Below are 114857 nucleotides of genomic sequence, written 5' to 3'. Positions count from 1 at the left end.
CAGCTTCGGCTGGAACATCGCCACCGGCGAAGTCATCTGGTCGGACGAGACTTTCAGGATCTTTGGATACGACAGGGCTCCTTCCTTCACCACCGACATGGTCGTTCAACGTACCCATCCGGACGATCGTGCTGCCGTGCAACAGACCATCGACCGTGCGGCCAGAGACGTGAAGGATTTTTCGCATGAGTATCGCTTGCTGATGCCCGACGGCGCGGTGAAACATGTCCATGCCGTGGCTCACGCGGTGAAGGACGCATCGGACAACATCGAGTTTTTTGGCGCGGTTACAGACGTCACTGCAACCAAGCAGGCCGAAGAGGCGCTTCGCGAGAGCGAGCAGCGCTTTCGCGACTACGCCGAGATTGCCTCTGATTGGCTTTGGGAGACGGGACCGGACCATCGTTTCATCCATCTGTCGGAGCAGTTCGCGATCTTCGGTACCAGCCCCGCACGCCGGATCCGCCTAACGCGATGGGATTTCGCTACCGACCTCGATGAGGAGCCGGAGAAGTGGCGCCGGCACATCGCCACCCTGGAGGCGCACCGGCCGTTTCGCGGTTTTGTCTTCCGGGTCGCAGCCGACGATGGCTCGGCGCGCTTCATTGCCACTAGCGGCAAGCCTGTATTTGACGCCGACGGAGAATTCCGTGGTTATCGTGGCACCGGCACCGACGTGACAGCACTCGTCCGCGCCGAGCAGGCGCTGCGTGAAAGCGAACGAAGTGCACGTTCAGCACTCGACGGGATAGCGGGTCTCGTTGCGATCATGACCCCGAACGGTGAAGTCGAAACCGTCAATCGCCAATGCCTCGAGTATTTTGGCCGGTCGCTGGTCGAGCAAAGGGACTGGCAGGCAACGGATATGGTACATCCTGAAGACCTTCCCCAGATGCTTGAAAATCTCAAAAGAGCGATGGCTTCCGAGATTCCATACCACTTCGAACAACGCTTGCGCCGCTTCGACGGCGAATATCGCTGGTTTGAGACCCGCGGCGGCGCTGTTCGCGATGACACCGGGCGCATCATGCGCTGGTACGTTCTACTAACAGACATCGAGGATCGCATACGAGCCCTGGCGCGATTGGATCAGATGCAATCGGATTTCGCCCACATGAACCGTGTGAGCTTGATGGGGGAATTGGCGGCCTCGCTGTCTCACGAAATCACGCAACCCATCGCCGCCGCGCGCAACAACGCCCGTGCGGCGATGCATTTCCTGGACCGAAAATCGCCGGATCTGGCCGAAATCGGAGAAGCGCTCGCCTGTATCGTCGACGATGCGGATCGAGCCGGGGATATCGTCGACCGCATCCGTGACCAGATCAAGAAGGCGCCTCCGCGAAAGTCCCGTTTCGATCTGAACGAAGCGATCAACGAGGTGATTGGCTTGACGCGAAGCGCATTCGCCAAGAATCGAGTCTCGGTCCAGACTCGCCTTATGGAGGGGCTAGCTCCCGTCGAGGGGGATCGTGTCAAACTGCAACAGGTCGTTCTGAACCTGATCCTGAACGCGATCGAAGCCATGAGCACGGTCGAGGAGGGGCCGCGGGAGTTGTCGATCAGCACTGAGCAAACCGGGACCGGTGGCGTTCTCGTGTCCGTGCGCGATACTGGGCCGGGCATTGATCCGGAACACGGCGAACGCGTTTTCGATGCTTTCTACACGACGAAGTCGAGCGGAGTAGGGATGGGCTTATCGATCTCCCGATCGATCATCGATGCCCATGGGGGCCGGCTGTGGGCTGACGCGAACGAGCTTAGAGGCGCAGTATTTCAGTTCTCCTTGCCCAGGGATGGCAAGGAACTCACGACGTTTCGTCGCTCAGCCGCCGGACTGAACAGCTGCGCCAAGACACCGTACCAGAAGCCGCTTATCAAACGGCTTACGAAGGTAACAAACGACCCCATCGTTTAGGGCGCGGGCTTGATCAAGATCGTTGGGGTAGGCAGTAACGAGAATCGGCGGAATCGCGTAACCGGCCTTACATGAGGTGCTCATAAAGTTTGAACCCGGTCATCGCCGGCATATTGATGTCAGCGATCAGGCAGGCGGTTCGGCGAGACAAGGCATGCGAGGAAATCGGCCGCCGAAGAGAAGACCGCGACGTCGTAGCCAACCGATCTCATGAGCCTCCTCATGGATTCGCGAAAGAACTGATCGTTTTCGACGACCGAGATCAACGACGCCACCGGCATATGCGCTCCGGAAGTGCGCAGAACTGCAATGCGGGGCCGCGACAATGCCCCGGACCCCATGCGACAAGTTAGCGTGCGCCCGAGAGTGATGGTGGAGCAATACTAGCGATTGTAAACTTTGGCTTATGCCAGCCCCCGAATTCCGCAGCTGTATGGGAGGATGGTCGCCAAGCGGATCGCGAAACGCGTAAACTCTCGCTTACGGCCGCGCGCACCTTGAGGAAAAATGTGACTGTTCACGTCCATCAGTCAGGACTAAGTTTGCGGAGGAGGAGTAACGCGAACCTTGCAGACCGAGACAAAGGCCCATTTGCCCGCCTTTGATCGTGAGCAGCAGCAATGTCGGACGCGAACGCTACCATCCTGGTCATCGACGATGATCCAGCCCTACGAACCTCGATCGGGCGCCTGTTGCGATCGCTCGAACTCGATGCCCGGCTGTTTGCGTCCATCCCCGAGTTTCTCGAAGCAGACCTGCCGGATGGTCCCACTTGCCTGGTGCTCGACGTCAGATTGCCGGGCCGAAGCGGCCTTGATCTTCAACGTCAGCTCACCATCTCGAACAAGGAGATCCCAATCATCTTCATCACGGGCTATGGCGATATTCCCATGTCGGTGCAGGCGATGAAGGGTGGTGCCATTGAGTTCCTGACAAAGCCCTTCCGTGACCAGGAACTCCTCGACGCCATTCAGCTCGGCCTCACTCGCGATCGTGCCAGGCGGGAGGATGAAGTGGCTCTGGTCGCTCTCAGGGAGCGCTTCGCGTCGCTGAGCCCCAGGGAGCGCGAGATCATGATTGAGGTCGCGCGCGGTCGCCTAAACAAACAGATTGCCGGCGACATCGGCATCGCCGAAGCCACGGTGAAGGTCCACCGCAGCCGTCTGATGCGAAAGATGAAGGCCAATTCGCTTCTCGCGCTCAGCCGAATGGCGGAAAAGCTGCAACTGGTACCCGACGAGGAGCCGCAACACTGCTGAGGCGAAGCCGCACAGGCAGTGGTGGTTCCTACCGGCATTCGATCTACCGTCCGCATGTAATCCAAAGTTCAGCTCAGTGAAACCATGACGCTATTGCGCGACACCCGCGTCCAATAGATCGCGGCGTTCCAAACAATCAAACTGCACACATCACCGCGGCCAACACCGTGTTTCGTCTCTCCTTGGGAGCCGGCACATGAAATTCGTCCCGGCTGGTGCGGAATGTTTGTCGAGGGTTCGACATGGACAGGCCATACGGCGCGGCTGCAGATTTCTCGTCTCGAATCGATCTCGAAAACACGGCGTCGCACGCGCTCAAAGTTGAGAGCGATTGGCAGCCTCCCAGCCACGGAGCGAAGTCGCACGGTCTTGGCGTCGCCCACGTCGCCTCAGTCGCGATCGAAGCGCCGCTCAGAATTTCCATCAGCCACGGCACCCCTCGCTCTGACGCGTCTTTGGAAGAGATCCTCGACACCGTTCAGCGACAAACGCTCCGATATTTTTGGGATTTTGGTCATCCGACGAGCGGCCTTGCGCGGGAGCGGAGCAACGCGACACCGCATATCGTCACGACCGGCGGTTCCGGCTTCGGTATCATGGCGATCCTTGCGGGTGTCGAGCGCGGGTGGATCGGGCGCCAAGCTGCTCTTGATCGCCTGATAACGATGGTGTGCTTTCTCGGCGAGGCCGAGCGCCATCACGGTGCCTTTCCTCACTGGATGGATGGCGACAGGGGCCGAACCATTCCGTTTAGTCAATGCGACGACGGCGGCGACATCGTCGAGACGGCATATTTGATGGTGGGGCTGCTTTCGGCGCGGCAGTATTTTGGAGGCCCGGAAGCCAGGGAGCGCATCTTTCGCAGCCTCATCGATACGCTTTGGCGGGATGTCGAATGGGACTGGTTCACCCGCGGCTCTGACTCGCTCTTTTGGCATTGGAGCCCCGAGCACGCATGGGCAATGGATCACCCGATCCACGGCTGGAACGAATGCCTGATCGCATTCGTCCTCGCCGCTTCCGCCTCACGCCACCCGATCGAGCCGAGTGTCTATCATCGGGGCTGGGCAACCGGCCAAGCCTTCGTTAACGGGCGGAGCTTCCATGGCATACCACTCCCCCTTGGACCCGATCATGGCGGCCCCCTCTTCTTCGCGCACTATTCATTCCTCGGGCTCGACCCCAGGCGGCTTCGCGACTGCTACGCCGACTATTGGCGGCAGAACGTCGCCTATACCCGCATCAACCAGGCGCACTGTATCCGCAATCCCGAGAAATTCGACGGCTATAGTGCCGAGTGTTGGGGTCTGACCGCGAGCGACAGTGTCCACGGCTACGTTGCGCACGCTCCCGACCGGGACCATGGCGTGATTGCTCCCACAGGTGCCCTCGGCTCCTTCCCCTACGCCCCGGCGGAGTGCAAGCGCGCGCTGCGCCACTTCGCTTCACGCGGCGACCGGCTCTGGGGCGAGTACGGCTTCAGGGACGCATTCAGCCCGGCGATGGATTGGTACGCGGACTCCTATCTCGCCATCGACCAAGGGCCGATCGTCATCATGATCGAGAATTACCGGAGTGGGCTCCTGTGGCGGCTATTCATGAGCTGTCCGGAGATCCGGGTCGGCCTAGCGAAGCTCGGCTTTCTCAGCGGGTGACGGCTGCTGGCGGCTAGGACGCGCATCGACGATCAACTTCTCCGCGATGGTGTGGATATGGAACACGATAGTGCCCTAATTCGCGACGTACTCATCCATCGCCACCGGGCAGGCGGATGTGCGGCAGCCGGCGTTCGATGTCAACGCGCGACGGCTCGAGCGAGGGCGGCAGCTTCAACGAAGTGCCGAGATGATCGGCCGCCTATGCCTATGCCGCCTTCAACTACTGCGAAGTCGGGGATGTGGGTGGGCAACCTGCTTGTGGCTATTCGACTCCGATGGCTCCCGTTTTCCGCGAGCACTGGAGATGATACCGCCTGACTAACCAAAAGGGGTCCCCTCGTATCGCCACGCGACAAAGGCCGCTTTCTTCGGAGAGACGTGTGGCGCTGTCGAGGATGGCGTCGAAGATGGGCCGCAAGTCGTGCGGCGAGCTCGCAATCGCGTGCAGCACTTCCGAGATGGCCGTCTGTTGCTCGATGAGTTCGGTCACCCGATCCCCCAGTTCAGAAACGGTCCTTTCTCCGTGGATACTCTCGATCATGAGCAGTTCCTCGGCTTAGGCGATGAGGGAGCATAATAGCAACCGCGAGCTCAGCGTCGGCACCAGCAATGTCCGCTTTTAGTAAGCAGTCAAGTCGGCCGGGATGACCGACATGGGCGCATAGCGGACCCAAACGTGGCATAGAATGCAATGTTGAATTGCTGCTCAACGCTCTGAGCTCTTGGCGATCAACCGGATACCTGCTGGTCTGCGTTGATCAACAATGTCAATGGCACACGCTAGCGAAACCCAAAGCTAAACGAGTCATACTGACGAGACAGGGCAAAGTCGCCGAACTCGTACTGAAGCTGCAAAAGGCAATGCTTCGTCGTGCACTTGCCAATAGTCTACTGCGCCCGTCGCGGTTGGTGTGCAAAGGCGCTTAGCCCCAGCCATTGCTGCATCGAATGAGCAAGGGCGGGGTCACCCTCGATTTGCAGCTGACCGCCGTCGGACTCCTTCTTGACCGTCGTCAGCCCCATCCAGATCGCCGTCATCGACAGCAATGAGCTTCTCACGAGAAGGTCGAGTTCGTAACCGGGATTGAAATTGCAGAGGTCGACCGCGCCGCCGTCCACCACAAGCCACCAGCTGTTTTGCGCTCCCGGAAGCTCGGAATACAGAAACTGTATCGTGCATCGCCGGTCGGGCAACAGCTTGACGTCGAGGCTCCGGCGCATGTCCCACATGAGCAGCGACGGGTCCAAATTGCGCAGCGACAAGCGCGATTCCATCCAGCGCTGCGCCCAGTTGCCGAGTCCCATAATCAAGGGCCGCAACTCCTCGCCCGCCTCCGACAGCTGATACTCGACCGCGCCTTTGGCCTTGCGTGTTACGGTGATGACCCCGGCGCTCTGCAATTCCTTGAGCCGCTTCGACAGCAGCGTCGGCGACATCTTCGGCACGCCACGCCTCAGATCGTTGAAGCGCGTGCTGCCGCAAAGCAGCTCGCGCAGGACCAAGGTCGTCCAGCGCGGCTGCAGAGGATCTCCGACGCCATCGAAACCGGGCAGAACTGGCCGTAGCCGCCGCGCTGGTCCATCGGGAGCCCCGTCGTTGTCGATGGATGGATACTACCAGACCGGCGCCCAACAGAAAATGCCGGTGATACAGTTTCTGAACTGGAAGCGGGCGGCCTAAGCGGCGATGCTTGAGGCTCCAAGAAATGGAGGACGCCATGCCGAACGACGTTTTGAAAAATTACCCGATCATCGACAAGTATCGTGCCAGCAGTATCGTGGACATCGCCCATCAGCTCGCGCCGAAGCTCGCCGAGCGCGCGGCTGAGATTGATCAGAACGACTGCTTCGTCGGCGAGAACTATGCGCTGTTGAAAGAGGCTGGCCTCGTGGAGGCAGGCGTTCCGCGCGAACTGGGTGGAGGCGGTGCCGAAGTGCCGGAGCTCGCCGAGATGCTGCGCGTGCTCGCACGCGCTTGTGGCTCGACTGCGCTCGCCTTTTCCATGCACACGCATCAGGTGGCGATTCCCGCCTGGCGCCGGCGTCATCAGAAGGTGGCCACGGAGCCTCTCCTGAGAAGGGTCGCCGCCGAACGGATTGTGCTGCTGTCGTCCGGAGGCTCAGACTGGATCGGCGGCTCGGGCAAGGCCGAGAAGGTCGAAAGCGGCTACCGCATCACGGCGCGCAAGGTATTCACCTCTGGCGCCGAAGCCGGAAACATACTAATGACCGGCGCGATCCACGAGGCGGAAGACGGCGGCCGGTCCGTCATTCATTTCGGTGTGCCGATGAAGGCCGACGAGGTGCGCATCGAGGACAATTGGCGGACGCTCGGCATGCGCGGCACGGCCTCGAACGACGTCGTGATCGAGAACCTGTTCATCCCCAACGCTAATGTCGCGTTCTCGCGCAAGGCGGGTGAGTGGCATCCGGTGTTCCAGACGATCGCCACGATCGCTTTCCCACTGGTCTATGCCGTCTATCTCGGTGTTGCGGAAAGCGCCCGCGATATCGCGGTCCGGATGGCCAAGAGCAAAACCGAACCCGATCTTTCGCTCGCCGGCCGCATGGACACCGAACTGCGCGCCGCACAGATGGCGCACCGCTGGATGCTCGACATCGTCGCGCGCAACGCGCCCTCCGCCGAAGCCGTCAACGAAGTCATGATCGGCCGCACCCTTGTCGCGCGGCATGCGATCAACGCCGTCGAACTCGCGATGGAACTGGCGGGCGGCGCGTCGTTCTACCGGAAGACCGGGCTGGAACGCCGCTTCCGCGACATCCAGGGCGCGCGCTTCCATCCGCCGCAGGCTGGACCTCAAGCTCGCTACGCCGGTGCCGTGGCGCTGGGGCTGCCGACGGCGACGGTGTTCTGAGGAAAGAAAGCCCTGCCTAGCCGATTGCAGCAATCGGCGAGAAGGATCTCAGTTCATGAACCCCGAAGTGTAGCGTCTGCCTTTGGGCAGCGGCAAGGCCGGTCTCAATGGCCGACATGAGGCGCATTGCGGTCCGGCAGCCCTGGTCGAAAGCGGCACTTGCGCGTTCGGGATGAATGGCGAGCAAAGCCGACTTTGCAACCACCGTTGAGGCGAAACCGACGGCACTATCACCTAGCGTCGATAGCCAACAAAGGTGCCCCTGAACGGTTCGATCATGGCCGGTGGCGAAGTCCTCGAGGGGCTATGGTTATGGCGATCTGATGCCATCCCTACTTGGGCTTGTCGCTTGGCGCCCATTTGAAGTGATCGCCGTCTTTCTCGATGTGCCCGATGCCCGGAAATGGAAAGTGCGGCGCGAAGATCAACTCGTGATCCTTGGCGAGCATGGCAAGTGTCTTGGCCCTGTTCGCTTCCGCTTCCGACTTGTCGCCATCGAAGGACACGGCCCAGTCCGGCTTGACGAGCGAAATGATTGAGCTGTGCACGGTATCGCCAATATCGAAGAGCCGTTCTTTTCCGGATTTGATCTGATAGCCGACATGGCCTGGGGTATGACCCTTAAGCGCTACTGAGGTAATGCCAGGCGCGACCTGGGCGCCGGCCTTGAACGGCTTCACGTGGTCCGCGATCACCTCGACAATGTCAGCCACCCCCGTGTTGGACTTGGCAAAATCCCATTCCACGTCCGACATCCGTATCGTGGCATTGAGAAAAGCCAGTTTGCCGTTCTTGACCAGCCCTCCGATATGATCGGGATGAGAGTGGGTTATAAGGATTTCATCGACCTCGGCTGGTTTCACCCCAGCCTTCGCCAGGCTCTCCTGAAGCGCGCCACCAACGCCGGTATCGATAAGGATGACATGCTTCTTTGACTTCACAAGCAAGGCGTCGACGCTCAGCGTAATGATTTCAGTCGGAGCCGCAGCTGCCTTGAGTATCTCGGCGACTTCAGCCGGACTATGATCAATCCCGAACGTCTTGCCATCGTTGGGTTTGACGAACTGGGCGTCGTGCAGGGCGACAATATCAAACTCGCCAAGCTTGAATGACTTCGCCTCCGGCTGCTGCGCCGGCATCTGCGCCATTGCGAGCCCTTGATGGGCCAGAATCAAGGCGACCATGGCCGCCAACTTTGCCGCGGAATTGAAGATTTTCATACGGGCCTTCCCTTGAGATCAGTAAGGAAACGACCGTATCGGATTACCATGAGTGCGGAAGACGGTTTGGGCCTCGATCCGATCACGAATTCGCTAGCGGATATAGGCGTCCGCGATGTCCCGACTACGGCAACCCGCCCCTAATATCCGCAACTTCACCGACGCAACAAGTGCGGCCGATGATGGCCACATAAACCGACAGCAGCTTCGGCAAGGCGTCTTCGAATCCTGAACGACCGACATGAGGCGCATTGCGGTCCGGCCGCATTGAGGCCTAAGGCGGACTAACAGCTTCTGGAGTACGCGAAGCGGATAGCCGACGTTCAAACCAATGCCTCGGACAGGCCAATTGCGGCGCTTGCATTACGGATACCAAACTGCATCTAAACGTCAGTTGGCGTCGGGTCGGCGAAAGGTGTGTCGGGATCGCAGACGTAGAAGAGGATTGTGGTTGTTGGGACCGCTCCGTCGTTGCTCCCAGTCATGTTGACGCGCGGCGGTTCGACAAACACTTCTCCGGGCCGAATTAATACGGGATCGCGCCCCTCTAACCGCAAGGTGAATACCCCTTCCGTCACATACACCGTTACTGGAAAGCGGTGTGAATGATGGGGCGTGACATCGCCCGGCTGCAGCACGGCGTGTAACACGCGCACTTCTTGCCGGTTGCCCTGGGGCAGGGTGTCGAGGACTTCGCGGTGAAGCGGCGTCAGCTTGGCCATGCCGTGATCCCTCGCGGAGCGAGTCACCCCAACATCAAGCGCCGCAATCATCATTTCAACCGTTGCCTTTTCCATTTTCTCCTCCTCAGTTGTGAGCAACATATTAGGTAACGGAGCGTTTGCTGTCGCGGGAGCAGCAAGGTTGCGGAAGCCGCACGCAAAATTGCATAACTACGCAATGTTCGACTGGAACGACCTCAAGCACCTGCTGGCCGTGGCAAGGCAGGGTTCGACAAACGCTGCGGCGCGGGAGCTGGCGGTTAATCAGTCGACGGTGCATCGCCGGCTGGCTGAGCTTGAGCGGCGGATCGGGCTGCGCCTGGTGCATCGGCACCCGACCGGCTACCGGCTCACGGAGGTCGGCGAGCAACTGCTTCCGTTGTTTGTGGAGGTGGCGGGGAGTGTCTCGAAGCTGGAGAGGGGTATCCTAAGCCTCAAAAATGAGCTTACCGGAACGGTGCGGCTCACCTGTCCGGAACCTGTTCTTTCCCGGATCTTTTCCTCGGGATTCATCGATCGCTTCCACCAGCGCTATCCCGCGCTCAAGATCGAATTCGTCACTAGCGATCGCTACGTCGATCTTGCCAAGGGCGAAGCGGATGTGGCTTTCCGGTCAGGTGAGCCGAACGACGAGCGACTGGTCGGTCGCAAGATAGCTGACTCCACCTGGGCTGTTTACGCCAGTCGGGACTATGTTGCACGCCGGGGACAGCCTCGGTCGCTCCAGGAGCTCAGCGGCCACGACCTCATTGGCTTCGATGGCATAATGGAAAACCATCGGGCAACGCAATGGCTCGCCAAAGCTGTTCCCGGTGCTCGCATCGTCGCCCGTAACAATAGTGTTCTCGGTGTGGTCGCGGCGATCAAGTCTGGTCTCGGCGTAGCACCCCTGCCGATCCCAATCGGCGACGCCGAAGAGGAACTCCTTCAGGTGTTGCCGCTGGTGGGGGAGCTCACTCGCGCCTGGTACCTGCTGTGCCACCCCGATCATAGGACAGCACCACGCATATCGGCATTCATCGATTTCGTCGTGGAAGAGCTGCCGTTATTAAAGAAAGTGCTTGGGGGGTAGGGTGTTGCACACATGGTCGTCTGTAACGCGTCTCAACGACCGCCTTGAAGACGCCACAACGTGCATCTCAACGACCGAAATGAGGCGCAAAGCCGCTGTTGGGTGAGCTGCTTAGGAAGGTCGGCCAGCCAGTGCAGTCCTAATAGTCCGCGTCGCCCGCTGCGGTTTCTGCGGTCCAGAAATTACTAGCAGTTGGCACAATCAGATTGCCGCCTCAGCGCGGTGATCATTCCCAACTGAGACGAACACAAATGGCCTTGGCAGAGTTAGCTATCGATCCTGAGTCACCTGGCGAGGTTGGTATCCGGCTCGATAGTTGTCACGGCCAACGAATCGCCGGGCCACTCCTTCATCGCAAATGGCGGGTTCCGATGGCCGTATTTGTCATCCGCCGCGACCCATGCATTCCAATCGATCGAGATTGGTAGGTTTTCATCATGCGCATCCCAAACTGTGATCTCCCAGTTCGGATGTTGTCGCCGGCAATGCTTGGCATGTGCCTCGGCATCTTTCATGCCATCGACATCGAACGTGAGGCCAAGCGCGGTGTCGCTGATGATGTCCGTCCACCAAAAGCGAACGCGCGTTGGCGACCAATTCATGAAGAGGCTGGTTTCGATAAGACCGACCAGGCCGTTCTCGTCTGGGCGTCGCGCCAAAACGATTGCTCCCTTCAGTCTTGGTCGATTTCGTTTCCAGGACAAAACACTCGTCATTTGGATTCCGCTCGTCGATATTTTTCTCCATCGCCGGGCTCGGGCCGGGCGATGGAACGATGATTTTTAGTTACCGCTGGTAAGGGCCGCAGCTAATCAGGCGGGGAAGTTTTCTTCGGAGCGCGGACTAGGGCCGGCGCGCGCCGTGAGCACGGCCGCCAGCTCCCGGCCCGCGATGCGAGCCTGGGCCCCGTCGATATAGTGCTTTTCGGTCATGCTGAATGACCGATGTCCCAGGAGATCTTTGGCTACGCGGATGTTTTCGGGATCAGCGATCGATATCAACGTTGCTGCTGCGTTCCGAAATCGATGAGGACTGACGGCAAAGCCCAGACTGAGCCGTGTCCACTTGATGATGCGCCTCCTGATCATCTTGTCAGTCATTGGTCGCCCCTCGTACGGCCACAGTCCATTGTGCGTGTCCGCACCCGGAAACGCCAAGCGGATGCGCCCGAGGTAGGTGTCGACGTAGGCCGACAGGCGCTCAGACAGCTGGTACTCTTGTGCCGACCTGGTTTTGGTCAGTTCCGCCGGCACGGCCAGGCACCATTGCGCGCCCACCCGAACGATATGGTCGTCGATAGTCAGGCGGGAGAAAGGCCCCCTGCGCATTGGAGCTTCAACCAGTGTGGCAATCAGCAGACCGTCGCGGTAAGCCATAGCGCTACTCTTCGTCAGGCGCCCCAGAGCATTGGCCTTGACCATGGCACGATCCATCAGCCGAAAGCCAATGGGATAGAGATCCGAACTCACGACCTGAGGGTGCTTGATCGGTTCAGCTTTTACGGCAATCCGCCTCATCGTGCGGTAGAGCCACTGGAAGTCATGATCGGGGCACATCGCTCGGACCGTATAGAACAATCGCCCCAGGCAGTGAGCCACTGTCGTGTCGCGGCAGTTTTGGCGCAGATACGCGACGTAGTCCTCGACCCGGCTTTGATCGACGCGCTCCTGAGGCGCTTGTTCAAGAGCTTCCGGAAATGCTTGGAACAGGAAGCCAAGCCACCGGCCGTAGTCTGATTTCCGACCGTATTTGGTTGAGGGGGCCAGGGCTGGCCCCCTCTCGAAGATGTCGACATTTTCGAATGCACGCGCAAAGAGCTGTCGGTCCCGCGCGGGCCAATCGTCGAATGGCATACCGATGTTAAGATGGCGCGTCATGCTTGCGCACTTGCACGACGGCTCGGGCGGGCGACCTTTGAGCGAGCCTGGTTCGCACGCCGCTCGTCGAGCGCCTTTGTCAGGAGCGCATGATGGTGGCGCCCGGCACGGGGTGTGTCCCGGCCGGCATAGAACGTGGCAGTCGTCGCCAAGCTCTTGTGGCCGAGGAGATGCTGCACCACGACGTGCCCGCCAGGATTTTGATCCAAGATCAACTTGGCCGCCAGGTGCCGGAAAGCGTGTGGGTTCATGTGGATGCCCACGTACAGTTTAAGGTAGCGCTGCACGAGATAGCGAACCCCAGCGAAGCCTTTCACGCTCCCGTCAACATTGGAGAACAAGTACTTCGGTCTACGACCGATTACCGCCGGTGCGATCACATCGCGATATTCGATCAGGCGTGTCGCAACCTCAGGAGGAATGTCGAACTCGACATCCTCCTTGGTCTTCGTCTCTGCGGCGGTGATCAACAGTGTCGATGTTCCATCCTGCCGGAGAAACATATGTTCATCGAAGGCCAACGAAGTCAGATTTCCGAGCCGGATCGGCATATACATCAAGACGCTCAACGCCAGCGCGGCCTGGGCCTCCGCCAACCGCAGACGACCTCGTTTGCAGCCGCTTTGAATTTCGTGCCAGATCTTGTCTGGAGCCGTCAGGTAACGCTCATACAGGACGGGGTCGTTGAATTTCATCACAAGAAGCTTGTTCTTCCGGCTCATCTCAAATTCAGGCCGCGGCAACACCTTGATCAGCCCTTTCATTTTCTCGAGATGATCGGGAGCAACTTTGACCCATTCGCGCGCGATCTGAATCAATGATGTCGCGGTAAAGAACGCGTCATAATTGGGCTGGCCCTTCGTCTTCGCATGAAGCTGACGGAGAATCTTCTTGAACGTGTCGATCCCGACGAGATCCGACAAGCTCCAGATACTCGCAACGTCGACTCCTGTTGCGACAAGCAAGCTCGCAGCGAGATGCACACGACAGAACATAATGTCGAGGGTAGACTGCTTAAGTGGATGAGGCCGGCGCTTATCGGCGAACACGTCATTGCCGTTGGCCCAACACGCGAAATCGTGCCAGTCGTCCATGAAACCTTGAGGGAGCGACGCAATTGGGATGCGCGTCCTACGCAACCGCGATGGCGGCACGGCAACCTTCTGCAGGTTCTTTTCCGGAAAGATATCGCCGATCTCGTTCCAGGTTTTTGTCATGGTGCGACGAACTTGATACTGGTTTGGCCGTAGCGAAGTGTTCGCCATGTCGGCCATGACGCGGTCCATAACCCGCGAATTCACCTCATGCGGAGCGATGCCGGCACGGCTGCACCAGTTGACCAGCCGAGAGAGGCTGTTCTGCTGGACAGGAAGCCGCAGTTTGTTCCAGAGCTCTGCCCACTCCGGTGGCTTCGGGCGACGCTGTGCACGTTTGGCCAGCGAGCCAGAAAGCGCTTCGCTTTTTGCAAGCGCGCTCAAGCACAGACTCTTCACGTTGGCCAAGCGTTTGCGGCTGACACCCAACGCTTTTGACTCGAGGGGTTCGAAAAGATCCCGCAGGGCAGAGACGCTCGCCTGGATGTGCTGGAGGCGTTTACCGGACCATTCCTCCGCTGTCTTCAGTGCAGAGACTTGTTCCTGCAGGCGGCGGGTGGAAATGCGAGGGTGTTTCATCAAGGTTGCCACAACCTCAGACATCATAGGTTCTGGGCTGAAAGTTATCTGCGTAGTCATCACAAAACTCCTGTTAACTGACTCGTTTCACACTACGGCCGCGTTCCCGCGGACCGTGTTCAGGAGCAGAATTTCGGGAACACCTTCTTCTACGAAACATATGAAGTTGTACAAGAAGGGTACCCCTTGCCGCCCGGGCGATATGACAAGTCAATCGAGCTTGTCCAATTCGATCTCGTCCGACTCGTCGGGTTTCGAGGCACGGCAGCTTTCCTCTGCTCATTCAAATATAGAAACACGTAAATTACGATATTGCAAATGACAGCTAGCGTTAACGTAAATATTAACCATAAGAGTTACAGTTAAGATAGGGAAATAATGATAATAATGACCGATATAACTTCTAATGTTTCTAGTTATACGTATTGAAACTTTATGGCAACATTCAAAGCATGATGCTGCGATCGGGATGACCTAATTTGTCTAGTGCTTAGCTCTCTGCGTGACTTTCACAAACGCCATCGCATCACGTAGTTCCCGCAAGGTAGTTATTGACGTGACTTGGCTATGGCTGGAGGGAGCTGCTGCCTCTAAAGGCGCTGCTGGGGATCGGCACTTGGTTCATCCGGTAAGATGCAGAGAGAGTTCGCAAGGTTTCCCTGGCCACCGGCGACGCTTGCACTTTCTTGTCGTATCGATATCAAGCTTCCGTAGGTTGGTCATCGCGGATAGCGGGCCCGACATCGGCTCGAGCCGGGTTGCGTTTTAATTGTCGCGGAGGCCCGTGATCTGAAAGCAACGCTCCGTTTTTTCAGCGCAACCGCTCGACATAACAGCAGAATGGAAATTGCACTTCTGAAACGGAAGCCTGATGGCCCCGCTTCGCATGCCGACGGTGCGGATTTCGCCGGCCTAGTTTCATCTAGGAATGCACTTACGGCGTTCGGCTTACTCAGCCGCTAGGGAAATAGCCCGATCAAGGGGCGGGCGGCTACCCAAATGCTGAATACGAGGTGTCATAGGAAAAGGCACTCAGAAGAGTCACTATATTGAAAAATTCGGCGATGAATTTTCAGGGTCCCTAGGCACAAAAATGAGATTGCGCAGGCCGGCGCAAGTCGATGGTCGCCGGAGTATCGGGCATGTTATTTCTCGTTCATCGCTGAGCACAAAGTGCCTAGAGTTGGATGTTGCAACCAAGTTCGAATGTCGCACGGCTAGCAAAGTAGAAATATCGCATCACGGTGCTGCCGGCCCGAACGAGAGCGCCCGATCGGGCGTCAAACTGGTCCGGGGTTGCGTAGCCCGATCGCGGGCGTCCGTCGATCTGCACCATCTCGCCAAGACAGTCGCGTCGTCGGCGCGGCTGGTGCAGCCGGCGCTTGCGCTCACGGCGCGACGTCCAGAGGCTATTGCAACTCCTCGAGGAGATCTGTCACAGGGTCGCCAATGAATACGCTGGGGCGATCGCTGCGCCCAGCGGCGGCCGATGCGAGGAGCGCGCAAGTCGGAGCCGTCCTCAGCTACGTCGCGAACCGGCTGCGGGCGCACGCCGACACCCACCGGGCGCTCCTTAAGGATGGCGGGTCTAGGCCCGCCATTTCCGCGACGGGTTATCCGTTGCTGCCGCGCAGCGTCTCGAATAAGAACCAGACGCGCTTCTCGCCCTCGTCGATCCAGTTTTCCATAAGGCTGGCGGTGGCCACGTCGCCATATTCGTCGCAGAGATCGTGCATCGAGCGCATGCTCGCGACCAGCGTGGCATTGTCCTCGCGCAGTTCGGCGAGCATCTCGTGCGGATGGACGAAATCGGCGTCGTTGTCCTTGAGCCGCCGCTGACGGGAAATGTCTCCGATCGACCTGATGGTGCAGGCGCCGAGCGTGCGCGCTCGCTCTGCCAGCGGATCGGTCATTGCAAGGATTTCCGCGCTCTGATCGTCGAGCAGACGGTGGTAGTCGCGGAAATGCTGGCCCGACATGTGCCAATGGAAATTCTTCGTCTTCAAATAGAGAGTGAAGACGTCGGCAAGCAGCACCGTCGCGGCGGCGCCGATGTCCCTTGTCGCATCCGCGCCGAGGCCGGTCGGCGTCTTCAGGTCGTAAGCTCTGCGTGATTTGCTGGTCGGGTTCATGAGACAGTTCCTGGAGATGCAAGGGCGGGCATCCGGCCGCCGTTCGGGGGTGTTTCCATGAGGTTGTCGGTCACGCCTCGGAGGGTTCGCCGGAAGGGGTCAGGAAACTGATGGCGATCAGCACCGGAGGCACGACGAAGCACCAGGTCGGGGAGGCAACGAAGGCCAGTGCTGCGGCTGCACATCCAATTGCAAAGGAGACGAGGCTTGTTGCCATACGCTTCAGCCGCTCCTTGACCTCATGCATGTGATCAACTGCCGTGCCGGGCATGAGGGTGGCGAGATCGATCATGATTTGCGTCGTCGTGCCGGTCATCAACGTCGTCGGCGGCAGCTTGGAAAGGTGGGCCCGATGCAGTCCGTTCTGGATCGCCATGGCCGTTACAAGCGTCATCCCGATGGCGATGGCCGCAGGCGAGTCGCCATTCGAGACCGGGCCGTGAACGAAGGCTGCAATGGCGGCGATCGTGAACAGAACAAGCTTCAGGAAGAGGAGTGTGACGATGGCTCTTCGTCCTGCCAGCTTGAGGCGCAGGGACAGCACGCTCGTCAGCAGGATAACGACGCTGAAGACCGGCAATGCGAGCAGCTTCGCGATAACTCCTGTCGTTCCGAAGACGAGCGCAGCGCCCAGCGTCACGAAATTCCCGGTGACATGGGCGGTGAAGAGGCCGGCAAAGGCCAGGAAGCCCATTGTGTCGACATAGCCGCCGTTGAAACTGAGGAGGACGCCGAGCGACGGTCTGGTCATAAAGGTCTCCGCTTACGCTATGTTCCTCCGACGATCCTCGCCGAGGCGTGTGCAATGACAATGATCGTCCCACACCGTCCTTCTCGTTTAAAGTGGGCTACCCTTTGTGGATGTCAGTAGCAGCATCCCTTCCGAATGAACGATATTGGGCCCGTCCTGACGTCCGGCGACTGGCAAGGTCGTTGCCAGCAACGAAGATAAAGGCTCCGGCAAGTCCGACATGCTCGAAGAATGCGTTCATGGCCATGGACTGCGCGGGGCCGGGCGGCAGTTCCCAGAAACGCAGCGCGATCCATGTCGCGGCAAGCGTGAAGACGGCAAGCGCCAGGGCTCCCATCCAACGCCAGTATCCCGTCACGATGAGCGCCGACATTGCCAGTTCGAAGGCGATGACGGCTGCGGCGAAAAACGGTGCCGGCAGAAGTCCGAAATGCTCCATCTCGGCGATGGCGCCGCCGAAATCGAGGAGCTTGACGATCGGCCCCTGAATATAGGCGGCACACAAAGCGAGTAGAGCAAATACGCGCAGGGTAAGCAGTTTGATGGCGAGGCTTCGTTCAATCGCAATGGTATTCGTGTTCATGAATGGCTCCCTGGATCAGACGGCCCAGCAACTGCAGCCGAGCGCACCAAAAAAACCCTTGAGGTCGGACACCGGGAGCTTCGAGGCCCAGGCGCCGGCATGGTCGTGAGCATGCACGCCGCACGCGGATGAACAGCCGCAGGCGGCGATCGCGGTTCTTCGCAGCGCTTTGCGCCCGGCTCCGTCGGCTTCGCCCCAGGCGCCATAGCCGCCGAAGACGCGAACCGGTGACCAGTCCGGCATCGCGGGCGGAACGACGCTCTCGTCGAGATCGGCGAAATCACCAGCGCCATAGACCACCTTGCCGCCGACAATGGTGAGTTCCGAAGTAAGGAAGGAAATCTCTTCCTCGGCACAGGCGAAGAAGTCCTTGTCGGGGACGATCAGATCGGCGAGATGGCCCTTTTCTATCCGGCCTCTCCTGCCCTCGTCGTTCGAGAACCAGGTAACATTCTCGGTCCACATGCGAAGAGCCGTCTCGCGGTCGAGGCAGTTGCGGCGCGGATAGATCCGCATACCCCCGACAGTGCGCCCGGTGATCATCCATGAGAGCGAGACCCACGGGTTGTAGGAGGCGACGCGGGTGGCATCGGTACCGGCCGAAACGCGGACACCTCTGTCTAACATCTTTGCGATTGGCGGTGTCGCCTCGGCAGCGCCTTGGCCGTAGCGTTCGACGAAATATTCGCCTTGGTAGGCCATGCGATGCTGGACGGCGATACCACCACCCAACGCTGCGACGCGGTCGATCGATTCCTCGGAAATCGTCTCGGCGTGGTCGAAGAACCAGTTCAGGCCGTCGAGCGGAATATCCTGGTTGACCTTCTCGAAGACGTCGAGCGCCCGGCTGATGGTCTCGTCATAAGTGGCGTGTAGCCGCCAGGGCCACCGGTTTTGCGCGAGTATGCGAACGACTTCCTCCAGATCGCCTTCCATTTCCGGTGCCATGTCCGGACGCGGTTCGCGGAAATCCTCGAAATCGGCAGCCGAGAAGACGAGCATCTCGCCCGCACCGTTATGGCGGAAATAGTCTGTCCCCTGCTTGTATTCGACCGAGGAGGTCCATTTGAGGAAGTCGTCCTTCTCCTCCTTCGGCTTCTGCGTGAACAGATTGTACGCAAGCCGCACCGTCATGAGGTCATCGTCGGCAAGCTTCTGGATAACCGCATAATCGTCCGGATAGTTCTGAAAGCCACCGCCGGCGTCGATGACGCCGGTCACGCCGAGGCGGTTGAGTTCGCGCATGAAATGGCGGGTGGAATTGACCTGATAGTCGAAGGGCAGCTTCGGACCCCTGGCCAGCGTCGCATAGAGGATGCCGGCGTTCGGCTTGGCGAGCAACAGGCCGGTCGGATTGCCGGCCGTGTCGCGGGTGATCTCGCCGCCGGGTGGGTTCGGCGTGTCCTTCGTGTAGCCGACGGCGCGAAGGGCTGCGGCATTGAGCAGAGCGCGGTCATACAGATGGAGAATGAAGATCGGCGTGTCGGGGGCGATGGCGTTGAGTTCCTCGATGGTCGGCAGGCGCTTCTCGGGGAACTGATGCTCGGTAAAGCCGCCTATGACCCGCACCCATTGCGGCGGCGGGGTGATATCGACCTGCCGCTTTAGCATCGCCATGGCGTCCGCCAGGGAGCGGACACCGTCCCAACGCAGTTCCATGTTGAAGTTCAGGCCGCCGCGCACGACGTGCGTATGGTTGTCGATCAGCCCGGGCAGCACGCGCCTGCCTTTGAGGTCGACTATTTTGGTCCCGGCGCCAGCCAATCCCATGATATCCCAGTCATGGCCGACAGCCAGGACCTTGCCGTCCTTGATGGCGACGGCGCTCGCGGTCGGATTGGAACGGTCAAGTGTGGTGATCAGCCCATGATGCAGGATCAGGTCGGCGGTGTTGCCTTCAACCATGGTTCATAGCCTCGCAAATGTTGGAATTCAGCCCTGTGTGCTCTTTTCCGCGCGCCGGACTTCCGACGACTCGGCCGGCAAACCGCCTTGCGGCAAATGCCCGAAAACATGCGGGCGCACCTGATGCAGCCACGACAGAGCCGCTGGCTCGCTGCGCCACATATTCCTGACAAGCGGTGGAAGCTGCTCGCCGACGAGGATGCCGAGCAGACCGACAAGCGCGATGATGGGCGGGGCCGGGGAGCGGACGTTCAGCAGTCCATAGATGACGCCCACGAGAAGGCCGGCGGCAAGCGAGATGACATAGGGTTTCATGGGGCGCTCCAGGAAAACGGAAGGGATTGCCGAGGTGGCGCCGGCGAAATCGCCAGCGCCACTCCCATGGTTCAGCCCTCGTGCGCGCCGAGCATGGTCTTGGCATAGATGACGCCGAGGCCGTAGGCGCCGCCGAACTTCTTGGCGATGCCCGTCGTCAGCTCGTAGGTGTCGCCGCGCGCCCAGTCGCGCTGCAGCTCCAGCAGATACTGCAGCGATGTCATCGGCCGCACGCCGGCCTGGATCATCCGCTGCATGGCGCGCTCATGCGCTTCGTCGGAGACGTCGCCGCAGGCGTCTGCAATCACATAGACTTCGAACCCCTGATTGAGCGCTGAGAGCGACGGGCCGACGATGCAGACGCTGGTCCACAGGCCGCACAAGACAAGACGCTTCTTGCCGATCGCATTGACCTGCTTGATGACGGCGGCGTCCTCCCAGGTGTTCATGGAGGTGCGGTCGAGCAGCAGCCGGCCGGGAAAGGCAGCTGTGATCTCGTCGAACATCGGTCCCGAGAATGTCTTCTCGGCGACGGTGGTGAGGATCGTCGAAACCCCGAAGCCGGCGGCGGCATAGGCGACCAGCGCGGCGTTGTTGCGTAAGAGGACTGCATCGATCGACTTGGTGGCAAAGGACATCTGCGACTGGAAATCGATCATGATCAGCGTGTGGTCCTTTGGCGAAATCAGCTCTGAACCGGGTGTGGGATTGGCATTTGTCGGCATGGTCGTCCTCGTTTGGATGGATTGACGTTCTGTGCGGAGCCTCGCCCGAGTGTGTCTGCGCCTGTACCCAGCGCTCTATCGAGAGGGAGGCCTGGTTTCCGTGGCTCGCACCTGACCACGCCCTGAAATTCAGGGCTTGTAGGAAGCGTCCGCGCTTTTGACGTTTCTCGCAGGATTACCGGCGGCTACGTCGGACTGTGCGAGTTCCGATATCGATCATGCATGAGACGTCAAAATACCCGGCGCTTTATACAAGCGCCGAACACCAGCCTGTGGTCGAAGGATGCGTCGTGAGCAGAAGCGTCAGACGGCTGAGGAGTAATTTGCTGCCAGCCTCTCTCGCTGCGCGTAAGCTTGAGAGAGGAAGGGTCAATGACCACAGTCCGGACCTCATGGTCACCGGAAGGCAGCCGGTCCCGGTCCCGGTCCTTCTCTCGCCGCACAACTGCGTGTTCTCCCGCCGCCATGCGCATCTTTCAGCGTGGTTGGAACCTCATCCATTGTTCCCGGAGGGCGGGGGCGAGAATGATTGCGCTTGGCCTGTGCGCAAGCCAGCTCACGGCATGCATTGCGGCCTCTCCCAGAGATAGCGTCCCACAGCAATTCGCGTCGGCGGCCGAGCCGCCTGGGTATCAGCACGACATCCGAATATGGGGTGATTCCTACGCCAGCTATCCGGCCGGACGACTTGTCCGATTCCACGATGAGCGACTGAAAGCGTCGAAAACCGATCCGTCCATAAACATAAGAGAGCTCAACGCTCTTACGCTGTCGGGCGGTGGCAGCAGCGGCGCCTTCGGAGCCGGGATTCTTGCAGGCTGGGCGAAAGCCGGGACCAGGCCAAAGTTCGACATCGTCACCGGGATTAGCGCAGGCGCGCTCATTGCACCCTTTGCGTTCCTGGGGCCAGCCTATGACGGCGAGCTCAAGGATGGGTTCACCGAGGTCAGCGACGCCAACATTTATACAAAGCACAGTTTTCTCGGAGCGCTCTCAAGCGGTTCGTTCACCAGCAATGCGCCGCTCGCCAAAATGCTCGACGAACACATAACGGACGACATGCTTGCGAAGATCGCCGGCGAGTACGCCAAGGGACGTCGCCTGTTTGTCGGCACGACCAATCTCGATGCCGATCGCGCCGTCATCTGGGACATGGGGGCCATTGCAGCGAGCGGGCGGCCGGATCGCAAGAAACTGTTCAACGAGGTCATCCTCGCCTCCACGTCTATTCCAGGCATCTTTCCACCCGTCAACCTGAAAGTGACCGCGGCCGGCAGGACCTATCACGAGATGCATGTCGACGGCGGCACCGCCAACGAGGTCTTCCTCATGCCAGCCGGCCTGACGCTCGGCGAACTCGACAAGACCTTCCACACCAGGGTCAAGGCGCGGCTGTACGTGATCCGCAATGGTCGCACCACGCCCGAATACAGCTCGGTCAAAGCCACCTTGCCGGATATCGCCGAGAAGGCGGTGTCGTCGCTGATCAAGACGCAAGCCATCGGCGACCTCTATCGGCTCTACGCTATCGCCAAACGCGATGGGATCGACTTCAACGCCATAGACATCCCGGCGAACTTCACCGTGGCGGCGAAGAGCCCGTTCGACAACAGGTTCATGCGCGCGCTGTACGCAGAAGGCTACGAGATGGGCCGCAACGGCGTGCCGTGGAAAAAGACGCCGCCTGGATTTGATGAGCCTTCCGATGAAGGGCTGTGATGCGTCGGCAGCTTTCGAAGGCCTCCGACAAGAGCGCAAGCTCATTGGAAGAGCAGGTCGAGACACGATGACAATCGCCATCAGGCGTTGTCCAGACCAAACGGAGACATACGGTGCCGGATATGTCGCGTGACCCGATGAACAAGACGTCAGTTTCGACTGATGAGTCGCCGCCGGTGGGGAGCGTCGCACCGGTCGAACCCGGTGCGACTGCGAGACAGGATGAATTGCCGCAACTGGATCGCCGAGCGCCCACATCAGTCCAACTCGCTGCCGCTGAGCCGCCCAGAACCTCCAAAATGGCGGCGATCATCGTTGTGCTCAGCGTGCTGGCGATCGTTGGGTTGTCATTGTGGTATCTCGTTCGGCCGCAGCCGCTCCTGGTGCAAGGTGAAGCTGATGCCACACGCGTCGATATTGCGGCTCGCATCGATGGCAGGGTCGGACGGCGACCGGTGTCGCGCGGCGACAATATCACGGCCGGGCAATTGCTGGTGGCGATCGATAATCCGGAGCTGTTGACCAAGCTCAAAGAGGCGGAGGCAGCAAGGATCGTCGCTCAGGCGGACTTCACGCGCATACAGGTCGGCACGCGCGCCGAGGAGGTTGCGGAACGCAAGGCGGCGGTCGCGTCGGCGCAGGCCAATTTGACGCTTGCCCAACAGACCTACGACCGGGTCAAGCAGGTCACCGAGGGCGGCTTCGAGCCGGTCGCAAAGCTCGACGACGCGACAGCGTCGCTGGACGTGGCGACGCGAACTCTGGAGCAAGCAAGGCTCGCCTATCAGGAAGCTGTCGCTGGCCATACCGCCGAGGAACGCGGCGTGGCAAAAGCTGCGGTCGCCAAGGCCGAGGCCGCGATCGCGACCTTGCAGGCACAGGTCGACGAGATGACCGTCAAAGCGCCGATTGCAGCGCAAGTCTATCAGGTCGGTGTGGAGGTGGGCGAATATGTCTCGCCCGGAGTGCCGTTGCTCTCGCTGGTCGACCTCAGCGACGTCTGGGTGCATTTCGATCTCCGCGAGGATCTGGTGAAGGGTCTGAAGGTAGGAGACAGGTTCACGATCAAAATCCCTGCACTTGGTGACATGCCCATAACTGTCGAGGTGCGGACCATCGCCACCCGCGGCGAGTATGCCGGGTGGCGCGCAACGCGTGCGACGGGCGACTTCGATCTGAGGACCTTCGAGGTGCGGGCCTATCCAGTCGACAAGCTCCCCGACCTCAGGCCCGGCATGAGCGCTTACGCGGATTGGAACGGGGTGCACTGATGATGAGCGGGCGTCGTTTCGGTATTGTCGATGTCGCTCGCCGCGAGGTGGTCTGGATTTTGCGCGACAAGGTCGCCCTGCTGCTCGTCGTCGGTATCCCGTTGATTGCGTTTGCGATCCTTGCCGCCACATTCAGCAATGCGGTCATCCGTGATCTCCGGGTCGACGTGGTCGATCAGGACAGGTCGAGAACGTCCGAAACCTTCGTGCAGGCGATCAGCGCGGCGCCGGGCGTCAGCCTTACGAGACGTTCCTCCGATCTCAATGGAGCCATGCATGCCGTCCGCTCCGGCGAGGCCATCGCTGCGGTCTATATCCCACAGAATCTCGAACGCGATATCGCGGCGAGGCGCCGGCCGCAGGTCGTGATCTTCTTCAACAAGCAGTTCTTCACGCCCGGTAACGTCGCCTCGAATTCGCTGCAGGCGGCGATATCGGCAGCCGTTGCCGACCTGCCGGCGGAGCCACGCACGGCCGCCTTCACGCCTGGTCCGCTTGTCGTCGAGCAATACGTTCTCACCAATCCCGCGCTGAACTATGCGCAGTTCCTTTTGCGAGCGATCCTGCCGACCGTGCTCCATATCGTGACCGCAATTTCCGCCGGCTATGCGGTCGGCTCCGAGTTCGGGTCGCGCAACATGCGGGAATGGCTGGCGACGGCCGGCGATAGCATGCTCATCGCGCTCGTCGGCAAACTGGCACCTTATTTCGGCATCTTCCTCGTCATGATGGCTGTCGGGCTGGGGACCATTCACGGCATCTTCGAAATACCCTTCCGCGGGGACCCGGTGCTGGTGGCTGCCGGCGCTTGCTTACTGATCATTGCCTATCTGTCGTTGGGGGCGCTTCTCCAGCTTCTCGTCAGGAACCTTGCCTTTGGTCTGAGCCTGACCGGCATCATCTGTTCGCCGGCATTCGGCTTCGCCGGCGTCGGCTTTCCGGTGTTGGCCATGAACGTCTTCTCCCGTGCCTGGGGTGCAATGCTGCCGCTACGCTGGTACATCCAGATCCTGTTCGACCAGGCGGCCCGTGGCGTACCGGTCGGGAATTCCGCCGAGCCTTTCATGATGCTGGGCGGATTGGCAGTCCTCTATTTCGGCCTGGCCTGGCTGAAGTTGCGATCTGTTGCTCGGCATCCGCTGCCAGAGGCGGTCGAAGCCCCTGAACAAGACAGCGCTGGAGGAAGGATCGGCATTGTTCGAGCATTCACGGACGAATATGGCCGGATCATCCGTGACCGCAGCGCCTTCAGCCTGATCGTTCTGGCGCCGATCATCTACGGCGTGTTCTACCCGCAGCCCTATCTAGGCCAACTTATCAAGGACATCCCCATTGCCGTCGTGGACAGTGATTCCTCCGATATCAGCCGCACGATCATCCAGGCCGTCAATGCTGACGAAGCGGTGAAGGTGACGCTTCGACCAACGACGCTGGCCGAAGCGCAGGCCGCGCTCGTCCACCGGGAAGTGTTCGGCATCCTGAGCATTCCGGCAGGGACCGAGCGCGACATCCTGAAGGGCGATCAGGCCAGACTGCCTGCCTATGTCGATTCAGCCTATTTCCTGCTCTACAACCGGACACTGCAGGGCATTCAGGAAGGCGTGGGCGCGGTCACAGCGGATCTCGCGGCGCGCAGCGCCCGGCCGGATGGAAGCCTCTACCGGGCGGCTCTCGCGAAAAGCTCGCCTGTGGAGATATTGAACCAGCCTCTTTTCAATCCCACCGGCGGCTATGGCAGCTACGTCGTTCCTGCCGCTTTTTTGTTGATCCTGCAGCAGACGCTGCTGATGGGGTCGGCAACGCTGGGTGGGGTGGCCTACGAGCAGGGTGGCCACCAGGCGCGCCGCCGTCGTGGCACTGTGTCAGCGGTGATTGGTCAAAGTCTTGCGCATCTGTTGCTTGCGTTACCGGGCTTCGCGCTGTTCCTCATCGTGCTGTCGAGGGTCTACGGTTTTTCGGCAAACGATCATGTGCTCGACCTGATCGTCCTGGCCATTCCCTACATTCTCTCGGTCAGCCTGCTTGGCCAGTTCGTTGGCAGTTGGTTCAAGCGGCGCGAAACCGCGGTTCTCTTGCTCATCGCCATCAGTCTTCCGATCTTCTTTCTGGTCGGCGTTGCATGGCCGCTGGAAGCGATCCCGCCAATGCTTCGGACGGCCAGCTTCATCCTTCCCAGCACCTTCGGGATCGACGGCCTGGTGCGGGTTAACCAGATGGGAGCGAGTGTGACGGACGTCTCGAAAGACTGGATGTGGCTGTGGGTGCTGACGGGCGTTTACGCAATCCTTGCTATCGCCTCAGCCAGATTCACCATGGGTCGGAGGGTGTCCGATGCTCGCTAGACCGCGATATGGTTCTGCAATCGCACTGGCTGCGGCAGGCGCGATAATCTGCGGCGTCTGCGAAGCGTCGGCAGAGCAGGCAAAGCCACCGATCGCCGGCATGGTTCGGCAGACCGAGATTCGCATCGCCCCCGACGCTACGGGGCGACTGGCAACGGTGGCCGTCATTCCGGGCCAGCATGTACACCAGGGCGATCTTCTTGCCGTGCTTGACAATCCGGAACTGACAGCAGCTGTCGGTGAAGCCAAAGCCGCCGCGACGAGCGCCAAAGCACAGCGAGATCAGGTCTATTCGGGCGCGCGGACGGAAGAGGTGGCAATCGCCAACCAGGCCATCCAGATGTCGCAAGCTAACCTTCTGCTCGCCCAGCAACAGTATGACCGCGCATCGGCACTTGCCGGCAAGGACTTCGCCAGCAAGCAAACGCTCGACACGAGCTCGGCCTCACTTGCAAAGGCGAAAGCCGACCTTGATCTCAAACGGGCGCAAGCTGCAGAAGCGAGCGCCGGTCCCACCGCCGAAGAGCGTGCTCTGGCCGATGCCCAAGTGGCGCTGGCCGAGGCGACGGTCGGGGATCTCCAGGCCCAGCTGGACAAGACCAGACTGACGGCACCGACGGACGGTACAATAGGCATCCGCGTTGCCGAGCCGGGCGAGATCATTGACCCGGGAAAGCCGGTGATGACGATGGAGGCGGATGGTCAGGCCTGGTTCGCTTTCACGCTGCGTGAAGACGATCTGCACGAAATAACGCTCGGCAAAACGCTAGCGCTGACGGTGCAGAACGGGCGCCAAATCGATGCTCGCGTGACGGAACTGCGTCCACTGGGGGAATTCGCGACCTGGCGGGCGGCCCGCGCCGTCGGCGACCACGATCTCAATTCCTTCCGCCTGCGCCTTGATCCAAACGGCAATGCCGAAGGGCTGGAGCCCGGCATGACCGTCTGGCTCACCACTCAACCGTAGGACTTGAAGGTTCGTCGGATGAGCTCGGTTGTGGCCGCGGCAAGAAGACCCGAAAAGCTGCCGTCGATTTTGTGCGCCATAGTCAGAAGGGCAATCGTCCGGGACCTTCCCGTAGAGGTGATGGATCAGGACAGATCGGCAGTATCCGGCAGCTTCGTTGAGGCAATCTGTTCTGCACCCGGGGTCAAGGTAACGATGCGCTCCTGCGAACTCCATGAGGCCGAGGCCGCGGTGCGTTCCGGCAAAGCTATCGCTTCCGTATACATCCCTGAAAATCTTGAGCGGGACATCGTGCGCGGGCGGCTGCCGCATGTGACCGTCCTCTTCAACAAGCAGTTCTTCACTGGCCGCAACATGACTTCCAATCCAATTCGAGCGGCAGTCTCAGCCGCCACCGCCGAAGTTGAGGCAGGCCCGCATAGTAGGGCCTTCACAGCTGGTCCTCTTGTCGTTGAACAATATGTGGCTCCCAATCCCATGGTCAATTACGCACACCTATCCGACGTCATCGCGGATCCCATCGTCCAGACCGGCGTGCTCGCGGCGATCGGTGCACTGGTTACGCGCATTCTGCTTCGCGGCCGCCCGACGCTGCGTCTGGTCGGTCAGCTGGCATTCTTTTTGGCGCTTACGGCGCTGCTGCTCTATCACGGGATCATACCGTATGCGGTTGGTCCGGCCGACATCTCTACGCTGGAGCGCGTATTCCTGGACATCGTCAAGGTGATCTGGTGGATCAATGCAGCATGGTCCCTCATCGGCGTGGTCCGCGTCTTTCTCGTCCTCGAACAAAAGCCACGTGAGGGGCGGCTTCTTCAGGATCTTGTCGTCGGTATCATCTATGTTGCAGCGGTCCTCTCGATCATTGCCTACGTCTTCAACGCCCCAGTTGGAACACTGATCGCCACGTCCGGCGCGGTCGCCATTGTGCTTGGCCTTGCCCTGCAGAGCACTCTGGGCGATGTCTTCTCGGGCATAGCACTCAATCTCGCCAAGCCTTACGGGATCGGCGATTGGCTGGTGTTGAGCAACGGCATCGAAGGCAAGGTGGTGGAGACGAATTGGCGGGCCACCCATCTTCTGACGGGTACAAACGACCTGGTGGTTGTCCCCAACAGCGACCTTGCGAAAGCAAGGCTGACCAATCTCAGCAGTCCCGAGCGGAGCCACGGCGTGACGCTCCCGGTCCGGTTCCGGCCAAGCACTGCGCCATCCACGATGGCAGATGTCATGCGATCGGTTCTCCTGAGCAGCAATTCGATATTGGCGCAACCGGAGCCGGGTGTACAAATAGTGTCGCTGGACGGAGGCGCGGTGGAGCTGGAACTCGCTTTCAGGGTCGCAGACAGAGCCCTCGCGGGTAAGGCAAAGAGTGAGGTTTTCGACCTGATCTTCCGTCATGCAAAGGCTGCCGGACTCACTCTTGCTGCCCCCTTGGGAGCCGTTGGCCCGGCTTTTTCAGAACCGAACGAGGTCGAGATGCCCTTCGGCTTCCATACGACACCGCGGCGGCTTCTGGACGCGATCCCGCTGTTTGCGCCGCTGACCGAGGATGAGAAGGAAGCGCTCGCTTCGACGATGACGCGCCGGACGTTCCGGAAGGGTGAGACCGTCGCGGAGCAAGGCGAGGTGTTGAAGTCACTGATGATCGTGCGCAGCGGCGTTGTAACCGTCAACCGACGCGACGGCGCAAGCGAGATGATACTGGGCCGTCTTGCGCCCGGCGACTGCCTCGGCGAAGGCGGTCTCCTAACGGAAGCCGGCGAGTTGGGCAGTGTCAGGGCGCTTACGTTCGTGGTCGTTTATGAGATCACACAGGAGGACCTGGCGCCGTTGTTGCGGGATCGCCCCGCGATCGCCGATGAACTGGCCCTGCTCCTCGCGAAGAGGAACGCATCGGAGCAGCTTCGGCTCGGCCGAGGCGACGGAGCCAACGCCGCGTCGACGATACCGCCCCTGCGGGCGCGTATCAGGCAGCTGTTCAAACTTTGACCTTGGACCAATCGCAATCAACGCGCGAACGAACTATCGTGAAGTTCCCGTCGGGTCGATTGATTGCGGGTGGAGGTCACGAACGGGGCGGCGAGCGCCAATGACAGGCCGACTGCGATCGCTGCGGTCATCAGGATCGCTGTGATCGCCGGTCCGATCGTGTCGCCGATCAGCGCGAGCGGGGCATTCGCCCCGGCATTCATGATGCCGAGCCCGCCTATGCCGGCGCGGAAAGCGTAGCCCCCGGAATCATCGCGACGACGCCGGGAAAGGCGAAGGTGATGACCGGTATCTTGAAATGCTGTGCGAGACGGCGTGCGAGCAGGCCCGCCGCAAACGCGCCCACCAGCGAGCCGGCCACCATATTTCAGGTCCATATGCCCGAGCGCGGTGCGCAGGCCATGCCCCGTCATTGCGCACAGCATGCATGCCCAGGCCGCCTTGGGAGGCACGTTGAACAGCAGCGCAAAGCCAGTCGCTGCAAGCGCGGAAAAGAGCAGATCCTCGCCGACCGGAAGCAACGCAGGCCCACTGTCGACGGGCAGCGTGTCGCCGGCAAGGCTCGCGGCAAGGAACAGTCCGAAGGCGATGGCCATGACGGTGATCGCACCCACCATCAGCCGCGCCAGGCCCGCGCCGACATGACCGCCAAGCGTTTCGCGCACGCCATTGATGAGAGGCAAGCCGGGAACCAGGATCATGCCGGCCGCGACGAGGCACAAGGTCGGCGACGCATCGGGAAACGCCTTCATCGCAAGCGCTCCGACCAGCCCGCTCGCCAGAGCAACCAGTGCGGCGGTAGCAATCGGGTTCACCGACGATGCGGCAAAACGCTGGCGCAGCAGCAGGCTGACGATGCCGACCAGCACGGACACGCCGACGACGGGCCATGCGCCGCCGAACAGCCTCGCCGCGAGGCGGCGGTCACCCCCATGCCGATCGCGACCAGCCAGTGCGGATAGCGGTTGCCGGCGCGTTCCACCACATCGAGTTGTCGGTCGATAGTCTCTATGTCAGGTACAGTCGATGTCTTCCAGATGATGTCGTCGAGCGCAGCAAGCGCGCCCATGTTGACCGTTATCCCCGGTATTGCGTGACTGAGCTTGGTGCGGAACGAGTGCTCGTCCTCCAGCGTGAGCAGCAGGCCCTCGGCGTGGACCAACAGCTGCACCTGATAGCCCAGGCGTCGCGCCAGCGTGGCCACGCCTGCCTGCACGCGCGCGGTATCCGCCCCGTTGACCAGCATCAGCCGGCCCAGGCGCAAGGTGACGTGCGCCACATCGTTGGCGGCGTGCAGTTCCGCCTGCATATTGCCGGGGCGCTTCAGAGCCGCTTGAACGTCTTGGTGACTGTTGCGCATCGGTAGACGCTGCATGGGCCACCCTCGGCAGAAACCCGCGCCGGCACGGCTGTCTGATCGGGGCTGCAGGACTGACGATCACGCACGTACAGGTCGGAAAGCATAAGGTTCTCCACGCGTGACGACAGGTGTCGAAGAATGGAACGTTGCTCCAGTTCAAGGGCTGAGCCGATCGCATTGCAAGACATCTGCGAAGTGTCGTGCCGCTCGATCGCTGCCGCGTGCGTGGTAAGACTGCTCATGACAACAAGCGTCGCGATCGCCTTCATAGATGCTCTCCTTTCGTGTGGATTTCGACGGCGACACACTGTTCAGTTCGAGGCACAAACATCGTTGCTTCGGGCTTTCGGTCGCTTGATCGTTTCTGCCGCGAGCTTAAGGGTGCCGCCCGGAATTGATTGTATCGGGTTTGCGTCGGCTGCATGTTTGCGCTGTCAACAGCGTCTCACCCTTTTCGGGCATTATCGCGCCAAGGCGCCGAGCAAGAATCTCGTTGACGAGGACTATAATATGTAATAGTAGCAGTGACACACTATTGGAATCTTGTCATGCCAACCAGCACACGCTTTGCCGTCGCAGTTCACATCCTTGCCGCACTCGCAGTGAGCGACGGCACGCCGTTGCGTTCCGAGGATCTCGCATATTCGGTCAACACCAGCCCGGTCGTGATCCGGGGACTTCTGTCACGCCTGAGCGACGCCGGGTTGACCCGGTCGCAACTCGGTGCGGGCGGGGGGGCGCTGCTGGCGAGACCCATGAAGAAGATCCGGCTGCTGGACGTCTATGAGGCCGTTGAAGATACCGAGCTGTTTTCCTTGCACCGGACACCGCCCTGCGAGAATTGCGCGGTTGGCGGCAACATCCTGGAAGCTATGCAACCAACGTTGATGCGCGCGCGCAAGGCGCTTGAGCACGAATTGGCAAAGGTCACAATCGCCGACATTGCCGTCGAGGTCGCTCGCATTGGGAAATTCAGCATACCGCTGGAGTGGTGAAGTTTTTTTTGACCTAAGCGTAATCGTGTCAGTGACACATAGTTGTTTCGCTCGGCCCTGAAGGCGGAACGAGACGGGACGAACGGCACGGGGCGCTGCGGTTCCGAAACCATGCAGCCCCACATCATCAACAGGAGTAACGAATGAGCATTGGTATTATCGGAGCGGGTGCCCTCGGTTCCAACGTGGCCCGGCTGCTGGCGAAGAGCGGGGTTTCGGCGACGATCGCAAACCGCCGCGGTCCGGAATCGCTGGCGGGGCTCGTCGGGGAGCTCGGCCCTTCGATCAAGGCTGGGACCGTGGAGGAGGCCGCGAGCGCCGATATCGTCCTTGTGGCACTGCGCTGGGTCGATCTCGAAAAGGCACTGCACGGTCTGCCTGCGTGGAACGACCGTGTTGTGATCGACGGCACCAATGCCGTCGAGTTCCTCGACCCGGACTCGCCCGACGCGAAGGACCCCAACAATCCGCTTGCTGCCTATGGCATCAAGGCGATCGATCTAGGCGGCAAGCATTCAAGCGAAGTGTTCCGCAGGTTCGTTCCGGGCGCGCGCGTCGTCAAGGCATTCAACCATCTTGACGTTCAAGTCCTGCCGGAGTCGGCGGTATCGGGTGGCCAGAGGGTTCTGTTCTATTCAGGCGACGATGCCGATGCGAAGACCGCAGTCCGCAAGCTTCTCGAACAGACGGGCCATTTCCCGGTAGATCTCGGTGTGCTGGACGTCGGCGGCCCGCTGGCTTCTCTGCCGTTTGGTGCGCTTGCATCCATCAATTTCATCAAGATCTGACGGTCAGCTCTGTCGCCAGACCAAAGGTCCAGATCGGTCGGGCCTGGGGCGTCAGTTGGTATTCCAACGGCTCGCAATTGGGCGCTGAGGGCATGCTGAACTTGCCGGAAAGATCTCGCGAGAAATGTCAAAAGATCGGATGCTGCGTACAAGCCCCGACTCTTGAGACGTGATCAGATGCAACTCACGGAAACCAGACTTTCCGACGTTTTCGATGGAGAGTAGCCATGGCCGATAATCTCAACATGACATCCGGGCAGCGCTTCGCCGACGATGATATTTGCCTGGCAGCAGTTCCTGATCCGCGCATGTTGCTTGCCTCCATCGTTCACGATTTCAATATATTGCTCACACCAATCGTGTCGGTCCTGGAGGAGATGCAAGGTCGCGGGGCCGGAACGGCGCGGCAGCTGAAAAGGATTGACGGCGCGATCTTCTGTGCCTTCCGCGCCAAGACGTTGGCAAGGCAACTCGTGGACTTTGCGAGCCCCCGGCCAGTCAAGCTTGCCGCGGTCGACGTCGGCCGGCTTTTGCGGCGGCTTGAGGCGCCGCTTGCAAGTTTGTTGTCGGGACGCATTCGTCTTGATCTCGACATCGCCGAAAATCTTCCCAAGGCCTTCATCGACCAGCAACTGATCGACCGGGTGTTGTTCAATCTCGTTTTGAATGCCCGTGACGCGATGCCAGAAGGCGGGCGTGTGGCCATCGCCGTTGCACAGGATTGCTATCCCGCCGGTCCGTTTCGCGGTGACAACTCGATGATCCGCCTGACCATCGCCGACTCAGGCAGCGGAATGGATGAGGCCACGTTGGAAATGGCGGGGGAGCCTCACTTCTCAACCAAGACAGATGGAACCGGCCTCGGTTTGGCCACTGTCCGGCAGGTCATGGAGCGCCAGGGCGGCGGGCTGTCCATCGCCAGCGCGCCTCATCGCGGCACGACCGTCGATCTGTGGCTGCCGGTGAGGTGAATTGCCACCATCCGAACGCGGCAAACCCATTCCACTCGCGGCATATCGGTACAAGCAGGATGTGCATTGGGAAGGTATCGCATTGAATGGCCGTCACATCGGCCAGATGCATGAGTCATGAGGTGATGAGCGATGTTGGCCGAAATTGATCCCTCCGAAATTGACGCCAATGGTTCGCACACAAGGCGGCCGCGAGTCGTCATCCTGGGTGCCGGTTTTGCCGGTGTGGCAGCGGCACGGTCCCTCAAGAGATCCGATGCGGACGTCGTTCTGATCGACCGCCGCAATCACCATATCTTCCAGCCGTTGCTCTATCAGGTGGCGACCGCTGTGCTGGCACCGTCCGAGATAGCGGCGCCGATCCGGCAGTTGGAGGCGAAACAGGCCAATTTGGATGTGATGCTAGCCGACGTCGTCGGCGTCGATCTGCCCCATCGCACAGTCGATGCCCTCTATCCCGGAGTCGGCATCCGGAAGGTGCGCTTCGATTTCCTCGTCGTCGCCACGGGTACGCGCCCGAGCTATTTCGGCCACGACGAATTCGCAGCCTTTGCACCGGGGATCAAGACTCTCGCCGACGCCGAGGCGATTCGAACCAAGATCCTGAGCGCCTTCGAAATGGCCGAGGCAACCGAGGATGAGAGTGAGCGCGCGCGCCAGATGAATTTCGTGCTCGTCGGCGCCGGACCCACCGGTGTCGAACTCGCGGCATCGATCGCACAAATGGTGAGGGTGACGCTGCGTGGGAATTTCAGGCGGATCGATCCGACAACCAGCACGATCACCTTGATCGAGGGAGGAGATCGGGTTCTCCCGACCTTCGCTCCGTCGCTGTCAAAAAAGGTCGCCAGACACCTTGCCAAGCTCGGCGTCAAGGTCTTGCTCGGCGTTAAGGTCGACAGTGTCGACGCAGAGGGTGTGATCGCGGGAGGCGAAAGAATTCCAAGTGCAACTGTTTTGTGGACGGCGGGCATGGCCGCATCGCCGGTCGTCCAGATGCTTGGTGCCAAAGCGGATCGCGCGGGCAGGGCGCTGGTCGAGCCTTCCCTCAATGTGCCGGGTCAACCAGACATATTCGTGGTCGGCGATGCGGCGTCCATACAGCAGCAGGATGGGCGACCCGTGCCCGGCGTTGCGCAGGCGGCCATCCAGCAAGGGCGCTATGTGGGCCGTCTGATCTCCGATAAAATCAGAGGGCAGGAACCAAAGCGCGCGTTTCGGTACCGAGACAAGGGCAACATGGCGGTCGTCGGCAAGAACTACGCCATCCTGGAGTCCGGTCATCTGAAAACGGCTGGCTTCCTGACCTGGTTCATATGGGCTTTCGTTCACCTGTTGGCTCTCCCCCAACTCCAGAATCGTTGGCGGGTTCAGTCGCAATGGCTGTGGTCGTATCTGACTGGCCAGCGAAGTTCGCGACTGATCTCTGAACCGCCTCGACCCGCAAGTGGCACAGTTCCGATCAAGGAAACCACAGCGCCATGAATCTGACTGGCGCGAAGCGGCGATTTCCCGAAGCCACCGCGTCGCTGACGGGCGTGGCGTCGCGCGGATGGTAATGCGCGACGACAGCAGAGCGGAAATCGGCGCCGGCGACACGCTCAATATAACCCGGATCGCCGATAGCCGGCTTCAATCCCGAGCTTGCCGATCGTCATTACAAATAGCTGCCCAGGCTTCCATCAGGACGTTTTCATGTATGAGGCTGTGACCAATCAGGTTTTCGGAATTGATGGTCTGGTTAATTTATCGAATATCGTGTTTCTTGTTGCATACTCAGCTCGCGACGTCCTGAAGCTGCGGATTTTGTCATTCTTCGGCGAGGCGGTGATCCTCCCGTATTACTACTTTCAGCACCAAACACTATGGGCGCCACTTTTTTGGAGCGTGGCATTCATGGCCGTGAATGCGGTTCGCATCGTGGCAACCGCTCTGGAGCGGCGACCGGTCGTTCTCAGCGAGAAGGAGGAGCAGCTTTATCGCATCGCCTTCACTTCCATCGAGAAAAAAGAATTTTTGAAATTGGTCAACCTTGCCCGGTGGGTCGACTGTTCGCCAGGCGACGTCATCCTCGAAAAGGGTCGGCCGATCTCCGACGTGACTGTTCTCATTTCCGGCGACCTTGAAGCCATATTTGCCAGTGGGACCAGAATGGCATTTCGCCCCGGTCAACTTATCGGCGATGTCAGCGTCTATAGTGGCCTGGCCAGTCCGGTCGATGTCGTGGCTCGCGGTTATGGGACCGTCGTAAAGTGGGACTGGCGGCAACTTGTAGAATTCATGGCTAGCAGGCCGGTACTCCGCGCCAAACTCCTGACGCTGGTAAGTGCGGATCTTGCCGCCAAACTGCGTGACATCACCGTTGCAGTGTCCGGTCTCGTCGTGGAACAGTCGGCGCCTCGATAGCGCCGGCGATGGACCTCCCCAGCTGGTCGCCTTGACTTGCCGTCGAAACAAACAAGCCGGCGCATTCCAATCAAATCGAGCGACGACCGGCGCCGATAAGCTCCTGCTGCAGGCGATTGAAAAGCGTTGCATCGCAGGATCACCGCAATGACCAAGAAGCCCACGATTAACAATGGTTTTGATCGAGCGACGCTCAGGCAAGCCGCCGACCATCTGGCGATTGGCCTGACTGATCTGCTGCACGACATCCTGAGACTCGCGTCGCTCATTCAGTCAGGAGAGGGGGAGGGTAACAAACCTGAGTACCTCGAGCTTTGTGACCGCGAAGGCCCCGGCTGCGACTGCGAGCTGGCGTGCAAACACAAGCCGAAACATCTCTATACCGAGCGTGAGAAGGCATTCGCCCGCGCAGCGCAACAGTGCCAACGGTCATTTCGAAACCAGTCACAAGATCGGGCACAGGCGTCCTACCCGCCGCAGAGTTCTCCAAGCAGAAAGCGCCGGCTGAAGCCATAGTTCTGCTCACACACTTCATTCCGAGAGATCGGAACAATCGAGCAGGAGAACGAGCATGGCAGTGGCAACCGCAACCAGGGAAGACAAGCGAGCGAAGCCCTTGCCGGCGCCCAACAGCGACTTCTACCAACTTGCCGATCTCCTGACTCCCGACGAATTGGCGGTCGTCAAGAAGGTGCGGGCCTACATGGAGGGCAAGGTCCAGCCGATTATCAACAAATACTGGTCCGACGACGCGTTTCCGTTCGAGCTGTTGCCTTCGTTCAAGGAGCTGGGACTCGGTGGCCTTGGGTACGAGGGCTACGGCTGCGCCGGCGGCAGCCAGAAGCTGTTCGGCTTTGTCGCAATGGAGTTGGCACGCGTCGACGCTTCGTTCTGCACCTTCTTCGGCGTGCACAGCGGCCTGGCCATGGGCTCGATCTATCTCGACGGCTCGGAAGAGCAGAAGCAGAAGTGGCTGCCGCCGATGGCGCGTTGGGAAAAGATCGGCTGTTTCGGCTTGACCGAGCCGCTGGTCGGTTCGGGCACGAGCGGAGGGCTGACCACGACCGCCAAGCGCGAGGGCGACACTTGGGTGCTCAACGGCCAGAAGCGCTGGATCGGCAACGCGACGTGGTGCGACGTTTCGATCATCTGGGCGCGTGACCTCGCCGACAATCAGGTGAAGGGCTTCATCGTCGAGAACAAGACGACGCCCGGATTCAGCGTCGAGAAGATCGAGCACAAGATCGCGCTCAAGGTCGTTCAGAACGGTGTCATAACGCTGAAGGACGTCCGTTTGCCGGAAGCAAACCGCCTGCAGGGCGGCAACTCGTTCCGCGATACCGCCAAGGTGCTGCGGATGACGCGCTACATGGTCGGCTGGGCGTCAACCGGTATCCAGATGGGCGCGTTCGAAGCAACACTGAAGTACACGCAGGAGCGTCTGCAGTTCGGCAAGCCGATCGCTTCGTTCCAGATGGTGCAGGACATCCTCGCCAAGATGCTCGCCAACCTGACCGCGTGCCAGTGCCTGATGGTCCGCCTGGCGCAGATGGATGACGAAGGCAAGCTCGCCGACCACCACGCCTCACTGGCCAAGGCGTTCTGCACGTCAAAGTCACGCGAGACGGTTGCGTGGGGGCGTGAACTGCTTGGCGGCAACGGCATCGTGGCCGACTACAATGTCGCGCGCTTCTTCAACGACGCCGAAGCACTCTACTCATACGAAGGGACCTTTCAGATGCAGAATCTGATCGTCGGTAAAGCCATTACCGGCCTTGGTGCATTCGTGTGAGCAGCGGCGAGCCAGGGTCGCTCCCCCCACCCTGGCTCGCCCCCCCTTCTGAACTGGAGATTCATCATGGCTTTGGAAACGGCGGGCCTGGCGCTCGCAAACGTCCTCTATGCGAAAAAGGGCAACATTGCCTACGTCACCGTAAATCGCCCAAAGGTTCTCAACGCGCTCAATACGCCGACATGGTCGGATTTGAGAAAGGCCTTCGAGGATGCCCGCGACGATGCCGCGATACGCGGCGTCATTCTGACGGGTGCGGGCGACAAGGCCTTCATCGCGGGCGCCGATATCAGCGAGCTCGCGCAGGTATCGGCGTTCGAGGCTGAACAGTCCAGCCGCTTTGGCCAGCAAGTGCTCGATCTCATCGAGAATCTCGGCAAGCCGGTGATTGCGGCCGTGAACGGCTTCGCGCTCGGCGGCGGCTGTGAGACGGCGATGGCCTGCACCATCAGGATCGCGGTGGAAACAGCGCGGTTCGGCCAGCCGGAAGTCGCACTGGGCCTGGTGCCCGGTGGTGGCGGAACGCAGCGACTGCCCCGGCTCGTCGGCAAGGGTCGCGCCCTTCAGCTCATCCTCTCGGGCGAGATGATCACGGCGCAGGAGGCGTATCGGATCGGGCTGGTCAACGAGATTGCTCCGGCCGCCGAGCTGATCACACGCGCCGAGGCCGTCCTGCACAAGATCGCCGCCAACGCTCCGATTGCCATCAAGTTCGCGCTCGAGGCGGCAAACAAGGGGATGGAGACGAGCCAGGGCGAAGGCCTGCTGCTCGAGGCCTCCTACTTTGGACTCTGCGCCGCAACCGAGGACAAGAAGGAGGGCACGACCGCCTTCCTCGAGAAGCGCGCACCACAGTTTCGTGGACGTTGAACAAACCGACGCACACGGCAATTCAGAAAGGACAGCCCATATGGCAACCGATAACATTTTCGCCGGACTGAAGGTGGTGGACCTGGCCAGCTTCATCGCGGGGCCAGCCGCTGCGGTGATACTATCCGACTTCGGCGCCGACGTGATCAAGGTCGAGCCGCCAACCGGCGACACGTGGCGGATCGGATACAAGGTTCCGCCGCAGCCTCGTTCAAAGGACAATTATCCCTGGCATCTCAACAATCGCAACAAACGCGGATTGGCGTTGGATCTTAAGTCGCCCGAAGCGTGGGAAGTTCTGCGGCGGCTGGTCGTGTGGGCGGATGTTCTGATCGTCAACACACCGCATCCGGCGCGCGAAAAACTGAAGCTCGGCTACGAGAACGTAATGCCGTGGAATCCGCGTCTGATCTATGCGGACGTCACCGGCTATGGAGACAACGGGCCTGACGCCCAGTTGCCAGGATTCGACCTTACGGCGTACTGGGCTCGAAGCGGCCTGCTGTCCTTGACACGAGATGCTGGTGCCCCGCCGACATTTCCGGTTACCGGCAGCGGTGACCATGCGACAGCGGTCAGCCTCTATTCGGCGATCGTCACCGCGCTCTACCGGCGCGAGCGTACCGGAAAGGGTTCGTACGTCACCACCTCGCTGCTCGCCGCAGGCGTTTGGGCTTCTGCAGTGATGGCACAAGCCGCGCTCGCCGAAGCCACGTTCTTCCCGTTGCACGATCGCGCCAACCCGCCAAATGCGACGTTGAATGTCTATCGGGCGGCCGACGAGACATGGTTCCTGATCGTGCTGACACCCGACAAATGGCCGGCTCTGGCCAACGGGATCGGCCGTCCGGATCTCTTGACGGATGCTCGGTTCGCGGACCCTGCGAAACAGGCCGCGAATTCAGGACAGCTCACCGCGATCCTGGATGAGACCTTTGCGGCGCAGCCGATGGCCCACTGGCGCGAAATCTTCGAGCACTCCCATCTTACCTTTGGCGTCGTGCAGGCACCCGCCGACGTGATCAAGGATCCGCAGCTCAGGGCAAACGACGTCGTCGTGCCGCTCGATGGCGCCGGCGGCAACCTCAATTTTACGATCAGCAGCCCCCTCCAGGTGCATGGCGTTGCCAAGGCATCCGCCAGACGCGCGCCCGACCTCGGCGAACACAGCGAGGAAATCCTTAAGCAGCTCGGCTTCAGCTCTGCAGAGATCGACGCTCTGCGCACGGGTGGCACCGTTCCGAAGGCCCCAGGACGTGCCGCATAGAACGAAGCATCAAAGCTGCTCGAGCTTTGCCGAACTTAAGCAATTTCTGGACGGACGGAGATCGACGACGATGGATGACATAATCACGGAACGCGCCGAGGGCGTACTTCGCGTTGAATTGAACCGTCCCGCGAAGAAGAACGCGCTGACATCGAGCATGTATACGCGGCTCGCCGATATCTTCAACGATGCCGCTAAGGACGACGACGTACGCGCCGTGCTCTGGCACGGCGCAGGCGACGCATTCAGCGCCGGCAACGATATCCAGGACTTTCTGGGCAATCCTCCGGGCGCCGGTGAGTCTCCCCAGTCTCGGCTCATGCATGCGCTGGCCGATTTCGACAAGCCGCTGGTCGCGGCCGTGCGTGGTGCGGCGGTCGGCAGCGGAACCACCGTGCTGTTGCACTGCGACTTCGTCTATGCGGGCGAAAGCGCCAGGTTCCAGATGCCCTTCATCAATCTTGCCGTGGTGCCGGAGTTCGGATCGAGCTACGCCGTTCCTGCAACGATCGGACACATTCGTGCCGCCGAGCTCATCCTGCTGGGATCGCCATTCGATGCCAGGCGCGCCGAGGAGCTGGGACTGGTCACGCAGATCGTGGCCGACGAGAACCTGCTGCCCGTGGCGACCGAAACGGCGCGAAAGCTGGCTGCAAAACCGGCTGACGCGCTGCAAGCCTCCAAGCGACTTCTGAAGCGTTCCTTCCGTGAACAGCTCAGGGCGGCAATGCAGGCCGAGAACGAGGCATTCAGCGTACAGGTTCGTTCGGACGAGGCGAAGGAGGCGCTGACTGCCTTCCTGGAAAAGCGTCCGCCTGACTTCACCAAAATCAGGAAACCTGCAGCGGCCGCGTAGAGCAGTCAGCGACGATCGAATGTGAAGGGATGCCGCACTTGGGCATCGAGGCCTTAGGCCGTGAAGGAGATATCCATGAACGACGCTTCCGCGACGAAATCGAAATCAACATCGGGCAGTAAGGACACCGTTGGCCGGCTGTTCGTTCTTGAGGCGAGTGGTGGTCGCATTCACGCGATGAATTCGGACGGCTCCAGCCCGGAGGTGATCGTCACCGGCTGTCGTGTTCCTGATGGCATCGTGATCGATGTCGAGGCCGGCCATATCTACTGGACCAATATGGGCGTGCCCAACCTCAACGACGGCACCATCGAACGCGCCGACCTTGATGGCGACAATCGCAAGGTCATCGTCCCCTCGGGTGGCACCCACACACCCAAGCAGATCCACCTGGAGAAGCGGAGCGGCAAACTCTACTGGTGCGACCGCGAGGGCATGCGGGTGATGCGCGCAAATCTCGACGGCACCGACATCGAGACGCTGGTCCAGACAGGCGAGGGCGAGGACGACAGCCGCGACGCCACCAAATGGTGCGTCGGCATCACGCTCGATCCCGTGCGTGGACAAATCTACTGGACGCAGAAGGGTCCCGACAATTCCGGGCTCGGCTGCATCTTCCGGGCGGGTATAGACATACCCAGGGGCGAGGACGCAGCCAGTCGCACGGACATCGAAACATGGTTCGACGAGCTGCCCGAGCCGATCGATCTTGAGCTCGATCTCGAAAGCCGCTTTCTCTACTGGACGGATCGCGGCAATCCGCCGGCCGGCAATACGGTCAATCGTGCCTCGATCGATGCGCCCGCCAGAAATGGCTACGGACCTGAACTCCTTGTCGGCGATCTGATGGAAGGCATCGGTATCGCGCTCGACGTTCCAGGCAATCGGATGTTCTTCACCGACCTTGCCGGCTCCGTTTATGTCGCACAGCTCGATGGCACCAAGAACCGGGCGTTTCTCTTCGCCCAAGGTAACCTCACCGGCATTGCCTACGCCGAAATCCCCTCGAAGGAGAAATAACCATGGCTGGCAGCAAGCAGATCTCTCAGGTCGCCATTATCGGTACGGGTGTCATCGGCGCGAGCTGGGCGGCACAATTCCTGGCGAAGGGCCTCGATGTCGTGGCGACCGATATCGCTCCCAATGCGGAAGCGTCATTGCGGCGCTTCGTCGACGCGGCATGGCCCGCGCTCGACAGGCTGGGGCTTGCGCCGGGCGCCTCGCCAATGCGGCTGAGCTTTAGCGCCGACATGGCGGAGGCCGTCAAGGGCGCCGACCTCGTCCAGGAAAATGGACCGGAGCGGATCGACTTCAAGAAAAAGCTGTATGGCCAGCTCGACGAACTGCTGCCACCCGATGTGATCATCGCCTCGAGCTCGTCGGGACTGACAATGAGCGAGATCCAGTCTGGCTGCCCGAACCACCCCGAGCGCTGCGTGATCGCGCATCCTTTCAACCCGCCGCATCTGGTCCCGCTGGTCGAGATCGTCGGCGGCGCCAAGACGTCCGAGGAGACGATCCGGCGCGCATCGGAATTCTACAGGGGTCTGGGCAAGAAAACGGTCCGCCTGCACAAGGAAGTGCCCGGCCATGTCGCCAATCGCCTGCAGGCAGCCCTTGCCCGCGAGGTATATTATCTGGTTGGCGAAGGCGTCGTGAGCGTCGCCGACGTCGACACCGCGGTCTGCTGGGGACCCGGCTTGCGCTGGGGCATCATGGGTCAGGTCCTGCTCAACCATCTCGGCGGCGGACAGGGCGGCATGGAGCATTTTCTGCAGCAATTCACCGCGCCGATGACCGCCTGGTGGAAGGTGCTGGGGTCGCCGGAACTGACACCGGAGCTGCAGCAGAAGCTGATCGACGGCATTCGCGCCGAGGTCGGCTCGCGATCGATCGACGACCTCGCCGCCGAGCGAGACGAGGTGCTTCTTGGACTTCTGGAATTGCGAAACAAGGCGGATGCGGAAGCGGCGCAGTCGATAAGAGCCAATCGCGTCGCCTAGAAGCGGGGCGGGTCGAAGCAAGGCCCGCCAACATCAAGCCATTTGGCCGGCGTCCTCGCCATCAAGCGTTGACGCGACATATCCGAGGGCGCCGCCATGGCCGTGAGACCAGTGCAAGCTACCAAGTCCGCCTATCACTATCCGCTGCTGATCAAGCAGCTGTGGCATACACCTCTGATGCAGGCGGCCGATCAGGAGATCGTCTACAGGGACATCAGGCGATTCACCTACCGGCAGTTGCGCGAGCGCATCGGGCGGCTGGCGTACAGCCTCGACAGGCTTGGTGTGCGCGCCGGTGACATCGTTGGTGTGCTCGACTGGGACAGCAACCGGTTCCTGGAGGCCTACTTTGCCGTTCCCATGATGGGGGCTGTCTTGCAGACGGTGAATGTTCGCCTGTCGCCAGAGCAGCTCGCCTATACGATCGACCACGGGGGGTCGTCGGTGCTTCTGGTCAATGACGACTTCGTCCCGGTTCTTGAAGGCATCAGGCAGCAACTCCCCAAAGTGAAGGCGCTGATCCTGATGTCGGATCGAGCGGTGCCTGAGACAGAGGGGCTTTCCTTCGCCGGCGAATATGAGGAGATGCTGGCTGCGGCCTCGCCCGATTACGACTTCCCCGACTTCGACGAGAACACGCTTGCCACGACCTTCTACACGACCGGGACGACCGGTTCGCCGAAGGGTGTCTACTTCAGCCACCGCCAACTGGTGCTCCATTCCCTGGCCGAAATGGCTTTCCTCGGCAGCGCCGGCAAGCAAGGCCGGTTCTGCCGCGACGACGTCTACATGCCGATCACCCCGATGTTTCACGCGCATGCCTGGGGGTTTCCTTGGACAGCGACGCTGTCCGGCGTCAAGCAGGTCTATCCGGGACGCTACGATCCGGCTTTGCTGCTCAAGCTGATCAAGACCGAAGGCGTCACCTTCACGCACGGCGTGCCGACGATCCTGCAAATGCTGCTCGGCGCGGCCACGGCGGCAAACACCGATCTCGCAGGGCTGAAGATGGTGATCGGCGGATCCGAACTGCCGAAGGGGCTTGCCAGACAGGCGCTGGCGCTTGGCGTTGACGTTTATGCCGGCTACGGAATGTCGGAGAGCGCACCGCTGCTTTGCCTGGCGCAGGTGAAATCCGCCGACCTGACCGGCGACCCTGAGAAGGAGACAGATATCCGAATCAAAGCCGGCATGCCGGCGCCATTGGTCGATATCCGTGTGGTCGGTACTGACGGCAGCGAACTGCCCCATGACGGAAAGACTTCTGGTGAGATCGTCGTGCGGGCACCGTGGCTCACGCAAGGATATATCGACAATGCCGAAGCGTCCGAGCAGTTGTGGGCCGGCGGTTATCTGCACAGCGGTGACATCGGTGTCATCGAGCCTGGCGGCTACGTCAGGATCATCGACCGGATCAAGGACGTCATCAAAACCGGCGGCGAATGGGTGTCGTCGCTGCAGCTCGAAGATCTCCTTTCACAGTGCCAGGGTGTGTCGGAAGCCGCTGTCATCGGCGTCAAGGACGACAGATGGGGAGAGCGGCCGCTGGCGCTCGTCATCAGGGACGCCCACACGGGCGGCGATGTCAGCGACGTGCAGATCAAGGCGCACCTGAAAATCTTCGCCGATGCCGGCGTGATCTCGAAATTCGGTATTCCGGACAAGATCCTGTTTGTCGATACGCTGCCCAAGACAAGCGTCGGCAAGTTCGACAAGAAGAAGCTCAGAGAGAAATACGGCGAAAGCTAACTGACAATCGCGCATCAGGGCTGCCGAAGCGCAGAGCGCGCCGCACGCCCCATAATCCGGGATAGGCAAGGGCTGTGTGGCCCGCCTTGCGCGTGCGGCAGAGTGCGCAGAAACAGCCAAATCGCAGCACGCAGATGCAAGCGACAGACATCCATACCGGCTAAGCTTCCGCTAATATTCCGACACCGAGGACCGTCTTTCAGGCGATCTTTCGAAAAGGCTCACCACACGCAAGCCAGCAGTGGATGAATGGTTGGCCGCATTTCGAACAAGCCCCTCATTACAGACAAAGATGGATTGGCGACGCGAAGGTCTCTCTCGAACGCGTTCGCTTGATTTGCCAATACCAGCCTGCAGAGTGTCGCCCGCGAGGAGGAGGCGAAACTCCAGAAGTTTCGCCAATCGGCCGAATGAGGCGAGGGGATAGTCCGTTTGCGGCGTAGCGGGTAAGATGACCGTGCCACCTTTTGCTGGGTCATCCACGATCCTCTGCGACATGGCCGTCTTCGGCAACAGGCAGGTCCGAATCTGGAGTCCGGCCATGGAGCGACCTGTATCAAAGGACAGTGACGGAGCCGCCGTGCAAGAGCTTCGTTTGCTTGTTGAGACACTGCCGACGCTGGTGTGGCGGGCCGAGCCTGAGGGCAACATCGAATACGTCAACAAGCGTGTGCTTGACTATTTTGGCGCCCCGCTGGACGAAATCGCCGGCTGGGGGTGGGCGGAAAGAGTCCACCCAGATGACGTCGCTTTCAAGGTCAAGAGCTGGCTCACAAATCTAGAGACTGAAAGTCCGCACGATGTGGTCTGCAGATTTCGCGGAGCGGATGGCCGGTACCGCTGGTTCAATGTTCGTGGAGCACCACTGAAGGGCAGCGATGGCCGCGTTCTCCGCTGGTACGGCGTCCTGATCGACGTTGACGATCAAAAGAACGCAGAGGAGGCCGTTCGGGAGAGCGAATACAAGCTCCGTCAGATCTTTGAGACAGTGCCAGGGCTCATCTGGTTGGCCGAACCCAACGGCAACATGTCCTATGTCAACCAGCGCATCCTGGACTATATCAGCGCGCCATTTGAAGAAACTATTGGCTGTGGTTGGGAGGCATTCATACATCCCGAAGACCGTCCTGAAACGGCAAAAGTTTTCCAGCAGGCAATCCAGACCGTAACTTCCTACGAGATTGTGCACCGTCTGCGTCGGTCGGATGGCGCATATCGCTGGCACCATACCCGTGCCGAACCTATGCGAGATCAACAGGGAAACGTCATCCAGTGGAACGGCCTTTCTGTCGACATCGACGAAGCCAAACGAGCCGAAGACCTTCTGCGCCGCAGCGAGGCCATTCTGGCCGCGGCACAGAGGCTCAGTCACAGCGGTGCTTTGGCCTACAACGCTTCGGCAGTTCTCTATTGGTCGGAGGGAGCGTACCGCATCTGGGGGTTTGACCCGGCGCAAGGCATTCCGGATCGCGAAGCCGTGTTTCAACGGGTTCATCCCGACGACCGGGACAGGATGCGTGCGGACATCGACCGCGTGCTCGTCGATCCAACAGGCTCCTCGAACGCGTTCAGAATTGTTCTGCCCGATGGAACGGTCAGGCATCTCGAATCCATCCGCGAGCCCGTGTTTTCCGCGAGCGGGGAGCTTCTCGAAATCGTCTCTGCGCAGCTCGACGTGACGGAGCGCAAGCGGGCCGAGCAAGCACTGCGGGATAGCGAACACAACCTCCGTCAAATCATTGAGACGGTGCCGAGCTTGCTCTGGTCACTAGGCCCCGAAGGTGAACAAACTCGACTCAATCAGAGCGCTTTGGACTATATCGGTGCGCGATTTGAGGATGTCGTGCGTCTTGGTTGGCAGCAATTCCTCCATCCGGATGACATTACAGAAACTGCAAAGGCTTTCTCTCACGCGATCCAGACTGGTACATCTTACGAGGCTGTGCATCGTATACGTCGATCCGACGGCGAATATCGTTGGCATCATGCTCGTGGTGAGCCTCTGCGCGACCAACAAGGACGCATTGTCCAGTGGTACGGCATATCGGTCGACATCGACGAAGCCAAGAAGGCCGAAGAGCGGCTCCGCCGCAGCGAAGCCCTTCTGGCTGAAGCACAGAAGCTGAGCCATACCGGCGCGTCGGCCTATACCGCCACAAAAATCCTCTATTGGTCGGAGGAGACTTACCGCATCTGGGGGTTCGATCCGGCACTGGGTCTTCCGGCCCTCGATGCTGTGACCCAACGGATTCACCCCGCCGACCGTGACCTGGCACATTCACGGCCTGTGCGCACGCTCAACGAGAAAACAGGCTACGCGCACAGCTACAGAATCGTACTGCCCGATGGAACGATCAAACACATCGAATCGATCGGCGAACCTGTGTTGTCCGCAAGCGGAGAGCTTGTCGAAGTTGTAGCCACACAGATCGACGTGACAGAGCGCAAGCGGGCTGAGGAAGCTCTGCGAGAAAGCGAATATAGGCTCCGTCAGATTTTCGAAACGGTACCGGGTCTGCTTTGGTCAACTAACCCCGCGGGCGAACCGACCCAACTCAATCAGCAGATGTTGCACTATACCGGCATGCGATTCGAGGATTTCAAGAATGGCGGCTGGGAGGCCTTCCTGCACCCCGATGACTTTCCCGAGACCGTAAGGGCTTTCCAACACGCAATTCAGACCGGAACTTCGTACCAGACAACGCATCGTCTCCGTCGAGCGGACGGCGAGTGTCGTTGGCATCATACGCGTGGTGAGCCTCTGCGCGACCGGCAGGGACACATAGTCCAGTGGTATGGCCTGTCTGTCGACATTGATGAAGGCAAGAAAGCTGAAGAGCAACTACGCCGCAGCGAGGCCTATTTGGCTGAAGCGCAGAGGCTGAGTCACAGTGGTGTGTCGGCCTACAACGAGACGAAGATTCTCTACGGATCGGACGAGACTTACCGCATCTGGGGATTTGATCCGGCCGAGGGGGTCCCGAGCCGCGAAGCCGTATTCAAACGAGTCCACCCGCTCGACGTCGACCGGCTGAACGCTGTGGTTCAACGCGCGGTGGGCGAGAAAAGAGGCTACGAGATCGCGTACAGAATTGTACTGCCCGACGGGACGGTCAAGCACCTCGAAACAATTGGCCATCCTATGTTCTCCCCCAGCGGGAAACTTATCGAGATTGTCACCACGCAGCTCGACGTGACGGAACGCAAGCGCGCCGAGGAAGGGTTGCGGGAGAGCCAAGCGAAGTTCCGAGACTACGCCGAAAGTGCCTCCGATTGGTTCTGGGAAATCGGTCCGGACCACAAATTCACGCTGCTGACCGAGAATGCGTTTGGTTCAGACGCCGCTGATCGAATTGGCACGGCGTGCTGGGATGGAGCTCTCGACCTTGAAACGGATCCGGGGAAATGGCGGCTTCTCCAAGAAACCCTCGATTCCCACAAACCGTTCCGTGACTTCGTATATCACTCCGCTCGCCGCAACGGCTCGCCCATCCATGTGAAGGCCACCGGCAAGCCGGTGTTTGACGCCAATGGAGAATTTCGTGGCTATCGCGGCACTGGCACGGACGTAACAGAAATCATGCGCGCGCAGGAGGCTTTGCTTGAAAGCGAACGACATGCACGTTCAGCAATTGATGGGATAGCGGGTCTCGTTTTGGTCTTGGCCCCGGAGGGTACCCTCGAGACCGTCAATCGCCAGGTTCTGGAGTATTTTGGCCAACCGCTGGAATGGCTGAAAAACTGGGGGACAAACGAAGTGGTGCATCCTGAGGACCTTCCCCGTATTGTTGAAATTTATACTAGAGCGACTGCCTCGGGAATTCCTTTCAACTATGAACTGCGTCTGCATCGTCTCGACGGCGAATATCGATGGTTTGACAATCGTGGGGTCCCTATTCGCGATGACTCCGGACGCATCGTGCGCTGGTACGTTCTACTGACGGATATCGAGGATCGCAAAAGAACGTTGCAACGATTGGAGCAGCTGCAATCGGATTTCGCCCACATGAACCGCGTGAGCGTTATGGGAGAACTGGCTGCCTCGCTGTCTCACGAAATCACACAACCGATTGCCGCGGCGCGCAACAACGCCCGTGCGGCCATACACTTTCTGGACAGAAATCCGCCGGATCTGGACGAAATCCGCGAAGCGCTCGCCTCCATCGTCGACGATGCCGACCGGGCCGGAGGGATCATCGACCGTATCCGTGATCACATCAAGAAAGCACCGCCTCGAAAGTCCCGTTTCGACCTGAACGAGGCGATCGACGAAGTGATCGGCCTGGCGCGAAGCGCTATCACGACGAATGGAGTCACGATCCGAACCGGCCTCGCGGAGGCACTGGTTCCCGTCGAGGGAGATCGTGTTCAACTTCAACAAGTTGTGCTGAACTTGATCCTGAACGCTGTCGAAGCCATGAGCACGGTCGAGGCGGGGCCGCGCGAGTTGTTGATCAGCGCCGAGCAAACCCAGATCGGTGACGTTCGCGTGTCCGTGTGCGATTCAGGGCCGGGCATCGATCCGGACCATCTTGAGCGGGTTTTCCAAGCGTTCTACACCACGAAGTCGAACGGCGTAGGGATGGGACTGTCGATTTCCCGTTCGATCATCGATGCCCATGGCGGCCAGCTATGGGCAGAAACGATCGCATCAGGTGGGGCCGCATTTCGGTTCTCCTTGCCCGGCGCCGGCAGGAACCTCACGAATTCTCGCCGCTCGGCTGACCGAACTGGAGAGCCTCACGGAGATACCGTATCAGATGCCGCTCATCAAACGGCTTACGAAGGTAACAAACGACCCCGTCGTTCATCGCGCGGGCCTGGTCAAGGTCGTCGGGGTAGGCCGTAGCGAGGATTGTCGGGATCGCGTGACCCGCCTCGACCAGATGGGTATGGAGTTCGAGCCCGGTCATCGCCGGCATATTGATGTCGGCGATCAGGCAGGCGGTTTCGCCGAGGCGAGGCGAGGCGAGGAAATCGGCTGCCGAAGGGAAGATCGCAACGTCGTAACCGAGCGATCTCATGAGCCTTCTCATGGATTCGCGAAAGAACTGATCGTCATCGACGACTGAGACCAACGACGCCACCGGCATAGGTGTGCTCCGGATTGCGCAAGAACTGTGATGCGGGCGCCCCGACGGCGCCCCCCGCACGCCACGCGATTTGGGTCAGCCTGCGCCTAAGAACGATGCTGGAGCAATACTGGTCTTTGTAAACTTTGGTTTATGCCAAGACGCGAATTCTGCAGCTGTACTGCTGGATGCCCACCGGGCAGATGACAGAGCACATAAACTTTCGTTTACGCCCGCGCGTATCCCTGACGGAGAATGAGACTGTTCACGTCCATCGGTCGGGACTAAACTTGCAGCAAAGGAGCCACGCGAACTTTGCAGGCCGAGACAAAGGCTCATTTGCCCGCCCTTTGATCGTGAGCAGCAGCAATGTCGGACGCGAACGCCACCATCCTGGTCATCGACGATGATCCAGCCCTGCGAGCCTCGATCGGGCGTCTGTTGCGATCGCTCGACCTGGAGGCTCGGCTGTTTGCATCCATCTCCGAGTTTCTCGAGTCGGATCTGCCGAATGGCCCCACTTGCCTGGTGCTTGACGTCAGATTGCCGGGACGAAGCGGCCTTGATCTTCAACGTCACCTCACCATGGCGAACCGGGACATCCCAATCATCTTCATCACCGGCCATGGCGATATTGCGATGTCGGTGCAGGCGATGAAGGGAGGTGCCATTGAGTTCCTGACCAAGCCTTTCCGCGATCAGGAGCTCCTCGACGCGATTCAGCTCGGCCTCTCCCGCGATCGTGCCCGGCGGGAGAATGAAGAGGCCCTGGTTGTTATCAGGGAGCGCTTCGCGTCGCTGAGCCCCAGGGAGCGCGAGATCATGATCGAGGTCGCGCGTGGGCGTCTCAGCAAACAGATTGCCGGCGATATCGGCATCGCCGAAGCGACTGTGAAGGTGCACCGCAGCCGTCTGATGCGAAAGATGAAGGCCAATTCGCTTCTCGCGCTCAGCCGAATGGCGGAAAAGCTGCAACTGGTAGCCGACGAAGAGCTGCAACACAGCTGAGTCGAAGCCGCACCAGCAGCGGTGATCCGACCCGCATTCGATCTCCCTTTATTCCCGTGTAAGCCAAAGTTCAGCGCAACGAAACCATGACGCTACTCCGCGCCACCAGCGTGCAATAGATCGCCGCATTTCAAATCATCACACTGCAAGTCACCACGGCGAGACCGTGTTTTGTCTCTCCGTGAGAGCCGGCACACGAAAATTCGCCTGGCTGGTGCGGAATGTTTGTCGAGGATTCGATATGGACAGGTCATACAGCGAGGCTGCAGACGTCTCTCCTCCGATCGATCTCGAGTTTGGTTCCCTGGCTAACAGCCTTGTGTTGCTGCTTGAAGCAGCGAAATGCGAGATCGAGCACGACCGGGAGGCCGCAAAAACATCGCTGGCAGCCGCGTCATCCATTCTCCAGTTGGAGATCGAGCGCCGTTCAGGCGGCACGTGTTCCAGAACAGGTGGACTGGCGGGTTGGCAGATTGCGCGTGTCCGATCCTTCATCGACAGCAACCTGCACCGAACCATCCACGCGAGTGACCTCAGCGCTGTTGCGCGGCGAAGCACGGCGCACTTCTCACGCTCGTTCAAACAAGCGTTCGGAGAACCGCCACACGCCTATATTGTGAGGCGGCGGCTCGAGGAAGCCTGTCACCTGATGCTGACCAGTCCAGTGTCGCTGAGCGAGATCGCTCTCAGCGTCGGGTTTTCCGACCAGGCGCATCTGTCCAAGCTTTTCAGGCATGCCTATGGCCAAAGCCCGGCCAACTGGCGGCGCGAGCGCGAGACCTTGTGGCGCCGATGAGGAGGGCAATAACCGAGGAGGTCCCTCGGCTGCGCCGCCATGCGCGCTCGCTGCTGCGCGACCCCGAAGCGGCGGACGACCTGGTGCAGGACTGCTTGGAGATGGCGGTGTCTCGTATCGAGAGCTGGAGATCGGGCGATTCGCCGCGACGCTGGTTGTTCACGATTCTGCACCAACTCTTCGTCGATCAGGTGCGTCGCACCAATCGCCAGGTCCATGCCGAGGCGCTGATGCCCGAGACGATTGAAGCGGTCGCCCTTCCGGCGCGGCAGCCCGATAACATCGCCTCAGCCGAAGTGCTGTCGGCCCTCCAGCAGATAACCCCTGAGCGACGCGCCGCGCTGACGCTGGTCGCTGTTGAGGGCCTTTCTTATGCCGACGCAGCGCACGTGCTTGGTATTGCACTCGGCACGCTCGCGTCGCGAATTGCAGGGGGAAGAGAGGAATTGCGATCGATTCTGGACGACGTCTCGCGTCGCAAGATGACGGTGTCGACGGAAAGAGCGGATGTGAGCACCAAGTCGGCCGCATCCTGATTGGGCACGACGCCGGGCAGATTCGCCCGCACTGCGGACTCTTTGAGCACGGTTGTCCTAAGTCCAGCAGCACCGTGAATTCGCAGGCTCGCCTGGTTAGTGCCAGACCCTCGTCCACATCGCTCACTTTCCGACCGCGCGCGGGCGCTTGCCTGATTCCTCAGGTTCATGAGCCGGATCAAGCTCGCCCTGCTTGAGCTCCAAACTGGCGAGGTCCAAAGTGCCCGCGATCTAACCAAGCTTATTTGAAGCCGGTTCTCCGGAGGTTTGGGACCCGATCGATGCCAGTCTGCTAATCAGCCAGGTTAGTGTCTCGGCAGTGGCGTGCAAGCAAACGCAGGCCTGTCCAAGATCATTCGTTTCGAAGCGCCCATGTTGCAGTCCGAGCGGTTTCGGCAAGCTAGGCGCCACGAGCAATTTGTTAGCGTGGCGTGGCCGGGATGACCACGATCGATCCGGCCGGGATGACCACGATCGATCCGAGAGCTTGACGAAAGGGATAGGATGTGGCCCCAACGATGGCTTCGGCGGAGGCGACCGACCGTCTCTCCATCCGAGAGCTGATTGATGCATACGCGCATTGCGCCGACCGGCGCGACGCCAAGGGCCAGATGGCGCTTTTTCACCGAAGACACCGAGTTCCGCGTTTTCATGGACATTCTGTCTCCGGAACCGAGCTATGTCATCCACGGCCGCGAAGCACTCGCCCGGTGTTCGCCGATCTGAACCGGTATCAGGCGACCACGCATTTCAATGGCCAGAGCATCGTTCGCCTGAGCGGCGACCGCGCGACCGCCGAGAGCTATTGCATTGCCCATCACCTCACTGTGAATGGCCTCGGCGGACTCTGATGCTGGGCTCGATCCGCTACCTTGGATCAACTCGTGAAACAGGGTGGTGCCTGCTGTTCGCCGAACGCAGCCTGATGGTCGACTGGACGGACACGCGCGTCTCAGCGCCGTAAGCGCAATTGGTGAAGGGGGTCTTCGCCGAACCACTGCAGCAATCCGCTCCAAGTCCTCGCAGTTCGAACCAAGATCGGCCATCGGCGACGCCGCATATTGAGACCCAAGGAGTCTCACCAGGCATGAGCAGGCAAGTAGCAGACATCATCGTTGAAACGCTGCAGAGCGCAGGCGTTGAACATTGTTACGGCATCGTGGGGGACACGCTCAATCTGATCGCGCGTTCGCTCGAGCGAAGCAAGATCGAGTGGGTCTCGGTGAGACATGAGGAGGCCGGCGCATTCGCTGCTCAGGCCGAAGCGCAGCTGACGGGTCACTTGACGGCCGTCGCCGGGAGCTGCGGTCCTGGCAGCCTGCATTTCATCAACGGGATTTTTGAAGCGAACCGAAACCGCGCGCCCGTCATTCTCATTGCAAGCCAGATCATTCGCGATGAGTTGGGCTTCGATTTCATCCAAGAGGTCGATTTCAAGCAGATCTACAAAAGCTGCAGCGTCTTCTGCGATATGATCTATACGCCGGAGCAGGCGCGGCGCAAAACCGTCATCGCCTGTCAAACCGCCTTGTCGAAGCGGGGTGTCGCCGTTCTCATCGTGCCTGCGGACGTTTCGGCGTCAACGGTAGCTGACGACATCCCGTACGCAGTTCACCTTTCAGAACCCGTCGTTCGTCCGAGCGATGGGGATCTCGATGAAATTGCAGGGATACTCAACAAAAGCGGGAACCTTGCCATCTATGGCGGGTCCGGCTGTCAAGGGGCGCATCAGGAAATCCTGGCTGTTGCCGAGAAACTGAAGGCCCCGATCGCGCATACCTCGCGCGGGAAAGACTTCCTCGAGTTCGACAATCCCTACAATATCGGCATGACCGGGGTGCTTGGCAATGAGGCTGGCTATCACGCCTTGCTCGACTGCGACACGCTGCTGCTTCTGGGTGCCGATTTTGCCTGGCGGCAGTTCTATCCCGACAAGGCGAAGATTATTCAGGTCGACATCGACCCGACCCATCTCGGGCGACGACACCCGGTTACAAAGGGTGTTGTCGGCGACGTAAGAGCAACCCTGGAGGCGTTGCTGCCGAAGCTCGTGGAGCGCTCCGACGCCTCCTTCCGTGAACAATACGTGCGGCGCTACGCGAAAGCCAGGCAATCAGAAAAGACCAAAGCTATCGCGGGTCACGACGGGTGTATTCCTGGAACCTATCTTACTGAGGCGATCAACCGCCATGCCGCGAAGGACGCGGTATTTTCTGCCGACGATGGCACACCGGCCGCCTGGCTTGTTCGCTACATCGAAACCAATGGTCAGCGCCGCACGTTTGCCAGTCTGCTGCATGGAACCATGGCCGGCGGGATGCCGTCAGCTCTTGGGTTGCAGAAGTCTCAGCCAGGTCGCCAGGTCATCTGTCTGGCCGGCGATGGCGGGCTTTCAATGCTTTTCGGTGACCTAATGACCGTGGTCCAGGAGCAATTGCCGATCAAGATTGCGGTGTACGACAATGGCAAGCTTGGCTTCGTGGAGATCGAGCAGAAGGCCGAGGGGATGCTCGATACCTTCACGCAGCTGAAAAACCCGAACTTTGCCGAAGTTGCGCGAGCGCTGGGTCTCTGGGGCCAGACGGTTTCCAAGGCGGACGAACTTGAAGGCAGCGTCAAAAACTGGCTTGCCCAACCGGGACCAGCACTGCTGCACGTGCACGTCAGCCCATTGCAACTGGTCGTCCCGCCATTCATGGCTGCGGCGCCCGCAGCTGGCATGGCGCTCTACTCGGCTCGCGCCGTTTTGCATGGCCGAGGAGGGGATGTCTGGGAAATGGTGAGGGAGAACTTCCTTTAACCCGGCATTGCCTTGCCGGAGCCGCAAATGCGGCTCGGCGGCTTTAGACGATGATGTTGCCAGGCCAGCGGCTTGCCAAGCTGCACGTCAGTCTTCGTTCAGATCGTCATCCTGCCGAACGGGACAAGCGCGGCAAAGCGCCTTCCCGAGATACCTCGGTAGGTTTCTAGCCGAGAACGCAGCTATTTGAAGGCGAAAGCAGAAGTGTCGCTGCAGCCATTCTTTGCGCACGATCGGCTCCGGTCCAGCAGCACCGTACAAGCATAACCCCTCCTGAAGATGCAAGTTTGAGGAAGGGAGGCCGACCACGATGAAGATACTACAACGGCCTCTATCCGTATGAACTCGGAGCAGCATGATGAGCGTCAAATCCATTGCTGACCAGTTTAGCCAGACCCGGGAAGAGGCTGGAACATTGCACTCGCGTGCAATTGATTTCTGCATGCTCACGAAGCCGCGCGTGATGGTGCTCGCTGTCTTCACTGCGTTCGTTGGATTGATCGTCGCCCCAGGTTACCTGCATCCACTCAACGCGTTCATCGCGGTTCTCGCGATTGCTGCGGGGGCGGGGGCCGCCGGCGTGCTCAACATGTGGTACGACGCCGATATCGACGCGGTCATGACGCGCACGGCGATGCGGCCAATCCCCCGCGGCAAGATCTCGCCGATCGAAGCTCTTGTATCCGGCATTGTTCTCGCGGCAGTGGCAATCGCTGTACTTGCCTTGGCGACCAACGTCACTGCGGCCGCGCTGCTGGCGGTCGCAATCCTCTTCTACGTCGTTGTGTACACGGCGTGGCTGAAGCGGCGCACGCCCCAGAATATCGTCATCGGCGGCGCCGCCGGCGCACTTCCGCCGGTTATCGGATGGGCTGCAACGACCGGCCAAATCGGACTCGAGCCGCTGGTCCTGTTCCTCATCATCTTCCTCTGGACGCCGCCGCATTTCTGGGCCCTGGCCCTCAACCGCGCCGATGAATATGCGCGTGCCGGCGTCCCCATGCTGCCGGTCGTTGCAGGTCGCGCCGCAACGACGCGGCAGGTTCTGATCTATTGCGCGCTCTTGTCCGCAGCTTCCGTGTTGCCGTGGGTACTTGGGTTCGCTGGGCCGATCTACGGTGCAGCAGCGATCGGATGCGGAGCAAAACTTGCGGCTCTCGCGATCCAGTTGCGTAGCAGTGATAAGGCTGACCGCCGTGCTCCTCGCCGCCTGTTCGCGTTCTCTATCTTCTACCTGATCGTGCTGTTCGCGGCGCTCCTGATTGATCACCAGCCGCTGCGCTCCACACCCAGCTCCCGCACTGATGCCGGAGCTGCCCACGCCGAAGCTATCCCCAGCGCCGTCAGAGCCGCAGGCGCTTCCATCACCACCGGCACAGATGAGGTTTGATATGCGGCTCAGGTTGCTCGCTGCCAGCTTGATCGGCGTCCTGACACTCGCGGGCTGTTCCGAAGGTGTTCTCAATCCACAGGGGCCTATCGCCTCTGCCGAGCAACTGGTTCTGTTCAACTCGCTCGGAATCATGCTGGCGATCGTGATCCCAACGATTCTCGCCACGCTTGGCGTAGCCTTCTGGTTTCGCTCATCGAACTGGCGCGCTCGCTACATGCCCGATTTCGAGTATTCGGGCCGTCTCGAGCTGCTCGTCTGGTCGATCCCTGCCATGACGGTGCTATTGGTCGGCGGCGTCGCCTGGGTTGGTGCGCATGACCTCGATCCGCGCAAGCCGATCGCCTCCGCAGTCAACCCTGTCAGGGTTCAGGTAGTCTCGCTCGACTGGAAATGGCTGTTCATCTACCCCGACCAGGGCATCGCAACCGTCAATCAATTGACCATCCCGGCTGGCACCCCGATCAGCTTCGAACTGACCTCCTCAGGCGTGATGAACAGTTTCTTTGTGCCGCAGCTAGGCAGCCAGATCTACACCATGGCCGGCATGGTGACGCGGCTTCATTTGCAGGCCGATCATCCAGGAACCTACCGGGGGCTGTCGGCGCAGTATAGCGGCCAGGGATTCGCCGACATGCGGTTTGCCGTCGATGCGGTGCCGGCGGAGGCCTTCTCGCAGTGGGTGAATACGACGCACGACGCCGGCCCTGTGCTCGACGCGCAAGCCTATGCCGACCTCGCCAGGCCTAGCGAGTCGATAGCGCCGTTCTCCTATGGAGACGTCACTCCCGACCTGTTCAACCACGTGCTGAGCTTCGCGGCACAGCCGAACGATCCCACGCGGCTCGCAGACCCGGCGTCACAGAGGACAGACAAATGAACCCGCTCGGCAAACTCGACTGGAGCGCCATCCCCTTCGACCAGCCGATCATCATGGGAGCAGGGGCCTTCATGGTGCTCGCCATCGTCGGCATCCTGTCGTGGGTCACGCTGAAAGGCTATGTGCCGTATCTGTGGCGCGAATGGATCACATCCGTCGACCACAAGCGGATTGGCGTCATGTACTTCCTGCTGGCGCTGATCATGCTGCTGCGCGGATTTTCCGATGCGATCATGATGCGGGCGCAGCAGGCCGTCGCCGCCGGCGGTGCTCAGGGGTACCTTCCGCCGGAGCATTTCGATCAGGTCTTCTCGGCGCACGGCACCATCATGATCTTCTTCGTGGCGATGCCGTTCGTCATCGGCCTGATGAACTTCGTCTTGCCACTGCAGCTTGGCGTGCGCGATGTCGCCTTTCCGACGCTGAATTCGGTCAGCTTCTGGCTGACGGCCTCGGGCGTGCTGCTCATCAACATCTCACTCGTCGTCGGCGAGTTCGCCAAGACGGGATGGATCGCCTATCCCCCCCTCAGCGAGCTACAATTCTCCCCTGGTGTTGGCGTCGACTACTATCTGTGGTCGCTGCAGATATCCGGCGTCGGCACGCTACTGACCGGGATCAATTTCGTCACCACAATCCTGAAAATGCGGGCGCCGGGAATGGGCTACATGCGCATGCCGGTCTTCTGCTGGACCTCGCTTGCGGCCAACCTGCTCATTGTCGCTGCTTTTCCTGTCCTGACCGCCACGTTGGGGATGCTGCTGCTCGACCGCTATCTCGGCTTCCATTTCTTCACGGTCGACGGACAGGGCAACGCGATGATGTACGTCAACCTGTTCTGGGTCTGGGGTCATCCGGAAGTCTACATCCTGATCCTTCCGCCGTTCGGTATCTTTTCCGAGGTTGTCGCGACCTTCTCGGGCAAGCCACTGTTCGGCTACCGCTCCATGGTTGCCGCGACGATGGCGATTTGCGTCCTCTCGTTCCTCGTCTGGCTGCATCACTTCTTCACCATGGGCGCCAGTGCCGACGTCAACGGCTTCTTCGGCATCATGACTATGATCATAGCGGTGCCGACAGGTGTGAAAGTCTTCAACTGGCTGTTCACCATGTATGGCGGGCGCGTGCGCTTCGAGGTGCCGATCCTGTGGTCGATCGGATTCATGGTGACCTTCGTCATCGGCGGCATGACTGGTGTTCTGATGGCGGTGCCTCCGGCCGATTTTCAGCTGCACAACAGCCTGTTTCTGGTCGCCCACTTCCATAACGTCATCATCGGCGGCGTCGTCTTCGGCGTGATGGCGGGTTACAATTACTGGTTCCCCAAGGCATTCGGCTTCAAGCTCGACGAGCGCTGGGGCAGGGCATCGTTCTGGTGCTGGCTGATCGGCTTCTACGTCGCTTTCATGCCGCTCTACGTGCTCGGCCTGATGGGCATGACCCGGCGCATGCAGCACTACGACAATGTCGCCTGGCAGCCATGGCTGATCGTGGCGGCGATCGGCACCGTCATCATTCTGGGCGGCATCGTTTGCCAGATCGTTCAGCTGGTTGTCTCGATCCGCAATCGCGACCTGCTTCGCGTAGCTGGCGACCCGTGGGACGGCCGCACGCTGGAATGGTCCACCGCGTCGCCGCCGCCGGCATGGAACTTTTCGGTCCTGCCGCATGTGGCCGAGCGCGACAGCTTCTGGGTCGCCAAGCAACGTGCCAGCGCACAACACGCCCAGCCGGATCCGGCGCGTCAGTACGAGCCGATCGAAGTGCCGAGGAACAGTCCGGTCGGGTTCGTCAACGCCTTCTTTGCCGTCATCATCGGTTTCGCCTTGATCTGGCACATCTGGTGGATGGCCGCGCTCGGCCTGATCGGCACGTTTTTGACGATCCTCATCTTCGCATTTCGCGATGAGGACGAGACCGAGGTGCCGGCGGAGCAAGTTGCGCAGTTCGATCGGCTTCATCAGGCGGGGGTCGCGATATGAACTTCACTGTTGCCGTTGAGTCTGGCGGTGCGCTGTCCAGCGCGAGCGAAGCCGGTCCGGCGCCGAAGCGGATTGTCGTTGCCTACGGCTTCTGGATCTTCCTGCTGAGCGACATCGTGATGTTCTCGGCACTGTTTGCAGCCTACGCGGTGCTCCAGCATGCCAATGCGGGTGGTCCGACCGGTGCCCAGCTGTTCAATCAGTCCAGGGTCGCCATCGAAACCGCGTGCCTTCTCGCCTCGAGCTACACATGCGGGCTGATGAGCCTGGCGGTCAATTCGCGGCGCCGTTTCGCAACGTACCTGGGTGCCTTGCTTACATTCGTGCTCGGCGTCGCGTTCCTCACCCTCGAGATACGCGAGTTCGCCGACATGGTCGCGCAAGGCGCGGGCCCGCAACGCAGCGCCTTCCTCTCGGCTTTCTTCGCCCTTGTCGGCTGCCACGGATTGCACGTCACCGCCGGCCTGATCTGGCTGGTGGTGATGATGGGGCAGGTCGCATCGAAGGGGTTTCGGCCTGCCGTCCAGCGTCGGCTGCAGTGCTTTTCGCTGTTCTGGCACGCGCTCGACATCGTCTGGGTCGGGCTGTTCACGGTCGTCTATCTGATGGGAGTGACCCAATGACAACAGCACGTTTCGATCGCGCCCCCGGCGACCAGTCGATTGCGACCGAGCAGGAAGCGACATCCTCCGGGATCCTAGTCTACAGCATTGGCCTGGTGTTCGCCCTGATCCTCACCGCAATCTCGTTCTGGGTCGCCAACACCACGCTGCTCTGGGGACCGGGCGTGCCGCTTGGCCTTGCGGTGCTCGCCATCGCTCAGATGGGAATCCACCTGGTGTTCTTCCTGCACATCACGACCGGCACCGACAACACCAACAACGTGCTCGCGCTCGCGTTCGGCGTGCTCATCGTCCTGCTGGTGGTGGCCGGTTCCCTGGTGATCATGACCAACCTGAACAGCAGCATGATGCCGCCCGGCGACCTGATGGATATGCAAATGAAGTACTGACCCCTTTTTTGCGGCGAGCAGCCTTGGCTAACCCGCTGCTTATGGCGCCGCACCGAATTGATCGGTGCCGCAGGATGCTCTTCCGCCGCTGGCCTTCGCCGTCAAATCAAGCGGTGCCGATCCGGCCAGCGAGCGATCATCCGACTACCAGCGCGGCCGTCGATGGGACGACCGCTTAACCCAAGAGAGAAGGAACCAGACCATGAACTTCAAAGCTATCAGCCTTGCCGCTGCATTCGCTTTTTCCGCTGTTGGCAGCGCCGCGCTCGCCGGCGCACTCGATGAGCCTGCCACCATAGGGCCGTTCTACACGGATTCGAGCTTGAAGAGCCTGAGACCGATGCCCGAGCTGAAGGCGGCCTTCAAGTCGATGCCCAAGGAAAAGCGGGAGGAAGTGGTCAGGCTTTGCAACGACCCCTCTACCACCGCACGTCTCAACGAGTTCTGCGACGTCGTCAACACCCTGCACAAGATGCAATAATCCGATCGGGCCGCGAAGGGATGGCGGGTGCTAGCCCGCCATCTCGAGGCAGAGCTGTAAGACGTTCAATTCAGTATAGGTCGTTCAGATATGAACAGACGCCTCTCCTATGCATCACAGCGTGAGGATCTGAACGTCCGAAACAGGCGAGTGTTGCTCCGCTGCTGGCACCGGGGAACTCAAGAAAGCGGTCTCATCCTCGGTTCGTTCGCGGAACAGTCCATTGATAAATTGAACGATGCTCAACTTGATAGACTCGAAGCACTGCTCGATTGCCCCGACGCCGATCTATTCGGCTGGATCATCGGCAACCGTCCGGCGCCGGCGGAACATAATCATGACGTGATGCGCCTGCTGCGTGGCTTCTGCGGAGTGCGCCATCAAAGACCCCTGCAGAACCGACAGCGTCAAAACTGACAATCAAGGGATTTGCCAACGAGCTCGACCGATACGGAGAGGGGGCGGCCGATCGTGCGCTCCTGATACTCCAATTCGCTCTCCTGTTCGGCTTCTTCTTTCTCTGTCTTCCGCTTGGCAACACCTTCCACACCGATGCACCGTCGGTCACACTGGCGGGCATGTGCGGCGTGGCAGTCCCGACCACCAACATCACGCCATCTACGTGGCGTCCGTCGAGAGTGTCGCAGGTTCCGCGACGAACCGCGGTGCCGCGCACGAAAAAGTCGCAGCAACCTTCCCGCCGACCATCGGCATTCCTATCGGTTACTTTGCCCCGCAGCAGGGGGTTTGAGCATGATCGGCCCCGGCTTAGCAGCACCGTACAAGCATAATTCCCCTGGAGCATGTAACTTTGAGGAATGGACGCCGACCCTGACGACCATACTATTTTAGTTTCTATTCGTATGAACTCGGAGCAGCAAGATGGTGTCAGGACCATTGCTGGTCAGTTTGGCTAAACTCAGGAAAAGGTCGGCGTATTGCACTGAATTCAACCGCAGCGACGGCTGAGTGGTCAGCCTTCGCCCGAATTCGGAGATCCCGATGACCAACCAAGTTCCCTTACAGATCAAAACACGTTTTGCGCTGACGCGTATCAAAGCGCTGGGCGCGGCAGTCTCGCTGGTCGCCATCTCCGCGATGCCGGTGGCGGCCGCATCGCCAGCAGCCACGGCGAGCGGGTTGCCCTCGTGCGGCTCGCGGCCGGAAATCCTCAAGCAACTTTCCACCCGATTCAACGAAGCGCCCGTTGCTCTCGGCCTGGCCAAGAACGGCTCGGTGATTGAAGTGCTGACCAGCGACGATGGCGAGACCTGGACGATTCTTATCAGCCAGCCGAACGGCCCAAGCTGTCTCGTCGCAGTTGGCGAAGGCTGGGAAGAATTGAAGCGTGTCGGTGCCAAAGGCGAGCGCGGCGCCTGATCGCCTGCACCGCGTGGATCGCAAAAGAAGGAACGCGAAGATGGTTGATATCTATTCCCGCGAAAGCGTACTGCAGCACAAGTCGCGGCCCGGCATCGTCCCAATAGGTCAAAAGCTTTGGCCAGAGCAGGCAGTTGACCTGGGATCGCACACAGTTGCCCGTAGGCTGTCGGACACGCACTCCGACCACGGGGCTCCGCTCGCGTTTCTGTCGCGGTTCATCGTTCTTCAGGCGATCGGCGTCGCCGGAATCGTCGGCCTGTGGGTCGCCGGCATTGCCAGCAAACCGTTCGCCGGCGACAACGCGTTTCTGTGCTGGTTCATCGCTGCTATCGGTGCCTTGGGCCTTCTGTGTGTCTTCCTTCGACGCTGGCGCGATGTCGACTGGCTGGCGACCCATGTGGTGCGGATCGGGCTGCTCGGAACCGTGGTTGGGCTCATCGTCGCCTTCTCCGCGGCGCGCGCTGGCGGCTCGGCCGACCCCAATGCGATCCGGCCGATGATAGCGTCGGTGATCGACGGCATGTATGTCGCGCTCTATGCGACGCTGCTGGGGATAGCCACGAACCTGTGGCTGAAGATCAATCTTCGCCTGCTGGGGAACTTCGATGGATGAGGAAACTCTCACTGTCTGGCTCGACACCGCTCTCCTGATGCTCGGCGGCTTCGTCCTCATGACGGTCCTCATGATGACGGTGATGAACCCGCCTGCCAAGGCGAGCGAAACCGAGGGCGTCACATCGCCCGGAAACGTGACCGTTGAGACGCAGTGGCCCGACAAGCTCGACGCCGATGTCGATCTGTGGGTCCAGGCGCCCGGCGATGTGCCGGTCGGCTACTCCAACAAGAGCGGCAGGGTATTCGATCTGCTGCGCGACGACCTGGGGATGGCGCAGGACATGACCGACTCCAACCATGAAGTCGGCTATTCGCGGGGAGCTCCCGCTGGCGAGTACGTCGTCAATGTTCACATGTATCGCGGCGTCAACGTCAAGTATCCCGTCCCGGTGAAGATAACTGTCAATGTGAAGCGCGATTCCACCAAGTCGTCAGCGCCGCTGGCCACAACGAAGGTCGAACTGCGCAAGCCCAACCAGGAGCTTACCGCCGTGAGATTCCGACTCGATTCAACTGGCCAACTGGTGCCAGGCAGCATCAACAGCATCTTCAAACCCCTACGTGTGGCGGCCACCCAATGATGATCGCTCCCGCCATATTCGCCCTGCTGCTGGGCGCGTTCATCTTCGTCATCCTGCCGCATGCAGGCATTGCCCGCCGCATCCTCTCGGTAGGCATCTTCCTGGCGCTGATCACCGTCGTCTATGTCGGTGCCAGCGAGCTTCTTGGCCGTCCCAAGCCGCTGACGCTTGAGTGGCGCGACCCGACAAAAGCCCAGGTGGTGGGCGCCGTCCCGGTTGAGAACGAAGCCATCTACGTATGGCTAACCACAACGGGCTCGAGTGAGCCGCGCTTCTATGTGCTGCCATGGAGCCAGCAAGCCGCGCAACAACTGCAAGACGCGATGGGCAAGGCGGAGGCCGACGGTACTGGGGTTGAGATGAAGATGCAGAGCGCGGACGCAAGTCTCGATACCCGTGAGCCGATGTTCTACGCACGGCCGCAACCGGCCCTGCCGGCAAAGGACTATCAGAGCGGCGTAAGCCCCCTCGTCTATACGCAGCCTGGCCCCACGGCTGATGGGACTCTGTAACTGAGCATGCCCACGCAAAGCTCGCCCCTCTCTCATGTTGTGAACGCCATCGCTGCAGGACGAAACGCTGTGCTGACTGTGGGCGGCAGACGAACTGGTCAGCATGATCGAAGCGCGGCTTCTCGGCCCACCTGAGGATCCCGAAATATATGTTTCCTTATGAAACTACGCTTCGGGCCGTCTCGAATTCATATGCAGCCCGGCTGTAAGTTTGCTTCTCTGGCGCGAATTTCATTTCAGCAGGACAGCGCGCCGGGAAGGGAACGGGTTTCACCAGCGCCGGCTTGGAACCAAGTCGGGAAACCATCGGAGCATTCCGCTGCGCTAGTGATTTCTTCGCGGCTGACAGCCCGTTCCTCTTCCGTCTCCCCTGGCTGCGAGCGGCAATGATTGTTAGGTTGGATCAGGTTTCTCGGCAGACTGTCGGTAGGTTCACCCTGAAGCTCTGCATATCCGTGCTCATCGCTTCCCTTGGAAAAGCCGGATATGCCGGCACGTCGACATGGCTTGGTCTCTATGCCGTTTTCGCGGCCGTGGTTGCGGTGATCCTGGGACAGCGATTTCCCACCAAATCCTTCAACCACTGGGACGAGGCCTTGTGGCTGGTCGCGGCCGCGCTGGGGATACAAGTGATCCAGAAGGCGTTTTTGTAGTGGCTATCGATCGCGACGGGAAAGTCGAAGCACGAGCCGCCCGGACTCATTAACGCACTATGTCGACCGGCGTTGAAATGGGCGCCTGCATTTCTCAAATCGGCGTGTCTCGTGCCTCATCTCTAAGTTGGAACAGGACCAATGGATCCGCAAAATCATCCACTCCAATCTAAGCACTCAGAGCAGGGTGACGCTGTACCAAGCCTCCAAACTTTGTCCTTCTCCAAAATTGTCATGGGATTGATCCCGCTGACGATCACCTTTCTCGCTTTCGTGGCCGTGCTGTCAGCGGTGAGAACGCTTTTCGGCTAGCGTCGGAAGGCAACACTCCGTCGGGTTCAAGCGCCCTTGTACCTATGACTTTTTGATATCTTTGACCTTTTCCCTCTCTCGAATACAAATGCCGAGCCTTCTATTTTTCTCGAAGCAGCCGGCCATTTACCCGCTGCAGGCAGTCGTCACCTGGTGACGACGACCGAGAAGGGAAGGAAAAATCCGATGTATCGTTACCGCCTTTATGTGCCCACCCATCGCCCGCTGCCAGTGTCGTCGGTGAAAGCCGACATCAAGGCAGCCGCTCACGATACCAGGGCACCATCAACCGCACCGTTCAGATTGACCAAGGTGCTGCTGACAATCGGCTTCCTGCTGACTGCCGCGGCAGTCGCCGCCTCGCTTTCGTGATCCGATACCAAAAGAGAAAAATCATGCCTAACCCCGTACCTCCTCGAACGTCGAACGCTCATCATCGCTTCGTCATCGGGCTCGATGGCGAAGGCCATTGGATCGCCCGCGATGAACAGGGGCAGACAGGCGGCGTTTTCGCCGACAGGCTTTCCGCGATCCGTTTCGCGACCATGGAGAGCGACCATCAGGCCGGCGCGATACGATTCGCTCCCCGGTCCGCACGCCTCTCGCTGTTCAACTGAGCTGCCACCGGCCTGACCTGGACGACGAAGCCATCCAACCGCTGACGTCAGAATTCCTTCGGGCACATTTCGGTAGCCAATCATGGAAACCCTCGACCCCACCGATCTGAGCAGCCTGCTCGAGCGCTTGACGCATACGCGCAGGCTGCTCGAACACCAGCTGTGGGAAGCAGCGCGTATCCTGTCCATCGACAAATCGTCTCCGACAGGCCGGCGGTTTGCCGGCCTGGTCGAGGCTGGCGCCACGTTCGATCCCGCAATGTTGCTGGTCGCGATGTCGAAGCCTGGTCGATCCGTATCGAGCCTCAGCAATACAGGCAGGTGCTGGACATGCACGGTTCAACCGGCAGCGGGTCTCACCGGAGCAGCAACAAAGCGGTTCACGACAGACCATGCGGACCTGCCCGCCGCGGTTCTGGCGTCGCTGATTTCCTCGCTTCTGAACGCAGAGGAAAGCCCGTGGACAAAAGGGCTTTCCAAACCGGCCAAAGGAACCTGTACACACCATGACACCTGAACAAGCACGCGTGGGCCTCAATGGCGCCATGACCGCACTGGTAACCCCTTTTTCAAACGGAGAAGTCGACCTGCCCGGCCTGACGACATTGCTGGAATGGCAGATCGAACAGGGGATCGACGGCCTGGTGCCATGCGGCACCACCGGCGAGGCACCGACCTTGTCCTGGGAAGAACGTCTCGACGTGCTTGCCCGGTGCGTGAAGGTCGCCAGCGGCAGGGTGCCGGTCATCGCCGGCACCGGCACCAACAACACCGAAGCGACGGTCGCCTTTACCACCGCGGCGGAAGCATTTGGCGCCGATGCCGCCCTGATCGTGACGCCGTACTACAACAGGCCGACGCAGGAAGGCATCTACCGCCATTTCGAGGCCATCGCCCGCAAGGTCAGGATTCCGATCATTGTCTACAATGTTCCGGCTCGCACCGGCGTCGACCTGTCCCCGGAAACGATCGAGCGCCTGGCACAGATTCCGACCATCATAGGCATCAAGGACGCGACGGGCGATCTGAGCCGGCCGTCATCGCTTGCCGCTGCTCTGGGAGAGCGCTTCATCCAGTTCTCCGGCCATGATTCGACATCTTTCGGCTTCAACACGATGGGCGGCCGCGGCACGATTTCCGTGGTCTCCAACGTCGCGCCCCGCCTGTGCGTCGAAATGCACGATGCGTGCCGCGCCGGAGATCACCACAGTGCCAGGGCAATACACCATCGGCTGCGGCCGCTCATCGCGGCCCTGGAGTTGGAGAGCAATCCAATCCCGGTGAAATATGCATTGCACCTTGCATTGGGGCTGAGCCCCGATGTTCGCTTGCCGCTGACGCCGGTGCAGCCGGAAACCGCCAGCGCCATCCGTGAAGCGATGCTGGTGCTAGCCGAGAACGACAGCAGCGTTTTCAACTCAAGACGGGCTGTCAACGCCGGACAATGGTGGGTCTAGTCGACGAGAGCAAAGGGGGCGCTGTCAGGCTTTTCGCGCCCGCCTGCCCTTCTCTTCCATGAGGTAGACCAAGCCGGGGCGAACGATCCATTCGCCGGTGCGCAGGCTCTCGACGTCGAAGCGTCCGTCGGCAGCGCGCGGCGCAACGCCCGCAAAGCGATAGCGATGTCCGCTGGCGTCGACGACGGTTTCCGCGATTGGCGCGCCTGCCAGATGGCCGATGGTCGCTCCTTCGGATCGAAGATTCGCCAGGATGAAATACTCGGTCGGCAGGCTGCGCCCAACCCTGGCACTGAGCTTGAACGGAATGAGGCTTTTGTTCATTGGGACCACCGGTCGCATTCGCGCGATCAGGTGTGTGTCACCTCTGGATCGGCCCGCGAACAGACCTGCGCTACATAGTCGGCAGCCACATATGAATTCGAGAGGACTGCGCGACCCAAATTATAAACGCCGCATAGGGGACGGCCGCGCTACGCGTTCGAAGCCGCTCCGTCGTAGCGAACTGTTCTCCAGACCCGAAACAGAAGATGAAACGATGTCGCCTCGACCAGAGGGCTATGGCCGATCGATGAACCCATCGCCGTCGGCACCAAGGTGACATCTGCGGATCGCACATCTCGGACAACCCACCGATCATAAAGGTATCCTCTTGATCGGATAGGCAGTCCCACGCAGTGCGACGCTTCCCGAAAATAGGTCTGGACTCCAGAGCGTCGCCTATGTACGGTCTACTATGAAACGTTTCATATCAGCTATTGAACGCGACCTATGACCGCAAAGCCAACAATGAATGACGTCGCCTTGCGGGCGGATGTATCGCTTGGGACAGTGTCAAAGGTGTTGAACGGCGATCCCACGGTCGGCGCAGAGCTTCGTGACCGCGTTTTCGATGCCTGTGCGCAGCTGAACTATCAGCACAACCGCATCGCGGCGAGTCTCAGGAGTCGCCAGACGCGCACGATCGGGATCATCATTCCCGACATTCTCAATACCTTCTATGCGGCGCTCGTCGAAAAACTGGAAAATCTTGCATCGGCAAGTGGCTACACCGTCATGGTGGTGACCACGGGTGAGGATGCCAGCCGGGCCGCCGCGCGCATCGAGGTTCTCAAGCAACGACAGGTCGACGGCATGATTATCATCCCGTCGCTCAATGCGTCCGAGAGCCTGGAGAAGACAGTTGGATCAGGCATTCCGTGCGTTGTGGTCGACCGCGTATCGGCCGAAAACCCCTTTCCCAGTGTCGCAACCGATAATGTCGATGCGGCTTATCAAGGCACCCGCTATTTGTTGTCGCTCGGCCACAAGCATATTGCGCTTGCCGTCAACTCGCCGAAGCTCTGGAACACCCAGGAACGCATCGCTGGCTTTGAGCAGGCGATGCGGGAGGGACAAGGACGGGCCGACGTGCGGATCGTTGGCATGAGCGTCGAAGAAGCCCGGATGTCGATCGGCAATTTTTTTCGCGAGCCAGATCGTCCGACAGCCCTGTTCGCGGCGAACAACCTTGTGACGCTGGGTGCAATCAGCGCTCAGCTCGATTGCGGCATCGATATTCCGGGTGACCTGTCACTTCTTGCCTTCGACGATTTTGAATGGTTGCGGCTCCTGCGACCGGCGATCAGTGCCATCCAACAGCCGATTGACCAAATCGCGGTCGATGCGTGGCGATTGGTGTTTCAACAGATCAGCAAGCGGCCGATCAGCGGCCAGCACGTTCGTGCTGGTGCTCAGCTGGTGATCAGGCAATCCACTGCAGCTATTACGGGGCTCGGCAGAAGAGTGGTGGCAAAGTGAGCGAGTTTGCAGGCAAAAGCGCCGTCATCACAGGAGGAGGGCGCGGCATCGGGCTGGCTTGTGCGCGCCTGATCGCCGAACGTGGCGGAGTGGTCATTCTGCTGGGCCATGACGCGGGCATGATCGAGGGCGCCGCGGCAGAACTGCGTACGGACGGACTTTCCGCGGAAGCTATCGTCGCCGACATCAGTGTCGAGGCTGAGGTTGCCGCTGCACTGTCGCGGGCGGAGGAGGCGACGGGAGGCATCGACATTCTCGTCAACAATGCAGCGATTCAACCCTACGGCACGGTGGCGTCGATGGATTCCCACCAATGGGACTGTGTCATGGGAATCAATCTGCGTGGCGCCTACCTCGCCTGTCACTATGCATTGCCACGTATGGTCGGACGAGGTCATGGCGCGATCGTCAACATCGCCTCGGTTCAGGCGTTGGCGAACCAGGCGCGAGTCGCGGCGTATGCGACGTCAAAGGCTGGCATGCTGGCGTTGACACGCTCGATTGCCGTCGATTTCGGTCGCGCCGGCATTCGCGCCAATGCCGTCTGTCCAGGTTGCATCGATGCGCCGATGACGCGGTTTTCCGCCACCGAGACAGCGCCGGGTCAGGAAGAGGAGACGATCCGGCTGTGGGGCAATGCTCAACCGCTCGGACGGGTTGGACGGCCGAAGGAGGTTGCTGAAGTGGTGGCTTTCCTCGCCAGCGACCGGGCGAGCTTCTGTTCGGGCGCGGAGTTCAAAGTGGATGGCGGCCTGATGGCGGCACTTGGTGTGGAGCTGCCTGATCCGAGATGAAACGTTTCATAACGGAAGGCTGACGCTGAAGTTTTGGGAGGAAGAGCAATGAGCGAATGCCGATGTGGATCCTGGAGGGTCGGGCCATGTCACTAGCTGGCACGATCTCAACGCCCCAGAAATGGCCGTCGCGGCAGGTGGTCGTTTCGGTGCTGGTCCTGATGGCGGTCCTGGTCGCGCTCGGTGTCATTGCGCCGAATTTCTTTCGCTACAGCAACATCATCAATGTCCTGTTGCAGGCGTCACTGCTGGGCATCCTGGCGATCGGCATGGCTGTGGTGATGATTGTTGGCGGGATCGATCTTTCCCTGCCGGCCAACATGGCGATGAGCGCTGTCTTGGGCGCTCTTTATATGAGGGCGACTGGGGATTGGACGGTGGGTCCGCTGATCATGATCGGCGCCGGCGCCGCCATCGGGACGGTCAATGGCTTCGCGGTCGGTCGGCTCAAGATGATCCCCTTCGTCGTGACGCTTGCCATGATGACGATGGTCTCCGGCGCCACCGTCTGGATGACGAACTCCCTGAGCATCTCGCAGCTGCCAGAGACGTTTGTCGATGTATTCGGGGCGCGGCCGATCCTCAAGATTCCCGTGACGGTCCTGATCGTCGCCGGTCTTGGTTTCGTCCTGACGACCTTGATGCGGTCTTCGATCGCCGGGCGGTGGGCCTATGCTGTCGGGATCAATGAAAAGGCGGCTCGCGTAGCACGCATTCCGATCGCTCGCGTCGTGGTCGGCAGCTACGTCTTTTCCGGCCTGATGGCCGGCCTTGCGGCGATCCTTGTCACGGCAAGGCTGGGTGCCGCATCGGCGAACATGGGCAATGACGGCATGGTGCTGGACATCGTATCGGCCTGCGTGGTCGGCGGCGTCAGCATTTACGGCGGGTCGGGGCGCGTTCTCGGTGCCTTGTTCGGCGCTCTGCTGATTACAGTCCTTTCGAACGCCATGAACCTGATGGGCGTGTCGTTCTATTTCAGTCTCGTGATCAAGGGGGCGGTCATCATCGCCTTCGTGGCGGCCGACAGACGCAATGGGGGCCGCTCATGAACTCCGATGTCATGCTGAGAATGGATGGCATTGCCAAGTCGTTTGGATCCATCCCGGCGATCACACGCGCTGGCCTGGAAGCTCGCAGCGGTGAGGCCATCGCCCTCATGGGAGCGAACGGAGCGGGCAAGTCCACGCTCATGAATATTCTTGGCGGGGTCGTAGCCGGTGACCGTGGGCGGATTTCCATCGACGGCGTGGACGTCACTTTGCGCTCACCACGGGATGCGACGCATCACGGCATCGCCTTCGTCCACCAGGAACTGACGATGTTTCCGACGATGAGTGTTGCGGAAAACATCTTCATCGACGAGATGCCTTCTTCCGGATGGTTCATCAGGTCCTCCGAGATGATGCGCCAGGCTGAATTGCTGCTTGCGCGCCTCGGTTGCGAGATTTCTCCCGCGACGCCCGTCGAACAGCTGAGCATTGGTGACCGGCAACTGGTGGAGATTGCTCGCGCGCTGCGGCATCGCGCAAGGATCGTGATCTTCGATGAGCCGACGTCGTCGCTGTCGGGGCCCGAACGTGACCGGCTCTTCGCCGTGATCGAGAGTCTCAAGGCTGAAGGCGTGGCCATCATCTATATCACGCATTTTCTCGATGAGATTTTCACTGTCTGCGAACGCATCTCGGTCATGCGAAATGGCGAGACAGTCTGGTCTTCGGCAATGTCGGAGGTCGACGCCTCGACGGTGGTTCATCTCATGCTCGGCATTTCAGAAGGCGAGGGACGGATCCGCGAGCCGGTCGCAGTGCCCGGCGTCGCGCTGATGTCGGTCACGGGTCTCAGCCGCCAGGGCGCCTTGCATGACGTGAGTTTTTCACTCCGCAAGGGTGAGATCGTTGGCCTGTGGGGGCTGCTTGGATCAGGGCGTACCGAGTTGCTGCGAGCGTTGATCGGGCTCGATCCGATCGACGCTGGACAGATCCGTTGGCGCGAAGGCGCGGTCGAGGCCGACATTACGTCGGAGCAACTGCGCGCGCATGTCGGAATTGTCACCGAGGATCGCCGGGGCGAAGGTATCCTTCTGCCGCTTTCGGTCGCCCAGAACATTGCGCTTCCAAATTTGAGATCGCTGCTGAACCGATGGCGGCTCGTGTCTCAGGCTGGGGAAGGGACACTGGCAGCCGCCATGATCAAGCGGCTTCAGATCAAAGTTTCCAGTGCGGAGCAAAGCCTCGGCACGCTGAGCGGTGGCAATCAGCAAAAGGTCGTATTTGGCCGTTGGCTAGCCACCAATCCACGTCTCTTTCTGCTGGACGAGCCAACGCGCGGTCTCGACGTGAGCGCCAAGGCGGAAATCATGAAACTCGTCGTCGAGCTGGCCGAACAGGGCTGCAGCTGCCTGATTGTCTCCTCGGAACTCGAGGAGCTGATGCGCGTCTGCGACCGGTATCTGATTATCAGGCGGGGACGATTGATCGGAGAATTGCATGGATCGGCGACCAGTGGAGAGTTGATGCAATCGATCTCGACAATCAACTGAATGTCAGAGGAAGTCATGAATATCAAATATGCCTTGGAAGAACTCGTCAGGTATGGGTTTTTCGTTGTTCTGGCAGCAACGTTCCTGCTGTTTTCCGTTCTGACGGAACATTTTCTGTCAGGCGAGAATATCTTGAACATTTTCCATACGATGGCGCCATTGGCGATCATTGCCTCGGGCCTCGGCCTCGTCATCATCTCGGGCAGACTGGATATTTCCGTCGGCTCCACCGCGTTCCTGTCGTGCGCGATCGGTGCGCTTCTCATGAAGGACCATGGCCTCGACCCGATCCTTGCAACGTTTGTCGTCCTGGTCTGCGGCGCGTTTCTCGGTGCGGTCAACGGCGCCATCGTTTCGGTGCTCAAGGTCAACTCCCTCATTGCGACGCTCGGTACGATGATCGCCTATCGAGGCATTGCCCTGTCGTTGACGGATGCGCTCCTGGTGCCTCTGCCCGAGCCAATTCGCGTCCTGGGCAATGCTCGGCTCGGTCCCATTCCGACCGACATCCTGATCATGCTTGTCATTCTTGTCGGCGTGCATCTGCTCCATGCCAAGACGGCGTTCGGCCGGCAACTTGTGGCAATGGGCAACGACGTGGCCATTGCGCGAAAGGTTGGGCTGCCGGTTGATCGGACAGGCTTCCTCAGCTTCGTGCTTGCGGGTGTGCTGGCGTCCGTAGGCGGCATTCTAACCACGGTTCAGAACGGTGCGGTCAGTCCCTGGCTCGGCAGCGGTGTTGAATTTACGGCGCTCGCGGCGGTCGTTGTGGGCGGCATCAGCCTTCTCGGTGGCCGTGGAACCATCCTTTTCAGCATTATCCCCGGGGCATTCATCTTCGAGATGATCCGCAACGGTCTCACCCATCTCGGTGCCACGCCTTATTCCTATCGGCTTGTCGGTGGCGCCGTGATCTTCGCAGCGATGTATGCGGATGCCCTGAAGAGCGGACGCGTTTCGCTCAGATGGAGGACAGCTCCCTAGTCGGGTCCGTTCTGGATATGCGCACAAGCCAATCAACCAAAGGAGGAAACAAATGAAACGTTACATTCTAAGTGCTGCGTTATTGCTCGGTCTCGCAGGCCTGTCGCCTGTTCATGCCGAGCCGCTGAAAGTCGGGTTCTCGCTGGACACCAAGGAATCCACACTTCAGACGGCATGGGAGACCTTCCTGAAGTCCGAGGGAGATAAGCAAGGCAAGGCTGCCGGGTTGGAATTCGAATGGACGATCAACGTCGCAAATGCCGATCCTGCCCGTCAGGCGGCGAACATCGACGATCTGATCACTGCCGGCGTCGACGTCATCATCGCCCGTGCCTTCGACTCGGGCGCGATCGGGACGTCGATCAAGGCGGCAAAGGAAGCTGGAATACCTTTCGTCACATTCGATCGGGGCTCCACAAGTGGGAAGCCGACTGCGCATGTGGGGGGCGACAGCTATGACCAGGCGCGCAGCACCGGATTGGCTTTTGCCGAGATCCTGAAGAAGGCAGGAGTGAAAGGAAAGTGCATCGAGCTTCAGGGCATGCTGACCGACATCAATGCGGTCAACCGGAGCAAGGGCTGGAATGAAGTCGGCAAGGAGACCAGTCAGTACGAGACGATTCTCCAGGTACCGACGGAATGGAATCCCGAGCTTTTTCTCTCGGGTCTCACCAATGCTCTGACCGCGAAGCCGGAGGCCAATTGTGTCTTCGCGGCGAGCGACTTCGCGTTTCCATCGATCCAGGCCGCCCTGGAAAAGGCCGGCCGATGGGCACCGACGGGCGAACCGAAGCATATGTGGCTCGCAACCAATGACCTCCTGTCAGCGGCCGTGAAGCCGATGGAAGATGGCTACATCGACGTCTCGACCACCTGGGACGCATATTTGCAGGCCAAGGAAGCCGTTCGCGTCCTTGTCGCCATCAAGAAGGGGGAGGATCCGAAGTGCGGACCGGATGGCTGCCTTGCCAAGGGGCGCGTTGTGACGCCGGCGACTATCAAGGACACGCCGGATCTCTGGTCGCGGGACTTCAAATAACCGATTCCAAATGACGGTCACGTCGAGGGCAATCTGCCCTCGCCGTGACCGGAGGTGTTTATCTGGCAAGCGCGCCCGTTGTAGACTTCGGGGCGGAGTCTTTGATGAAGGCGCTCAGCACAGCGTCGCGGCGATCGCCTCTTCGTGCGCCCCGGGGCGGCAATTCCGGCTTCGTGCCATACGAGACAATTGCTTTCTCCGATCATCCTCAAGAATGGGATGGATTTCCTGCCATATCGTCTCTTCCCGATCTATATATCGGTTGAGATCGATGCAGGTGAAGATGGACCACGACATCATAATGAAGGCGCTGGCGCACCCGTTTCGACGTGATGTCCTGGCGTGGTTGAAGGAGCCTGAACGGCACTTCGCCGCGCAGGTGCACCCGCTTGAGATGGGCGTCTGCGCCAGCCAGTTCGACCATCGCGGCTTGGCGCAGTCCAGTGTTTCCGGGCATCTGGCGACGCTGGCGTCGGCCGACCTCGTTACCACGCGGCGGGTCGGCCAATGGGTGTTCTACAAGCGCAACGAAGAAACCATCGCCGCTTTTCAGGCCGCCCTGTCCGATCTCTGACGATCCTCCCCATTTCCTCCCCCGAATGCATGAAAGGCATTTCTCATGGCTAACCTCTTTGATCCCCTGCGGGCCGGCGACCTGGCACTGGCGAACCGCATCGTCATGGCGCCGCTGACGCGCAATCGCTCACCCAATGCGGTGCCCGGCGACCTCTCGGTAACCTACTACGGCCAGCGCGCCACGGCCGGGCTGATCGTGACCGAGGCCACCGCCATCAGCCATCAGGGCCAGGGCTACGCCAACGTACCCGGCCTTTATGGCGCGGATCAGCTTGCCGGCTGGAAGCGCGTCACCGACGCCGTTCATAAGGCCGGCGGCAAGATCGTGGTCCAACTCTGGCATGTCGGGCGCATCTCGCACAATACGTTGCAGCCTGGCGGCGGCAAGCCGGTGGCGCCGTCCGCGATAAGGGCAAAATCCAAGACTTTTCTTGTCAAGCCGGATGGCAGCGGCGAGTTCGCTGAGACCTCCGAGCCGCGCGCGCTAGATGCGGCCGAAATCCCCGGCATCGTCGATGATTTTCGCCGCGCCGCCAAGGCGGCGGTCGAGGAGGCGGGTTTCGACGGCGTCGAGATCCATGGTGCCAATGGATATCTCGTGGACCAGTTTCTGCGCTCGGGCACCAACCATCGCACCGATGATTATGGCGGCTCCATCGAGAACCGGACGCGCTTTCTGTTCGAGGTGGTCGACGCGGTCACTGGCGCTGTCGGCGCCGGCAGGACCGGGATCAGGCTGTCGCCGGTGACGCCCGCCAACGACACTTCGGATGCCAATCCGCAGCTGCTTTTCAACCATGTGGTGGCAGGCCTGGGCAGTCGCGGCCTCGCCTATATCCATATCGTCGAAGGGGCGACTGGCGGCGCGCGCGACTTCCGGCAAGGAGATAAACCATTCGACTATGCGGAACTCAAAGCCACCTATCACAAAGCCGGCGGAGACGGCGCCTGGCTGGTGAACAACGGCTACGGTAAGGAATTGGCCGAAACGGCCGTTGCGGACGGCCACGCCGACCTCGTCGCGTTCGGCAAGCTCTTCATCGCCAATCCGGACCTCGTCAGCCGATTGAAGCGTAATGCCGAACTGAACGATCCGGACACGGCAACGTTTTATGGCGGCGGTGCCACGGGCTACACGGACTATCCGACTGCGGCCTGAGTAGCGGCAAGATCCCATTGCGAGGTCAAGCAAGACTACGGCTCCAACAACCAGCCCGTCGTCGACCGTTCGGTTACCGCTTCGATCTCAAAGTCGACGGAAACCGTCTAGGCTCCGCAGGGCGCCGCTCGCAACCTCTTCGGCCACTGACCGGCCGGTTCCGACAACTCAAAGCGACGGGCTTGTCCCGCCGCTCTGCTTTTGCAGAGGAGAGGTCTGGATGCTCTGTGTGGGAGCGTGGGCTCTGCTAGCCCATCGTTAATTGGCGAGTGTCCGTCGTGGTTATTCCGGGGTAGAGCCCTTGATAAAGGCACTCAGCACACCGTCGAGATGCTGCTTCATCGTCTTTCCTGCAGCTGTTGCATCGCCGGCGGCGATAGCCTCGAAGATATTTTGATGTTCGGCGGCAGTTCGGCCCGGACGATCGGGTCCCAGAAGCAGTTGCTCGAAGCGTTCGAAGAGTGGCTTGGTCCGGTATTCCCATAGTTTGGAGACGACCACCTCGTACGCGGGGTTTCCGCTCGCTCGGGCGATCTCGACGTGAAACAGGCGATCCCCCTCTCGATAGTTCTCCGGAGTGGCAGACGTTGCCGATGCTTGCAGGTCCATCGCGGCGCGCATGCCGTCCAGGTTCTCTTGCCTGTGATTGGCGGCTGCCAGTTCCGCGACACGAGGCTCGATCACGCGTCTTGCCTCCATGATCTGTATGGGGCCGATATCCACTTCAGACGGATTCTGTGCCGCCGGACGCTGCGCGCCCAACAGTACCTGGACCCCATGGCCCGGTCGGATCGCGACGCGACCGGTCACCTCAAGGGCAATAAGAGCCTCGCGTACCGACGTCCGGCTTACCGCCAGTTGTTCGGCAAGCTCCCGCTCCGACGGCAAGAAGGTGCCGGCGGGGAACAACCCCTGATCGATACGCGTCTCCAGGAGTTCGGCGATCCGCCGATAAAGACGGGTCGACTCCAATTGCGGCAGGCGTGCCGTGGCCCTCTCCTCGGAGGGGGATGCCGGATCGGTAAAGTCGTTGCTGCGCAAATTGGTCCCTCTGCGTCGGTCTGAAAGGTCAGCGGCGCACCTGCCGATAGTCTAGCGCATGGGCAAGCCACCGGATGGAAGTTTCTCGTTGACGGCGTAAGCGAAGTCGGATTATTGGTCAAGTGGTTGGACCACTGGACGACTGGACAACACCAGCGCCGCGAACCGGAATCAGGGAGGATTCGCATGATTGACAATAGACTGCGGTTCCGTCTGATCACGATCGCAAGCGATGAGGAGCTGTTCCATGTCGTCGAGCGCGGAATGCGCGACGCGGCTACGGCCTTAAACGTGGACGCAGATCTGGTCGGCACCCCCGGCTTCGACATTGGAGAGGTGCTCGGCCTTGTTCGATCTGCCATCCGCGATGGCATCGACGGCATCGGGCTGAATGTTTTTCACCCGACTGCCCTGGCAGGCGTTATCGCCGAAGCAGGTGCCGCTGGCGTGCCGGTGGTCGCCTTCAACATCGACGCGGCCAAGACCGGCAGCGGCAATCTCAGCTACATCATGCAGGATTTCGTTGCCGCCGGCACGGTCCTGGGACACCGCGCCGCGGCGTCTGTTGCCGATGGCGAACACATCATCGTCGCCATGCATGACGACGGGGTGGGGGCACTGGAAGAGCGGGCGGCAGGGATCGAGGCGGGTCTCGCATCGCGGAGCGTGGTTGTCACACGCGTCATCACCGGGCGCGCTCCGGCGAGGGGCGCCGAGATTCTCGATGAAGCATTGTTCCGTCTGGGCGCCCGCGCAATCATTGGCACCGGACAGCCGGATACCGAGGCCGCCGGGCTGGTAGCCAGGGCGGGTCGGAAGCATGGCATCTATGCGGCGGGCTTTGATCTGTCGCCCGGGATCGTCGACCTTATCGCCGAGGGGCATGTCGACTGCGTCGTCGATCAACAGCCCTACACTCAGGGTTTCTATCCAATCGTGCAACTCGCTCTCTACCGGCGGTTCGGCCTCATGCCGTCATCCCTGGACGCCGGTGCCGCGATCGTCGATCGCCAAAACGTCGAACTGGTTCGCCATCTCAGCAAGCAATCCATCCGCTAGGTCACCACATGAAAATCACTTCCGTCGAGCCCTTCATCCTGCACGCTCCGATAAACGTCCCATCGATCTCGGACTCAACGCATACGATCACCCACTGGGGAATCGTCGGGGTCAAGATCGGCACGGACGACGGCCTTTTCGGATACGGCTACACTGGCACCCACGCTCACCTCGAGTCTGACCGGCTGGTGACCTCCTGTATCGCCAAATCCTACGGGCCGATGCTGATGGGTGAGGACGCACGCGACGGAGATCGGCTCTGGCTGAAGCTGGCGCGTTTCCCTGCGGTCCAGTGGGTGGGCAGGGCCGGCGTCACCCATATCGCATTGGCGGCGATCGATATTGCTTTGTGGGATCTCCGCGGCAAAGCCGCCGGGCTGCCGCTCTGGAAGCTTCTGGGCGGTGCCACGACAGAGCTGCTCGAAGCCTATAACACCGATATCGGTTGGCTCTCCATTCCCAAGGACAGACTGGTTGATGGCAGCAAGCGGGCGATCGAGCATGACGGCTTTCGCCGTCTGAAGATCAAGGTCGGCCATGCGGATCCCATGATCGATATCGATCGCTTCGAGGCCGTGCGGAAGGCCGTCGGTCCCAGTGTCACAATCGCAATCGATGCAAACGGCAAATGGGATCTGCCGACCTGTCAGCGGTTCTGCGCTCGGGCCGAACCGCTCGACGTGTTCTGGTTCGAGGAACCCATGTGGTACGACGATGTGGGGTCCCACGCAGCACTTGCGCGATCGACGTCGATCCCCGTGGCTCTCGGCGAGCAGCTCTATACCGCCGACGCGTTCAATACCTTCATCGGCGCCGGCGCGGTGCAATATGTGCAGCCTGACGTCACACGTGTCGCCGGTATCACCGAGTACATCCAGGTCGCGCATAACGCGCACTCGCACCGCCTGCCTGTAGTCGCCCATGTGGGCGACATGGGGCAGGTGCATGTCCACCTTTCATACTGGCATCCGGCGACTTCGATGCTGGAATACATTCCCTGGATCAAGGACTGTTTTGTCGAGCCCATCAAGGTGGAGGACGGCCACTATGTCCGGCCTCAGATGCCCGGGGCCGGCTGCACGCTGACCGACCAGGCGGTAGCGGCATTCGGTCAGTCCTGCTAGTGCCGGAGGGAGGGACGATGAAGCTTCTACCAGTGGAGCGCGAGTTCGAGGGCCGAACGGCTTTTGTACTCGGGGGAAGTTCCGGCATTGGCCTGGCCACGGCCCGGTTGCTTGCCGAGCGGGGAGCCAGCGTCGCCATAGTCGGTCACGCGGACGATACACTCATCGTCGCGAAGGAATTCACCGACGATGGGCTCAAAGCTGTTGGCCTTTTCGGCGATGCCAGCCAATCTGCATTTGTAAGCCACGCGATTGATCGGACCGTCCAGACCTTCGGAGGTCTCGACATACTGGTTTGCTCTGCCGCCATTCACCCCGTTGGCGATGTGCTGGAAACGGACGAAGCCACCTGGGACCGTACCTTCGCGGTCAACGTGAAGTCGATGTATCTCGCTTGCCATTACGGTGTGCCGCACCTGATCGCCAGCCAGGGTGGGTCGATCATCACCGTGGCCTCGGTGCAGGCCACGTCGAACACACCCGGCGTCTGCGCCTACGCAACCACAAAAGGCGCCATCGTTACGTTCACCCACACTCTGGCCGTAGACCTGGCCAAGCACAACATTCGCGCAAACACGATCTGCCCGGGGTCGATCATCACGCCGATGCAGGAACACTTTGCAAAAGCGAATGGAAATGGACGCAGCGTCGAGGAGATGTACCGCGAGTTCGCAAAACCAGTGCCTCTTGGACGCCTCGGTCACGCCTGGGAGATCGCCGAACTCGCCGCCTTTCTCGCAAGTCCCAGGTCGGGGTTCTGCACGGGAGCGCAATTCACCGCTGATGGCGGCCTCCTGGCGGGCCTCCGGATTTTCTAGGCGGTAAGGACGGAGAATAGGCATGCGTCGCATAGACACCCACATGCATTTCTGGACCCTGGCGATGGAGCGATCCTACTCGCTCTGGATGACGCCCGAACTGAAGGTTCTTTACCGGGACTACGGTCCCCGTGATGCCAGACCGCTGATGGAAGCGAACGGCGTCGAGGGCTGCGTACTGGTCTCGGCGGCGTCCACCATCGAGGAGATGGGCTATCTCCTGGGTCTTGCCGACGGACACGACTTCATCCGCGGCGTCGTCGGGTGGGTGGATATGTTGGCTCCCGACGCGGTCCGAGACCTCGAGCAATGGGCTCGTTCGCCGGTATTGAAGGGTATTCGTCCTTACCTGCAGGACCTCCCCGAGGATGATTGGATCCTGCGTCCCGAACTCGATGCGGTGGTAAGGAAGCTTCCCGAGCTCGGCCTGCGTTTCGACGCCTTGATCAAACCGCGGCACATACTCAATGCAGTGCGTTTCGTGGAGCGCTACCCTGACCTCCCGGTCATCGTCGACCATATGGCGAAGCCCATGATCAACCAGGGAGAACTCGCGTCCTGGGCCCGTGACATGGAAGAGTTCCGTCAACTCGATCACGTCCATTGCAAGCTCTCCGGTATCCTGACCGAAGACGGCCCGGAATGGACGTCCAAGCGGGTGCTGCCCTATCTGGAAACGGTCATCGATATCTTCGGGCCGGACCGCCTCGTCTTCGGAAGCGACTGGCCCGTGGTCAACCTGGTCGCTGACTACGGCAGGTGGGTCGATGTCGTCGATGCCGCTCTCAAGCACATGACACGCGCCGACCAGCAGAAGGTTTGGGCCTCGAACGCCGAAAGGTTCTACGGCCTATAGGCCGAATTGAGCGACTTCGCGGTCCGATCGCGAGGTGGCCTAGCAGTTTACCGATCCTCTGATTGGGCCACTGGGGAACCAGTCCAACAATGGTCGGGGCATGGGCGCAAAGCTGGGCGCCAAGATGACCAGTGAACAACTTAGGAGGATAAATTGAGGATTGGACAAATGGAGACGAGATTCGTGACCGCCGGTGTGAAACGCGTCGGTCGGGGCGTACTCGCTGCGTGCCTCGCGGGCCCGCTCGCGCTGGCCCCCGCGGTCGCTTCCGATCACCGGATTGCGCTCGTGCCGGGTGGTCCCCACCCGTATTTTGCTGGCTGGGAGCCCGGGCTGGCTGACGCCGCAAAGGATTTCGGCATTGCGAAGGTCGAGTATCAGGTGCCCGCCGAGTGGAAGCTGGAGGCTCAGACGCAGTTGCTCGAAAGCCTCGCTGCGCAGGGCACGAACGCGTTTGGTATCTTCCCGGGCGATGCGGTTGGCATCAACTCTACCCTGGGAGAACTGAAGGCAGGCGGAATTCCTTCGATCGCAGTCGCCGGCTGCGCCAAGGACCCGACCGACGCGGCATTCTGCTTCTCCACGGACGTGTTTCAGGCCGCCTATGTCGGCACCAAGGCGCTGATCGAAGCCATGGGCGGCAAGGGCGCCATCGTCCATGTGGCGGGGCTTCTGGTCGACCCGAACACCACGCTGCGCGAGCAGGCGGTGCAGAAGGCGGTCGACGAGACCAATGGTGCGGTCACGCTTCTGCAGACTGTCGGTGACACCGACAACCAGGAACAGGGAGACCAGAAGATCAATGCCCTGCTGGCCGCTCAGAAGGACAAGATCGGCGGCATCATCGCTACCGCGTATATCTCCTCTGTCGTCACCGCCACCGCGCTCCGCAATTTGGGCGACAAGCGGATCAAGATGGTCGGCATCGACGACGACAAGATCGTGCTCAACGGCATTCGTGACGGCTTTGTCGCAGGTACGATCGCCCAGAACCCCTATGGGCAGGCCTATATCGGCGCCTATGCGCTCGATCTGCTGGCGGGTGGTTGCACCATAAAGGCGGATGCGCCGTGGATCACCACTCCGCAGACCGCCCATTTCGTCGATTCAGGCACGGTCGTGATCTCGGAAGCTAACGTCGGCACCTATGCCGAAGACCTGAAGGCCGTGACCAAGAAGATGCAGGCGACCTTCAAGGACACCTACCTCACCTGCAAATAGTCGTGCGGGCGGCTCCGATCCACGGTGCCGCCCGTCCACCTGGCGCCGACCACTACGCCGGGACAGATCACGTCAGTCGCGAGAAGCCAATGACAACGCAAATCCCGTCAAGCTCGGGTGCATCCACTTCGATCACAGGACTGCTGACGCGGGGCTCCACCCAATTCGGCCTTTTGATCATCCTGTCTGTCGTCTGGGCGGTATTCGCGAGCCTGTCGCCGGGCTTCCTGTCGACCTTCAATCTCAATTCAATAGGCCGCTCGGTGGCCGTGGACGTCGTGGTGGGTTTCGCCCAGATGGTAGTCCTCGCGACGGGTGGCATGAACCTCTCGGTCGGCGCCATCGGCGTCTGTTCGGTCATGCTCGCCGGCTACTTTCTTCAGGTGCTGGGGCTGCCCATACCCCTCGCGATCGCCGCTACGCTGGCCTTCGGTGGCGTGCTCGGGTGGCTTAACGGGATCGCCATCACCAAGACCGGCGTGAACAGCTTTGTGGTGACGCTGGCCACGGCCAGCCTGTTTTCGGGCGGCATGCTGATCCTCAGCCATGGTGTACCGCTCAACGGCCTGCCGCCCGAAATTGGTGTCTTCGGCAAGGCAGCGGTCGGTCCTGTTCCAGCACTTGCTATCGTGGCCCTGGCGATCGGCGGGCTGCTTTACCTCCTGTTCGCGCAGAGCGTTCTGGGACGTCAGATTCTTGCGGTTGGTGCCAATTCCAGAGCCGCCGAGATGTCGGGCATACCGGTGTCCCGCGTGATCGTCTTCGTGCATGTGCTGTCGGGAGTCCTGGCGGCCGCTGCGGCCCTGATGTTGATGGCACGGCTCGGAGCGGCAATGCCGGCAGTGGCCGGCGACGATTGGCTTCTACCGTCTTTTCTGGCGCCTGTAATCGGTGGCACGTCACTCGCCGGCGGTGCTGTATCGGTGATCGGCACGATCCTGGGTGCGCTGCTGGTTTCCACTATTCGAAGCGGGCTTTTGATCCTGCAATTCGCGAGCTTCTGGCTGCAGTTCTTCCTTGGAGTATTCCTCCTCGCCGCCATCCTGGTCGAACGATATCGATCGGTGCTGTCTGCCCGCGAACAGACGAGGCAGGCATGAAGCCGGTCACCTTCCTGCTTCGCCAGCAATGGTCGGGGATCCTCCTCGCAGTGGTGCTGGGCATCGTGGCGCTGAGCATTGCAAACCCTACCTTCAACACGGAATTCAACTGGTTCGTGCTGCTGCGCAGCATCTGCGTGGTCGCGTTGGCGGCTTTCAGTCAGATGATCATGCTCGCCGTGGGTCAGATGAACCTCTCGGTCGGCGCCTTGGGAGGGTTGGTTGCTATCCTCGTCGGGGGCCTGATGGATGCGTGGGGGGTCCCCGCCATCCCGGCTGCGTGCATTGCGGTCCTAGTCGGTGGCGCGGCCGGCTTGCTGAACGGCTGGCTGACGGTCCGGACCGGTATCAACGGCTTCGTGGTTACCCTGGCCACTGCTTCGGCATTCACTGGCATCAATCTCGGCCTCACCAAGGCCGTGCCGTTCTATGACCTGCCGGCTGACTTTGTCGCATTCGGCAATGGTCGCATCGGAGCGTTTCCACTCCTGATGATCGTTCCGATCATCGTCACCGCCTTGCTCGCGATCTTCCTCAATCGCACCGTCAAGGGTCGTCACCTGCTCGCAGTCGGCGGCAACAGCAACGCGGCCGAGCTTTCCGGCATCTCGGTGTCGCGGACAATCATGCTGGCCCATGGTCTCTCTGGTCTCATCGCCGCCATTGCGGGCGTGCTTGCGGTGGCGCAACTCGGATCGGCTCAGCCCACGATCGGATCGGACTGGCTGATCATCTCCTTTGCCGCGCCGATCATCGGAGGTGCCAGTCTTTCGGGCGGATCTGTGTCGATAACCGGGACCGTGATCGCCGTGGTTCTCATCGGCCTGATCCAGAACGCGATGGTCCTTCTCGCAGTCGATCCCTATTGGGTAACGTTCCTGCTCGGCGCATTGATCCTTGCCGCAGTCTGGATCAACCGTATCCGCACGGTACGCATGGAGAGAGCACGATGAGTCTCGCCCTCCAGAGCATCACCAAGTCGTTTCCGGGCGTTCGCGCTCTCAATGACGCCTCCCTCACGCTGGTGGGTGGCGAGATTCATGCGTTGATGGGAGAGAATGGCGCAGGCAAGTCGACCCTGATCAAGATCATCACGGGGGTCTACCGAGCTGACTCCGGGACGCTCAAACTCGAAGATCGAGACCTCGTTTTCAACTCGCCCAGGGATGCAATCGCTGCGGGCATCGCCGTCGTCCACCAGGAGCGCAACCTCATCCCGCACTTTTCGGTGGCCGAGAACATTCTCCTGGAGCGGCTCCCGACGCGCAATGGACTGGTAGACTTCGCGCGGGCGCATTCGGAGACGCGGCAGCACCTGGCTAAAGTGGGGCTCGATATCGATCCGGCTACGGAGGTCCGTCGACTAAGCGTTGCCCAAATGCAGATGGTCGAGATCGCAAAGGCTCTCAGCCACAAGGCAAATGTGCTGTTGCTCGACGAGCCTACCGCGTCACTCACCGAGGCAGAGGCGGAGACGCTCTTTCGGCTCGTCCGCCAGCTGCGGGAGGCGGGGACGGCGATCCTCTTCGTCAGTCACAAGATCGAGGAAGTACTGTCACTCTGCGACCGAGTCACCGTTCTGCGAGACGGCGAGACGACGTTGATGGCCGCACCGGTGGTGGGTATGACGCGAGGGAATTTGATCGAGGCGATGATCGGTAGATCAGAACGTCCTGTCCTGCCGCGAAAGCGGGGGCCGCAGCTGGATCAGCCGCGGTTGCAGGCTCAGGCGCTCGCCACTTCGTTTGGGCACGAGGCCATCGACTTTACTCTTCACAGGGGAGAGATCCTTGGCCTGTATGGCTTGGTGGGAGCGGGCCGGACTGAACTTGCCCGTGCGCTTCTCGGGCAAGGCAAGATTCGTTCCGGCCAGGTCCTGGTCGATGGCGCGGCGGTACGCGTGCGCTCGGTGCGCGATGCCATCAAGCGACTTCGTATCGGCTATGTGAGTGAGGATCGAAAGTACGAGGGTGTAATCGTTGATCACCCCATTCGCAGCAACATCGCGATCACCGTTTGGGACTCGATCGCCCGCACGCTCGGCCTGCTTACTCGCGACGATGAGGTCGCTCTTGCCGCGCCATTGGCCGCGCGACTCGAGATACGTACCCCGAACCTCGAACAGCGCGTTGGGAATCTGTCGGGCGGCAACCAACAAAAGGTATCGCTGGCGAAGTGGCTGGCGGCCGACGTCGACATTCTCATCATCGACGAGCCTACCGTCGGTATCGACATCAAGGCCAAGTCCTACATTCACGAACTCATCAACGAGCTTGCAGACCGAGGGATGGCAATCCTGCTCATCTCAAGCGATATGCCCGAAATGGTGGCGATGGCCGATCGCATCCTGGTTATGCATGAGTTCGGGCTAATCGACGAATTCGTCAACGACAGACGCTACGAAACGGCTAGTACCAGGATCATGGAGGCGATCCACTCCGTGACCACAGGAGGTGTCGGATGACGACGCGAACTGCGATCTATGGGGGCGTGATCCTCGGCGAAACGTTATGATCTATTCTGAGAAAGCGGCCCGGCGTCAGGGTAACAGCTGCCACCTTGGCCTTAGCTTGCTGTGATCGCGTCGCCTTTGCGGAGGCACTATGGCTCACCCGTTGGAGCCGCGCAGCGTTTCGAACAGGAACCTGACGCTTTTTTTGTCCTCGTCGATCCAGTTCTCCAAAAGCCGTGGGGTGCCTTGCACCAGCCCGCCGCCGAAAGTGTCGACCGAACTATGCATGAAGTCGCGGAATCGGTGCGCGGCCCCCACATCAGGCTCAACACAAAGTCCCGGTAGCCGCTCCTCCAACAGCCGGCAGCTCTGTTTGACAATGCTTCAGACGTTCGATGAGCCAACGGCCGGCAGGCCCCGGCGGTGCGGACGTCGGATAAACCGCGGATATGGGCAGTATGAGTCCGCCCGGTGGAACGTCCTCAATTGATAGCTCTACCAATCTCCCTTCGGCCATATCACGCCGGACGGCATGCAGCGGCATGCCACCCCAGCCAAGGCCACTGAGGAGAAAGGCGTGCTTGGCGAAGAGATCTGCAAGTCGCCAGGTTGATGAAGACATAACGCCGAACTCGTGTCCTGCTGACAGTTCGGACCTGTCGGTCAGCACAAGCTGCACATGCTTTGCCAGTTCCGATTTCGGAATCGTTCCCTTGATCTGCGCCAGCGGGTGATCACGCGCCGCGACCATCATGAACGCCAGCCCGATCAACCGTTCTCCGGTGAGGGATGGTGGCATGGTCGGCAGCGACCCGACGATGCCGATACTGGCGGTTCCGCTAAGGACCGGCTGGTAGGCACCGCCCAACGCCTCGACAAAAAGCCGAAGCGGTGTTCTCGGAAAATGCTCCCGAAACTCCTTTGCTGCCTCTGTAATGGCCTCTATCGGGAAGAAGACGTCCACGACCACAGAGAGTTCCGGTTCGATGCCAGACGCCATCCCCTTCGCCCGCGCCTTCATGAAATCGACGCCAGAGACGATGCCCCGGGCATCAGCAAGCAGGACGGCGCCGGCCGGCGTCAATTTCGGGTAGCGCCCGGAGCGATCAAACAACGACACGCCAATTTGCGCCTCAAGCCCGCTAACCAGATCGCTGACGACCGACTGCGCGCGGCGCACCTTGCGGGCGGCTGCCGAGAAGCTGCCTTCATCCACAGATGCAATGAAGGTCCGAAGCTGATCAAGGGAGACGCCGTCGAGCATGTCACATCCAATCCATCGGCCACTCCGATACGAAAGATCGAAATATAGCGGATTTTCCAATAATCGCAATGATGCAAGAATCCCGAAAGCGTCGTTGGGAAACGAGCGCCGATCCCTCGGAGACTGCCGCGGCTTGAGTAGTTTGCCGAAGCTCAAAGAGGATTTCGGCCTCGCGGTCAGTCACCGAAGGAACACGCAAATGAAGACACGGCGCCTCGGTCGCGACGGCCCATTGGTTTCCGCAATAGGTCTCGGCTGTATGCGGATGTCGACCATCATGGGCGGGCGGCAACCGGAACGCGACAGTCACAGCGAGCGCGAGGGTCTCTCGACCATTGAAGCGGCGCTAGACGCCGGAATCACCTTGCTCAACACGGGCGATTTCTACGGCATGGGTCATAACGAGGCCTTGGTCGTCAGGGCGATCTGCCGGCGCCGGGATCGGGCCTTCATCAGCGTGAAGTGCGGCATCCAACGGACCCATACCGGCGCCATCCTCGGCATGGATGGACGACCAACTTCAATTAAGAATTATGCTACCTATTCATTGCAGCGTCTGGGCGTGGATTACGTCGATCTCTATCAGCCGGCGCGCGCCGACCCGTCAGTACCCTACGAAGAAACGATCGGCGCGATCGCCGAGCTGATCAGCGAGGGCAAGGTCCGCTATCTCGGCGTCTCCGAGGTCAACGCGGACAATCTTCGCCGAGCCCATAGCACGCATCCGGTCGCGGCCCTGGAAATCGAATACTCGTTGGCAAGCCGATTCATCGAACGCAAGATGCTGCCTTTGGCGCGTGAGTTGGGTATTGGCGTGGTTGCCTATGGCGTCGTGTCCCAAGGTCTGCTTACCGGGACCATGCGTGGGGGTGTCGTAAACGAACAGCTTGCCGCCTCCTTCTCGAGGCTCCAGGGCGCGAACTTACGGAAGAACCTCGAAGCGGTTGATTTTCTTGAACAGTTGGCCAAATCGAACGGCTGTAGACCCGCGCAAGTGGCGATCAGCTGGATGCTATCGCGCGGCGACGACATCGTTCCGTTGATCGGGACGAGCCGGCGGTCGCGCCTATCTGAAAACCTCGGCGCGTTGGACATCACCCTCAGCATGCACGAGCTGAACGCGCTTGATACGCGTTCAAGCCCGGCACCATCGTCGGCGGCCGGCCTTAAGCCACCAGGCGCAGCGGTCCCAGGAAGCACTGGCAATTCTCCCAAGCGACGCGCGTAAAGCATCCATCGGTCCAGCCGATAGATTGCGTCGGAATATCACGGCTATTCGAGTCGCAGCGCGCGTGAGACGACACCATCCATGTTTCACGCGCTCAAAAAATTCCCTCACACCAGCATCCACGCCACCCACGCGTAACCCGGAGGCCGTTTCCATGACGATCCTGCACATCGATTCAAGTATTCTTGGCGGTTATTCCGTCAGCCGTTCGCTGTCCGCCGAAATCGTGGCGCGGCAACAGGCGCTGCATCCAGATTCAAAGGTGATCTATCACGACCTCGTCATCGACGCGGCCCTGCACCTCTCTGACCACCATATGGCTGTGTTCCAGGGCGGCGCGGTGACGGATCCTGCCCTCGGCGCGGATCTCGCCGCCGGTGGCGCCTATATCGATGAACTTTTTGCAGCCGACATCATCGTCATCGGCGCTCCGATGTACAATTTCTCGGTCCCCTCGCAGCTCAAGGCTTGGATCGACCGCGTTTGCGTCGCTGGCCGGACCTTCCAGTACGGTGCGAACGGTCCCGAGGGCTTGCTGCCGAACGGCAAGAAGGTCTTCATCGCCTCCTCGCGTGGCGGTGTCTACACCGGCGACAGCCCCGCCGCCGTTCTCGAACACCATGAGACCTACCTCAGGGGCGTGCTCGGCTTCATCGGCCTCACCGATGTGACCGTCGTGCGGGCCGAAGGGCTCAACCTCGGGGAAGAAGCCAAGGCGGCCGCGATCGCCAAGGCGAAGACTGAAATCGCCGCGCTCGCCGCCTGACAGAATCCAACTCGATGAAAGACAGTTCAATGGAAAAATATGCTCCCACCATCGCCGCCGTCGGTCGCATTCTGATTGCGGTCATCTTCATCATGAGCGGCCTTACCAAGCTCGGCGCGCCGGCAGCGGCGCAAGGCTACATCGCTTCTGTCGGTCTGCCGCTTCCGCTCCTCGGCTATGTGATCGCGCTGGCCGCAGAGATCGGCGGCGGTCTTCTGCTCCTTATCGGCTTCCAGACGCGTCTGATCGCTGCCTTGCTGGCGGTTTTCACGATCGCCACGGCCGTCTTCTTCCACAACAATTTCGCCGATCAGAACACGATGATCCACTTCCTCAAGAACATCATGATCACCGGCGGTCTGCTGCAGGTCGTGGCGTTCGGCGCGACGTCGCTCAGCCTCGACGCACGCGGCCTCCGTCTTCGGGCAGCATAGACCCTCCGGGTCGCGGCGTCCGTCGGCCCGCGAAACCGATCCGGGACGCCGCCGTGCGGCGCTGTTGGGGCCGGCTCGTGGCGGCAGCATTCTGGAGAGCGGGCACACGCAAGGCAAACTTGCGGTGCCCGCTTCAATTTCAAGCCTGCCAGCCCAGGTTCTCCGAACCCGTGAGTCATGCCCTAATCAAGCATCGCCCTATCGCCCCATCGCCGAAATCACCGACTATCCACGGCTATGGTGCATACGAAGCGGCTCTATCAGCATCGCTAGTCCGCCCGACGGTCAGCATCCCGCACACCAATGGCCAGCCATCCTTGGCTCAATCCCAGCGGCATCGTGCCGATTGGGCCCGATCTCGATTTCGACACACCCGTTGAGTGCCCCGAATAAGGAGGAACAAATATGCAAACCGTCACGGCGAATGGTGGCCATATTCCCTCGCTCGGCTTTGGCACCTACGGGATGACAGGACCCGCGCTGTCCTACATCGTCACCGCCTCGCTGCAGGCAGGATTTCGGCACATCGATACGGCGCAGATCTATTCAAACGAGGCCGACGTCGGCGAAGGCGTGGCTGCATTTGGTCTCTCTCGCTCAGATGTATGCATCACTACGAAGGTTTGGGTGAGCAACTACGCTCCTGCTCAATTTGCCCTGTCGGTTGACGAAAGCCTTCGAAAGCTCCGCACCAACTATATCGATCTGCTGCTGCTGCACTGGCCGAGCAACACTGTGCCCCTCGCCGATCAGATCGGCGCGCTCAACGATACGGTGCGAGCGGGGAAAGTGCGTCACATCGGCGTTAGCAACTTCAACCGGACGCTCATGGCAGAGGCCGTCCGGCTTTCGGACGTGTCTCTCGTCGCCAACCAGTTCGAATACCACCCCTATCTGGACCAACGGTTGCTGGTCTCCGCAGCGCGGGAGGCCGGCCTGTCCGTCATCGCCTATTGCGCCATGGCGATCGGCCGCGTTTCAAAGATCCGACTCTCAATGAGATCGCGGCGCGGCATGGCAAGACTTTCACAGATCGTCCTCCGCTGGTTGGTCCAGCAGGACGGCGTGGTGGCGCTATCGCGAAGCACCAACCCCGACCGCGTCGCGGGCAACGCGGCCGTCTTCGATTTCGAGTTGTCGCCCGAGGAGATGGTGGCGATCGGCCGGCTGGCCAAACCGGACAGCCGGATCGTCAATCCGCCAAGTCTTGCGCCGGACTGGGACTGACGTCGATGGCTTCCCCTACGCGGCGAGCCACCGCAGCAAAGGGCATCTTTCAAAGCCTTGTTGTCGAGCCGGAGTTTGACGGAGAAGGGAGCGAAACCGGCTTCTACTTTGTCAGTATCGGCGAAGGCCGCAGACTGGTGCAGCAGCTGCGCGTAAAGCGCAAACAGATCAAGACGGAACCGATCCGTTGTGTCATCGATACCGTGAACGATGTGCATGAAATCAGCCTCGACGAGACCCGAAGCGATCCAACCGCCGGCGCGTTCTACCATCTCGGGCGGCAGGTGGGGTGAAAGTCTTCATTTCGCTCTGCCATGGATCCGTCTGCTCATCGTCGCTGCAGCCGCGGCGAGCGACCTCGACCTTCTGGGTTGATTCGCGGTGATGAAGTCGCCTTTTGCGCTTCCAAAGGCCTCTGCAATGACGCTGTTCGAGGGTCGGCTGTCCGAAGCTCGCGCGGCTCACGTCGCTTGGAAGACGTGGATCGCGACGCCCGGCGCGCTTAGCCCGGCGAAAATGGTTCGTTTGGCGCTGGCCAGCTTCGGCAGTTGAAAGGCGCTCTTCGACAGGAAGGGGTCTGCCAGGGAGATTGGTACGGCGGCAGTGCGGACATTATCGCGCTTTGGGAAATGAGGCCGCTGAGTTTGAAATCGGCGGCGCGCCCCACCGCATCAATCGGGTGGGGCGTGATCTTGCAGGGTGTCGGCTTAGCTCTTTATGAAGGCAAGCAGATCCGAATTTATTGTGTCGGCGTTGGTCGACAGCATGCCGTGCGGATAGCCCGGATAAATTTTGATAGTGCCGTTTTTCAGGAGCTTGACCGATAGTTTGCCAGCATCGTCGATCGGCACGATCTGGTCGTCGTCGCCGTGCATCACGAGCGTCGGGACCTTGATCCTTTCAAGGTCTTCGGTCTGGTCCGTTTCCGAAAATGCCTTGATCCCTTCATAATGGGCCTTCGCACTGCCCATCATGCCCTGCCGCCACCAGTTCTGGATCAGCCCCTGCGACGTCTTCGCATTCGGACGGTTGAAGCCGTAGAATGGCCCGGTCGGCAGGTCGATGAAGAATTGGCTGCGGTTGTCCGCAAGGGCCTTGCGTAGGCCATCGAAGACTTCGATCGGCAGACCACCTGGATTGGCGTCTGTCTTCAGCATCAGCGGTGGGACAGCACTCACCAAGACGGCCTTGGCCACGCGGCCCTGTGGCTCGCCGAATTTTGCGACATAACGGGCCACTTCGCCTCCGCCTGTCGAATGTCCGATGTGGACGGCGTTCTTGAGGTTGAGATGCTCGAACACTGCAGCCGCGTCGGCTGCGTAGTGATCCATGTCGTGACCCTCGCTGACCTGCGAGGAGCGGCCGTGACCGCGGCGGTCGTGGGCGATGACGCGATACCCGTTTGCCAAGAAGAACAGCATCTGGGTGTCCCAGTCGTCTGAAGACAGTGGCCAGCCATGATGAAACACGATTGGCTGCGCGTGTTTCGGACCCCAATCTTTGTAGAATATGTCGACGCCGTCTTTTGTCCTTACGTACTCTTCGGTCATGGGAACTGCTCCATTGGGCGTGTTTGGGTGCTTTTTGGTAGCGGCGAGGGACGGCGCGGCCATGACGAGAGATGCGGTCGCCCCAGCCACGAGGGCCTGCCGCCGGGAGAGGGGGAGGGAAAATTCGCTTGTCACTGATGGCTCCATCTCGACAGTGCGCTGGGCTGTCCGGCACGTCTTCTGATTAAGGGCGTCCTTCCCATCTTTATTGTAGGTTCTTGCGGCTTCTTGGACTTTTGGGGCTTTTCAGCATGCGGGACTTCGGAAGGCTGCATGGCAGTATTTGAGGCAATAACGTCATATCAGGCTCCTTCGCCAGCCGTCGGATCCCGAAGCCGATTCACGCCGGGCGATCAACTTAATTGGTCGAAGGACAGCCAAAGCTGACAAGACGCGATCTCTGGGGTGATCAATGCACCGCTGTATTCATTCGATTGGCCAATCTCATATCGGCCAAAGCCACTTGGCATTGCACGACGCCCTTCGCGACCCTTTTCGCTTTGGGTACGTTGCATAGGCAATCTTAGGGCAAAAAGCCACGCGGTCATCGAATGCGGGACCATAAGGAGGCGGCAACCACCGAGTGGCTGTTCGTCGAGAATTTCTCGCGATACGACAACGTCGTTTTGTCCTGTGGGACGACGCGTCAAGTCGGCGCCAATCTCAACGCGATTGAGCAGACGGGATAGGTCGCTTTCCCCCACTCTCCGGCAAAAATATAAAAGTTCGGCATGGCCATCAAATCAATCGGCGGCCGATCTGGCTAAATCCTCACTCAGGTAGACGACGCGACACGCTCCCTTTCGCGAGGGACGGGCACCGGCGCCGCATTCGCCCACCGGCACGCTCAAGGCGGCTGCGCTAATCCATTCAGGATGCTCCCAGCGCTGCCGAACCAGAATGACACCTGACTTTGCCAGGCCCTTTCGCCTGCGCGCATCGATTTGGAAAGGCTTAGCCATGGCAATTTCGGCGACTGTGAACGGAAAAAGCGTGCAGCTCGACGGGCCGTCCGACATGCCGTTGCTTTGGGCGTTGCGCGACCTGCTGGGCATGACGGGCACCAAGTTTGGATGCGGTATTGGGCAATGCGGAGCTTGCACCGTGCATTTGGACGGGAAGCCAATTCGGTCATGCATGCTGCCGATCGGCGAACTGCGCGGCAACATAACGACGATTGAAGGGATCGGCGAAACGGAAGAAGGCAGGCGCATTCAAAAGGCCTGGCTAGCCGTTGAGGTTGTTCAATGCGGCTACTGTCAGTGCGGTCAGATCATGGCGGCCTCGGCGTTGCTTGCCCGCAACCCGAGACCTGATGATGAGGCTATCGACGCCGCGATGTCAGGCAACATCTGTCGTTGCTGCACGTATCCGCGTATTCGCCAAGCGATCAAGGAAGCATAGTCGCCATGTTCGCTGTCCTTGACGAAAAGAGCCCCTCTGCAGTCAGTCGGCGGAATTTTTTGGCTGGTGGAGCATTGGTCCTAGGATTCGCAATGGCGAGTCCGGCACGTGCCGTTGTTCCTGCAGCTGACCTTGGAAGAAGTGGCGCATTAGATGCGGCCGCTACTGGCTTCGAAGGCTTCGTGCCCGATGGTTTTATCCGCATCTCTCCTGACGGTCGAATTGTTCTCGTGGTCCCGAGCGCGGAGATGGGGCAGGGTATTACTACTACCGAAGCGATGATGCTGGCTGAGGAACTTGAGGTCGGACTGGATCAGGTGGAAGTAGCGCTGGCTCCAGCCGATCCGACGGCCTACAATCAGGCGATCCTGAAGGGCCAAATCACGGGCGGATCGACATCCGTTCGCGCATTCTATAGCCCCCTGCGCACAGCAGGGGCCGCTGCCCGCGTTATGCTCATAAATGCTGCCGCTGAGCAGTGGCAGGTTCCAGCCTCGGAGTGCATAGCGGCCCGAGCCGTTGTCTCCCATACGAAGAGCGGCAGGACGGCGACCTACGCTTCATTGGCACTGGCGGCTAGAACTCAAAAAGTACCCGACGATGTTCCACTCAAGCAACCGGAGGACTTCAAAGTCATCGGAAAGCCCCTGAAGCGCGTCGACACGCCGGAAAAAGTCGTTGGAGCAGCCAAGTTCGGCATCGACTTCGTCGCCGAGGGAATGCGGTACGCCGCAATCACGATCTGTCCGACCATCGGCGGCTCGGTGAAATCGGTTGATGAGAGTCAAGCGCTGGCCTCTCCTGGTGTCGTGGATGTTCTTCGCATTGAAGATGCAGTTGCGGTCGTCGCAGAAAATTATTGGGCTGCTAAGAAGGGCTTGGACGCCCTCGTTGTCGAGTGGAACGACGGCCCGAACGTTTCGATGTCGTCCGATGATCTCTGGAACGGACTAAGGACCGCCACCACAGCTCCAATCGTCGGAAAAGTTGTCGGGAACCCAGACGACGTGCTGGCAAGCGGCATTCGCATCGAAGCGACTTACGAGCTTCCCTATCTGGCCCACGCGGCGATGGAGCCGATCAATACCACGATCCATTGCCGTCCGGATGCCTGTGACATTTGGGTCAGCACGCAGGTTCCTGAGATCGCCCGCATGGTGGCCGCTGAAATCATCGGCCTGCCGCTGGAGAAAGTGGCTGTTCATCCGCATTTGATCGGCGGAGGCTTCGGACGAAGACTGGCGGTCGACACCATCCAGCAGGCCGCTCGATTCGGGAAGTTGGCCAACTACCCAGTAAAGATCATATGGACGCGAGAGCAGGACACCATGCATGACCGCTATCGTCCTGCTTACTACGACAAGGTCGTTGCCACGCTCGACAAGGAAACTCGCCTTCCGGCAGCCTTCCATCATCGCACTACCTGTTCGACAGTTCGCACCTACTACGACCGCAAGCCGTGGCCCGACGGAAAATTGGACCCAGATTCCCTCGTCGGATCGATGGACATGCCCTACGCAATCCCTTCGGCGAAGTGGGAATGGGTGCGCCAAGACAGCCCGGTGGATCTGAACTGGTGGCGAGGTGTTGGCGAGGGGCACAATGTTTTCGTCATCGAGAGCTTCATCGACGAGCTGGCGCTCGCTGCAGGACAAGACCCAATCCCTTACCGCCGCGCAATGCTCAGGGGAAACGCTCGCGCCAGGGCGGTCCTCGACAAAGTTGCAGAGGCGTCGGAGTGGGGTAAGCCTTTGCCCCCGAGGTGCGGGCGAGGCGTCTCGCTTCATCACAGTTTTTCGACGTTCGCCGCACTCGTTGTGGAAGTTGAGGTCGACCGGCACGGTGAGGTCTTTCTAAAAAAAGCTACGATCGCTGTCGACTGCGGCGTACCGATCAATCCCGACGGTATCGTCGCTCAGTTGCAGGGCGGAACGATCTTCGGACTGTCCGCAGCGCTGCACAATGGCATCACCTTTGAAAATGGGCGCGTCCAGCAAAGCAACTTCCATGACTATCGGCAGATACGTATGAATGAGGTACCTCCGTTCGAGGTTTTCGTCATCCCAAGTGTCGAAAGCCCTGGCGGCCTCGGGGAAGTGGGAACGGTGTCTGCCCCAGCTGCTCTGACGAACGCTATCTTTGCGGCAACCGGCGTCCGTCTTAGGTCACTCCCGGTAAATCGCGCTCTGCTGGCAGAGAAAGGGATTGGGAACCGCGTCCCTGACACCATAGCGATGTCGGTATCGGAACGGGAAGGGCAGGCGGCACAATGAGACACTTGTCGCGCTTCCTTTTCGTTGTTTGTTCTCTAGCAGTCGTTGCTGCCGTAGGTGTGGCTGCCTTCTTCTTTTGGCCCCACGACCTTGCGGCCGTGGAGGCAAGCGCATCGCAGCCACATGGCGCTGACCTTATCGCACGGGGCAGATATCTGACGATCGCGGCAGACTGTGAAGCGTGTCACACTGGGCCGGGCGGGCAGCCGTTCGCCGGTGGGCTGGCATTCAAATTGCCGTTCGGGACGATTTACTCACCCAACATTACACCCGACAACGATACCGGGATTGGCTCTTGGAGTGACGCCGAGTTTGTAAGAGCAGTTCGCTCTGGCGTCGGGAAGCACGGAGAAGATCTTTACCCAGCTTTTCCTTACACCTCGTATGCCCTGCTTTCGACGGACGACATCCTGGCAATCAAGGCATACCTGGGAAAGCTCAAACCAGTTTCCAATAGGTCTCGCGCCAGCGATTTGTCTTTCCCGTTTAACCAGCGCTGGGCGGTGAGAGGCTGGAAACTTCTGTTCGTGCCGTGGGGACAGTTCAAGGTCGACGACAGAAAGAGCGCAGAGTGGAACAATGGTGCGTACCTAGTCGAAGCTTTGGCGCATTGCGGTGAATGCCACACCCCCCGTGGCTTGTTGTTCCAGCGAAAACAGGGAGAGGCGCTGTCCGGCGGCGAAGTCGACGGTTGGAAGGCGTGGAACATTACGTCAGATAAGACGAGTGGTATCGGCCGTTGGTCTGACGATGCCATCGCATCCTATATTTCGACCGGGCATACCGATGACCACGGTCCCGCTGCAGGAGCAATGCGTCAGGCGATCGACTTGAGTCTTAGCAAGCTGCCCCGATCTGATATCGACGCGATCGTTTCGTATCTCAGGACAGTTCCCGCTCAACCAAGCAGTTATGAGGGCGCCGTGGTGAGTTCTGTCGTGCCAGCTGCCCAAACGTCCCAACCCTGGACGCCAAGCGAGCAGGGAAGCGGCGGCCTCGGTGAAAAAATCTTTGAGGGTGCCTGTGCGAGCTGCCATGGCTGGGACGGTAGCGGTCAAAACAATCCTCGCGCTGCGCTGCTTGGCTCTCACGCGGTGAACGACCCTTCAGGTTCGAACCTAGTCCGTGTCGTCCTCCAGGGGAGTTCCGATCCCGAGGGAACCGCGACAACCGCTATGCCTGCCTTTGCGCAGGCATATTCGGATACCGAAATTGCGGCGTTGGCGAATTACATGATCGGGCATTTCGGCAATCAGAAGGGCCAAGTCACGCCAAATGACGTGGCGCAAGCGCGATAAGATAACAGGCTTATCTTCAACGGTGATGGCCCCGTTTCGAGAGAAACGGGCCAATCTAGCTGGGTTGGACCTCCAAAGCGGTTCCGTGGAACAGCAGCATTGGGTCATGGGCGTGAGTTCGGCTTGGCGGAAGCGACCTCCGCTAAGGGTCCGCAAGCCGACCTACACCTTCTACAGGCGCAACCGGATTTCCAGTTACGCCAGAAACCACGAGAGCAGGTCCAGTTCAAACGGTCGCCTCTTCGGCGCTCCACTCCAGATAGCCCTCCGTCTGTCGAACTCAGTACAACGTCGGAAGCAAGGCTCAAATTAATGAGGCACAACGTCAACGAGTACAACCCGCCAGACATTAGAGAGTTCTTAAGGGATGCACTGTGGTGGAAAGTTGCGGTTTGGGCTCATCTGCCAGAACGAGCGAGTAGCGCCAGAACCGGACATAGGTTCTGCGGCCGAAAGCAGACATGCGCGCCGCGATTTTGTGGTCCGAGCTCAATTGATCGACATTCAATCAGGAACTGTGCGCCGTATGCCGTTTGATGAGCGGCATCTGATTCCGAGTGACGAGAATTCCTGGTTCCTTACCAGGTACATGCTCCGTCAGATCATCGAAACGGTGCCCGGTTTCGCGCATCACGGCCGAATGACCGATCATCGCTCACCGCTTGGCGCATCCACTTCGACCAACCAATCCTCGGTCGCCGCCGAAGCAGCCTCTGTGCTGACACTCAGCAATCCTGGGAGAAACGTCAAAAGCGCGGACGCTTCTTACAAGCCGAGAATTTCGAGCCGTGATCAAGTGCGTCTCACGGAAAACGAGCCTCCCGACACTCGCGATCGAGAGAAGGGATGAGCGCAAGTGAGTGTTCTGCACCGAAAGCCAATCCGCTGAAGACAAGGAAGAACATGCCGTTGAATGCCACTCACGTCGGAACTCACCATTGTTGGCGGTAAGGTGGTCTATGGCGCGGGTGATCTCGATGAGAGCGATGTGCCGCCTGCGATGCCATACGGGTCACCGGTCCGCGGCTACGGCGCCTGGGGCGACACGGACGGCGCCCAACGGCACTCGCTCCGAAGAACCGCCATTGCCTCCTGTGGCTGTTCATCCGCATGCGGCCTGCTTGGCCACGACCATGCTGGCGCCTGGAGTTCGAAGCTCCGGTGTCCGATCTCGAGGTTTTTTTCGGTGCACTCGGCTGCAGTTGTTGGGCCGTCTGATCTACGGAGCCGTTCATCAACACGAATGCTATCCCTGCGATTGAACAGAGTCTCGCCGGCAGACTGCTCAGCGAGAACGCAAAGCTGGCGAGATAAAAGGGCAGCCATGCATGCTATCCGATTCCAGGCCTTTGGCGACCCCTCGGTTCTTGATTTGGCGGAGATGGCCGAACCGGACATCGATGAGAGCACCGCATTGGTCCGGATTTTAGCGGCTTCGATCAATCCGAATGACGTGAAAAATGTCGCGGGGGCTATGAAGCAGACGACGCTGCCGCGCATTCCGGGACGGGATTTTGCTGGTGTGGTCGAACGAGGTCCGGTCGAATGGATCGGAGCCAAGGTTTGGGGCGCTGGCGGTGATGTGGGCTTTTACGCGCGATGGGACGCACGCGGAGATGATTGCGGCGCCGGTGGGGAGCTTGCGCCGAATGCCCGACGCGCTCAGCTTTGATCAGGCGGCATCGGTGGGCGTCAATTTCCTTGCCGCCTGGTGCGGTCTCGTCGAAGCGGCGGACCTAAAGGAGGGGGAAATCGCGCTGCTGATCGGTGCCGGGGGCGGTGTCGGAAGTGCAGCAGCCCAAATCGCCCGGCGAATTGGCGCGCGCGCGATTGGCGCCGATAAGCGCACGCCGCATCCGGACGCGCCGATCCATACCATCGCGGAGAAGCTGATCATCGATGTGGCTGACTTGGCGGCCGAGGTTCGCGTAGCCATCGACGGCAAGGGCGCCGATGTCGTGTTCGATCTCGTTGGCGGCATCATGTTCCGTAGCGCCGTCAACAGCCTCGCTCACCTGGGCAGGCTGATCGAAATTGCTTCGACTGGCCAGCGGGAGGTGAGCTTCGATCTGCTCGATTTCTATCACAACGAAAGCCGGCTCTTGGGTGTTGACACGCTAAAGGTAGACCTTACGGGATCGATGTCCGCACGGCATGTGCACCACCCATGCGGACGTCATCAATCCCGATCTGTTGGCCTTCATCACGGCCTGATCTTGAAGGCGCCGGTTCCGGGACCGGCGCCAAAGGGGGCTGACAGGAGGCCGTTGTGACGGAGCTTTCGGGCTATGTATTCTCGGCGTTGCGGGGAGGCGAGTTCACACTCTCCCGCGGCTGCGGCGACGGCTTGGACCCGATCCTGCTGGTCGCGCCCATCGGGGAATACTCCGCGCGTGAGTCTCTCAAGCAGCTCGAACATGAACATGAGCTCAAGGGCGAGCTAGATGCCGACTGGGCTGTCCGGCCGCTAGACTTGTCCCGTCACGACGGCCGCATAGCGTTGGTGCTCGCGGACCCCGGCGGCCAGCCCCTCGATCAACTGCTCGGCCAGCCGATGGATCTGCTGCAGTTCGTGCGCATCGCGATCCCGCTCGCGGCTGCAGTCGGCCAGGTGCATTTACGCGGGCTGATCCACAAGAACCTCAAGCCGGCCAACATCCTGGTGGACGTCGCAAGTGGCGGCGTCTGGCTCACTGGCTTCGGCATCGCCTCACGTCAGCCGCGCGAGCATCAGCCACCCACGCCTCCCGAGGTGATCGCCGGCACGCTCGCCTACATGGCGCCGGAACAGACCGGCCGGATGAACCGCTCGGTGGACTCCCGCAGCGATCTCTATGCCCTGGGTGTAACCTTCTACGAAATGTTGACCGGGCAGCTCCCCTTCACCGCCGCTGACCCAATCGAGTTGATCCACTGTCACATCGCGCGAGAGCCCGTCCCGCCAAGCGAGCTTGCAAGCGCGATGCCGGCTCCACTCTCGATGATCGTCATGAAGCTTCTCGCAAAGACAGCCGAGGAGCGCTACCAGACCGCAGCAGGCGTCGAGGCGGATCTCCGCAAGTGCCTGACTGCCTGGGAGTCGTTCGGACGGATCGACCCGTTTCCGCTTGGTCTGCAAGACGCGTCGGGCCGGCTGATGATCCCGGAGAAACTCTACGGACGCGAGGGCGAGATCGCCACCCTGCTCGCTGCCTTCGACCGCGTCGTGAAGCATGGCGGTTCGGAGCTCGTTCTGGTCTCCGGCTACTCTGGCATCGGCAAGTCGTCGGTCGTCAACGAGTTGCACAAGGTCATCGTACTGCCTTGCGGCATCTTCATTTCCGGAAAATTCGATCAGCGCCTACGCGATACCCCCCATGCGACCCTGGCTCAGGCGTTTCAGGGACTGATTCAACAGCTGTTGAACGGCCACGCGGACGACATCGCCCGCTGGCGAGACGCGATCAGGGAGGCTGTCGGGAACCAGGGCCGTCTGCTGACCGACCTCATTCCCAACCTCGTTCGACTAATCGGCCCACAGCCGACCGTGGCAGTCCTCTCGCCAGTCGACGCCCAACTGCGGTTTCAGACCGTATTTCAGCGGTTCGTCGGCGTATGCGCGAGGGCGGAACATCCGCTCGTCATTTTCGTCGATGACCTGCAATGGCTCGATCCGGCGACGCTGACACTCATCGAATATCTCCTCCTCCATCCCGACACGCGGCACCTGTTGGTAATCGGCGCGTATCGCGACAATGAGATCGACTCGGCACATCCGTTGATGCTCAAGCTGGGGGACCTGCGCCAAGCCGGTGCGAGAGTCGACCAGATCATCCTCGGCCCGCTCTCAGTCGACGACATTAACCAATTGCTGTGCGACACCATGCGGCGTGCTTCCGACGAGATGCGCCCGTTCGCTGAGCTGGTGCACAAGAGAAGCGGCGGCAATCCCTTTTTCGCCGGGCAGTTCCTCACCAGCCTAGCCGAAGAACGGCTCGTCAAGTTCGATACGCACTCGCGGTCGTGGACGTGGGGTTTGGACGCTATCGTCGACAAGGGGTTCAGCGACAATCCGGCGGACCTGGTGATCGGGAGGTTGCGCCGTCTTGCTCCGGAGGCACAAGAAGCGTTGAAAGTGCTCGCCTGCCTGGGTAATCACGCTGACTTCGCGACCTTGTCAAAGCTATGCAGCGAATCTGACGAAGCGATGCATGCAAGTTTTCGTGAGGCGATCCACGCCGGAGCCGCCATCCCCCGCGAGGGAAGCTACTGGTTCTTTCATGATCGAGTTCAGGAAGCCGCCTATGCGCTCATTCCGCCGGAAGGTCGCGCCGAACTCCATCTGCGGATCGCACGCCTCCTTATCGCGGAGACCCTGCAGGAGAGGATCGCGGAGAAGATCTACGACCTCGTCAACCAGCTGAACCTGGGCTCAGCGCTCATTTCCGAGTGGCCCGAGAAGGTGCGCGCGGCCGAACTCAATTTTGTTGCAGGGCGCAAGGCGAAAGCTTCGACCGCTTATGCTGCGGCCTCCACCTACCTCGCAGCCGGCATCGCCGTTCTGTCGGACGACGGGTGGCAAAGATCCTATGACTTGACGTTGAACCTGTTCCTGGAACGGGCGGAATGCGAGATCCTTAGCTCGAACCTGGAGGAGGCAGCGGGACTCGTGGAGGAGCTACTCATAAAGGCGCGATCTAAGATCGATCATGCTGAGGTTTGTCGTTTGCGCATGCTTCTTCAATTGAGGCAAGGCAACTACGCTCCGGCGATCCGCACGGCACTCGAATGCCTGCGAATGTTCGGCGTCGACATACCGGACTCTCCTACACCGGAACAAATGCGAGAAGTATACGAGGAGATGTGCCGGACCCTCGGGGAGCGTCCGATCGAGAGCATGGTCGATCTGCCGATGATGGACGACCCGGAGATGCGGGCGGTCATGAAGCTCTTCAGTGGCTTGGGCAATTTAGCCTATCACGTTGACCTTGACCTGTACCAGATGATTTCCTGCTGGATGGTCAAGCTGACCTGTCGCTACGGCACAAGCGAGTATGCCGCGATCGGCTATGGTGCGGTCGCCATAGTCCTTGGTCCGACGTTCCATCGCTTCGCAGACGGGGAGTCATTTGCACGGTTGGCGGTCGCGGTTGCCGAACGATACGAGTTCACCGCGCAAAAGGCGGGCGCACACTTCCTCATGCAAATGGCGGTCCTCTGGACTCGTCCAATCGAAGACGCTCTGACCTGCCTTGAGGCGGCGATCCGATCCGTCGGGGAAACCGGCGAGATGGTTTACGCCTGCTTCAACCGTCAACATCGCCTCACCGATCTGATGGCGCGCGGCGATCCTCTCGACCAAGTGTGGCTCGAGTCGGCAGGCGCGCTGGATTTCGTCCGCAAATACAAGTTCGGCCAGCTGGTCATTTTGAGCATCCAGGGTTTCGTGCAAAGCCTTCGCGGCGGAGTGGGGAGCGGTGCGCCCCTCGACGAGGCGGCGCTCGAAGCGCGGGTGGTCCGGGGCGGCGTTCCTCTCGTTGCCTGCTTTCACTGGATCCTGCAATTGCAGCGGCAGTTCTTGCTGGGCAACGCGGAGAGAGCCCTGGAGTTTGCCGCCAAGGCGGAGCCGATTCTCTGGTCGGCGCGTCTCAATCTTCAGTCGATGGATTACTGCTTCTATCATTCTCTCGCTATGGCCGCGGTCTTTGAAGCGGCCTCGCCCGAGAGACGGGCAGAGCTTCGCAAGGATCTCATCGAACACCTGGCATCGTTTCAGCGATGGGCGGAGAGCTCCCCGGCGACGTTCGCGCATAAACACGTCCTGATATCGGCGGAATGGGCACGCCTGGAAGGGCGAGACATCGAGGCCATGCGGCTGTACGAGCAGGCAGTCCGCTCGGCTGCGGAGCGCGGCTTTCTCCAGGATCAGGCGCTCGCCAGCGAATTGGCAGCTCGTTTCTACCGCGTGCGCGGTCTCGAAAAAGTGGCAGATACCTATTTGGACGAGGCCCGCGACTGCTACGCCCGCTGGGGAGCCCTGGCTAAGGTCACACAGCTCGACCAGAGCCACCCCCGAGTCCGACTACAAACCCCATTGGCGCCGAGGCCGACCATCGAGACGCCTGTCGAGCAGTTCGATCTCGCCACGGTCATCAAGATGTCGCAGGCCGTGGCCGGCGAGATCGTCCTCGAGAAGCTGATCGAGAGGCTGATGGTTATTGCCGTCGAGCATGCGGGGGCCGACCGCAGCCTGCTGATTCTTCCGCACGGCGACCAATACCACATCGAGGCGGAAGCGAGGAGCGGTCGCGATGGCATCAGGGTCCGTCTTCTCGGAACGCCGGTGACGCCATCGGAATTGCCCGTCCTGATCCTTGAGCAAGTCATCCGCACTCAGGGCCAAGTGATCATGGATGACGCCTGCGGGGCGAACGCGTTTGCCGAAGATGAATACATAGGTCGCAAACTGGCACGGTCGCTTCTTTGCCTGCCATTGCTGAAACAGGCCGAGTTGATTGGCGTGCTGTATCTCGAAAATTGCCTGGCGTCGCATGTGTTCACGCCGGCGCGGATCGCGGTGCTGAAGCTGCTCGCCTCACAGGCGGCAATCGCACTGGAGAACGCCCGATTGTACAGTGATGTCGCAGAACGCGAGGCGAAAATCCGGCGCTTGGTCGACGCTAACATTATCGGGATTTTCATCTCGAGTCGGAAGGGTGAAATCATCGAAGCTAACGACGCGTTCCTCAAGATGGTGGGATACGACCGAGAGGATCTCGCCGCGGGCAACATGCGCTGGACCGATTTGACGCCGCCGGAATGGCGCAACAGAACCGCCAGCGCACTGGAGAGAATGGACACGACCGGGGCGGTCCAACCCTATGAAAGCGAGTACGTGCGCGAGGACGGCAGCCGGGTGCCCGTGCTAATCGGCTCGGCCGCGTTCGACGAACAACGAGATCAGGGTGTGGCGTTCGTGCTCGATCTGACCGAGCGTAAGCGCGCCGAACAGGCCTTCCGCGAGGTGCAAATGGAGCTCGCGCACGCCAACCGCGTCGCCACCATGGGTCAGCTCTCGGCCTCCATCACCCATGAGGTCAAACAACCGATCGCCGCAGCACGCAACAACGCGTGTGCTGCCCTGATTTTTATGGACAAAAATCCGCCAGATCTGGGCGAAGTCAGGGAAGCGCTCGGCTGCGTTGTAGGCGATGCCGATCGAGCGGCAGACATCATCGACCGGATGCGAGATCACATCAAGAAGGTGCCGCCCCGGAAAGAGTGCTGGGACATCAACGCGGGTATCCGCGAAGTGATTGAGCTCACCCGCGGCGAATCGGTCAAGAACGGCATCTCAATGCAGGCAGACCTGGCGGACGGTTTGCCGCTCATTGAGGGCGACCGGGTACAGCTGCAACAAGTGATCCTCAATTTGATCGTGAATGCCGTCGAGGCTATGAGCGGTGCCAGCGACGAGACGCGAGAGTTGCTGGTCAGCAGCCGGAAGGCTGACCCGGGCGGCGTGCTCGTGGGGGTGCGAGACTCGGGTCCGGGACTGGCGCCGGAGACTCTCGAGCACGTTTTCGAGGCCTTCTACACAACGAAGCCTGGTGGTTTGGGGATGGGGCTGTCGATCTGCCGCTCGATCATTGACGCGCACGGCGGGAAATTGTGGGCCTCGCGCAATGCCGGGCCTGGCGCGACGTTTCACGTCGCCTTGCCGTCGCATCCAGAGGTCCGGTCGTGACCCGGCCGACGCAGAAAGGCGTGGCCGTCAGGTGTCCAGGCGCATCGCCAACACAACAACGTGCCTGCCGCTACCGGCCGCCTCGAAGAGATGGTGCGGAGCATTGTTGAAACTCGCCGGCGTGTCGGCGTCGACCTAACGAACATGGTCATGGTAGCTATGATCGGAGCACACGCGCTCCGGATCGTCGACGATGTATTCCTCGCCGATTCCTGTGTCCAGCCGGGCAAGCATGGTTTCAGGACCCATGTCAGGCTGATTGATCAGTCAGACCGTCCCGTCTGCCTCGATCCCGGTGGATAAGGGCGCGCCCGGAATTGTTGCAGGTGCCGCCCAGGACCGACGCGCCGATGCATGGGATGCCCGGCCGTGGTCTGGCACGGAAACCGCTCATAGGCCTTGGACCGTTTCGGGCTGATGCGGTCGATGTCTTCCGGAATCACGATCCGATCCGGGAATGCAGTCCCCGGCCGACTTGCGCGACGACGTCTTCCAGTTCGAACAGGCGTGATCCCAGGCGGGCAGATCACCTGCTCGCCATTCCGGATCAACTGGATGCCCTGAAGCCGCCGTGCTGACGATCACGATCTCGCGATCAAAGACGTCGCCGTCCGGCGTCGATCCGCCGGTCAGCCCGTATTGGCCGCCTGCATGATGAAGATCAAAAGATGGGGGGTGGCCGCAACGCTCGATCGGCACTGCGCGAAGATTGTCAGCCATCTCGGCCCACACTTTGGGCACGTCGAACATCTTCCCTGCCGCGCCGAAATTCGCACCCCAGCGTCGGGCATGCGATTTAATGTCTGCGTCTTCCTCGTCCTGTGCGAGGTCCTGGGCATTGGCCCGGTAGTCGCCCATGGCGCCGCGCACGGCGCCAGGCGCGCGATAGGCGCACATAGGTGTCGAAGGCGTCGCCCGAGATCGCCGCCGGATCATAGGCCCAGTCCGAGAAGAACCAGCGCAGCCACTGCTCTTCCTTGCCAGCGATCAGCGTCTCGGGAAGATCGGGCACGAGGTGGAAGAGGAAAAACCAATGGGCCTTGGCGATCTCGGCATTGATTTCGCGCGCGACAATGCGCGTGGGCACGTTGTCCATGACCACCAGCCGGTCGACCCGCTCGGGATAGTCCTTGGCGAAACGGGTCGCTACGCGCGCGCCGCGATCATGGCCGACGAGCGCGATCTTGCCCAGGCCGAGCCCGTCGAGCGGCGCGACGAGGTCCCTTGCCATGGTGCGCTTGTCATATCCGCCCGCAGGCTTGTCGGTCTCGCCATAGCCGCGAAGATCAGGGGCGATGATGCGATACAATTCGCCGAGCACCGGGATCTGATTGCGCCAGGCGTAGTTGATTTCAGGAAAGCCATGCAGGAGCACAACCGGCGCGCTGGCACCGGCGTCGATGAAGTTCTGGCGAATCCCATTTGCGCGGAGCGGCGTGTGACTGGCGATTGCAATCATATTCGATCCATGTCCTCCGCTGGGAGGTTGGTCCGGCCATTGCGGGAGTTTTTCTCACACGGACGCGGATATCGATTGGCTGAAACTGCTACCTTTTGTCCGATCTTGATTGAATCCCGAGCGGCTTGGGACGGAAGGCCGGCGATTGCATCTGCGTGAGCCCGTCGGGCGGTGAGCATGGCGATGATCCGAGTCGCGAGGGATATCCAAGAAATGGTCCAATCCGCCAATACCCGGGCGGGCGTCTCGCTTACCCGTTAGCGATCACTGCGCTTTGCCACTCTATCGCGCGCTCCTCGCGCACGCCCAATGATCGAAGGGATCCCATGAAAATTCTGGACGAGATTCTCTCCCAATCGGCGTATTCCGCCGAAATCGACGTGCCGATCGAACAGATCGACATCGCCGAATGGCTCTTCACGCTTTCGGAGGCCGAGTATCAGCGCTGTTGCGTGCCTGACCATATCGGCGCGGGCACCACGACGACGGACGACGGTCGTTGCATGTCGATCAATGTGGAGATGATCGGCACAGGGCTCGTCGTGCAGCATTATGTGGCCGACGAGGCCAACAAGTCATATTGCCGGATGAACTCGATCTCGGATGTGTTCTCAGCCAATGGCCGGACCCAGATAAACGTGGTCTGGGAGTTGATCGCCGAGCCCACGAGCGATGGCCGAACACTGTACACCAATCGCGTGACCTCGCACCCGACCGATGCGTTCATCGATTTCTTGAAAGAGCATGGCCTGACGCTCAAAGGTGCCGCGCAGGCGCGGCAGGAAGCAAGCAGCGACCATAATCGTCGCGAGACGCCGCTTTTCGCGGCCAGCATCGGGCGCCGGGCGCAGGCGAGGATGCGCGGCGGGCTTGACCGGGTGTGACCGGACGGGACCGGATTAGCGTCGGCGAAGCGCTCTCAGGGGCAGAGGGCACGGGCCACTCCCCCTTTGAGAGGACGAAGATACTATGAAACTGGCTCGCCTTAGCTTAGCGGGAGCGGGGCGTCCGCGATCATAGACGCGACGGATTGGCGACCAGATCCGGGCTCTCTATGATCAGCGTTTCTGCCACATATGGTATTTCTATCTGTCGGCCTCGGAGGTCGCGTTCCGCCGGGGCGGTCACATGGTGTTCCAGGTCCAGGTGGCCAAATCGGTCGACGCGGTGCCACTGACGCGAGACTATATCGGCGATGCCGAATGCCGGCTGCCGCTCGACCTGCCGCCGCGCCGAAGGCAGGAAGCGGCGGAATGACGCGTCTGTCGACTTCCGTCCAGCATCAAGAGTATCGAACGCCCAATTAGATGATCTCTGGCTCAAATATTATTTATATTCGCACTCAAATAATATTGCCGTGGATGCGGCATTTTGCTAAGGTGTTGGCAAGCTTGGCGGCCGACCAGCCTCCTCCGCGGCCTTTAGGGGCGGCAACGGCAGCGGAGAGCTACCATCGGTGGGAGGTCGTACTCGCATGGGCTGCGCTCTCCTCTCCGCCTTCTGGCAAGGGATACTGTCGAGGGTTGGATATGGACAGGCCATACAGCGAGGCCGCAGACGTCTCGGCTCGAATCGATCTCGAGTTTGGTTCCCTGGCAAACAGCCTCGTGTTGCTCCTTGAAGCAGCCAGAAGCGAGCTCGAGCATGACCGGGAGGCAGCAAAGACATCGCTGGCCGTCGCGTCATCCATGCTCCAGTTGGAGATCGAGCGCCGTTCGGGCGCCACGGGCTCCAGAACGGGTGGATTAGCGGGTTGGCAGATAGCGCGTGTCCGCTGCTTCATCGACCGGAACCTGCACCGAACGATCCACGCGAGTGACCTGAGTGCCGTTGCGCGGCTGAGCACGGCGCACTTCTCACGCTCGTTCAAACAAGCGTTCGGAGAACCGCCGCACGCCTACATCGTGAGGCGACGGCTCGAGGAAGCCTGTCACCTGATGTTGACCAGCTCGTCTGCGCTGAGCGAAATCGCTCTCACCGTCGGGTTCTCCGACCAGGCACATTTGTCCAAGCTCTTCAGGGATGCCTTTGGCCAAAGCCCGGGCAACTGGCGGCGTGAGCGCGATTCCATGTGCCGCCGCTGACCGGCGCAGGAGAAACACAATCATGACGTGATGCGCTTGCTGCGTTGCTTCTGCGGAGCGAGTCGCCCGCGTGGTTTCCCGTCGCTTTCGTGAAGCATCAGGACTGTCAGGCAATTAGTTGACGCATGCTCAAATATTAGTTATATACCGACTCAAATAGACTGCCTCGAGTGACGCATGTCGCCAACGCGTTGGCAAGCTTGACAGAGGCGCAGTCTCCTTTCGGGTGGCCAGCCCTCCGTGAGCTGCCATCAGTTGGAGCGCGCACTCGAATGGCGTCTTCTCCGACGCTTAGGAGTGACGACTTAGGCTCCGTCCGGACTGAACTGGAGAGATGAATGCTTTTGATGTTCGATCAACACCACCCTCGGCCGAGGGTGGAAAAGTTGGAGCTACGAGGCCTGCCGCTCGGGCGTCGTTGGACAAGCCCGCCTTGGCAGCGGCAAAGCCTGGATGCTAGCCATGGCTAATGTCGTACCCGCCATCGCCCAGCCAGCGCAGGGAGCAAGCCCGGATTTCGGCCTGACGTTCGTCCTGCCTCTCGCTCTGGGTTCCACGCTGAACCCGATCAATTCAACGATGATCTCGACGGCTCTTGCGCCGATTGCGGCTGACTTCGATGCAAGCGTGGCCCAGACAGGATGGCTGATCGCAGGTCTGTACCTCACCAGCGCCGTCGCCCAACCAACCATGGGCCGGCTCGCCGATCTCTTCGGTCCTCGCCGCATCTACCTGATTTCGCTCATGCTCGTCGCTCTTGCCGGCATCGGTGGTGCGATCGCGCCTTCGCTTTGGGCGCTGGTTGCGGTGCGTGTACTGCTCGGGATCGGCACATCTGGTGCCTATCCCTCGGCCATGCGGATATTTCGTTCCCGAGCCGACAAGCTCGGCAAAGCGCCGCCGCGGACGGCTATGGGCATTCTGTCGCTGGCCGCCATCTCGACGCAGGCCTTTGGCCCGATCCTTGGCGGCTTTATCACCGGCGCGTTTGGGTGGCACGCTATCTTCACCGTCAATGTGCCTCTGGCCCTTCTCACCGCTATCCTGGTGCTGCTTTGGGTGCCGAGAGATCCCCCGCGAGTCGCCGGGCTGTCAGACCTCGCAAGGGAGATCGACATGGCCGGCGTCACGCTGTTTGCGGCGGCGCTCCTGTCGCTGATGGTCTTTCTGATGAACCTCGATCAACCAATGTGGTGGGTCCTGCCGATATCGGCTCTGTTCTGGACGTTGTTCTGGTTTCATTCGCTGCGACGCGAGCAGCCCTTCATCGATGTGCGGATGTTCACAACCAATATCCCACTCACGGTCACTTTTCTGCGCGTCACCCTGATCCTGCTGATCCCCTACTGCATTATGTACGGTTTCGCGCAATGGCTCGAGAGCAGCGCCCACTATTCCCCGGCCGCCGCGGGCCTGGTGACGTTGCCGATGTCGGTCATGGCCGCGGCATGTTCGCTGCTCGGCGCTCGCACGAAAGGCCTGCGCGCTCCGTTCATCATCGGCGCGGGAGGAGGATTGGTCGGCTGCGTAAGCCTGTTGTTCCTGCACAGCGACACGCCCGTTTGGCTGCTCGCGGCCGCGGTCATGTTCATCGGCATGCCGCTGGGGATGACCGCCAGCCCCACCCAGACCGCGATCTTCCTCCAAGCTCCGGCCTCGGAGATGGGCGTGGCCGCCGGTCTGCAGCGAACCTTCACCTATTTCGGTGCGATCGGCGCGGCGAGCCTGCTCGGTGTAATGTTCGGCTCGCATCCAACGGATCACGGCTTCCACACCCTGGCTATGGTCATGACCGCAATGTCCGCGATCCTCCTCGTTTTCGTCGTGTTCGACCGAACCTTGCCGCGCGGCGCGGTCGGATAGTCCCTCCACCCTCATCCTGTAAAGCCTTCATAAGGAGACTCCATGCCACTCTCACAACTGGACCAGAAACCGGCCTTGATCGTCATCGATCTGCAGAAGGGCATCGTCGGCCTGCCGACGGCGCATCCCGCCCAAGAGATCACCGGCCGCTCCGCGGCACTCGCACGAGCCTTCCGACATCGCGGCTTTCCAGTGGTGCTGGTCAATGTCGCCGGAGGTGCGCCGGGCCGCACCGACTTGAGGCACGACTTCGACCCGCCAGCGGATTGGGTGGACCTCATTCCCGAACTGGAGCAACGGCCCAACGATCACATCGTTACCAAGCTTCGTTGGGGGGCTTTCCATGAGACCGGCCTCGATGAGCACCTGAAGGACCTTGGTGTCACCCAGGTGGTGCTGTGCGGAATCGCCACCAGCATCGGCGTCGAATCAACGGCGCGGCAAGCGCACGAACTGGGCTATAATGTCGTGTTGGTTGAGGACGCCATGACCGACCTTGATGCCGAAGAGCATGCCCACAGTGTGAAAAAGATTTTCCCCCGGCTCGGCGAAGTGAGCAGCACCGCCGAGGTTCTGAAAGCGGCGAAAGCTGCGTGAGTACGGCTCGGGGCGATCCTCACTCTCCCGGGTCCGTAGCTGGTATAGCGTCCACGTCTCGATCCGGCCGATCGTCAGCTCCCGGTTGCTGAACAGTAGGCTTAAACCGAGCTGTCAGTCGGCGTCTGCGATTGTTGCTATTTCGACTCATGCTCAAGTAAGATGAGGTGGAAAAAGCGGCTAGGCGTCGCGTGGATTTTGAGGAAAGCTATTGGGCAAGTTGATCGTCTCAAAGCTCGCGCCGTCTAGCCAGGCCGCGAGCGCATCCGGTGACAGGGTGGCGCTGGTCCCGCAGCGGAGCAACGGACGCGAACGGGTCGCGTTGATCCTGAAAGCCGCAGCCGACGTGATCCATGAACGCGGTTACGAGGCCACCACGATGAAGGAGATTGCCGAGCGATCAGACACGAAGATCGGCTCGCTTTACCGCTTCTTCCCGACGAAAGAGGTTGTGGCGGACGCCCTTCTTGAACTGTATGCGGGATCGTTGGAAGCGTTCTGGCAGGCCATCATCGCCAAGGCGCGGTCGACCACCACGGAGCACCTGGCGGACCTGTTGCTCGGCTTCTATGTCTCGACCCGAAAGAAGCACAAGGCCTTGCTGCCCTTGCTGGAAAGCAGGAGCGACGCCTCCACGGGCCGCGAGGCGTTCCGGGCCCGGAACCTCGACAGGATCGCGGAGGCGCTGAAGGCGCATGCCCCCCATCTGAGGCGGCCCGCCGTACGGACCATCGCGGTGATTATGCTCTACAATATGCGGACGATGATGGCCCTGACCTTCGACCCGGCCGCGCCGAATGCGCCTGGTGCGATTAATGAGCTCAGGTCTAGCGTGCGCGCCTACCTCGTCAATCGACTCAAGCCGGAAGGCTAAACGCCATTCTCGGAGCGCTCTTGAGCGGCTCGTTCCCAGCAACGTGCCATTCGCCAAGATGCTCGACGACCACATCACTGTGCCGTCCGTGCTCTCGGGGCGTCGAAAGCAGGCAAGGGAGATTGGGAACACCCGACGACCTACTCAATCGTGGGCATCGTAGCGGCCGGTTTCGCAACGGATTTGGCTACTTCGTCCTTGACGCATGCGTGTCCAAAGTCTGAAGGTCTACGAAATTCGCCGTACTGACCTCTCAAAATTTCTCAAAAAAGTACGGCGAATTTCCCACTAAGTCATTGAAAACGTTGGTGATACCGACAGGAATCGAACCTGTGACCTACAGATTAGGAATCAGAGGGGTGCTCAATTAGGATTTCTTACCCGGTTCGCAACCGAATACGAGAACATATGAAGGATATGGCTGGGCGAACCACCCACTACCTGATTGATTTTGTTGAAAGGACCACGTCCATCCGGGGACTACCATAAGGCTTATTTATCAATTGATTAGCTCGCATCTGTACGCGACTAGCAAGGCGCTCGATTCCACACCGTCGTGCCGGGCGAACCAATCGAGGCTGCTCATCAGGCCAGCCTCCATTTATCCCGCTCCGCTACTCGCACGGCGGCGCGAGGTCTTTTTTGAGATTATTGATGAAGGCACGGCCTTCCTTTTTCTAGTATCATTGGCGACCGACTTCTCGAAATCGCTACCGTAAGCGATTTTCGCTATCTCGGCGTTCAACCGCTCCAGCTTGAAGCCGCTACCGTAGCGCCCAGACATTCCCCGCTCCGCGTGCCCTTGCAAGGCGTTCATGACCGCCGTGTCGATCTCAGCATCCCGGCAGGCGTCTTCGAATGAGTGTCGGAAGCTATGGAAGCAATTCTTCCGCGTCTTCACGCCAGCCGAGCGGATCAGCCGGATAAAGAGTTTCGACGCCGGGGCGGAGCGGTTCTTCGCGCTACCAATCTCGATATCGGGAAATATGCGTTGTTCTGGATTTTTCACGCGTTCGACGAAGTCCAAGAAGCCGGCTCGCACCAACGCCGGATGAACCGGAATACGGCGATTTGAGCTTCGCGTCTTCACTCTGTTCTCGCCATCGCCTTTGATGTCAAAAAACGTCACATCACCGACCGTCTGGATATCGCCGCGACGGAGTTGCACGATCTCCATCAGCCGCGCGCCAGCGTAGAGCGCAACCAACGGAACCCAGTACTTCCCGGATAAGTCCAGAATTTGAGAACCCGGCTGTAGCCAATGGTGTTCAGATTTCGCGCCTGTGAATGGTGGCGCGCTGAATATCCGCTTCAATTCGTCCAGACTGAACGGGTCACGTTCCTCGCGAGCGACGGTGTCAACTTGTGGCTTCAATCCTTCAAACGGATTGGTCTGGACCTCATCGAAGTTCTTTTTCGCCCAGATGAAGAGCGATGATACCGCGTCCATTTTCAGGGCGACATTCTTTGCAGTCGGCTTCTGTGTGCCTTCGGCCTCTGCCTTATCAGCGATAGCAACCAAACCGAGACTCTTGAAGGCCATCTTCTTGTGCGCGTTCGGTGGAATGTTGAATAGGACATCCTTGAAGCGCTTCGCGTCGGCCTTGGCGTAGACCCCTACAGGGTGATCGCCGCATATTTCGATAAACGCCTTCACGGATGCTTCCCGTTCGTCGCGGGTCTTTTCGACCCATGAATTGGTGCGCGCCTTTTCGGCAATCCAGTCAGCCAAAACGAGCGACAGGCGGGGTCCCCCAGAGCCATGTTTGGCGCTGACCAGCACCTGTGCACCTGTTCCGCCGTCGCTGCGCTCTGCGGGCGTGCTAGGTGCTACGGCGGCACTCTCGATACCGGCATCTGGTTCGCCCGCGACGATGGCTTCCAAAGCGTCAATCTCGGCACGGGCAAGAAGCCGCGCGAGGACAAGCTTGCGGGCTGGATCAATGCCGTGTGAACGCTCTTCGGCAATCGCCGCCAGTTCATTCAGATTGCCCGTCGCCAGCATGCGGCGAAGCTCGGCAATGCGATCCTTGGCACGGGTGCCAACGATGTAACCCACGATCTTATCAAGTTCGCCGTCCTCCACCAGATGATCGAAGTACCGTGACTCCGGCAGCGCGACCAGTTCGCCTTTCCAAAGCCGTGACGGCTCCGCATAGGTGGCTTCGAAGAGTCCAGCGCGATCGGCAAATTCCTTGTCGCTGACGTCGCGAGCATGCCGCCGGGTTATCTCTGCGAAGCTGAGCGATGGCTGTGGAGTGGCGGGTTGGGTTTGTCGCGCGATCTTGGCTCTGTGATCATCAAACCGACGATTGATCGCGGACACCTCGTCATGGAGCCTTCGCCGCGCCTCCTTGAAATCCTTGGTGCGCAGTGACTTCGTTTCGAACCGCTTGCCATAGGTCTCAACGATGTTCGCAGGCACGCGAACATGCACATAGAACATTTCGTTCCGCTTAATCAGGCTACTTGGCATCTCCATGTCTTCCATACCTCTCTTGTATCACAGGCTGTATGACAGTCGAGAGGAAGGAAACTGTTGGAAACCAACGCTTTGAGAAGGATCAACCGTTTAGGGAGAAATGGTGCCCAGAGGCGGAATGGGCAGGTCGCTGAAAAAAGATAACAAAATCAATGGCAAAGGCCGACCGATTTGCACGCACTGTGTAACACCCGTGTGTAGCAAAGTCTACTATAAGCCAAGCACTCGAAATAATGCCGATGTGTATATGAGAGCACTCTGCTCGCATCTTGAAAGTTGCGTGATTTCGTCTTAATTACACGTCGCGGCAGATGCCGCCTCGCTCAACGAGCGTGAGCAGGGCTCCTAGCCCAGCTTTGAGACAGCGATCCATGTTCTGTAAATGCTCGGTCAGCAGGAACATGGTCAACGGCGCTCACACCGCCTCCGGATGACCGAACGGCCGTCTCGCCAAGTTCGAACTCAACTGAGGTCGGGCTGGCGGGCGTTTTTGTGTGATCCCTGTCGGTCCGGCTTCCAGCTGAAGGAGCTGCGTAGATGGAATCGATTGAACCGTGCCGCTTGTCCAATCCACGGGCCGTCCTTGGCCACAATCAGCCACCCGAAAGTCCGATTGCTAGGCAACTGAACGGCATCGAGAGAGCCGTCGTCACCTACGAGGATCTCCGCAACGATGGCCTTCGTATGTGTATCGTACAGGCCACAACTGTAGCCCGAGAAATTTTACAAGGCGGCCCGCGCGCGTGGACAGATTTTATCAACGAACCCAGGTGGGGGGACAAAGCGCCGCCACCGAATGGGTTCAAGAAGTACCTGTATCACGTTTTTCGCTGGATTTTTGGTTTGGAAGGCGCGGCGGCTAAGAACGCAAGCCTTTACGCGCGTGCGGTCCACGCGCTGCTCAAGGAAGGGGTCGAGCTCGACGAGCTTGAGGAACATCTGAAGCGAAGCACACTTAAGAAGCTCGCTGCGGCCGGCGCTTTGGCGAAGACAGGAAAAAGACAGAATCCCGACAGCCGCACGGGATCTCGCAAGCATAAAGAACGGCCCAACAAGGCTGGGGCCGAATTTACCGAAGATATCAAAACAGCAAATGAACCGGAGATCGTGCGCGGGACCGCGATGGTGAAGCGAACGCATTACAAAGGATCCGTTCATGTCGAGTTCGTGGGCAATACACAGCCCTTGCTCGGCTTGGAAACGAACAAAGATTTTGTCTTGCGAGGTCGGGTTGTCGCTCTGGGGAATTCGTTCAAGATTGTTATCCACGACGCCTTTCTTGATCCAAATGCCCGCGAATAGATATCTTGGGCGGGCATGCCCTTTCCACTAGAAAGCTGTCGGCGACAATCCATTTCGGACCGTCCGAAACCGCAGTGAAAACGTTTGCTGTAAGGCCGATGGGAGCGCCTGCCCTGTCGGCCATTCTATGGCAACTCCTGCGACGCGATTCCACGAACAGCACCTTGTCCCACGATAGATATTCTAATTTAGAGGATCGTAACTGATCGCCAAAGAGCGTCGGTAAAGGCCTATCGCCGCCTCGGCCCAATCCCAATTACCCAACATCGAGCAGCAATGCAGCGCGCGGGATCGCCACGCGAAGCCGACCTGTTCTTCAAGCCTCCAGATGTCGTGCTCA

The 114857-nt window shown here is 60.2% G+C and carries 105 protein-coding genes and 5 pseudogenes (1 of these 110 only partly in view); 82 read left to right on the top strand and 28 right to left on the bottom strand.

Features of this window, described 5'->3' with window-relative positions:
• On the top strand, positions 1-1918 hold the final stretch of the coding sequence (locus LHFGNBLO_RS04350; RefSeq protein ID WP_258604670.1) for an AAA family ATPase. Its footprint begins 4445 nt before the window's first position; only the last 1918 of its 6363 coding nucleotides appear in the window; its start codon lies off the left edge, out of view; its stop codon occupies positions 1916-1918.
• Positions 1919-2037: 119 nt separating this feature from the next.
• Here LHFGNBLO_RS04350 and LHFGNBLO_RS04345 read toward each other — a convergent pair whose 3' ends face one another.
• Entirely contained in the window at positions 2038-2199 is a 162-nt protein-coding gene (locus LHFGNBLO_RS04345; protein ID WP_258604669.1) for a hypothetical protein, read from the bottom strand.
• Between the two features lie 339 nt (positions 2200-2538).
• Here LHFGNBLO_RS04345 and LHFGNBLO_RS04340 point away from each other — a divergent pair, with 339 nt between their 5' ends.
• Together LHFGNBLO_RS04340 and LHFGNBLO_RS04335 are read left to right on the top strand one after the other, a co-directional pair.
• Positions 2539-3177: a response regulator transcription factor gene (locus LHFGNBLO_RS04340; protein ID WP_258604667.1), complete on the top strand. Its 639-nt coding sequence runs from the start codon at positions 2539-2541 to the stop codon at positions 3175-3177.
• A 242-nt stretch (positions 3178-3419) separates the two neighbouring features.
• Positions 3420-4832 (top strand): glucoamylase family protein, encoded by a 1413-nt coding sequence (locus LHFGNBLO_RS04335; RefSeq protein WP_258604665.1) that lies wholly within the window; start codon positions 3420-3422, stop codon positions 4830-4832.
• A gap of 265 nt (positions 4833-5097) precedes the next feature.
• Here the strand turns inward: LHFGNBLO_RS04335 and LHFGNBLO_RS04330 are convergent, their stop codons facing one another.
• Positions 5098-5376: a hypothetical protein gene (locus tag LHFGNBLO_RS04330; protein WP_258604662.1), complete on the bottom strand. Its 279-nt coding sequence runs from the start codon at positions 5374-5376 to the stop codon at positions 5098-5100.
• A 347-nt stretch (positions 5377-5723) separates the two neighbouring features.
• Positions 5724-6418 (bottom strand): annotated as a pseudogene (locus tag LHFGNBLO_RS04325) (winged helix-turn-helix transcriptional regulator).
• Between the two features lie 123 nt (positions 6419-6541).
• On the opposite strand from LHFGNBLO_RS04325, the gene LHFGNBLO_RS04320 reads away from it, so the two are divergent.
• The gene (locus tag LHFGNBLO_RS04320) at positions 6542-7711 is read left to right on the top strand and encodes an acyl-CoA dehydrogenase family protein (RefSeq protein WP_258604660.1); all 1170 of its coding nucleotides are present in this window, start codon (positions 6542-6544) and stop codon (positions 7709-7711) included.
• Between the two features lie 332 nt (positions 7712-8043).
• Here the strand turns inward: LHFGNBLO_RS04320 and LHFGNBLO_RS04315 are convergent, their stop codons facing one another.
• Together LHFGNBLO_RS04315 and LHFGNBLO_RS04310 are read right to left on the bottom strand one after the other, a co-directional pair.
• Positions 8044-8931, bottom strand: a complete 888-nt coding sequence (locus tag LHFGNBLO_RS04315) for an MBL fold metallo-hydrolase (protein ID WP_258604658.1) — start codon at positions 8929-8931, stop codon at positions 8044-8046.
• 383 nt (positions 8932-9314) lie between these two features.
• Positions 9315-9728, bottom strand: coding sequence for a cupin domain-containing protein (locus LHFGNBLO_RS04310; protein ID WP_258604656.1), 414 nt, complete (start codon positions 9726-9728; stop codon positions 9315-9317).
• 67 nt (positions 9729-9795) lie between these two features.
• Here LHFGNBLO_RS04310 and LHFGNBLO_RS04305 point away from each other — a divergent pair, with 67 nt between their 5' ends.
• Positions 9796-10725 (top strand): LysR family transcriptional regulator, encoded by a 930-nt coding sequence (locus tag LHFGNBLO_RS04305; RefSeq protein ID WP_258604654.1) that lies wholly within the window; start codon positions 9796-9798, stop codon positions 10723-10725.
• Positions 10726-11009: 284 nt separating this feature from the next.
• On the opposite strand, the gene LHFGNBLO_RS04300 is transcribed toward LHFGNBLO_RS04305, so the two are convergent.
• The 9 genes from LHFGNBLO_RS04300 to LHFGNBLO_RS04260 form a co-directional block, all read right to left on the bottom strand.
• The gene (locus tag LHFGNBLO_RS04300; protein ID WP_258604652.1) at positions 11010-11441 is read right to left on the bottom strand and encodes a hypothetical protein; all 432 of its coding nucleotides are present in this window, start codon (positions 11439-11441) and stop codon (positions 11010-11012) included.
• Positions 11442-11537: 96 nt separating this feature from the next.
• Positions 11538-12602 carry a tyrosine-type recombinase/integrase gene (locus LHFGNBLO_RS04295; protein WP_258604648.1) on the bottom strand — a complete coding sequence of 355 codons (1065 nt, stop codon included), beginning with the start codon at positions 12600-12602 and terminating at the stop codon, positions 11538-11540.
• A complete protein-coding gene (locus LHFGNBLO_RS04290) occupies positions 12599-14335 on the bottom strand; it encodes a site-specific integrase (protein ID WP_258604644.1) in 1737 nt (578 codons plus the stop codon). Before LHFGNBLO_RS04290 ends, LHFGNBLO_RS04295 begins: the two co-directional genes overlap by 4 nt.
• A 1553-nt stretch (positions 14336-15888) precedes the next feature.
• Positions 15889-16407: a Dps family protein gene (locus LHFGNBLO_RS04285; protein WP_258604643.1), complete on the bottom strand. Its 519-nt coding sequence runs from the start codon at positions 16405-16407 to the stop codon at positions 15889-15891.
• A gap of 70 nt (positions 16408-16477) precedes the next feature.
• A complete protein-coding gene (locus LHFGNBLO_RS04280; RefSeq protein WP_258604641.1) occupies positions 16478-17158 on the bottom strand; it encodes a YoaK family protein in 681 nt (226 codons plus the stop codon).
• 97 nt (positions 17159-17255) lie between these two features.
• Positions 17256-17741 (bottom strand): DoxX family protein, encoded by a 486-nt coding sequence (locus LHFGNBLO_RS04275; protein ID WP_258604640.1) that lies wholly within the window; start codon positions 17739-17741, stop codon positions 17256-17258.
• Between the two features lie 15 nt (positions 17742-17756).
• Positions 17757-19646: an amidohydrolase gene (locus tag LHFGNBLO_RS04270; RefSeq protein WP_258604639.1), complete on the bottom strand. Its 1890-nt coding sequence runs from the start codon at positions 19644-19646 to the stop codon at positions 17757-17759.
• Positions 19647-19673: 27 nt separating this feature from the next.
• A complete protein-coding gene (locus tag LHFGNBLO_RS04265; protein ID WP_258604638.1) occupies positions 19674-19961 on the bottom strand; it encodes a XapX domain-containing protein in 288 nt (95 codons plus the stop codon).
• A 71-nt stretch (positions 19962-20032) separates the two neighbouring features.
• Entirely contained in the window at positions 20033-20686 is a 654-nt protein-coding gene (locus LHFGNBLO_RS04260) for a hydrolase (protein ID WP_258604637.1), read from the bottom strand.
• A 525-nt stretch (positions 20687-21211) separates the two neighbouring features.
• Here LHFGNBLO_RS04260 and LHFGNBLO_RS04255 point away from each other — a divergent pair.
• The 5 genes from LHFGNBLO_RS04255 to LHFGNBLO_RS04235 all read left to right on the top strand — a co-directional run bounded on the left by LHFGNBLO_RS04255 (position 21212) and on the right by LHFGNBLO_RS04235 (position 28977).
• A complete protein-coding gene (locus LHFGNBLO_RS04255; RefSeq protein WP_258604636.1) occupies positions 21212-22405 on the top strand; it encodes a patatin-like phospholipase family protein in 1194 nt (397 codons plus the stop codon).
• Between the two features lie 299 nt (positions 22406-22704).
• Positions 22705-23676, top strand: a complete 972-nt coding sequence (locus LHFGNBLO_RS04250; RefSeq protein WP_258604635.1) for an HlyD family secretion protein — start codon at positions 22705-22707, stop codon at positions 23674-23676.
• The gene (locus LHFGNBLO_RS04245; RefSeq protein ID WP_258604634.1) at positions 23676-26018 is read left to right on the top strand and encodes an ABC transporter permease; all 2343 of its coding nucleotides are present in this window, start codon (positions 23676-23678) and stop codon (positions 26016-26018) included. The genes LHFGNBLO_RS04250 and LHFGNBLO_RS04245 overlap by 1 nt, the downstream gene beginning before the upstream one ends.
• The gene (locus LHFGNBLO_RS04240; protein WP_258604633.1) at positions 26008-26985 is read left to right on the top strand and encodes an HlyD family secretion protein; all 978 of its coding nucleotides are present in this window, start codon (positions 26008-26010) and stop codon (positions 26983-26985) included. Before LHFGNBLO_RS04245 ends, LHFGNBLO_RS04240 begins: the two co-directional genes overlap by 11 nt.
• 18 nt (positions 26986-27003) lie before the next feature.
• On the top strand, positions 27004-28977 hold the full coding sequence (locus LHFGNBLO_RS04235; RefSeq protein ID WP_258604631.1) for a cyclic nucleotide-binding domain-containing protein: 1974 nt from the start codon (positions 27004-27006) through the stop codon (positions 28975-28977).
• A 217-nt stretch (positions 28978-29194) separates the two neighbouring features.
• Here the strand turns inward: LHFGNBLO_RS04235 and LHFGNBLO_RS04230 are convergent, their stop codons facing one another.
• The 4 genes and pseudogenes from LHFGNBLO_RS04230 to LHFGNBLO_RS04215 form a co-directional block, all read right to left on the bottom strand.
• Positions 29195-29341, bottom strand: coding sequence for a threonine/serine exporter family protein (locus tag LHFGNBLO_RS04230; protein WP_258610040.1), 147 nt, complete (start codon positions 29339-29341; stop codon positions 29195-29197).
• Between the two features lie 61 nt (positions 29342-29402).
• Positions 29403-29846, bottom strand: a pseudogene (locus tag LHFGNBLO_RS04225) (threonine/serine exporter family protein); the annotation flags it as partial.
• Positions 29789-30337: a threonine/serine exporter family protein gene (locus tag LHFGNBLO_RS04220; protein ID WP_258604630.1), complete on the bottom strand. Its 549-nt coding sequence runs from the start codon at positions 30335-30337 to the stop codon at positions 29789-29791. The gene LHFGNBLO_RS04220 and the pseudogene LHFGNBLO_RS04225, both read right to left, overlap by 58 nt.
• The gene (locus LHFGNBLO_RS04215) at positions 30301-30606 is read right to left on the bottom strand and encodes a hypothetical protein (RefSeq protein ID WP_258604628.1); all 306 of its coding nucleotides are present in this window, start codon (positions 30604-30606) and stop codon (positions 30301-30303) included. Before LHFGNBLO_RS04215 ends, LHFGNBLO_RS04220 begins: the two co-directional genes overlap by 37 nt.
• 279 nt (positions 30607-30885) lie before the next feature.
• Between LHFGNBLO_RS04215 and LHFGNBLO_RS04210 the strand changes: the two genes are divergently transcribed.
• From LHFGNBLO_RS04210 to LHFGNBLO_RS04195, 4 genes are all read left to right on the top strand, one after another.
• The gene (locus LHFGNBLO_RS04210; protein ID WP_258604626.1) at positions 30886-31332 is read left to right on the top strand and encodes an Rrf2 family transcriptional regulator; all 447 of its coding nucleotides are present in this window, start codon (positions 30886-30888) and stop codon (positions 31330-31332) included.
• A gap of 143 nt (positions 31333-31475) precedes the next feature.
• Positions 31476-32120 (top strand): NADPH-dependent F420 reductase, encoded by a 645-nt coding sequence (locus tag LHFGNBLO_RS04205; RefSeq protein ID WP_258604623.1) that lies wholly within the window; start codon positions 31476-31478, stop codon positions 32118-32120.
• Positions 32121-32347: 227 nt separating this feature from the next.
• Positions 32348-33091, top strand: coding sequence for a sensor histidine kinase (locus tag LHFGNBLO_RS04200; protein ID WP_258604621.1), 744 nt, complete (start codon positions 32348-32350; stop codon positions 33089-33091).
• Between the two features lie 132 nt (positions 33092-33223).
• Positions 33224-34576, top strand: a complete 1353-nt coding sequence (locus LHFGNBLO_RS04195; protein WP_258604620.1) for an NAD(P)/FAD-dependent oxidoreductase — start codon at positions 33224-33226, stop codon at positions 34574-34576.
• Here LHFGNBLO_RS04195 and LHFGNBLO_RS04190 read toward each other — a convergent pair.
• Entirely contained in the window at positions 34554-34727 is a 174-nt protein-coding gene (locus LHFGNBLO_RS04190; protein WP_258604618.1) for a hypothetical protein, read from the bottom strand. The two genes, LHFGNBLO_RS04195 and LHFGNBLO_RS04190, sit on opposite strands and share 23 nt — an antisense overlap.
• Before the next feature lie 59 nt (positions 34728-34786).
• Here LHFGNBLO_RS04190 and LHFGNBLO_RS04185 point away from each other — a divergent pair, with 59 nt between their 5' ends.
• The 10 genes and pseudogenes from LHFGNBLO_RS04185 to LHFGNBLO_RS04140 all read left to right on the top strand — a co-directional run.
• A complete protein-coding gene (locus LHFGNBLO_RS04185; protein WP_258604616.1) occupies positions 34787-35497 on the top strand; it encodes a Crp/Fnr family transcriptional regulator in 711 nt (236 codons plus the stop codon).
• Between the two features lie 147 nt (positions 35498-35644).
• Positions 35645-36013, top strand: a complete 369-nt coding sequence (locus LHFGNBLO_RS04180; protein ID WP_258604614.1) for a hypothetical protein — start codon at positions 35645-35647, stop codon at positions 36011-36013.
• Between the two features lie 55 nt (positions 36014-36068).
• The gene (locus tag LHFGNBLO_RS04175; RefSeq protein ID WP_258604612.1) at positions 36069-37289 is read left to right on the top strand and encodes an acyl-CoA dehydrogenase family protein; all 1221 of its coding nucleotides are present in this window, start codon (positions 36069-36071) and stop codon (positions 37287-37289) included.
• Between the two features lie 66 nt (positions 37290-37355).
• Entirely contained in the window at positions 37356-38159 is an 804-nt protein-coding gene (locus tag LHFGNBLO_RS04170; RefSeq protein ID WP_258604610.1) for an enoyl-CoA hydratase-related protein, read from the top strand.
• Between the two features lie 40 nt (positions 38160-38199).
• A complete protein-coding gene (locus LHFGNBLO_RS04165) occupies positions 38200-39426 on the top strand; it encodes a CaiB/BaiF CoA transferase family protein (protein ID WP_258610038.1) in 1227 nt (408 codons plus the stop codon).
• 70 nt (positions 39427-39496) lie between these two features.
• Entirely contained in the window at positions 39497-40282 is a 786-nt protein-coding gene (locus LHFGNBLO_RS04160) for an enoyl-CoA hydratase (RefSeq protein ID WP_258604609.1), read from the top strand.
• A 75-nt stretch (positions 40283-40357) separates the two neighbouring features.
• Positions 40358-41302 carry a 3-hydroxyacyl-CoA dehydrogenase gene (locus LHFGNBLO_RS04155; protein WP_258604608.1) on the top strand — a complete coding sequence of 315 codons (945 nt, stop codon included), beginning with the start codon at positions 40358-40360 and terminating at the stop codon, positions 41300-41302.
• A gap of 2 nt (positions 41303-41304) precedes the next feature.
• Entirely contained in the window at positions 41305-42285 is a 981-nt protein-coding gene (locus LHFGNBLO_RS04150) for a 3-hydroxyacyl-CoA dehydrogenase NAD-binding domain-containing protein (protein WP_258604607.1), read from the top strand.
• Between the two features lie 96 nt (positions 42286-42381).
• The gene (locus LHFGNBLO_RS04145) at positions 42382-44034 is read left to right on the top strand and encodes a fatty acid--CoA ligase (RefSeq protein WP_258604606.1); all 1653 of its coding nucleotides are present in this window, start codon (positions 42382-42384) and stop codon (positions 44032-44034) included.
• Between the two features lie 451 nt (positions 44035-44485).
• Positions 44486-48706: pseudogene (locus tag LHFGNBLO_RS04140) on the top strand (PAS domain-containing protein); the annotation flags it as partial.
• Positions 48707-48734: 28 nt separating this feature from the next.
• On the opposite strand, the gene LHFGNBLO_RS04135 reads toward LHFGNBLO_RS04140, so the two are convergent.
• Positions 48735-49058, bottom strand: coding sequence for a response regulator transcription factor (locus tag LHFGNBLO_RS04135; protein ID WP_258610036.1), 324 nt, complete (start codon positions 49056-49058; stop codon positions 48735-48737).
• A 417-nt stretch (positions 49059-49475) separates the two neighbouring features.
• Between LHFGNBLO_RS04135 and LHFGNBLO_RS04130 the strand changes: the two genes are divergently transcribed.
• The 21 genes from LHFGNBLO_RS04130 to dapA all read left to right on the top strand — a co-directional run bounded on the left by LHFGNBLO_RS04130 (position 49476) and on the right by dapA (position 66121).
• Complete coding sequence (locus LHFGNBLO_RS04130) at positions 49476-50114, top strand: response regulator transcription factor (protein WP_258604605.1); 639 nt, start codon at positions 49476-49478, stop codon at positions 50112-50114.
• Positions 50115-50295: 181 nt separating this feature from the next.
• Positions 50296-50910 carry a helix-turn-helix domain-containing protein gene (locus LHFGNBLO_RS04125; RefSeq protein ID WP_258604603.1) on the top strand — a complete coding sequence of 205 codons (615 nt, stop codon included), beginning with the start codon at positions 50296-50298 and terminating at the stop codon, positions 50908-50910.
• Positions 50898-51446: a sigma-70 family RNA polymerase sigma factor gene (locus LHFGNBLO_RS04120; protein WP_413774663.1), complete on the top strand. Its 549-nt coding sequence runs from the start codon at positions 50898-50900 to the stop codon at positions 51444-51446. The genes LHFGNBLO_RS04125 and LHFGNBLO_RS04120 overlap by 13 nt, the downstream gene beginning before the upstream one ends.
• 518 nt (positions 51447-51964) lie before the next feature.
• Positions 51965-52297, top strand: a complete 333-nt coding sequence (locus LHFGNBLO_RS04115; RefSeq protein WP_258604601.1) for a nuclear transport factor 2 family protein — start codon at positions 51965-51967, stop codon at positions 52295-52297.
• A 236-nt stretch (positions 52298-52533) separates the two neighbouring features.
• A complete protein-coding gene (locus LHFGNBLO_RS04110) occupies positions 52534-54246 on the top strand; it encodes a thiamine pyrophosphate-dependent enzyme (RefSeq protein ID WP_258604600.1) in 1713 nt (570 codons plus the stop codon).
• Positions 54247-54604: 358 nt separating this feature from the next.
• On the top strand, positions 54605-55636 hold the full coding sequence (locus LHFGNBLO_RS04105) for a heme o synthase (RefSeq protein ID WP_258604598.1): 1032 nt from the start codon (positions 54605-54607) through the stop codon (positions 55634-55636).
• Position 55637: 1 nt separating this feature from the next.
• The gene (gene cyoA / locus LHFGNBLO_RS04100; RefSeq protein ID WP_258604596.1) at positions 55638-56516 is read left to right on the top strand and encodes a ubiquinol oxidase subunit II; all 879 of its coding nucleotides are present in this window, start codon (positions 55638-55640) and stop codon (positions 56514-56516) included.
• A complete protein-coding gene (gene cyoB / locus LHFGNBLO_RS04095; protein WP_258604595.1) occupies positions 56513-58498 on the top strand; it encodes a cytochrome o ubiquinol oxidase subunit I in 1986 nt (661 codons plus the stop codon). The genes cyoA and cyoB overlap by 4 nt, the downstream gene beginning before the upstream one ends.
• On the top strand, positions 58495-59121 hold the full coding sequence (gene cyoC, locus LHFGNBLO_RS04090) for a cytochrome o ubiquinol oxidase subunit III (protein WP_258604594.1): 627 nt from the start codon (positions 58495-58497) through the stop codon (positions 59119-59121). The genes cyoB and cyoC overlap by 4 nt, the downstream gene beginning before the upstream one ends.
• A complete protein-coding gene (cyoD, locus tag LHFGNBLO_RS04085; RefSeq protein WP_258604592.1) occupies positions 59118-59510 on the top strand; it encodes a cytochrome o ubiquinol oxidase subunit IV in 393 nt (130 codons plus the stop codon). The genes cyoC and cyoD overlap by 4 nt, the downstream gene beginning before the upstream one ends.
• A 64-nt stretch (positions 59511-59574) precedes the next feature.
• Positions 59575-59991: a hypothetical protein gene (locus LHFGNBLO_RS04080; protein WP_258604590.1), complete on the top strand. Its 417-nt coding sequence runs from the start codon at positions 59575-59577 to the stop codon at positions 59989-59991.
• A gap of 90 nt (positions 59992-60081) precedes the next feature.
• Positions 60082-60408 (top strand): succinate dehydrogenase assembly factor 2, encoded by a 327-nt coding sequence (locus LHFGNBLO_RS04075; protein ID WP_258604588.1) that lies wholly within the window; start codon positions 60082-60084, stop codon positions 60406-60408.
• Between the two features lie 585 nt (positions 60409-60993).
• On the top strand, positions 60994-61371 hold the full coding sequence (locus LHFGNBLO_RS04070) for a hypothetical protein (RefSeq protein ID WP_258604586.1): 378 nt from the start codon (positions 60994-60996) through the stop codon (positions 61369-61371).
• Between the two features lie 40 nt (positions 61372-61411).
• Positions 61412-61987 (top strand): MotA/TolQ/ExbB proton channel family protein, encoded by a 576-nt coding sequence (locus LHFGNBLO_RS04065; protein ID WP_258604584.1) that lies wholly within the window; start codon positions 61412-61414, stop codon positions 61985-61987.
• Positions 61980-62570, top strand: a complete 591-nt coding sequence (locus LHFGNBLO_RS04060; RefSeq protein ID WP_258604582.1) for a hypothetical protein — start codon at positions 61980-61982, stop codon at positions 62568-62570. The genes LHFGNBLO_RS04065 and LHFGNBLO_RS04060 overlap by 8 nt, the downstream gene beginning before the upstream one ends.
• Complete coding sequence (locus tag LHFGNBLO_RS04055) at positions 62567-63082, top strand: hypothetical protein (protein ID WP_258604581.1); 516 nt, start codon at positions 62567-62569, stop codon at positions 63080-63082. Before LHFGNBLO_RS04060 ends, LHFGNBLO_RS04055 begins: the two co-directional genes overlap by 4 nt.
• 455 nt (positions 63083-63537) lie before the next feature.
• Positions 63538-63735, top strand: coding sequence for a hypothetical protein (locus LHFGNBLO_RS04050; RefSeq protein WP_258604579.1), 198 nt, complete (start codon positions 63538-63540; stop codon positions 63733-63735).
• 498 nt (positions 63736-64233) lie between these two features.
• Positions 64234-64419 (top strand): hypothetical protein, encoded by a 186-nt coding sequence (locus tag LHFGNBLO_RS04045; protein WP_258604577.1) that lies wholly within the window; start codon positions 64234-64236, stop codon positions 64417-64419.
• A 23-nt stretch (positions 64420-64442) separates the two neighbouring features.
• Positions 64443-64664 carry a hypothetical protein gene (locus LHFGNBLO_RS04040; RefSeq protein ID WP_258604575.1) on the top strand — a complete coding sequence of 74 codons (222 nt, stop codon included), beginning with the start codon at positions 64443-64445 and terminating at the stop codon, positions 64662-64664.
• Between the two features lie 82 nt (positions 64665-64746).
• A complete protein-coding gene (locus tag LHFGNBLO_RS04035) occupies positions 64747-65181 on the top strand; it encodes a hypothetical protein (protein ID WP_258604573.1) in 435 nt (144 codons plus the stop codon).
• Entirely contained in the window at positions 65171-66121 is a 951-nt protein-coding gene (dapA, locus tag LHFGNBLO_RS04030; protein WP_258604571.1) for a 4-hydroxy-tetrahydrodipicolinate synthase, read from the top strand. The genes LHFGNBLO_RS04035 and dapA overlap by 11 nt, the downstream gene beginning before the upstream one ends.
• Positions 66122-66145: 24 nt before the next feature.
• Here dapA and LHFGNBLO_RS04025 read toward each other — a convergent pair whose 3' ends face one another.
• The gene (locus LHFGNBLO_RS04025; protein WP_258604570.1) at positions 66146-66445 is read right to left on the bottom strand and encodes a hypothetical protein; all 300 of its coding nucleotides are present in this window, start codon (positions 66443-66445) and stop codon (positions 66146-66148) included.
• 465 nt (positions 66446-66910) lie between these two features.
• Here LHFGNBLO_RS04025 and LHFGNBLO_RS04020 point away from each other — a divergent pair, with 465 nt between their 5' ends.
• From LHFGNBLO_RS04020 to LHFGNBLO_RS03985, 8 genes are all read left to right on the top strand, one after another.
• On the top strand, positions 66911-67921 hold the full coding sequence (locus LHFGNBLO_RS04020) for a LacI family DNA-binding transcriptional regulator (protein ID WP_258604568.1): 1011 nt from the start codon (positions 66911-66913) through the stop codon (positions 67919-67921).
• Entirely contained in the window at positions 67918-68715 is a 798-nt protein-coding gene (locus LHFGNBLO_RS04015; protein WP_258604566.1) for an SDR family NAD(P)-dependent oxidoreductase, read from the top strand. Before LHFGNBLO_RS04020 ends, LHFGNBLO_RS04015 begins: the two co-directional genes overlap by 4 nt.
• Positions 68716-68801: 86 nt before the next feature.
• Entirely contained in the window at positions 68802-69767 is a 966-nt protein-coding gene (locus tag LHFGNBLO_RS04010) for an ABC transporter permease (RefSeq protein ID WP_258604564.1), read from the top strand.
• Positions 69764-71257, top strand: coding sequence for a sugar ABC transporter ATP-binding protein (locus tag LHFGNBLO_RS04005; protein ID WP_258604562.1), 1494 nt, complete (start codon positions 69764-69766; stop codon positions 71255-71257). Before LHFGNBLO_RS04010 ends, LHFGNBLO_RS04005 begins: the two co-directional genes overlap by 4 nt.
• A 15-nt stretch (positions 71258-71272) precedes the next feature.
• On the top strand, positions 71273-72241 hold the full coding sequence (locus tag LHFGNBLO_RS04000) for an ABC transporter permease (RefSeq protein WP_258604561.1): 969 nt from the start codon (positions 71273-71275) through the stop codon (positions 72239-72241).
• Between the two features lie 52 nt (positions 72242-72293).
• Positions 72294-73280 carry a sugar ABC transporter substrate-binding protein gene (locus tag LHFGNBLO_RS03995; protein WP_258604559.1) on the top strand — a complete coding sequence of 329 codons (987 nt, stop codon included), beginning with the start codon at positions 72294-72296 and terminating at the stop codon, positions 73278-73280.
• A gap of 283 nt (positions 73281-73563) precedes the next feature.
• Positions 73564-73854, top strand: coding sequence for an ArsR/SmtB family transcription factor (locus LHFGNBLO_RS03990; protein ID WP_258604558.1), 291 nt, complete (start codon positions 73564-73566; stop codon positions 73852-73854).
• Between the two features lie 45 nt (positions 73855-73899).
• Positions 73900-75015 carry an alkene reductase gene (locus tag LHFGNBLO_RS03985; RefSeq protein WP_258604557.1) on the top strand — a complete coding sequence of 372 codons (1116 nt, stop codon included), beginning with the start codon at positions 73900-73902 and terminating at the stop codon, positions 75013-75015.
• Positions 75016-75297: 282 nt separating this feature from the next.
• Here LHFGNBLO_RS03985 and LHFGNBLO_RS03980 read toward each other — a convergent pair whose 3' ends face one another.
• A complete protein-coding gene (locus LHFGNBLO_RS03980; RefSeq protein WP_258604555.1) occupies positions 75298-76056 on the bottom strand; it encodes a FadR/GntR family transcriptional regulator in 759 nt (252 codons plus the stop codon).
• A 126-nt stretch (positions 76057-76182) separates the two neighbouring features.
• Between LHFGNBLO_RS03980 and LHFGNBLO_RS03975 the strand changes: the two genes are divergently transcribed.
• The 8 genes from LHFGNBLO_RS03975 to LHFGNBLO_RS03940 all read left to right on the top strand — a co-directional run bounded on the left by LHFGNBLO_RS03975 (position 76183) and on the right by LHFGNBLO_RS03940 (position 84698).
• Positions 76183-77115 (top strand): substrate-binding domain-containing protein, encoded by a 933-nt coding sequence (locus LHFGNBLO_RS03975; RefSeq protein WP_258604551.1) that lies wholly within the window; start codon positions 76183-76185, stop codon positions 77113-77115.
• 8 nt (positions 77116-77123) lie between these two features.
• A complete protein-coding gene (locus tag LHFGNBLO_RS03970) occupies positions 77124-78239 on the top strand; it encodes a mandelate racemase/muconate lactonizing enzyme family protein (protein WP_258604550.1) in 1116 nt (371 codons plus the stop codon).
• A gap of 17 nt (positions 78240-78256) precedes the next feature.
• The gene (locus tag LHFGNBLO_RS03965; protein ID WP_258604548.1) at positions 78257-79057 is read left to right on the top strand and encodes an SDR family NAD(P)-dependent oxidoreductase; all 801 of its coding nucleotides are present in this window, start codon (positions 78257-78259) and stop codon (positions 79055-79057) included.
• Between the two features lie 22 nt (positions 79058-79079).
• Complete coding sequence (locus LHFGNBLO_RS03960; protein WP_258604546.1) at positions 79080-79913, top strand: amidohydrolase family protein; 834 nt, start codon at positions 79080-79082, stop codon at positions 79911-79913.
• A 168-nt stretch (positions 79914-80081) separates the two neighbouring features.
• Positions 80082-81134: a sugar ABC transporter substrate-binding protein gene (locus LHFGNBLO_RS03955; protein ID WP_258604545.1), complete on the top strand. Its 1053-nt coding sequence runs from the start codon at positions 80082-80084 to the stop codon at positions 81132-81134.
• An 89-nt stretch (positions 81135-81223) separates the two neighbouring features.
• A complete protein-coding gene (locus LHFGNBLO_RS03950) occupies positions 81224-82234 on the top strand; it encodes an ABC transporter permease (RefSeq protein WP_258604544.1) in 1011 nt (336 codons plus the stop codon).
• Positions 82231-83187 (top strand): ABC transporter permease, encoded by a 957-nt coding sequence (locus LHFGNBLO_RS03945; protein WP_258604543.1) that lies wholly within the window; start codon positions 82231-82233, stop codon positions 83185-83187. The genes LHFGNBLO_RS03950 and LHFGNBLO_RS03945 overlap by 4 nt, the downstream gene beginning before the upstream one ends.
• Positions 83184-84698 carry a sugar ABC transporter ATP-binding protein gene (locus tag LHFGNBLO_RS03940; RefSeq protein ID WP_258604542.1) on the top strand — a complete coding sequence of 505 codons (1515 nt, stop codon included), beginning with the start codon at positions 83184-83186 and terminating at the stop codon, positions 84696-84698. Before LHFGNBLO_RS03945 ends, LHFGNBLO_RS03940 begins: the two co-directional genes overlap by 4 nt.
• 144 nt (positions 84699-84842) lie before the next feature.
• Here the strand turns inward: LHFGNBLO_RS03940 and LHFGNBLO_RS03935 are convergent, their stop codons facing one another.
• Positions 84843-84974, bottom strand: coding sequence for a hypothetical protein (locus LHFGNBLO_RS03935; RefSeq protein ID WP_258604541.1), 132 nt, complete (start codon positions 84972-84974; stop codon positions 84843-84845).
• 37 nt (positions 84975-85011) lie between these two features.
• Positions 85012-85950 (bottom strand): LysR family transcriptional regulator, encoded by a 939-nt coding sequence (locus tag LHFGNBLO_RS03930; RefSeq protein ID WP_258604539.1) that lies wholly within the window; start codon positions 85948-85950, stop codon positions 85012-85014.
• 199 nt (positions 85951-86149) lie between these two features.
• Between LHFGNBLO_RS03930 and LHFGNBLO_RS03925 the strand changes: the two genes are divergently transcribed.
• The 5 genes and pseudogenes from LHFGNBLO_RS03925 to LHFGNBLO_RS03905 all read left to right on the top strand — a co-directional run.
• On the top strand, positions 86150-87178 hold the full coding sequence (locus LHFGNBLO_RS03925) for an aldo/keto reductase (protein WP_258604537.1): 1029 nt from the start codon (positions 86150-86152) through the stop codon (positions 87176-87178).
• Positions 87179-87332: 154 nt separating this feature from the next.
• Complete coding sequence (locus tag LHFGNBLO_RS03920; protein WP_258604535.1) at positions 87333-87944, top strand: FMN-dependent NADH-azoreductase; 612 nt, start codon at positions 87333-87335, stop codon at positions 87942-87944.
• Positions 87945-87958: 14 nt separating this feature from the next.
• On the top strand, positions 87959-88378 hold the full coding sequence (locus tag LHFGNBLO_RS03915) for a DoxX family protein (protein WP_258604533.1): 420 nt from the start codon (positions 87959-87961) through the stop codon (positions 88376-88378).
• Between the two features lie 405 nt (positions 88379-88783).
• Positions 88784-89605 (top strand): aldo/keto reductase, encoded by an 822-nt coding sequence (locus LHFGNBLO_RS03910; protein WP_258604532.1) that lies wholly within the window; start codon positions 88784-88786, stop codon positions 89603-89605.
• 32 nt (positions 89606-89637) lie between these two features.
• Positions 89638-89841 (top strand): annotated as a pseudogene (locus tag LHFGNBLO_RS03905) (chromosome partitioning protein ParB); the annotation flags it as partial.
• A gap of 471 nt (positions 89842-90312) precedes the next feature.
• On the opposite strand, the gene LHFGNBLO_RS03900 reads toward LHFGNBLO_RS03905, so the two are convergent.
• Positions 90313-91302 (bottom strand): alpha/beta fold hydrolase, encoded by a 990-nt coding sequence (locus tag LHFGNBLO_RS03900; RefSeq protein WP_319944208.1) that lies wholly within the window; start codon positions 91300-91302, stop codon positions 90313-90315.
• A gap of 404 nt (positions 91303-91706) precedes the next feature.
• Between LHFGNBLO_RS03900 and LHFGNBLO_RS03895 the strand changes: the two genes are divergently transcribed.
• The 9 genes and pseudogenes from LHFGNBLO_RS03895 (at position 91707) to LHFGNBLO_RS03855 (ending at position 103856) form a co-directional block, all read left to right on the top strand.
• The gene (locus tag LHFGNBLO_RS03895) at positions 91707-91844 is read left to right on the top strand and encodes a hypothetical protein (protein WP_258604529.1); all 138 of its coding nucleotides are present in this window, start codon (positions 91707-91709) and stop codon (positions 91842-91844) included.
• A gap of 271 nt (positions 91845-92115) precedes the next feature.
• The gene (locus LHFGNBLO_RS03890) at positions 92116-92559 is read left to right on the top strand and encodes a (2Fe-2S)-binding protein (protein ID WP_258604528.1); all 444 of its coding nucleotides are present in this window, start codon (positions 92116-92118) and stop codon (positions 92557-92559) included.
• Positions 92560-92651: 92 nt separating this feature from the next.
• Positions 92652-94832, top strand: a complete 2181-nt coding sequence (locus LHFGNBLO_RS03885; protein WP_258604526.1) for a xanthine dehydrogenase family protein molybdopterin-binding subunit — start codon at positions 92652-92654, stop codon at positions 94830-94832.
• On the top strand, positions 94829-96130 hold the full coding sequence (locus LHFGNBLO_RS03880; protein WP_258604525.1) for a c-type cytochrome: 1302 nt from the start codon (positions 94829-94831) through the stop codon (positions 96128-96130). The genes LHFGNBLO_RS03885 and LHFGNBLO_RS03880 overlap by 4 nt, the downstream gene beginning before the upstream one ends.
• Before the next feature lie 493 nt (positions 96131-96623).
• The gene (locus LHFGNBLO_RS03875; protein WP_258604523.1) at positions 96624-96980 is read left to right on the top strand and encodes a hypothetical protein; all 357 of its coding nucleotides are present in this window, start codon (positions 96624-96626) and stop codon (positions 96978-96980) included.
• A gap of 69 nt (positions 96981-97049) precedes the next feature.
• Positions 97050-97348 (top strand): annotated as a pseudogene (locus LHFGNBLO_RS03870) (amidohydrolase); the annotation flags it as partial.
• Positions 97349-97454: 106 nt separating this feature from the next.
• Positions 97455-97802 (top strand): alcohol dehydrogenase catalytic domain-containing protein, encoded by a 348-nt coding sequence (locus LHFGNBLO_RS03865; RefSeq protein WP_258604521.1) that lies wholly within the window; start codon positions 97455-97457, stop codon positions 97800-97802.
• On the top strand, positions 97780-98403 hold the full coding sequence (locus LHFGNBLO_RS03860; protein WP_258604519.1) for a zinc-binding dehydrogenase: 624 nt from the start codon (positions 97780-97782) through the stop codon (positions 98401-98403). The genes LHFGNBLO_RS03865 and LHFGNBLO_RS03860 overlap by 23 nt, the downstream gene beginning before the upstream one ends.
• Positions 98400-103856 carry an AAA family ATPase gene (locus tag LHFGNBLO_RS03855; protein ID WP_258604517.1) on the top strand — a complete coding sequence of 1819 codons (5457 nt, stop codon included), beginning with the start codon at positions 98400-98402 and terminating at the stop codon, positions 103854-103856. The genes LHFGNBLO_RS03860 and LHFGNBLO_RS03855 overlap by 4 nt, the downstream gene beginning before the upstream one ends.
• 390 nt (positions 103857-104246) lie before the next feature.
• On the opposite strand, the gene LHFGNBLO_RS03850 is transcribed toward LHFGNBLO_RS03855, so the two are convergent.
• Positions 104247-104714: a hypothetical protein gene (locus LHFGNBLO_RS03850; protein ID WP_258604514.1), complete on the bottom strand. Its 468-nt coding sequence runs from the start codon at positions 104712-104714 to the stop codon at positions 104247-104249.
• Entirely contained in the window at positions 104653-105315 is a 663-nt protein-coding gene (locus LHFGNBLO_RS03845; protein WP_258604512.1) for an alpha/beta fold hydrolase, read from the bottom strand. Before LHFGNBLO_RS03845 ends, LHFGNBLO_RS03850 begins: the two co-directional genes overlap by 62 nt.
• A gap of 326 nt (positions 105316-105641) precedes the next feature.
• On the opposite strand from LHFGNBLO_RS03845, the gene LHFGNBLO_RS03840 reads away from it, so the two are divergent.
• The 6 genes from LHFGNBLO_RS03840 (at position 105642) to LHFGNBLO_RS03815 (ending at position 110733) form a co-directional block, all read left to right on the top strand.
• Positions 105642-106199, top strand: a complete 558-nt coding sequence (locus LHFGNBLO_RS03840; protein ID WP_258604511.1) for a hypothetical protein — start codon at positions 105642-105644, stop codon at positions 106197-106199.
• 244 nt (positions 106200-106443) lie between these two features.
• Positions 106444-106572: a hypothetical protein gene (locus tag LHFGNBLO_RS03835; protein ID WP_258604509.1), complete on the top strand. Its 129-nt coding sequence runs from the start codon at positions 106444-106446 to the stop codon at positions 106570-106572.
• A 272-nt stretch (positions 106573-106844) separates the two neighbouring features.
• Positions 106845-107399: a helix-turn-helix domain-containing protein gene (locus LHFGNBLO_RS03830; RefSeq protein ID WP_258604508.1), complete on the top strand. Its 555-nt coding sequence runs from the start codon at positions 106845-106847 to the stop codon at positions 107397-107399.
• Between the two features lie 453 nt (positions 107400-107852).
• Positions 107853-109262 (top strand): MFS transporter, encoded by a 1410-nt coding sequence (locus LHFGNBLO_RS03825; RefSeq protein ID WP_319944207.1) that lies wholly within the window; start codon positions 107853-107855, stop codon positions 109260-109262.
• 75 nt (positions 109263-109337) lie between these two features.
• Positions 109338-109859, top strand: coding sequence for an isochorismatase family protein (locus tag LHFGNBLO_RS03820; protein ID WP_319944206.1), 522 nt, complete (start codon positions 109338-109340; stop codon positions 109857-109859).
• Positions 109860-110070: 211 nt separating this feature from the next.
• A complete protein-coding gene (locus LHFGNBLO_RS03815) occupies positions 110071-110733 on the top strand; it encodes a TetR/AcrR family transcriptional regulator (protein ID WP_258604502.1) in 663 nt (220 codons plus the stop codon).
• 601 nt (positions 110734-111334) lie between these two features.
• Here the strand turns inward: LHFGNBLO_RS03815 and LHFGNBLO_RS03810 are convergent.
• The gene (locus LHFGNBLO_RS03810; RefSeq protein ID WP_258604500.1) at positions 111335-113224 is read right to left on the bottom strand and encodes a site-specific integrase; all 1890 of its coding nucleotides are present in this window, start codon (positions 113222-113224) and stop codon (positions 111335-111337) included.
• Positions 113225-113752: 528 nt separating this feature from the next.
• Between LHFGNBLO_RS03810 and LHFGNBLO_RS03805 the strand changes: the two genes are divergently transcribed.
• On the top strand, positions 113753-114517 hold the full coding sequence (locus LHFGNBLO_RS03805) for a hypothetical protein (protein WP_258604498.1): 765 nt from the start codon (positions 113753-113755) through the stop codon (positions 114515-114517).
• Positions 114518-114857: the final 340 nt, after the last annotated feature.

This window comes from Mesorhizobium sp. AR10, from assembly GCF_024746795.1.
Lineage (GTDB): Bacteria > Pseudomonadota > Alphaproteobacteria > Rhizobiales > Rhizobiaceae > Mesorhizobium.
The sequence above is the reverse complement of the archived record's forward strand: the minus strand, read 5'-3'. Positions and strand labels throughout refer to the sequence as shown.

Coding starts and splice junctions, on each gene's coding strand:
- LHFGNBLO_RS04345 (WP_258604669.1), bottom strand. CDS start 2,199: ATGCCGGTGGCGTCGTTGATCTCGGTCGTCGAAAACGATCAGTTCTTT.
- LHFGNBLO_RS04340 (WP_258604667.1), top strand. CDS start 2,539: ATGTCGGACGCGAACGCTACCATCCTGGTCATCGACGATGATCCAGCC.
- LHFGNBLO_RS04335 (WP_258604665.1), top strand. CDS start 3,420: ATGGACAGGCCATACGGCGCGGCTGCAGATTTCTCGTCTCGAATCGAT.
- LHFGNBLO_RS04330 (WP_258604662.1), bottom strand. CDS start 5,376: ATGATCGAGAGTATCCACGGAGAAAGGACCGTTTCTGAACTGGGGGAT.
- LHFGNBLO_RS04320 (WP_258604660.1), top strand. CDS start 6,542: ATGGAGGACGCCATGCCGAACGACGTTTTGAAAAATTACCCGATCATC.
- LHFGNBLO_RS04315 (WP_258604658.1), bottom strand. CDS start 8,931: ATGAAAATCTTCAATTCCGCGGCAAAGTTGGCGGCCATGGTCGCCTTG.
- LHFGNBLO_RS04310 (WP_258604656.1), bottom strand. CDS start 9,728: ATGGAAAAGGCAACGGTTGAAATGATGATTGCGGCGCTTGATGTTGGG.
- LHFGNBLO_RS04300 (WP_258604652.1), bottom strand. CDS start 11,441: ATGACGAGTGTTTTGTCCTGGAAACGAAATCGACCAAGACTGAAGGGA.
- LHFGNBLO_RS04295 (WP_258604648.1), bottom strand. CDS start 12,602: ATGACGCGCCATCTTAACATCGGTATGCCATTCGACGATTGGCCCGCG.
- LHFGNBLO_RS04290 (WP_258604644.1), bottom strand. CDS start 14,335: ATGACTACGCAGATAACTTTCAGCCCAGAACCTATGATGTCTGAGGTT.
- LHFGNBLO_RS04285 (WP_258604643.1), bottom strand. CDS start 16,407: ATGAACCCGACCAGCAAATCACGCAGAGCTTACGACCTGAAGACGCCG.
- LHFGNBLO_RS04280 (WP_258604641.1), bottom strand. CDS start 17,158: ATGACCAGACCGTCGCTCGGCGTCCTCCTCAGTTTCAACGGCGGCTAT.
- LHFGNBLO_RS04275 (WP_258604640.1), bottom strand. CDS start 17,741: ATGAACACGAATACCATTGCGATTGAACGAAGCCTCGCCATCAAACTG.
- LHFGNBLO_RS04270 (WP_258604639.1), bottom strand. CDS start 19,646: ATGGTTGAAGGCAACACCGCCGACCTGATCCTGCATCATGGGCTGATC.
- LHFGNBLO_RS04265 (WP_258604638.1), bottom strand. CDS start 19,961: ATGAAACCCTATGTCATCTCGCTTGCCGCCGGCCTTCTCGTGGGCGTC.
- LHFGNBLO_RS04260 (WP_258604637.1), bottom strand. CDS start 20,686: ATGCCGACAAATGCCAATCCCACACCCGGTTCAGAGCTGATTTCGCCA.
- LHFGNBLO_RS04255 (WP_258604636.1), top strand. CDS start 21,212: ATGATTGCGCTTGGCCTGTGCGCAAGCCAGCTCACGGCATGCATTGCG.
- LHFGNBLO_RS04250 (WP_258604635.1), top strand. CDS start 22,705: ATGGCGGCGATCATCGTTGTGCTCAGCGTGCTGGCGATCGTTGGGTTG.
- LHFGNBLO_RS04245 (WP_258604634.1), top strand. CDS start 23,676: ATGATGAGCGGGCGTCGTTTCGGTATTGTCGATGTCGCTCGCCGCGAG.
- LHFGNBLO_RS04240 (WP_258604633.1), top strand. CDS start 26,008: ATGCTCGCTAGACCGCGATATGGTTCTGCAATCGCACTGGCTGCGGCA.
- LHFGNBLO_RS04235 (WP_258604631.1), top strand. CDS start 27,004: ATGAGCTCGGTTGTGGCCGCGGCAAGAAGACCCGAAAAGCTGCCGTCG.
- LHFGNBLO_RS04230 (WP_258610040.1), bottom strand. CDS start 29,341: ATGGTGGCCGGCTCGCTGGTGGGCGCGTTTGCGGCGGGCCTGCTCGCA.
- LHFGNBLO_RS04220 (WP_258604630.1), bottom strand. CDS start 30,337: ATGCGCAACAGTCACCAAGACGTTCAAGCGGCTCTGAAGCGCCCCGGC.
- LHFGNBLO_RS04215 (WP_258604628.1), bottom strand. CDS start 30,606: ATGAAGGCGATCGCGACGCTTGTTGTCATGAGCAGTCTTACCACGCAC.
- LHFGNBLO_RS04210 (WP_258604626.1), top strand. CDS start 30,886: ATGCCAACCAGCACACGCTTTGCCGTCGCAGTTCACATCCTTGCCGCA.
- LHFGNBLO_RS04205 (WP_258604623.1), top strand. CDS start 31,476: ATGAGCATTGGTATTATCGGAGCGGGTGCCCTCGGTTCCAACGTGGCC.
- LHFGNBLO_RS04200 (WP_258604621.1), top strand. CDS start 32,348: ATGGCCGATAATCTCAACATGACATCCGGGCAGCGCTTCGCCGACGAT.
- LHFGNBLO_RS04195 (WP_258604620.1), top strand. CDS start 33,224: ATGTTGGCCGAAATTGATCCCTCCGAAATTGACGCCAATGGTTCGCAC.
- LHFGNBLO_RS04185 (WP_258604616.1), top strand. CDS start 34,787: ATGTATGAGGCTGTGACCAATCAGGTTTTCGGAATTGATGGTCTGGTT.
- LHFGNBLO_RS04180 (WP_258604614.1), top strand. CDS start 35,645: ATGACCAAGAAGCCCACGATTAACAATGGTTTTGATCGAGCGACGCTC.
- LHFGNBLO_RS04175 (WP_258604612.1), top strand. CDS start 36,069: ATGGCAGTGGCAACCGCAACCAGGGAAGACAAGCGAGCGAAGCCCTTG.
- LHFGNBLO_RS04170 (WP_258604610.1), top strand. CDS start 37,356: ATGGCTTTGGAAACGGCGGGCCTGGCGCTCGCAAACGTCCTCTATGCG.
- LHFGNBLO_RS04165 (WP_258610038.1), top strand. CDS start 38,200: ATGGCAACCGATAACATTTTCGCCGGACTGAAGGTGGTGGACCTGGCC.
- LHFGNBLO_RS04160 (WP_258604609.1), top strand. CDS start 39,497: ATGGATGACATAATCACGGAACGCGCCGAGGGCGTACTTCGCGTTGAA.
- LHFGNBLO_RS04155 (WP_258604608.1), top strand. CDS start 40,358: ATGAACGACGCTTCCGCGACGAAATCGAAATCAACATCGGGCAGTAAG.
- LHFGNBLO_RS04150 (WP_258604607.1), top strand. CDS start 41,305: ATGGCTGGCAGCAAGCAGATCTCTCAGGTCGCCATTATCGGTACGGGT.
- LHFGNBLO_RS04145 (WP_258604606.1), top strand. CDS start 42,382: ATGGCCGTGAGACCAGTGCAAGCTACCAAGTCCGCCTATCACTATCCG.
- LHFGNBLO_RS04135 (WP_258610036.1), bottom strand. CDS start 49,058: ATGAGATCGCTCGGTTACGACGTTGCGATCTTCCCTTCGGCAGCCGAT.
- LHFGNBLO_RS04130 (WP_258604605.1), top strand. CDS start 49,476: ATGTCGGACGCGAACGCCACCATCCTGGTCATCGACGATGATCCAGCC.
- LHFGNBLO_RS04115 (WP_258604601.1), top strand. CDS start 51,965: ATGGCTTCGGCGGAGGCGACCGACCGTCTCTCCATCCGAGAGCTGATT.
- LHFGNBLO_RS04110 (WP_258604600.1), top strand. CDS start 52,534: ATGAGCAGGCAAGTAGCAGACATCATCGTTGAAACGCTGCAGAGCGCA.
- LHFGNBLO_RS04105 (WP_258604598.1), top strand. CDS start 54,605: ATGAGCGTCAAATCCATTGCTGACCAGTTTAGCCAGACCCGGGAAGAG.
- cyoA (WP_258604596.1), top strand. CDS start 55,638: ATGCGGCTCAGGTTGCTCGCTGCCAGCTTGATCGGCGTCCTGACACTC.
- cyoB (WP_258604595.1), top strand. CDS start 56,513: ATGAACCCGCTCGGCAAACTCGACTGGAGCGCCATCCCCTTCGACCAG.
- cyoC (WP_258604594.1), top strand. CDS start 58,495: ATGAACTTCACTGTTGCCGTTGAGTCTGGCGGTGCGCTGTCCAGCGCG.
- cyoD (WP_258604592.1), top strand. CDS start 59,118: ATGACAACAGCACGTTTCGATCGCGCCCCCGGCGACCAGTCGATTGCG.
- LHFGNBLO_RS04075 (WP_258604588.1), top strand. CDS start 60,082: ATGAACAGACGCCTCTCCTATGCATCACAGCGTGAGGATCTGAACGTC.
- LHFGNBLO_RS04070 (WP_258604586.1), top strand. CDS start 60,994: ATGACCAACCAAGTTCCCTTACAGATCAAAACACGTTTTGCGCTGACG.
- LHFGNBLO_RS04065 (WP_258604584.1), top strand. CDS start 61,412: ATGGTTGATATCTATTCCCGCGAAAGCGTACTGCAGCACAAGTCGCGG.
- LHFGNBLO_RS04060 (WP_258604582.1), top strand. CDS start 61,980: ATGGATGAGGAAACTCTCACTGTCTGGCTCGACACCGCTCTCCTGATG.
- LHFGNBLO_RS04055 (WP_258604581.1), top strand. CDS start 62,567: ATGATGATCGCTCCCGCCATATTCGCCCTGCTGCTGGGCGCGTTCATC.
- LHFGNBLO_RS04045 (WP_258604577.1), top strand. CDS start 64,234: ATGTATCGTTACCGCCTTTATGTGCCCACCCATCGCCCGCTGCCAGTG.
- LHFGNBLO_RS04040 (WP_258604575.1), top strand. CDS start 64,443: ATGCCTAACCCCGTACCTCCTCGAACGTCGAACGCTCATCATCGCTTC.
- LHFGNBLO_RS04035 (WP_258604573.1), top strand. CDS start 64,747: ATGGAAACCCTCGACCCCACCGATCTGAGCAGCCTGCTCGAGCGCTTG.
- dapA (WP_258604571.1), top strand. CDS start 65,171: ATGACACCTGAACAAGCACGCGTGGGCCTCAATGGCGCCATGACCGCA.
- LHFGNBLO_RS04025 (WP_258604570.1), bottom strand. CDS start 66,445: ATGAACAAAAGCCTCATTCCGTTCAAGCTCAGTGCCAGGGTTGGGCGC.
- LHFGNBLO_RS04020 (WP_258604568.1), top strand. CDS start 66,911: ATGAATGACGTCGCCTTGCGGGCGGATGTATCGCTTGGGACAGTGTCA.
- LHFGNBLO_RS04010 (WP_258604564.1), top strand. CDS start 68,802: ATGTCACTAGCTGGCACGATCTCAACGCCCCAGAAATGGCCGTCGCGG.
- LHFGNBLO_RS04005 (WP_258604562.1), top strand. CDS start 69,764: ATGAACTCCGATGTCATGCTGAGAATGGATGGCATTGCCAAGTCGTTT.
- LHFGNBLO_RS04000 (WP_258604561.1), top strand. CDS start 71,273: ATGAATATCAAATATGCCTTGGAAGAACTCGTCAGGTATGGGTTTTTC.
- LHFGNBLO_RS03995 (WP_258604559.1), top strand. CDS start 72,294: ATGAAACGTTACATTCTAAGTGCTGCGTTATTGCTCGGTCTCGCAGGC.
- LHFGNBLO_RS03990 (WP_258604558.1), top strand. CDS start 73,564: ATGGACCACGACATCATAATGAAGGCGCTGGCGCACCCGTTTCGACGT.
- LHFGNBLO_RS03985 (WP_258604557.1), top strand. CDS start 73,900: ATGGCTAACCTCTTTGATCCCCTGCGGGCCGGCGACCTGGCACTGGCG.
- LHFGNBLO_RS03970 (WP_258604550.1), top strand. CDS start 77,124: ATGAAAATCACTTCCGTCGAGCCCTTCATCCTGCACGCTCCGATAAAC.
- LHFGNBLO_RS03965 (WP_258604548.1), top strand. CDS start 78,257: ATGAAGCTTCTACCAGTGGAGCGCGAGTTCGAGGGCCGAACGGCTTTT.
- LHFGNBLO_RS03960 (WP_258604546.1), top strand. CDS start 79,080: ATGCGTCGCATAGACACCCACATGCATTTCTGGACCCTGGCGATGGAG.
- LHFGNBLO_RS03955 (WP_258604545.1), top strand. CDS start 80,082: ATGGAGACGAGATTCGTGACCGCCGGTGTGAAACGCGTCGGTCGGGGC.
- LHFGNBLO_RS03950 (WP_258604544.1), top strand. CDS start 81,224: ATGACAACGCAAATCCCGTCAAGCTCGGGTGCATCCACTTCGATCACA.
- LHFGNBLO_RS03945 (WP_258604543.1), top strand. CDS start 82,231: ATGAAGCCGGTCACCTTCCTGCTTCGCCAGCAATGGTCGGGGATCCTC.
- LHFGNBLO_RS03940 (WP_258604542.1), top strand. CDS start 83,184: ATGAGTCTCGCCCTCCAGAGCATCACCAAGTCGTTTCCGGGCGTTCGC.
- LHFGNBLO_RS03935 (WP_258604541.1), bottom strand. CDS start 84,974: ATGCATAGTTCGGTCGACACTTTCGGCGGCGGGCTGGTGCAAGGCACC.
- LHFGNBLO_RS03930 (WP_258604539.1), bottom strand. CDS start 85,950: ATGCTCGACGGCGTCTCCCTTGATCAGCTTCGGACCTTCATTGCATCT.
- LHFGNBLO_RS03925 (WP_258604537.1), top strand. CDS start 86,150: ATGAAGACACGGCGCCTCGGTCGCGACGGCCCATTGGTTTCCGCAATA.
- LHFGNBLO_RS03920 (WP_258604535.1), top strand. CDS start 87,333: ATGACGATCCTGCACATCGATTCAAGTATTCTTGGCGGTTATTCCGTC.
- LHFGNBLO_RS03915 (WP_258604533.1), top strand. CDS start 87,959: ATGAAAGACAGTTCAATGGAAAAATATGCTCCCACCATCGCCGCCGTC.
- LHFGNBLO_RS03910 (WP_258604532.1), top strand. CDS start 88,784: ATGCAAACCGTCACGGCGAATGGTGGCCATATTCCCTCGCTCGGCTTT.
- LHFGNBLO_RS03900 (WP_319944208.1), bottom strand. CDS start 91,302: ATGGAGCCATCAGTGACAAGCGAATTTTCCCTCCCCCTCTCCCGGCGG.
- LHFGNBLO_RS03895 (WP_258604529.1), top strand. CDS start 91,707: ATGCGGGACCATAAGGAGGCGGCAACCACCGAGTGGCTGTTCGTCGAG.
- LHFGNBLO_RS03890 (WP_258604528.1), top strand. CDS start 92,116: ATGGCAATTTCGGCGACTGTGAACGGAAAAAGCGTGCAGCTCGACGGG.
- LHFGNBLO_RS03885 (WP_258604526.1), top strand. CDS start 92,652: ATGGCGAGTCCGGCACGTGCCGTTGTTCCTGCAGCTGACCTTGGAAGA.
- LHFGNBLO_RS03880 (WP_258604525.1), top strand. CDS start 94,829: ATGAGACACTTGTCGCGCTTCCTTTTCGTTGTTTGTTCTCTAGCAGTC.
- LHFGNBLO_RS03865 (WP_258604521.1), top strand. CDS start 97,455: ATGCATGCTATCCGATTCCAGGCCTTTGGCGACCCCTCGGTTCTTGAT.
- LHFGNBLO_RS03860 (WP_258604519.1), top strand. CDS start 97,780: ATGCCCGACGCGCTCAGCTTTGATCAGGCGGCATCGGTGGGCGTCAAT.
- LHFGNBLO_RS03850 (WP_258604514.1), bottom strand. CDS start 104,714: ATGGGCGACTACCGGGCCAATGCCCAGGACCTCGCACAGGACGAGGAA.
- LHFGNBLO_RS03845 (WP_258604512.1), bottom strand. CDS start 105,315: ATGATTGCAATCGCCAGTCACACGCCGCTCCGCGCAAATGGGATTCGC.
- LHFGNBLO_RS03840 (WP_258604511.1), top strand. CDS start 105,642: ATGAAAATTCTGGACGAGATTCTCTCCCAATCGGCGTATTCCGCCGAA.
- LHFGNBLO_RS03835 (WP_258604509.1), top strand. CDS start 106,444: ATGGTGTTCCAGGTCCAGGTGGCCAAATCGGTCGACGCGGTGCCACTG.
- LHFGNBLO_RS03830 (WP_258604508.1), top strand. CDS start 106,845: ATGGACAGGCCATACAGCGAGGCCGCAGACGTCTCGGCTCGAATCGAT.
- LHFGNBLO_RS03825 (WP_319944207.1), top strand. CDS start 107,853: ATGCTAGCCATGGCTAATGTCGTACCCGCCATCGCCCAGCCAGCGCAG.
- LHFGNBLO_RS03810 (WP_258604500.1), bottom strand. CDS start 113,224: ATGGAAGACATGGAGATGCCAAGTAGCCTGATTAAGCGGAACGAAATG.
- LHFGNBLO_RS03805 (WP_258604498.1), top strand. CDS start 113,753: ATGGAATCGATTGAACCGTGCCGCTTGTCCAATCCACGGGCCGTCCTT.